Raw genomic sequence first — 115,343 nt, forward strand, 5'->3', positions numbered from 1 at the left:
CTCACTGAGAGGGCCCATATTCAGACATGCTCACTCATGCTCAGCGGCGACGCGCGATCGCTCAGAATTAATGCTCAGCGGAACTTGGCGTCCAAAGGAACCTCAGCGTCAGGTTCGTGGGTGATGCGGTTACGCAGGTCACGGCGCACAATTTCAATGCTCCACAGCCACACCATGTGACCCAGGGCTTCAGAGAAGTGCTCAGACCAGGTCTGGCCACCCTCAACCCAGGGGAAGGGGCTGGGCACGGTGCCCATCAGCGGCATTACCACAAGGTGGGCAGCAACCCATACGAACAGACCGAAGGCCATACCCTGCCAGAGTTTAATCTTGGGCCAGTATTCAGCCACGATGCAGTAGAACAGGGCGAAAACGATAGCGAAAGAGAAATGGATGATGAAAGAGAAGATCGGGCGTTCGTTGTTGTTGAACGTGATCATCGTGTGGGACATGTCGTGGCTCATGCCGAGCTGCTCGAGGAGCTGCTGAGGAGGGTTGGTGGCGTCGCGCTCGGGGGTGCGGGGAGGGAAGGGAACTTCCCAGCCGAACTTCACGATTGCGGAAAAAACGCCGCCAATGAAGCCAACAATAACGGCTTCTTTGATACGACGACGCTTAGCGTCAGTCTTGACGAACATAGCCTTGAGCTTGGTCAGCACAGGGTTCTCCTTGATAAGGGGCGCCGCAAATGCGTGCGCATGAAAATGGCGCACCCACATCACTGACCAGCGTGCTGGGAGGTGGGGGCACGCCGTCGTACCGCGCAACCTTAGCCGCAGCTGAAAGCGTTTCCAAACCTGAAATGAACACAAATTGGACTTTAGTCCTACCGATTGACGTTAATCGGGGGACATATCACACATTCCGCTGGGTGTTTCCTTAAAATATCCCGAAAACCTGGTTGTCGTGCAGCACATGCACATCTCAAGCACATCTACATATACGTACCCTCCAGCATCTCTCAACTACACACAAATGCCCCCACAAAGCGGAATCAGAAATAGTAGGGGAATTGGCTCCAGTCAGGATCGCGGTGCTCCACAAAGGCGTCACGCCCTTCAAGGGCTTCATCGGTCATATAAGCCAAACGTGTGGCCTCACCAGCAAACACCTGCTGTCCAGCAAGGCCATCGTCAGCCAAGTTAAAGGCGAACTTCAGCATACGAATAGCAGTAGGAGACTTTGTAGCCACAGTGGCAGCCCATTCCAATGCGGTGTTTTCCAGTTCAGCATGGTCCACAACCTCATTGACCACACCCCATCGCTCAGCCTCCTGCGCGTCATAGGTGCGGGCCAAGAAAAAGATTTCACGAGCACGCTTATCTCCGCACTGACGAGCAAGCAATGCCGAACCGTAGCCGGCGTCGAAAGACCCCACATTGGCGTCGGTCTGCTTAAACTTGGCGTATTCACGCGAGGCAACGGACAAATCGCACACCACGTTGAGGCTGTGGCCACCACCAGCAGCCCACCCACTCACGGCGGCGATCACTACCTTGGGCATGGTGCGGATCAGGCGCTGAACTTCCAAGATGTGCAAGCGTCCCGCCTGGGCGGCGTTGAGGCGGTCGCGGCGAGCAACCACATCAGCCAGTTCCCCCGTGGGGTCAGCAGCGCTGTCATCTTCATACTGATACCCGGCTTTGCCGCGAATACGCTGGTCACCACCAGAGGAGAAGGCCCATCCACCATCACGGGCACTAGGGCCGTTACCAGTGAGAATCACCGCAGCCACATCAGCGCTCATGCGGGCATGGTCAAGCGCACGGTAAAGTTCATCAACCGTGCGGGGGCGAAAAGCATTGCGCACCAGGGGACGGTTGATAGCGACACGCACCACCGGAAGATCTTCACGCCAGATGCCATCGGCATCCCTGACCACTCCGCGGTGGTAAGTCACGTCAGTAAGATCATCGAATCCTTCAACGGTCCGCCAGCGTTGGGGATCAAAAATTTCGGAAACGGATTCGGGGACCGGAAACATGACTGTTGCGCTCATGAACACACCATAATCGCCCCACCTTCACTATTGTTAGACCGTGGACCTTTCTCTGGCTGAAATTCTTCCCCACGATCGCACTGGCCTCCTTGAAGGTGTGGAGCGGATCGTGGTGTTTGATGTGCCCACCACGACACGTTTTCGTGGGCTAACCCGCCGAGACGGCCTACTTATCCAAGGCCCACGTGGCTGGGCTGAAGCAGCCCCTTTCTGGAATTACAGTGCAGACCAATCCGCTCCGTGGTTGGCTTGCGCCCTGGAGTGGGCCGGAGCAGGCCCTTGGCACAGTTGGCAACCTCCGGCACTAGTCCGTAGACGCGTTGACGTCAACGTCACTATTCCAGCGATTAGTGCCGAACGCGCTCACGCCATGACAGCCATTAGTGGTGCTCGCACAGCCAAAGTGAAAATCAGTGACCATCCAGGTTCTTTCGCCGACGATGCGCTGCGCCTTGAAGCAGTACGTGATGCGTTAGGGCCGAACGGAAAGATCCGTATTGATGTTAACGGCGCCTGGGACGTGGATGAAGCAGTGCGGAATTTACCCCTCCTTGATAATGCTGCCGGTGGCCTGGAGTACTGCGAGCAGCCGTGTGCCACAGTGGAAGAGTTAGCCCAGGTACGCCGCCAGTGTGATGTACCAATTGCTGCTGATGAGTCCATTCGATTGAGCAACCAGCCCCAGGACGTGGTACGCCTCGAGGCTGCTGACGTGGCCATCATTAAAGTGGCACCGCTTGGTGGCATCACACGCGCAACGCAGATTGCCGAAACACTTGGATTGCCCACGATTGTTTCCTCTGCACTTGAAACTAGCGTGGGTATGGCTACTGGCTTACATCTGGCTGGATCCCTGCCGAATCTGGCAGGGGCTTGCGGTCTGGGTACTGTCAAGTTGCTCGGACGCGATGTGAGCGTGCGTCCACTTATACCGGTCCTTCATGAGATGGATGTGCGTCCGGCTTCTATCAGCGCTCCTTTGTTAAAGTCCGCGAGCGCCAATGAAGATGTATCTCAACGCTGGCAAACGCGCCTAATCCATATGCTGGGCGCTTTGTCTCAGCGTTTGCGGTAATGCAGTCCACCAGACGATGCACCTCATGACTTCAGCACAAATCAGGAGACTCACGATAGTCATGTAGTCCGCTAGGCGATGAATTCCCCTCTTGCGCGTACATTCATCGCTTCCAGACGTCTCTACGGCGCGGGCAAGATATCTCAACCGCCTGTTCGTACACTTAATGACAAATAAAAATTGCGGGGACAAATCTGGGCTTTGTAACGCTCATGATAATAGCCACTTGCTTAATGATCTTCTGTACGAAGACGCCGTAGCACTTCTTTGCGGTCAATCTTGCCGATTCCTCGCGTGGGTAATTGATCCGTGAAGACGAGCCGTTTTGGGCGCGAAGGCGCCGGTAGATGTTCTCGGCAGTAATTCGTCAGGCTGATCCGCAGAGAGTCTTCTCGAGAGCAGCGAACAGACTCTCCCCCCTGTACGGACGCCTGGCCAGGAGTTAAATCACTGTTCGCATCCGAGTCATGTTTATTATCGGTGCTCTCCCCGTCTCCTCCGCTTTGCGAAGCACACAGAGCATGGTCCGCCTGCGCATCGGATCGACGTTCTTTAGCCATCTGAATGAGCGCCACGACTTCCTGCCCCCATTCGGAATGCTCTAGGCCAACCACACAACTCGCAACAACGCAAGGGTGCGCATCCAGTACCGTTTCAACATGTTGGGGCTGGACCTTCATACCGCCAGTGACAATGACATCATCAATGCGACCAAGGATCCTCAGGGTCCTCCCATCCCAAAGTCCCATGTCCGCGGTTCGAATTGTGCGTTGCGCCCCCGTACCGGAGAAGTTCGCTTGTTCTTCATCGCTTGCGCTGACGTACCCCAAGGCAACCATAGGGCCGCTTAAACTAATTCGCCCTTCAAGGCTGCCTTCGCTTAGGGGCGATCCCTGTTGAGATTCATCCCGGTTCATTCCCTGAGAATCATGCTCGCTGAGCAAGACGGTAGACACAGCGGGGTCAGTGCCTTTCTCAATAAATACGGAGACTCCCGGCAGTGGTACACCGTTATACACGCATCCACCGGAGGTCTCACTCATACCATATGTAGTTACTACATCAATCCCCTGAGCACGCGCCTGCTCAAGCAATCCGTCTGAGGCTGCAGCGCCACCGAGCAATATCGCACTTACCCCCCGTAGCGCCTCCACTCGCCGCCTGGCATCGGGGTGAGAGGCGTCAAGAAGGCGATGAAGTTGAGTGGGGACAAGGGACATATAAATCGGCAGTGGGTTTTGACCGCTATCCGCAGCGACAACTTGAGCTTGCTCAATGGCTGCGATGATGGCGTTCGGTGTGGCTTTTTCGTCAGCATTGGCAGCGACGATCAATGGTGTTTCGGAGACGATTGAGCGCACCAATACTTGCACTCCAGCTACGTGATGCGCGGGAAGAGCAAGAATCCATACACCTGGCCCCTGGAGCGCCTCATGTGTTGCACGGGCACTAGTAAGAACATTGTCGATGCTCAAAGCCACGGCTTTCCCTTGGCCTGTCGACCCTGAGGTGCGTACAACCAAAGCGGTGGTCTCAGGATAAGTAACAGTAAGGAGATGATCGACTGGATCGTGATCCGCACCTACCGGAATGAGGATCCGCTGTGAATCCACAGCCATCTCTGATTGGTGTTGAGGGAACTCAGGCGCAACTTGCCGCTTCGCCAGTACCAACTGTTCAGCAATCTGGTCCCGTAAATGCTGTACCGCGACCGGATTAAGGCCGCCAACACAGGTGATCACGTCGTGATGAGGCATAGGTGTAGCCTACCGGCCAGCCCTCATGTGACCATCAGGAATCACGACTGTCTTGGGCGCAGTGTTCCATTCCCATTTACCCGAGGGCATTACCGATAATCACTTATCACAAATTAGTACTTGTCACGTTCTTCAACGATGCGGTCGTGCCACCAGCCTTCTTCTCTTACTGGGCTAGCCGAGCCGAGTAGGGCATGTGGGTAAACTAGTACCATGCGCGTTCTCTTCATTGTTTTCCCCATCATCCTGGCGATCTATGCCGTGGCTGATTGTGCGCGCACGCCAGAAAATCTCATTCCGGCCCCTATTCCCAAGGCCCTGTGGTTACTGTTCATCGTACTGTTTACGCCGATTGGTCCCATTGCATGGATTATCATCTCGCGTGTCAAAGCTGCTGAAGAACACAATGGGCGCATTGAGCGGAGTCTGTGGTCATCTGATTCCCCCTCCGCTATCACCATTCCCACGCCTGGTCAGCGTCACCGCACTGCGCCTGACGATGATCCCGAATTCTTAAAAGAACTCGCTGAACGCCTGCGTAAAGAGCATGAACAACAGCCCAAGACGAATGGTGATAATACGGACGGCACTGATAGTGCGACGTCGGAGGATGACGATTCGGACAACGCTAGTTTCTGAAGTCTAACGACTCCCACGAACTTACATCGTAATCGATGACTGTCCTCCGCCGGGCAGTCGCGGCCATGAACGTGTGTCCACGTCATACCCGTAGGCACGGGCATGCAAGAACCAGTCACCCGGTAGCCATGAGCGCGTGGTCAACTGGGGGTGATCGGGTAAAAAATGAGCAGCCCACTGCACCATGACGAGTTCGGCCCATTGGCCACGGAGCATCCACCGCGCACTACCGTGCGCGTTGGCAGCGGCGATGATGATTTCACCGGGTCCCGTGACATGGCATTCCTGAATGTCATTGAAACTCACCGACATGATGCCCTCACCTGTTGCCAGGTAAAGACCATGAGTGGAGACGGTCAGACGCGCGTATGCGAGATGGCGCCATTTTTCAACGGCGTCTTGTTCAGCAGCCTTTTTCTTCTTCTTGTTCATGGCTGCCTGCCCGCCGAAGAATGCTGCGGTGAGGGCTAAACCGACAGGGCCACCTGCAAGGAAAAAACCGCGCGAAGGATTGTATTCGGCATTGCCTTTTCTCCACATCAGCATCTGGGCATCACAAGTCCCCAGCATCACTTCATCGGGACTAAATGCGCGACGCACCGGGTCCACTACAGGTGAGACAGGATGAGGACGCTGGCCTTGACGAATGGATGTCAGCACACCTGCGGTGTTCCACCAGACGAAGTCCTGGCTTGTCCAGGGGCGCTGCGGTATAGGGCGAGGGCCAGTAGTGAGGTCCAACGAATTCTGCGGAACAATTTCTCGGGTATTCGGTGCAGACTGTTGGAATGGCGAAGATTCGCTAGTCATTGCAGTTAGTCAAGTTCCTCGTAAGGCACAGCTTCCGCGGCAGCAGAGGTTCCTGGGACCATATCTGCGGCCTGGCCAAGCAAATGCGCTGCGGGCTCCCAGTAGGACATCCCCACGAGGGTACGGTCATCAAAAGTTAATGACGTCAGTGATGCTAGTGAACACTGGCGCTTACGTGGATCGTGAGCCAAGGGACGGCCTTCGACGAACAGGCGCATAGACCACACAGGAAGTTGGTGGGAGACGAGGAGGGCTTCGTGCCCCTCAGCATCATCAATAGCGTCGCGAACTGCTGCGCTCATACGGGCAACCAGGTCAACGTAAGGCTCCCCCCAACTGGGGCGCAAGGGATTGATGTAGTAGCGCCAATGTTCTGGATGAGCCAGAACCCATCGGTTGCGGTTGACCGGAACACCCTCAAAATGGTTATCGGCTTCGATGAGTCGCTCATCAATGGTGGGGGTAAGGCCATAGGCCTTGGCGGTAGGCGCACCTGTTTCTTGGGCACGTTCCAGCGGCGAGGTAATCACATGGGTAATGTCATGACCGCGGCTGTGCAAAGCCTCTGCAACAGTCTGTGCCATCTGATCGCCTAGCGCCGAAAGGTGATAGCCAGGCATACGGCCGTAGAGTACCCCTTGAGGGTTGTAGACCTCGCCGTGGCGCATGAGATGAATCGTGGTACGTGCCATAAAGAGATTCTACCCCGGACAAAAAGCAGGCCCCGCACCGGTTTAGGTGCGGAGCCTGTCAAGGTCACTTCTTATTGCGACGCTGGTGGCGAGTCTTGCGAAGCAGTTTGCGGTGCTTCTTCTTGGCCATACGCTTGCGGCGCTTCTTAATCACGGATCCCATGGGGTTACCTCACAGTAGATTTTGTGCCCGGACGCACCGGAACTTCGGACGGGGTCGGGCACGGCCGACCACACGGATTGCATTAGTATAACGCGTTTTTCCAGGCCTGTTTTTTGGCCTAGATCACTAAAGACCCTACTAAACGTGCGAAAAGTGATGCTCAGGAACCGGTGGAAGCGAGACCTTCAGTCTCCCAATCACCCAGGCCAGCAGCAAGGAACTGCTCAACAGCCCGCTCTGGGACACGAAAGGAACGACCAACGCGCATAGCAGGAAGGTCACCAGCGTGCACCATACGGTAAACGGTCATCTTGGAAACACGCATCATGTCCGCCACTTCAGCAACGGTCAGAAAGGTAGGGGCCTTTTCCTGTGGCATTGTTATTTATCCCTTACATCACGATTATTCCGCTGGGTGCGGCGGGGGTCTGGCACCAATATACCCGCCAGCCCCACACTCCGCATAGACCAAAATAATCACGTTTGCCACTTACGCCACAGGCACCACCGACACACTATTCCCCATATCAGGCACAATAGAGACGTCTACCAGCGGCGATACATGCCCACCCAGCCTACGCTGGAAGCGGCAACTCGACGTCGGCACTCACGACGAACAACAGAAAGAGCACGATGACAGCCCTTATGCCTTCTCGGCCCTGGACATGGACCTCAACTGACACCCGCGCAGTGGCACTGGCCAAGGCCTTAGCCGCAGATGCAGTCGAAAAGGCCGGATCCGGCCACCCCGGCACCGCCATCTCCCTGGCCGGCGTAGCATACGTCCTCTACCAACGCGAGTTGCGTGTTGATCCTGCCGCCCCCACATGGCTCGGCCGTGACCGCTTCGTCCTCTCCGCAGGTCACGCCTCTCTCCTCCAATATGTCCAGCTCGCGCTGGCAGGATTCGGCCTGGAAATTAGTGATCTAGAAAAACTGCGCACGTGGGGATCTCTTACCCCCGGTCACCCTGAGTACGGCCACACGGATGGCGTCGAAACCACTACTGGCCCCTTAGGTGCAGGCTTCTCCAACGCCGTAGGCATGGCTATGGCCGCCCGCTATGAGCGCGGTCTTTTTGATCCCGACGCCGAGTGGGGCACCTCCCCGTTCGATCATTACGTCTACACGGTGGTCGGTGACGGCTGTCTACAGGAAGGCGTAGCCTCCGAGGCCGCCTCACTGGCCGGAACCCAGAAACTGGGCAACCTCATCGCTCTGTACGATGACAACAATATTTCCATCGAAGGCAACACTGACCTGGCCTTCACCGAAGATCCCTCTGCACGTTTCGAAGCTTACGGCTGGCATGTGCTGGATGTGGACTGGACCAACGGTGGCCAGCGCTACGAAGAAGACTACGAAGCTCTCCACAAGGCTTTTGAAGCCGCACGTGCCGAAGTTGACCGTCCTACCCTTATCCGCCTTCACACAGTCATTGCTTGGCCTAGCCCCACTAAGCAGGGCACTGCAGGTTCTCACGGCTCCAAACTCGGCAGTGACGAACTAGCGGGTCTCAAGAGCGCCCTGGGCCTGGATCCTGAAGCCATGTTCCAGATGGATGACGACATCCTTGAGTACACCCGCGCCACTGCTGCTCAGCAGGGCAAGGAGTTACATGACGCATGGCGCGAAGCACTCGACGCATGGCGCACCCGCGCTTCTTCTGAGCGTGTTGAACTCCTTGATCGTCTCCAAGCTGGCGAACTTCCCGCCAACCTCGACGCAGCATTGCCCACCTTCGAAGCAGGTAAAGCCATCGCCACCCGCGCCGCCAGCGGTAAGGTTCTTTCCGCCATCGGCGAAGTCATGCCTGAACTATGGGGTGGCAGCGCCGACCTCGGCGGTTCCAACAACACGACTATGGATAGCTCCTCATCCTTCCTCCCCGCAGCACTTGCTGACGAAGTAGGTGATGGCGGCCCCTACGGGCGCACCATTCACTTCGGTGTTCGCGAGCATGCTATGGGCGGCATTCTCAACGGCATTACTCTGGACGGTCTGACCCGGGCTTACGGCGGTACTTTCCTGGTCTTTGCCGACTACATGCGTCCGGCTGTTCGCCTGGCAGCGTTAATGAAGGTGCCCACCATTTTCGTATGGAGCCACGATTCCATTGGGGTGGGTGAAGATGGCCCCACTCATCAGCCTGTAGAACACCTGGCTTCTCTACGTGCTATTCCTGGCCTATCTGTGGTGCGCCCTGCAGATGCCAATGAGACTGCTGTGGCATGGAGTGAGATTCTTCGTCGCACCGATGGCCCTTCCGGCATTATTCTCAGCCGCCAGAACCTCCCTGTCGTTCAGCGCACCGAGGGTGCTGCCACCTCGGAGGCTTTCGCTTCTGCTGAAGGTGTGCGCCGCGGCGCTTACGTTCTAGCTGAGTCTTCTGGAGTTCTTGAAGGTAAAACCGAGAAGCCTGAGGTCATCCTTTTGGCTACTGGATCTGAGGTGAGTGTCGCGCTGGATGCTCGCGCCGAGTTAGAAGAGGCTGGCGTGGGTACTCGCGTGGTAAGCGTTCCTTGTATGGAATGGTTCGCCGAGCAGGATGCTGACTACCGTGAACAGGTTCTTCCATCCACTGTGCGCGCACGCGTCAGTGTTGAAGCCGGAATTGCTATGGGTTGGTCCGATCTTCTCGGTAGCGCAGGTAAAGCCGTATCACTGGAACACTTCGGTGCTTCTGCTGCAGGGACCTTACTATTCGAGAAGTACGGATTCACAGGCTCCAACGTGGCCTCTGTGGCGCGTGAACTCCTTGAGGCCACGAAGTAACAGTTGACTAGACATCACTCTGGCCCGTGCCCATGCAATGGTTGATCCATTGATGGGCACGGGCCAGAGCAACGTGTGGGGCCCGAGGCTAACGCCTCGGGCCCCACACTCCCATGTACTGGGAATCGGTGATCTCCAAATCCCTAAAGAAGAAAACGTGCAACCATTACTCTGAAGTGGATGTGGTCAGAATAGTCGAAGATGACCCAAGCCGAACGACCACCGAAGTATTTATTCTACCGCTCGGACTGATTTATTTTGAGTAAAACGCACCTTTTCGAATGATGATTTTGACACGTTTTCTCTTTCCTCCATCAACGATGCGACGTATTGCCCAATATTTCAGGCCTAAACACTCACCCCATCAAGGCACCATTCACTTTTCACCATCGCTCCGCGCCTGGCGCTAAAACACCAATACGCTCATGGTAAAGACAAAGCGATGCTCCATCGTGAACGTTTACTTTAATACCCTATACACGGAGGTGGCCCGCCCCGCGAATGCGGGGCGGGCCACCTCTCGTTGCAGTCACCCAATCCTTATAGCGTTATCAGTCCAAAGGATTGAATAGTTGCAAGGTAAATGACTCAGGCGTTCTGAGCTTCAGCAATGCGCTCACGGAACTTGGCCAGCTGCTCGGTGATTGCCTCAGGCAACTTGTCTCCGAAGGTAGCGAAGTAAGCTTCGGTGTCATCCATTTCAGCGGCCCAAGACTCGGGATCGATGTCGAACATCTTGTCCCATGCCTCGCGATCCACATCCACACCTTCGAGGTTGAAGTCCTCGAACTTGGGGTAGCGGCCGGTAACACCGTCGATTGCCTCGACCTCGCCGCCTGCACGGCGGACAATCCAGTCCAGAACGCGGCTGTTGTCGCCGTATCCGGGCCAGAGGAACTTGCCATTCTCGTCCTTGCGGAACCAGTTGACCTGGTAGACCTTGGGGAACTTGTCGCCAAGTTCCTTCTGCATGTCCAGCCAGTGCTGCCAGTAGTCGGCCATGTGGTAGCCGCAGAAGGGGAGCATGGCGAAGGGATCGTGACGCAGGGAACCTGCCTTCACGTCGGTAGCAGCAGCGGTAACCTCGGAGGCCACAGCGGCACCGATGAACACGCCGTGCGCAGGATCGTACTGCTCGGCAACGAGGGGCACGTTGGTAGCGCGGCGGCCGCCGAAGAGGATTGCGTCGATGGCAACACCCTCAGGTGCTTCCCAGTCCTCACAGATGATCGGGCACTGTGAAGCAGGGGTGGTGAAACGTGAGTTGGGGTGTGCAGCCTTCTTGCCCTCTGCAGCATCGGCGGGGGTGTAATCGTTACCCTGCCAGTCAATGAGGTGCTCGGGAACCTCGGTGCCGATACCTTCCCACCACACGTCACCATCGTCGGTCAGTGCGACGTTAGTGAAGATGGTGTTGGACTTCATGGTGTCCATTGCCATGGGGTTGGTGTCGTAGGAGGTGCCAGGAGCAACACCGAAGAAGCCAGCCTCAGGGTTGATAGCACGCAGAGTGCCATCGGGGCCGGGGCGCATCCATGCAATGTCGTCACCAATGGTCTCGACCTTGTAGCCAGGGATGGTGGGCTGGAGCATGGCGAGGTTGGTCTTACCACATGCGGAGGGGAATGCTGCGGTGACGTGGTACTGCTTGCCGCTCTTCTCGTCGGTCAGGCGGAGGATGAGCATGTGCTCGGCCATCCAGCCGTCACGACGAGCCATGGTGGAGGCAATACGCAGTGCGTAGCACTTCTTGCCGAGCAGAGCGTTACCGCCGTAGCCGGAGCCGTAGGACCAAATCTCATTGGTCTCAGGGAAGTGAGTAATGTACTTCTCTTCGTTGCAAGGCCATGCAGTGTCCTTCTCGCCCGGAGCGAGGGGGGCACCAACGGAGTGAACGGCGGGAACCCAGGGACGACCTTCGTTGATGAGGTCCATAGCCTTAGCACCCATGCGAGCCATAATGCGCATGTTGACAACCACGTAGGGGGAGTCAGTGATTTCGATGCCGAGCTGGGAGATGGGGCCACCGAGAGGACCCATGGAGAAGGGGATCACGTACATCGTGCGGCCGGCGTAGGTGCCGTCGAACTTCTCGTTGAGGATCTTCTTCATTTCTGCCGGGTCGTACCAGTGGTTAGTGGGGCCGGCGTCCTCTTCCTTCTCAGAGCAGATGAAGGTGCGGGACTCAACGCGAGCAACGTCGCTCGGCAGGGAGCGTGCGAGGAAGCAGTTGGGGCGCTTCTCAGGGTTGAGACGGGTGAACATGCCGGACTCAACCATTTCAGTGGTGAGGCGATCCCATTCTTCATCAGAACCGTCACAGAAGTAGACGGATTCCGGCTTAGCGAGCTCGGCAATGCGGGTGGCAAAAGCGATGACATCCTCAGGTGCGTTAGCCGGTGCGGCGGCGCGGACGTCCTGCTCAGACACAGTCATGTGTTTATCCCTCTCGTTGGGCATATTGGTGTGACGACGATTTCGTCTTACGGGCCTTATTCTCCCTCTTTCAGAGCGCTAAGTCACCTCCAAACGTCCTAGCCGTGAGGCGGACCACATGATTGTTTCTGTACGTTTTTGAGGGTTCTCGGCATATTTCTCCATGTTTCCGCACGAACACGTAAGTTATGCCCAGAGAAAAAGAAGACATGTACCGTTCTCTATATGAGGACTCATCTCCGGCCTGCCCTGCCAGTTATGTGCATCACCGCCATGATGTTGAGCGCTTGTCAAGCCTCTCTCGACATGACCATGACTGAAACACACTACGATTCAACGATCTCCTGGTCAGACCCGAGCCATCAACTGTGGACCGGAGAGATGACCTGTGACGCCGTAGCCGCCCCAGGAACACTCGGCATCGATGCCCCCTCGGTCACCGTTTCAGCAGCTCCCGCTGCTGATTCCCCCAAGGACGGTTGCCTCATCTCGGTCTCAGGCGTTCCCATTGCCACGAACGGAGAGGAAGGCAGTCTGGTCAGTAAAGAAGGTGACATCATCACTGTCACCCTCCCCGCTATTGGGGAAGACGCCACACAGTCACCATCCGCCACCCACTCCCCCACCACTAACACCAGTCAGGCACAGACCGACTCCAACAATTCAACAGAAGGCGACGGCGCGGCGTCGCCCTCCTCAAAAAGTGACGATTCTTTCCAAGGTGCCGTTGACGCAAAGGTCACCATGACATTCCCCGGTCCCGTCATTGAAGCGTCAGGAGCACGCATTGACGGCAATACCGCAACATGGACGAATCCTGATGACATTGCTATGGGGCTTCATGCCACCGCCTATGTTTCTCAGGCCGCCGCAGACAATGCCGGCTACGCCGCTAGGCACGAGTCCTTTTTCTCCAAGTACCAGCCCTGGATTGCCGGCTTATCACTGACCGCCGTCATCGCTGTGGCTGCCTCGTTAGTAATGAAACGTCGGCGCCACTGTGCCTAAGCAGCGTGACGCCGACGAAAATTGTCCGATGATTATCCTCAGTCGGTGAAGAGGTCTGCGAACACCATCGTCTCGTGCTCCTTCATTCCGCGAGGCACAGCGAAGAGGGCTGAGCCCTGATGCTGGAGGTACTCGTCAAGAGCATCTTCCTGCGTCATACGGCTAAGGATCGGGTAGAAGTTCGTTCGGGGATCGCGTACGAATGCGATAAAGAACAGACCCGCATCAAGTTGGCCGAGTGAATCATTGCCGTCGGTGTAGTTATAGCCACGGCGGAGCATGCGCCGGCCGCCATTATTTTCCGGGGCAACGATAGCCACGTGAGAGTCGGATGGAACCATGAGTTCACCCTCATCATCCGTTGCTTCAAAATCCATCGGGGTGAATTCGTCCTTGCCGCTGGTCGGATCGGCCATGCTCAACGGTGCACCATAACGCTTGTCACGCCCGAACACCTGTTCCTGCTCGATCAGGCGCAGGCGGTCCCAGATTTCGGCCATCATCTTGATTTTGCGGGCCACGAAGTACGTACCGCCCTCCATCCAGGCAGCATTGTCATCATCCCCAGGCTGAACCCAGACGTGCTCGTTGAACTCGTCAACGCTTTCCTGGCTCTTAATGTTGTTGGTGCCATCCTTGAAACCAAAAAGGTTACGAGGGGTTTCCTGCTCCACTGAGGTGGAGGAGGTGCGTCCATATCCAATCTGCCCCCACCGCAGTGCTGCGGTTCCAAAAGCAATGCGCGTCAGGTTACGCACGGCGTGCACGCACACCTGAGCATCATTGGAACAGACCTGAACGAGGAGATCACCGTTGGTCTGACGCTCTCGCAGTTGTTCGTGAGCGAAGACGGGCATGCCCTCATCAAGGATGGCAGGCATCTTGTCCTTCAAACCAAAGCGATCATTGCCATCAGCGTCCACAAACAGTCCCTTGCCCACCCCGAAAGTGATGGTTAAACCGTTGGGAGGATAGCCCCAAGCTTCACCTGAGTCCTTGGGCGGGAGTTGTTTATTGGCACTAGGCTGGCCACCAACAAGTTCACCAGCACACATCTGTTCGGCAGCAACCGACCATGCCGCGAGCATCTTTTCGAGGTTCTCACGCTTGGTAGTAGTAATGTCAAAGGCCACCGTATACATGTTGTCCTGGGCAGGAGTGGTAATTCCTGCTTGATGCTCGCCACGGAACGGGTAGATGGACAGTACAGGTTCCGTGGGGGCACTGCGGTCCGCAGCGGCCCAACCACCAGCAAATCCTGCCAGGCCCGCCGCAAGCGCACCTGCTCCGAATCCGGCAAACATTTTGCGCCGCGAGGTGGCATGAACGGGGCAACCGCCAGCGCCTGCGTCTACTGCCCCTTCCTGAGCGGGTGTACTCGACGCCTCGTAATGAGACACGGACTTTTCAGATTGGGCAGACGAATCATGCCCAGCATGCATCGGGCAACCAGATGGTGGGGTGCTCATTTTCGGTGAACTCCTTCAAGCAAGGTGCCCCAGGGGAATCATTTATCCCCCTGGGGCGGCGATTGACTAGTGAAAGTCGCTCGTCATGATGTGAATTAGTGAAGAACGGTTCCTGCGACCTGGGACAGGGATTCACTCAGTGCGTTCACAGCGTCTGAGAGTTGTTTCTGTTCCTTGGTGTAGGAGCTGGCGTCAGGTGCTTCACCTGCGCCATCCTGGACGGATGCAATTTCAGAGTAGTCGCGGTAGGTGGTGGCACCATCAGCGGTAGTTCCGGTCTCGTACTTGGCCAGAAGTTCGTTCACGGCTTCGAACTGCTCGGTGATGGTCTTGGCCAATTCGGGGTTGTTCTTTTCCACGATGGCTTCAACGTTGCCATAAGCCACTTCTGCGCCTTCAACGTTAGCCTTGAAGTCGTAAAGGTCGGTGTGAGAGAAGGTTTCTTCTTCACCAACGATCTTGCTGTTCGAGACCTCTTCGAGGAGGGCTGCGGCACCGGTAGCCACATCAGTCAGGCTCAGTTCGAACTTGCCGCCAGGGCCGTCGATCTTGCCATAGACCAAGTCGTAAAGTTTCTGAGTGTTCTCAACCAAATCATCGGCTGCAGCCTTGCGATCCGCTTCGGACTTCATAACGAAGGGAGAATCAGGTGAGGGCGCCCAGAGATCAGCCTCAATACGGTGCCAGCCAGTCCATCCATTAATGACCTCGGGGTCGGTTACGCTCTTGCCAGCGTCAGCAGCCAAGTCCTGAATACGCAAGTCCATGGCAGCATCAAGGTCGCCTGCTTCTTCCAGGCCGAAGGCTTCCGCAGTAGGCTCAATGCGTTCGTAATGCTGGCGAGCCAGGGGGAAGAGTTCACGAGCCTTATCCATATCACCGGCGGTGTATGCAGCAGCGAATGCTTCGGTAGCAGTGAGGAGTTGGCCCACCTGGTCACGCACGTAAGCGGTGTAGTTAGTTACTGCTTCTTCTTCGAGTTTCTGAACATCTTCAGAAACAGCAACGGATTCACCCTTAGTGACCTTAACTTCGGTCACGCCAATCAATGCACCCACCATATTGGGCTTACACGCAGTGAAGTAGGTTCCTTCATCCAAAGCAGTAGTCAGGGACGCCGTGGTGCCTGGGCCGATGTTCTCCTGTTCGGAGACAATCTGAAGTTTGTTCTCAGTCAACACCTCAAATTCATTAGGAACAGAGCCGTTATTGGTGATGTTGAAGGTAACCACGCCGGAAGGGAAAGAGGCAGATGAAATAGAGCAATCGCCGTCGGTCATATTGACGGTGATGACCTGCGGTTCACCTGCTGCCTGGTCACCGGAGCCAGAGGCTGCGGGTTTGTTGTCTGCACAGCCTGCGAGGGTAAGCAGCGCGATCACGGGAACAGCCACGGCAGCGCGACGTGCTCGTGAAATAAAAGGTGCGGCAATCATGTGATTCCTTATGGTGTGAGAGGGGGTAACCAATAAAGCTGTCAGGCCGCTGCAGCAGCGGCAGCAGGAGCAGGACGGGGAGATGAAGTATGAGAGATGCGATAGAGCATGTAAGTGACCGGGATGATGTAAACCCACCACGCCACTACCTGCAGAACCGTGGGGTTGAGATTGACCTGGAACATGGCGTTACCAACTTCGTAAAGCCAACGAATCGGTGAGTTAACACCAGGAAGATGTGCAGAGTAGTCCCAGGCATGACTCATGATGCCCGGCAAGACTCCGGCCTCTTGAAGGTCACCTACACCGTAAGAAACGATTCCGGCAGCAACAATGACAAGGAAGTAGCCAGTAACGGTGAAGAACTTGCGCAGATTAAAACGAATAGCACCGCGGTAAAGGGCGTAGCCCAGAACAAAAGCGAGGATAAGTCCACTAAGCACGCCTGCGGTGGTGGTAAGGGTAGAGGTTTCCACGGAGGACTTCACGGTAGTCCAAATGAAAAGTGCAGTCTCTACACCTTCACGCCCCACTGCAAGAATGGCAATCCACACCACTCCCCAGCCAGAAGCGTCTTTAGCAAGACTTTGAGCCAATGAGTCCTCAAGTCCACTTTTTAACTCACGAGAGTTACGGCCCATCCAGGCGATCATCCAGGTCACCATGGCAACGGCAATAAGAGAAAGGATGCCGCCAAGGATTTCTTGCGCCTGGTAAGTCAGAGTCTTGGGTCCCCAGGTGAGTACTGCGCCAACGGCTAGTGGGAGTAAAGCCGCCAGCGCAACGCCGATCCAGAGTTTCGACAAAGCATCCCGGTGGTTTGCTTTCACCAGGTATGCAGCGATGATTCCAACGACTAGCGCTGCCTCGAGCCCTTCGCGCAGGGCGATGAGGAGATTGGCGACGAACATGGCGTCCTTCAGTTAGGCATTAAAAGCAAGGTAAGGCTAACCAAAACTGCATTTTATAGCAACAACACCTTTGCTTAATTATTCTGACATGACGCCACTTTCTAAAAAATGGCCATTTTTCGTTGAATCACCGCGCTATCGAAGCAATTCGCGATACGGTTGATACATGTCACACTCCACCACACGCACCCCGCGAACCCTCCGTGCCGTCACTACTGGTGCCGCAGCAGCACTTGTTGCTCTGGCTGGCGCAGTTGCACCTCTCGGTGTACAGCCCACCGCACAGGCACTCGACTTGGCCACCATCGACCAGACCATCGTGATCCACGACGATGACACCTTTGATGCCACCATCGCCATCACCGATATGAGCGGCCTTGGCTTCCTCGACGAAGAGAGTTGCACGTCCTGGGCGGAATCTGAAAAGGCTACCGCCAATGGCGCCACAACTGACTTCGTTGATGGCGGCGACGCTGCTACCTGCACCATCACCGCCACCGGAATGCCCATTGCTGACTACACCGCTATCACCCACGTTAATGACCTCTACATCTTCGATGACGTTTTCGGTGGAAACCAGGAAGGCATGACCTCCAACCTCTCCATCACCTTCCCCGGCGAAATCATTGAAGACTCCGGCGGCACGGTTGATGGCAAGACCGTTTCCTTCGTCAACCCCGACGTGGTGCATATTGAGGCCAAGGATTCCTCCAGTTCCATCATGGGAATCATCCTGGGCATCATCGTTACCCTTCTCCTTGTTGCCGCAGCCGCAGTGGTCTTTATTGTGCTGAGCAAAAAGAAGAAAAAATCTCAACCCACTTACCCCGGCTTTAGCCCTCAGGGTGGTCAGCCCGGAATGGCCCAGGGTGGCCAGCCCGGTATGCCCCAGGGTGGCCAGCCCGGTATGCCTCAGGCTCCCCAGGGCGGATACACACAGCCCGGTTACGGCGTATCCAACCAGCCCGCCCCCGGTCAACCCATGAATGGCCAGCCGACCCCCGGCTACAACCCGCTGGCACCTGGCGCACCTCAGGGCACAATGCCCCAGCAGGGCGCTCCTAACCAGCAGCCCGGCCAGAATCCACAGAACGGCCCCTACGGCTACTGAGCCTTCTCTCATCCTTCTCTCGCATCCCCGTGGAGTTAGCTATCAAGGTTGTTCCACGGGGATGCGTGGTTTCCTCGACAACAGAACGAACACCTTCGACTAGTTACCGGACTGCCAGCAACAAATCGACCCCAGAAAGAACCGACTCCACGGCGCATAGTGAGATTCTGGGACGTGCAACAAGACCAGCACATGAATGAGTTGTCAAACTGCTTACAAGCCTCACGCACACGACAGAACGACAGTTCTCGTTTGTGAACATCTCACTGCCAAGCCAAGCGATGACAAAGGTGCCCGCCACGAATAGTTCGTGGCGGGCACCTTCACGTTAACGATGGTCAATGATAGCCATCAGGTAAAACAGTCAGGCTTTGATACGACGTACTGCCAAGGCAAGTCCGCCAGCAACAACCATCATTCCAGTCAGGGCCAGCAAACCAGCATCTGCACCGGTGCGAGCAAGGTCCGCTTCACCCTTACCTTTCTTAACTTTCTTGCTGACAGCCTTGGTCTCCTTTTCCTTGGCAGGAGCGGATGGGGCAGCAGTAGAGTGCTCAGACGTATCAGCGGGAGCGACGGTAGGTTCTGTAGGAGCAACAGACTTCTGAATCAATGCCACGCGCCCCACCTGCTCAGTCTGGAAGGAAATGGAATCGTCCCCGACCTGGTAAGGCAGAGTGTGGCGACCTTCCCCGTCAACGGCTACCATTTCCAGGCTTCCCTTATCCATGGCCGCCTTGGTGTCAGCATCCACAGGGATGGTGAAGGTGGTCATACGATCCAGAGTTACCGCACGTTCTGCACCGTAGGGAAGTTTCTGGACAAGGCTCATATCCCATGCACCAAGAACGCTTTCACCTTCGCCTGCTTCAACAGTGGCGTCCTGAATACGGAACACGGTGGGGAGGATAACCTGCCCAGGAGCCGCCGTCATGGACGCACCGTTTTCGGCAACCAAACGATGCTCAGTGTTATACACATCGAGGCTGGCGTGTAACGCGGTAAGGTCATCGAATGCTTCCCAAGAAATCGCGGTGAACTCATTAGTGGCAACGGCCGCTGCTTCCGTAGGATCAGAGGCAAGGAGTTGAGTCATCTCAGCGTCCTGTGCGGGACGTGCCTTAATGGCAGGATCCTCGATCATATTGAGGTATTCACGGACCGGAGACTGAAGGGTTTCACGGTCAGCGTCCACAGCAAAGTTCACTGCACTGGCGAGCCAGTAGTAAGACTGCATGTCATCTTCATTGAGGGAAGTGGACTGCATAGGCTCAATGGTGGAGTTGATGTTGCCATAGTAAGGAAGGTACGGGGATCCCTGAGGAGTGCCGATAGTCTGCCACATAGTTCCAGGAACCTGCTCACTCAGACCAGATGCAGGGATCTGGATAATGTGAGCTTCCATAGTGTTGGTATTACCAATGGGATACGCGGCACCTTCCACAGGCTTTCCATCAAGTCCCTTGAGCCCTGAATCCACAACAACCTTTTTACTCAAGGCTTGAAGTCCAGGATCAACCTTTTCAAAGCGGTTACGCTGCAAAGCCATGAGATCTGCAATATTTACCTTGGTGAAATCACCTGAGGGGTGGTTAAGAAGAGGGTAAGAATCATCATGGATAGTTACCGGAGATCCAGGATCGAGGAACTTAATACCGGACCACACACGCGAAGCATTACGCTGATCTACCCCTTGTGGGTTGTAACTGCCAGCAGGATTAAAACGCCCGTCAGTTTCCGTGTACGTGCCGGCTTTCTTAACAGTTTCCACGATCCCGTCTGAACAAATGAAAGTAGTGGGATCGCTACAGTTCTCGAAGTTCAACCAATAGGCGTTAGGCATAATAGAGAATGCATCCGATGGATACTTCATAGCGATGTACTGGTGCCCGGAGTAAATCTCCATGTACCACACTTCATGCTTATCAACAGCGACAAGAATATTGCCTTCGCTAGCACCATCTTTATCGATCAGTTGACCCATTAACTCAACGGCTTCTCGCGCACTCGTAGCGTTAGCCAAAAGCACGGTGGCCAGGAAACCTTCCGTCCATCCTTTCTCGGTGTACGGGTCAACGGGAACAATGTCAGGCTCCTTACGCGATCCCACAACATGTGCGTTAGATCGTGCCGAGATAGTGGCATCGATGGCAACACCTGCCGAGTTAAAGCCAGCCTCATCAAAACGACCCTCTTCGGGTGTCACATCAGAAATTGATGTGTATTTTAGAGAGTCTTTAGGCTGTGTGTATGTCACACCAGTTTCAGCACCAGTAAGGACTGTGCCGGCAGAGTACTCCCCTGCTTCATGAACAAGCAGACGCTTAGGATGACGCTGTTCAAGATCTTCGGTACGGCCAACAAATGTTGAACCGTCTTCAGTGAGGTCAGAACCTACGATCACACCGGTGCATGCACTCGCTGGCGTTGCGATTGCCAGTGTTGCAGCCAGGGTGGTGAGGTAGGCAAGTGGCCTTGCCAGTCGTGCCATGAACGTCCTCCTTGACGATTGAGTAATGTGGGCCGAGGATGCAGTACCCACTCGTGGCCCTCACCACTGTACTAGCGTCGCTAAAGTCACTCTAGGGACTAGGGTCACTTTTTGTTGTTCACCTCTTTTACTGGGTATTCGACGCCGCGTAGTAACGACACTCCCCCTCCTCACCTTCTTGCATCAGCCCGACCCTCACCTCACTTCCCTTTCCTTCATGTAGACAAGAACGGGCGCGCAGACAATACATCGAAATGGACATCAGTAAGGGGCGGGGCAATCACTGTAATGATTGCCCCGCCCCTTCACGTCATTCAAGTGAGCGTCAGTCTCCCAGAAGTGCGTGACGCTGGATTGTTGCTTCACGACCTGGGCCCACGCCGATGGCGCTAATGCGGCAGCCGGCAAGTTCTTCGATGCGCAGGACGTAATCCTGTGCAGCCTTAGGGAGGTCATCGAAGGTGCGTGCGGTGGAGATGTCTTCGCTCCAGCCGGGCAGGTATTCGTAAACGGGGATGGCGTGGTGGAAATCCGTCTGGGTAAGCGGCATTTCATCCATGCGCTGGCCGTCAACGTCATAGGCCACACAGACGGGAATCTGTTCGTGACCAGTGAGAACGTCGAGCTTAGTCATAACTAAATCAGTCAGACCATTGACACGCGCAGCGTATCGGGTAATCACTGCATCGTGCCAACCACAGCGGCGCGGGCGACCGGTGGTCACACCGTATTCGCCACCTTCTTCGCGCAAGCGCTCACCCATCTCGTCGTTAAGTTCAGTGGGGAACGGTCCTTCACCCACGCGGGTGGTGTAGGCCTTGACTACGCCCACCACGGCGTCGATACGCGTGGGGCCCACGCCGGTACCGGTGCACGCACCTCCACTGGTGGGGTTAGAGGAGGTAACGAAGGGGTAAGTGCCATGGTCGATGTCGAGCATGGTGGCCTGACCGGCTTCGAAGAGAACGGTCTTGCCCTCATCAAGTGCCTTGTTGAGCAGCAGAGAGCAGTCCACCACCATGGGACGGACGCGATCAGCGTAGGAAAGCAGTTCGTCTGCTACCTCGTCAGGGTCGATAGCGGGACGGTTGAACACCTTGAGGAAGAGGGAGTTCTTGTTATCCAGCGCCGCATGGACCTTCTGGCGCAAGATGGATTCGTCGAAAAGGTCCTGTACGCGCAGACCGATGCGATTCATCTTGTCTGCGTAGGTGGGGCCGATACCTCGACCTGTGGTGCCCAGTTGGCGTGAGCCGAGGAAACGCTCGGTAGTGCGGTCCAGCACGCGGTTATAGGAGGGGATGAGGTGAGCGTTGGCGCTAATGAGGAGGGAGGATGCGTCCTTACCTCGTGACTCAATTTCAGCGATTTCCTGGAAGAGAACGTCTAAGTCCACCACTACACCGTTACCAATGACGGGGGTGACTCCGGGAGTAAGTACGCCGGCCGGCAGGAGATGGAAGGCGAACTTCTCTCCATCGATCACAACGGTATGACCGGCATTGTTACCACCGTTGAACTTCACCACATAATCGACGTTCTGACCGAACTGGTCTGTGGCTTTGCCTTTACCTTCGTCGCCCCATTGAGTTCCAACGACTACCACGGCTGGCATGTGTGCTCCCAAAATATTGTGTCAAACGGGCAGCAAGGTGCATGCCCACCGATAAGACTACTGGACTTACCTCAACAAGCCCATCGGAACACTTCCAATGAACAGATATGCATAGTTAGGCATAAGGGTCTTTACACCCCACACAAACTCCCCTAAAATGAGACCTACCTCATATTTACTCAATGAGGAGCGCGCCATGAAATTCATCAAAAAATCACCGCGCTCGCCGCACTAGCAACACTTAGCCTGGGAGTCATACCTGCAGCAACAGCAGCCCCTAACCACTGTGACAGTGGCGCCGCATGCGTGCGGAAGGAAAGCAATTTTCAAACCAATGGCAGTACGTACGCAAATGTACAGTTCGAGTACTACATTCAAGACTTCAGCCACTGGAACTATCGAAGCACTGGAATCAATGCGAATGATTCAATTTCATCTGTGGCAAATAATGGTACTCAGTGCATAGCCACTTTCTTCCAACATTCAAATTATCAGGGATGGTCCTTCGTCGTTTCCCTCGGGAATTCGCGCTCAAGCCTTGCTTGGAAATATAATGATGAAGTTTCTTCAGCAAAGTTCCGCTAATGAATCCCCGTAACCGCTTTTACACACTCACCATCCTGGCCATATGCACTCTTGGAATAGCGGCTGGGTGCGGTGGTACTACGCAGACAGCATCGCCACCGCCACCAAAAGAGCCCGCCCCGCTAGATCAAATTGATTCATGGCCCCTTCCCACGGATGAATATATTCTTCGTTATGCCCCTCTTTGGGAAGCTGCATAGAACGCAGCGTTAAGCCAGTGCGCACAGGAACAAGGGGCTGCCTATCCTCGGATCAACTATGATGTGAATACTCCAAGGCCTGCAACAGAATCAATGTCAGGAAGGCAAATCTTCACGGTGAAGATCGCGGAAACTTGGGGGTAGCACCGTCAGAATTTTTCACCAGCACCAATTGAAGACCGATTGGCCGCCAATAGTTTCAAAGCACCCCCAGGAAAAGACGATGTGATCACTGATTGCACCGAACAATTGAAGAGCACTGAAGAATTTAAAGAAATACCCGATTTAGATTTCAGTGGCTTAAATGGTAGCGAAACTGAGAGCGTGAAAAAACTGTCAGCTCATGGCGTGAATGTATGACACCTTTAGGAATAGCCGACCTAAATAACGATCCAGAAGGAGGCGCTCCCCCTTCTCAATCCCTCTTCGACCGGTTTGTGCCCTCAGGAATGCCCTTCATTGATGATCCCTCTGCCGTGAGTAGTGAGGAAAAAGACTTAGCCGTTCAAGATACTCAATGCAGGCAATCCTCTGGATATACCGAAGCACTCTACACAGCAGAGTGGGCTTTGGCCTCACAATTCGTTGTAGAACATCAGGACGAATTAAACGCGGGCAAAGCGCAAATGGATAAGCAAGCCGAACTTCATCGCCAGCGTCTATCAGGAAACCCCTAACCCGTATCTCAGACTCAGAACATCCGTTCACCCGCGTTCGGTGGGGTGATGGGCACCGTACTCACACGGCGCCCATCACCCCACCGAACGCATATATCAACCTCACAGTGAAATCTCCGCCCATCATGGTGGAAATACACAATCGGCCCAGCACTACGCTGAGCGCAAAGCATGTGAAGGCTGGATACGCGAGGCTCGCAAGGTAGCGACAAAACCGCCCAGAAGACCTACAACAACCCCACCACATATCCCCAAAGGAATCATGAACGGGTTGAGAACTGGCTGCCAATGCCGAACCGCAGTCACCATCAACACAGCAATGACCGCAAGGTACACACCAATAATTCCCCCGAAGAGACCAAGAATTAATCCCTCGGCTTGAACCAGGCCTACGATATGAATACGTCTCGCTCCAATAGCACGCCTCAAACCAAACTCACCTGCACGCTGAAAAACCGCAGAAGTCATCGAATTGGTCAAAGAAAGCACTGCAGCAAGAAGCGTCACCACTGTCAACGTCACAAGCATGATTGCCACGTTACTTTCAATAACATCCCTCAATTGACGGGGATCAGGCGGCGAATCCACGTCAACCTCATCACTAGCAAAAGGAGCCCAGGCAAGAGGGGCTTGTTGAGCAACTTGACCTGCTGCACCTGGCAAAACCTTGATGTCCACAGTGACGTAATCGCTAGACAAAGCCAAATCCTTGGCAACAGCATCCGACACAATCACCGCATTCAACACATTCAATTGCAATCCAGCATCACGAACTATGCCCACCACAGTGAGAGGACGACCATTGATCCACACCACCGGAGATGCATGCAAAGGACCAATATCTAATCGCTGAGCTGCTTAGTAGCCCACAAGAGCCTCATCGGCAGCCAGTTGCAGCCTTGCTAAACTCTCTGGAGTCATTGTGACTATTTGCGGAGAACAGTACCCATCAATCAGACCGACCACCGGAAGTTTTTGCGAAGGATTCTTCTGAGGGTGAGCAGTAACGTCCGCCCCTTCATAGGTGAAAAACGCATAGGCATCCTTAACACCTGCAAGTGCTTTCACACGTGCTAAACCCGCAGAACGATGAAGGCGCTCGCTACGAATCCCACCACTGTCATCATCTCCATGAAACTACATAGTCATAGACACACGTTGATTACGCTGGGCATCAAAAACGTCAGAGACCTGATAACGAGCGATATCCGCTAAACCTATCGTAGTAAGCGCTAACCCCACTCCCAGCGCACTGCAGTAATCAAAGCCCAGGTTCTCCTGCGACCGCTAATCAGCCCATCCCAGGCATCACCAATGCAATCCCACAAACGGAGTCGAAACGCCACGCCTTGTTGGGCAATGATGCTGACTTGGGCCTCATCGCCAGTAACGTCAGAAGAATTCTCATGAGCAAACTGAGCCTCAGTAATATCACGAACAGGCAAAACTTCACGAACAACTCCGTCAGCCACATGAATTCGTCGTTGAGCACGTGCCGCAACATCTGAATCGTGCGTCACAATAATGACAGTTCTGCCACATCGATGGAGACGCTCAAGAGTATCCATCACCTGCAGACCACTCAGAGAATCCAAATTGCCTGTGGACTCATCAGCCACTACAACGTCAGCCCCTCACATACCACTCACACAACCAGTTTGAGTAATACGGACGAGAGAAAAATGGTCACCCTGATCAACCATGACAGTACTCTGCCCTGAGGAATCTTCAGCGATAGCCCGTTGAGGAACAAGTAAAATGTCATGCTGAGGCGGCACAAGATTAAGGGTCACCACAATATCCTCGCGACCCGCCCACTGTTCAGGATACGAACCATTAACGGGAACAAATGTCACTTGATACGAATCTGCCGCACCGTCTCCATAGGTTTGTTTACTTCCAGAATTCTGCTCAACAACCTCAACAGGAGTCACATCACTAATACGAAGAGGAACGGTTGAGTCCCCCTTTGCGCAGAACCATCAATCGTGTCATTGAGGCCAGAAGCCACAGAAGCAGGAATCGTGGCTGTTAGCGTTAGGTCAGTTCCGCTTACGCTCACCTGAGCCGTCTCGGATGTCAGCACAGTTCCCACCGGCGGAACCGAATTCACCTGCGCAGGCAGACAAGAGAGCATCACGAACTCGCTGCGTGGAACACGAATACGAACAGCGCCTTTCGCCTGAGAGTCTGAGGTCGCAGACGTGTTTTCTCTACCACTTTCTACCGGCGAACCCTGGGTACGTGTTGATGTAGTCCCTGAGTCATCATGTGCACTGCGAGATTGAGAGGGGACACTCACAGTCAAAGATGACGATCCAACGCGCGCATACAGATCCTTCACACACTGAGCGGTGTACGAACCAAACACTCCATCAACAGCTACGTCATAGCCATTATTGCGCAGAGCCTGTTGGAGCATGCGGACATCATCACCTTCATCACCTTCCACAAGGTCACGAAAAAGTGGATAACTCCCGCCCATCACAAAACAGGGCGATCATTAACCCACGCAATAACAGAACCTGACACCAACTGCGCACCGGGTTCAACACCAGGTGCAGTCACCACCGCAGAATCCCCCTCATGCAGCGGAAAAACGAACGATGAGGAATCATTCAACGTTGCCGTTGCCATAGTGGTAGTGCGCTGAACAAGGTCACCTTTCTCCACCGCAACAAGAATAGGTTCGACAGTCGGCGGAGCAGCTGCAGCAGCACGTTGTGATGGCGATTGGAAACGAGAAGCAGCCATCCATGTTGCCCCAACAAGAATCAGGGCACCAATGATCATCGCAGCAATCATCCAATATTTACGCGATGCGCTCATTTGCCCACTCATGCCCCACCCCAAGCCGATTTTTATAATGAAAACTGCACCTCTATTTAAGAAACTTTACAACTTTCACGAGGACCTTTGTTCTCAATGACAAAGAAAAATCAGCGGTTTTCCCCGGGGAGAGCACACGTCTAATAGCCACATACCAATTCACAACACATGAGGGCGCACTACATGCGCGAAAAAGAATCCCGCAATCGCGAACAAACACAACCAGAAAAACAGACGTGTGGGGGACCACGAGAAAATCCCCGTGGTCCCCCACTGTCAATAATTCACAGGCTTAGGTGAAAATTATTCCTCACCTGCCAGTTATGGCTCAGCGCTTGGCGGAGCCGACGGAGCCCAGGCGCTCGCAAGCCTCAACAACGCGAGCGGCCATGCCCTTCTCAGCAGCCTTGCCCCATGCGCGGGGATCGTAAGCCTTCTTGTTGCCGACTTCGCCGTCAATCTTAAGAACACCGTCGTAGTTCTTGAACATGTGGTCAACAACGGGACGGGTGAAGGCGTACTGGGTGTCAGTGTCAACGTTCATCTTGATAACGCCGTTGCGCACTGCGGTAGCAATTTCTTCTTCGGTGGAGCCGGAGCCGCCGTGCATCACCAGATCGAACGGGGAGGACTTGTCCCCAACCTTGCTGGAGAGACGATCACCAAGGCGCTTAGCAACCTCATCCTGGATTTCGCCGAGGATTTCGGGGCGGAGCTTGACGTGGCCGGGCTTGTAGGAGCCGTGGACGTTACCGAAGGTCAGAGCGGTGATGTAACGGCCGTTTTCGCCCAGGCCGAGAGCCTCGATGGCCTTCCATGCATCATCAGCGGTGGTGTAGAGGTTTGCGTTCTCTTCACCCTTGATGCCGTCTTCTTCGCCGCCAACGGCGCCGATCTCAATTTCGAGGATGACGTTGGCTGCCTTGGCGCGTGCCAGCATGTCAACGGCGATTTCGATGTTGTCATCGAGTGATTCAGCAGAGCCATCCCACATGTGGGAGTTGAACATAGGCAGTTCGCCGCGCTTAACCTGCTCTGCCTCAATCTCAAGAAGGGGGAGGATCCAGGGCTCAAGCATGGCCTTGGGGCAGTGGTCAGTGTGAAGACCAACAACGCCGGGGTAGAGATCGCCAACTGCACGTGCGTAGGCGGCGAAAGCGATGGAGCCCTTGACCTTGTCCAGGCGGGAAGAGCCGGACCAGTATGCGGCGCCGCCGTTGGAGATCTGAACGATACCGTCAGACTCTGCTTCGGCGAAGCCCTGGAGGGCTGCGGAGAGGGTCTGGGAGGAAGTCACGTTGATGGCGGGGATGGCGTACTTGCCAGCCTTCGCGCGATCAAGCATGTCTGCATATGATTCCGGGGTTGCAATGGCCACTGTGTGCCTCCTGCTTTCGAGATTGTTTATTGCATTGGATGCGCTTCATTCTCCCACATCTGAAGCGGAAGAGAAAAGGAAAAAAGGCCCTATTTCAGTCGTAGTAACCAATTAATAGGGTGAATCAGATGGGTGCGTTATCATCAGGCACTCACCTAGCCCACATGTATCCCTATGCAACACACGGGATGAGCCAAAAACCAATGCGTTGCTTAGTCCGGTGCCGTTCCACCGTGCTGCACAATCCATGTGTGCATGGCAATAGCAGCTGCAGCTGACACGTTGATTGAGCGTGTCGAACCGTACTGACCAATGCGAAGTAAACGCGGGCAATGGCTGAGTAGTTCCGAAGAAATACCGTCACTTTCTGAGCCCATGACCAGCACGCAACGTTCAGGCAGGTCCGCCTGTTCAAGAAGGGTGGAGCCTTCACCGTTATCGATAGCGATCAGTTCGAGGCTATTGTCCTGCGCCCATTGGGCGAAATCTGCCGGAGTGGGATGGTGGTAAACGCTCAAGTAGCGGTCAGTCACCATGGCGCCACGCCGGTTCCATCGTCGCCGTCCGACGACGTGCACTCCCCCAACGTTGAACGCGTTGGCAGTGCGCACAATCGAGCCGATATTGAGATCGTGACTCACGTTCTCAATGGCCACGTGCATGCCGTGCGCGCGAGATGCGAGTTCTTCTTTGATAGCTTCAACGCTCCAGTAGCGGAATCGATCCACAACGTTTCGGCGATCACCTTTGTAGAGGAGATCACGATCGTAGTGAGGGTCAGTGGGCCACTGTGACCAGTGGGACGGCCAGGGGCCTACGCCAACTTCTTCATCCTGAGTGTAGGGGGCATCAGAGGAATCCTCGATTGGAGCAGACGGCAATGTGCACTCACCAGCGTGGGACACTTCAAGTCCCTCAGAGGTTTTCATATGAGGACAGTCATGTGATTCAGGTGTAGACATCTGAATCGTTATGCCAGGTCCAGATCGTCCAGGCCGAGCGCAGCGTAGTAGGGCATACCTTCGGCTTCGATACGTTCACGGGCACCCGTGTCACGGTCAACGATGACGGCCACAGCGAGGACTTCAGCGCCTGCTTCACGCAGAGCCTTAGCTGCCTGGAGAGGTGACCCACCAGTGGTGGAGGTATCTTCAAGAACCACCACACGCTTACCTTCAACGCTGGGGCCTTCAATCTGGCGCTTCATGCCGTGATCCTTGGCTTCCTTGCGCACGACGAACGCATCCACATCCAGTCCGCGGGATGCTGCAGCATGCATGATGGCTGCGGCCACCGGGTCAGCCCCCATAGTCAGGCCACCGACGGCATCAATATCGTCAGTGGTCAGGCCTGCTTCTTCAAGCATGTCCAGCATGACATGACCAATAAGAGGAGCTGCTTCGTGATGGAGGGTTGCTCGACGCATATCCACGTAGAAGTCAGACTCAAGGCCTGAGGCGAGGGTGACCTTGCCACGAACCACGGCGAGTTCATTGACAAGTTGGGCAAGGCGGGCGCGATTGGGATCGTTAGTCATCACAACTCCATCGTAGTTCACCGATGAATCTCAGACACTCTTGACACCAAGAAAACCGTGGGGGCCCGGGCGCAAGCGCCCGGGCCCCCACGGCAAGGAGAGCAATAAAAACGTCTTAGCCCTTCACGGCACCAGCGGCCAGACCGGACTGCCAGTACTTCTGGAGGAAGAGGAAGAGAACCATCAGCGGTAGCACGCCCAAGAGCGCACCTTGGAGAACTGCGCCGTAGGTCGGATCGAAGTAACTCATCATGCCGTACAGACCGAGGGTCACAGGCTTGAGCGAGTCAGCATTCGTCACCATCATCAAGGGCAGGAGGAAGTTGTTCCAGGTTGCCACGAAGATGAACAGGAAGATGGTCACCATTGCGGGGGCAAGGAGACGCAGCACCATGGTGAAGAAAATACGGAACTCGCCTGCGCCGTCGATACGAGCAGCTTCCATCAGTTCGTCAGGAACAGTGTCGGCGTACATGCGTCCGAGGAACACACCGAAGGGTGAAACACAGGACGGGATGATGATGGCCCACATAGTGTCCGTCAGGCCCAGTGCGTGCATCACCAGGTACAGCGGAATGGTGAGCAGAGCGATGGGCAGGAGCAAACCGGCAAGAACCACATACTGCAGGGAGTTAGATCCGCGGAACTTGAACTTCGCCATGCCATAGCCAGCCATAACGGAGATCAAAGTACCTACTGCACCAGCCACGGTGGAGTAAAGGACGGAATTGGCAACCCAGCGCCAGAACATACCGTGGGTGACAGCAATGAGTGCATGGTAATTGTCAGCCAAGGAGTTCTTGGCGAACCACAGACCATTTGACTGAGCCAAATCACTGTTGGACTTGGTGGCAGAAACCACCAGCCAATAAATCGGGAAAAGGAAGTAAATCAAAACAGCCAAAAGCACAATCCAGGTCACGGTTTTCGCAAACGGTGACGGATCGAGCGCACGAGCATGGTCCGAGGTAGACACACGGTACTGGCGACCATCAGGCAACATGGCGATCTTGTGCCCACGTGTCTTGATCTTGGGGCCCGTAGTGGAAATGTACTTGTCTGTTTCAGCGGTTTGAGCAGTGGTTACAGACATGATCACTTGGCTCCCTTCTTCTGAACCATGGCGTACACAGCGGCGAGCAATGCAGCAATCAGTGCCATAACGATGGAGATGGCGCTGGCCTTATGAGGATCACCGGGGGAGGTCATCATGGTGGAGTAGGCCATCATCATCGGCGTGTATTCCTTACCCATCCATGCCTGGCTGGTCGCCATAACGGTAGGCTCATTGAACAACTGAATGGTGCCGATGATGGAAAGCAGAACAGTCAGTAAGGCTGCGTTGGCGACCATAGGGATCTTAATCTTCGTGGCCACCTGAAGACCGGTAGCACCATCAAGACGTGCCGCTTCATATAACTCATGCGGAATTGCTTGAAGTGCTGCCAAGAAGACGAGCATGTTGTATCCAGTGAATGTCCATGTGGTCATGTTGGCCATGGACGCCAAAACAACATTGGAGGCAAAAAAGTCGATTCCTGTCAGCGAGGCAACCGGTGACAACTGAGGGTTGTACAAGTAAAGCCACACCATCGCAGCAACAATGCCTGGGATGGCATAGGGCAAGAAGTAGCCCAGGCGGAAAATGGTGGCTCGCTTAATGAGGTAGGAGTCCAAGATGAGCGCGAGGAAGAGTGCGCTGAGGATCATCACGGGAATCTGGAAGATGCCGAATAGCATCACGCGCCCCATACCGGTCCAGAACTGCGCGTTGGTGACCACATCGATGTAGTTGCTTAGCCCAACAAAGGAGGTTACGCGCTCGCCACCACCATAAAGACCTCCACCAGCGGAAGTCTTAAAGAAGGACTGGTAGATGCTCACCGCAATCGGAATAAGGAACGTGATGGAAAAGAGGATGGCGAAGGGAGCGGCGAATGCCCAGCCATAGAACGCTTGTCGGCGTGCTCGTGCCTTGATGCTTTTAACATTGGCATCCAGGCGCTGTTCTTCCGTGGAGAAGTGCCGCCCAAGGTCTTCAGGGAGAACGGTGGGGGTGGGGGTATCTGCGTGGCGTGGCATCAGTGTCCTTCGCTCCAGATTGCTGTTTTTCAGTAAAGGCACGTTGACGGGGGCCGCAAGGGGCGCGGCCCCCGTCAATCGTGGAGGTATTAGCCTCACAAGATTGCTAAGAACTGTTGTCCTTAAAGGCGAATGTCTGACATTCGCGGGTCAATCTCATTCAGCGACGTTCACACCAGCTTCCTTGAGGCTAGAAATTGCAGTCTCCTGAGCGGCTGTGAAGATGTCAGCAACCTTGGCTTCCTTGGTGGAAACCTTGCCGCCAACCTCATTCATCTTGGAGCCAACTGCAGGCCAGGTGGGTGCGTAGGGGAAGTCACCATTCATGGTGGCATTAGCCTCAGCGAGGAATGCGAACACATCCTGTCCGCCCCACAACTTCTTGAGGTTTTCAGGGGTTTCGGGGGTTGCAGTATTCGCAGCAACCACAAGTCCCTGGGAGACCAGAGCAGGAATCTGCTGGTTGAACCAGTCAGCGAACTTCACAGCTTCTGCCTTGTGCTTACATCCCTTAATGACACAAACTGCGGAGCCACCATCAGCACCAGTAGAGTTCTTACCTGGCGTGAACTGAGGCAGGTAGGTGACCTGCCATGAAGACTCTTCAACACCCAGGTCACCGAGCATGAAGCCGGGTTCCCAACCTGCTGCGACAGTGCCGATCATGGTGCCGTCCAGAAGGTGAGCTTTCCAGTCATCACCCCAGCGTCCATCTTTAAGGACGAGCATAAGATCTTCATCAAGCAGTTCCTGCTGAATCTTGGCAACCTTCTGAGTTGCTTCGCCGTTGCAGTCAACCTTCCACGCATCGCCATCTGCAGAGAACCAGGTGGCACCTGCAGCGGCAGCCTCACCACTCATACGGTACTGAGACTCATCACCCTGCCAGGTAAAGATGTACTTACCGGCCGCCTTCGCTTTCTTTGCAGCATCCTTGGCTTCATCCCAGGTAGCCGGAGGGGTAATGCCCAGTTCGTCAAATGCTTTCTTGTCGTAAACGTAGACCAGCGGACCAGTATCCTGAGGCAGGCCCACAACTACATCACCCAAGGTGCATTGTCCCATGGGGCCGGCTGCGAAGTGGGCGGCGTAGCCGCCTTCCTTGATTTCTTTCGCAACGTCCTCAAGGTCACCTGCGAGATACTCGGAAGCAATTTCACCATAGCCAATCTGGGACAGATCAGGAGCGTCACCAGCCTTCACGGCCTGAGCGATCTTTGCGTAGGACTCCTGCGCGTTGCCCTCGAACTTCTTGGCGGTGACCTGAATGTCAGGGTTTTCCTTGTTCCACTGTTCGACTACTTCATCAACAGTGGTCATGCCTTCCTTGTCAGGCAAACGGTGCCAGTAGGTGAGGTTAACAACTCCGCCAGAGTCACCATCTTTCTTGTCACCGGATGCAGCGCCATCCTTTTTGTCGCCGCATGCAGCCAGGGTGGCGGCCACAGCAACGGCGGCAGAGCCAGCCAGGACCTGGCGGCGGGTAGCTGTTGTGATCCTCATGAAACTCTCCTTCGAGTCAGTGTGTAGCCGTTGGTACGGCACATGAGCGAGTCAATCATGCGCACGCACATGGATCTCGTGAAATACATTACGTCCGTTCCTGAGCGACGTCAACCGTTTTTGGTGACATTTGTGCAACAAATCGTCAACAATGACGCAAAACGCACAAAAACCAACAACACGCCTAGACCAGTAGGGCGCCGAGCGAACACTCTCGCACATACACGCACCACAATCGTCACATACGCTTGATCTATGCGTATCGCTACATGGAACATCAACTCTGTCCGTACCCGAGTGGAGCGTGTCATCGCCGTCCTTGAGCGTCACTCCATCGATGTTCTGGCGATGCAAGAAATCAAATGCCGTCCAGATCAATTCCCCCTCGCTCCTTTTGAAAAAGCCGGATATGAGGTGGCTATCCATGGGCTCAATCAATGGAACGGTGTGGCCATCGCTTCCCGCGTAGGCATGAGTAATATCCGCACCGAGTTCCCTGGGCAACCCGGCTGGTCCTCCAAACCCGGCACTGACACTGTTATTGAGGCACGAGCACTGAGTGCCACCTGCCAGGGAGTGGACATCTGGAGCCTCTACGTTCCTAACGGCCGCGAACTGACTCACCCGCATTACACCTACAAACTCCAGTGGCTTGATGCCCTACGTACGAATGCTGCCCACTGGCTTGAGAGTGACCCGAACCTGCAGCTCGCACTCATGGGCGATTGGAATGTCGCACTTCGCGATGAAGACGTCTGGGATATGGAAGCCTTCCGCGGCGCTACCCACGTCTCCCAACCTGAACGCGACGCCTTTACTGCTTTCGAAACCGCGGGCCTAACAGAAGTAACCCGCGAGCGCGTCACGAATTACACTTTTTGGGATTATCAGCAACTGTGCTTCCCCAAGAACAAGGGGATGCGTATTGATTACGTCTACGCCTCCCCTGCTCTTGCCTCTCGGGTGACCGGTGCGCAGATTGACCGCGACGAACGCAAAGGTAAGGGCGCGAGTGATCACGTCCCTGTCATCGTGGACTTAGCAGAGTAAAGGGATGAAAACGGCCGTCGCCAGTCAGTCTGCTTCTCCAAGCCATTCGTACACGGCATCATTGAGTTCTGGCCAGATGGAGCGGTGATAGGAGTTGAACGGCTTGGTTCCCACGAAGGCGGCCTGGATGTCATGGTCAGGATCGCTGTAGATGAAGGAGCCTGCCTGACCAAAGTGTCCCACCGTGCGCGGGCTGGCATGATGTGAGGTCCAGTGCGGGTTCTTAGTGCCACGCACCTCGACTCCTAACCCAAATGGGTTGGGTGTTTGGCGCCCGTATCCCGGCAGTACACCGTCAAGGTCCGGAAATACCGGAGCACAAGCCTGTCCAGCCAATTGTGCATCGACAAGAGTGGGAGCAGCCAACTCACAGGCGAGGGTAGCAACATCCCGTGCGCTACCACGTCCGGCATGCGCAATGGAGCCCTCGACAAAAGTCGAAGCCATCCCTAAAGGTTCAAGAACCTGAGTCTCCAACCATTCCTCGATACCGTAGCCAGTGGACAATTCTAGGTAGTCTCCCATCACTTCGATACCCCTGTTGGAGTAGATGCGACGTGTACCAGGAAGTGACAAGACGGCGTCGGAATCAAAAGCAAGACCGGAAGCATGAGCAAGGAGATGACGGATCGTAGAACCCTCTGGCCCCGCGGGATCATCCAGGCTCATCTGGTCGCGACTAATAGCAACCCATGCGCCCACAGCACCGATAACCTTAGTGACAGACGCAAGGGGGTAAATCTCATCGACGTTGCCCCATGCACCCACGATGCTGCGGCGGTAGCAAAGCACCATGGCGCATTCGAAAGGGAAGCGGGCGAACTGAGTATCAACGGCAGATGAGGAAGTCACAGTCCTACTGTGCCACCACGATGCGCACTCTGGCTACCAGCAGTCGCGATAACATTCACCACGATGAGCCACTTACCACTACCAACCACGTACTCCTTATGCCCGCGCTCAATGGGCACAAAAGAAATGAACACTCACGTGCAGGTGGAGTTCAGCGATTTGTTGGCCATCTCGCCTTACGAGGCCCCTTACGCAGTGATTGACCTGGAAACCACTGGCCTTGACGCGCAGGCAGACGCGATTATCGAAGTGGCCATTGTCCTTGCTGACCCCTCTGGACAGGCAGTAGGGGAGGTGACCACACTCATCAATCCGGGACGTGATACCGGCCCCATCCATATTCACGGCATCACGAATGACGCCGTCCAGCAGGCCCCATCCATTAACTCACTTACCACTCTCATCACCGCGCTCACCTCGGGGCGGATAGTAGTGGCTCACCATACGGGTTTTGATTGCGCTTTCCTTGCTCGCGCACTTGGCCACGAAACATGGGATGGCCCCACCGTTTGTACGCTGCAATGGGCTCGGACATTCTTAGCTACACCATCACGGTCACTGCGAACCTGCTGCGCTGTTGCCGGCATCGAACTCAAGGAGCATCACACTGCTCTCTACGACGCCCATTCGTCACGCCAGTTACTCGCTTACTACCTGGCATCCTGTAAACGTAGGGCTCTAACTCCTCCGTGGTTATTGACTTGAAAACTTTAAGTTCAAGAATCTCCAAGCATGATAACGGTGATAACAATCATCACCATCGAAAGCGCCCGCACAAATACCAATTTCTCTACTTCTCGTGGCTTCAGCGATGAAGATCACTAGAGAAACATCGCAATGTACACCCCGCCCACCGCACTGTAACGACGCGACCTACTCGGGTTGAACACTTAAGTCAACAACGAAGGTGTCGTCATCTACGGCCACGCCACCTGCCGCACGAAGAATCTGCTCAGCTAACGAATCAATCAGTTGGGCCGCGCTAACTCGCTGAGCGTCAAAAGGTTCAGGAGGATAGTCAACAAAGGCCATAGAACGATCTTCAGGAACCCAACGCAGTTCGTACTCCACCACACCTTCACGAGCCCACGGAACTCCTTGAACAGAGAAAGGCAAGAGTTCCACAGCGCGAACCACACACACTACAAGGCCTGGAAGCCGCGAGCCGTTATTATCAGTCAGGGCCATACGCACCGCATAAGAATCGCGAATATCCCCCTGCTCAGCGACAGCGGCTTCGCGAGCCTGTTTCCAAGCCTTTTCCATGGCTTCTTCACCCACAGTCGCCACGATGCGCTCCTGTTCCTTGAGCGGAATCTGCTCAAAGCCCTCACCGGGCTGAGGAGGATTCTCTGGTGGCGAGAGTTCAGCATCAATAGAAGACGAAAAAGGTTTAGCCAGATGTGCCACCGCGTCGGGAGACAACCAGACGGGCGAGTAGAGAATCAGGGCACAATGACGCAGCGGATCGGGAGTGACTAAACGGCCCGTGTCTGCGATGCGCAGGGCGCCACCCAAACGACGTGCGATAGCGGTGGCGTGAAGAAGGGCGCGCAACTCGATACCGGTAGGTTGCTCGGCGTCGAAAGCATCGGCCAGTGGATCACGGCCACGCAATTCGCTGGGTAATTCGCCGGCACGAACATGAGGTACTTGTAGGAAGAATGCGGTTGTTGCCCAGCCAGGAAGGCCGGCCACCAAGGCAATTGACTCATCAATCATCCACGGCCCCTGCAAGTGGGCGCCGGTGAAGAGCTGCAGTTGCGAGGCTCCCACCCAACCCGCGTCTGGGCCGAGGCTCGTGGCAAGCATCTCTACTTCCTCCACGCTCACATCCGAGGGCAAGCACAAGAGATGATGAGAGTCAATCAATCCGATGGGAAAGCCTCCGGCCACGGACAGTGTTGACGGCGACGGAAGCGCTGAGGCTCCATCAGTCATCGGCACGCAGATCCTTATCACTCATCTCAATACGAACTCGGTGGAATCCCAAGTGAGAACGTGAAGCCGTGGGGCCACGCTGACCCTGATAACGCGAACCGGTAGCACCCTGACCGTAAGGAGCACGGGCAGGAGAGGACAGGCGGAAAAAGCACAACTGGCCAATCTTCATGCCCGGCCAGAGCAGAATTGGCATAGTAGCTGTGTTGCTCAGTTCCAAAGTGACGTGACCGGTGAAACCAGGATCGATGAAGCCAGCGGTGGAATGCGTGAGCAGACCAAGACGCCCCAAAGAGGACTTGCCTTCCAAACGTGCAGCAATGCCGTCCCCAAGACTCACTTGCTCATACGTGGCACCAAGGACGAACTCACCAGGATGAAGGACAAAAGGCTCATCAGGACCCACCTCAACCAGACGAGTGAGGTTTTCCTGCTCGACAGAAGGATCAATCACGGAGTAACGATGATTATCAAACAAGCGGAAAAAAGAATCCAAGCGCACATCAATACTGGAAGGCTGGATCATCTGTGGATCATAGGGATCCAGAGCAACTTCACCTGAGGCAATCGAAGCTTCAATATCGCGATCTGACAACAACATGGGAATCAGCCTTCTTGTACGCCGAGGGAACGCCAGTAAGTGTTAATGGCTTCGTTGACCTGGTATAGCCAGACAAAGAAACCAACGATTGGAAGGACCACCCAAAGGCCGGTCAGCGCACTCACGGGGCTTTCCCACCCACGCTGACGGTATGCCTCTTCAACCTCACCAGGGAGGGTGAAGACGATGACGATGCTGACCAGGATAAAGAGTAGAAGGCCTACGACACCCCCCAAGCCATTGGCGGTGGCGCGCTTAAGTTCCTCGTGAACGCTGTAAACCCAATACAGGTAATAAGTGCCAAGAGTAACAATTCCCAGAACGATCACCATGTCAGAGGAGCGAATCTGTCCGGGGACGAATCCCTGTTGAAAACCGGACTGGAGTGTTGGCGAGTATGCCTGCTGTCCCTGGTAGTGCTGACCGTCGAAGCCAGGCTGCTGAGCCTGGTAGCCCTGGTACTGAGTATGCTCCTGGTTGGATTGACCTGCATAAGGCTGGCCATAGGACTGAGAAGCAGACGCGACTGACGGAGCAGACTGCTGGCTAGGATCCGGGGCGGAAGAGTTCCACTGCTGAGGCTGTTGGGGATCGTACGAAGTCACAATGTGGTCCTTTGTTAACACGGACGATTAATAGAGGTGACGAGATAACTAAAGGTAGCCTATACCGGCTTTCGGCATGGACATAGATCGAACCATGACTGAATAACACTGTGGTGTATAGTTAAGCCTGCTCCACTGATGAGCATCGCGGGTGTAGTTCAATGGTAGAACTTCAGCTTCCCAAGCTGACAGCGCGGGTTCGATTCCCGTCACCCGCTCCATTTCCTCGGTAGACGCTTGCTAGTTCTTGGCTCGCCACCTGTTTTTGCCCCTCTGACTGCGTGTTCTTAGCGTTATTGACCACCGCGCGCTTGCGACTCAAACCTTCTCGATTGTTCTTAAGCGCGTTTTTGTCACATTCTCAGTGCTTGCCATTCCTCAGATTCAGCATTCTCACTGCCTAGGCTTCTTCCTCGGTGTAAACGCTCTTATTACTTCATTAAATTCCCCTCTCCCATTTATCGGCATTCACGAATATACTTGCGGCGACCACTCCGGATAATGAGAGTCTTTATCATGTTTAATTTTCTCTCCGCACCACAGGACTCCCCTGTACCTCCATACTGCGTACCCAACTTGAGCAATACGGGCACAGCAACCCAAATCATTGCCATCATTGTCCTCCTACTCCTGACAGTGGGCGTGGGACTCGTTGCTCTACACCGTTCTAAGAAGAGTGCCATTGGCCTTGGCTTAGCGCTTGCACTTATTGGCGTGGGTTTTGCACCCGTCACTGATGCACGGGCGAATGCCGCCAAGCAGTGCCCCGAGGGCTACCACTACGTGGCCTCACTCGACCCGGACAGCAAGGCAACCAAGCCCAGCAGCCAGGATGCAGCCAAGCCCGCACCCTCACAGCCCGAAACTAAAACTCCTAAACCAAGCGAGCCCACTCCTACTCAGCCCACTAGCGCACCTGAGCCCAGCGATCCGGCCAACCCCGGCCAACCTGGCGATGGCGATAACGGCACCACCCCTGGAGTTCCCGCCCCCAAGCCGCTGAACTCCACCGTTGTCCTGGTGGCGGACACCAACCGTGACGGCGTAGCCGATCCCATCAGCGGAGCAGATACAGAAACTGCACCGGCAACTATCGAAAGCGGTGCCGTTTTCCTGGCCAACCTGGACGATTCAGCCCAGGCCTGCCCCATGACCAATAACGAAGGCCAGCCTCTCGAACTTGAAGACCTACGTACCTGCTACGACGCGGCCGATGACGTAGTCAACGGGGACGCAGATCTCGCCGACATGGCCCCCCTTGCATCCGCACCCATGCCTAACCTCAGTGACTCCGCAGCCGGGACAGTCACCGTTGACGCAAATTCCAAGAGCAAGGTTCGCATCTTCATCGAGCGCAATGGCGAGTGGACCGCCCTTAACGAACAAGGCACCGTCACTGCCACTGAACTCAAGGCTGGACTCAACCTCCGCCTTGAGGGCACCGATGTGGTCAAGGACAATCAGTGGAACGGTACTGTAACCGTCACTCTCACCGTGACCGACGGCGATGCAGCAGGTTCTAGTGTCGCTACCCTACGCCAGGCACCCCTACTGACCCAGAACCACCTACAAACCGCAGAAACCCTACTCACACTGACACAAAACAGTGGCTACTTCTCCGGACAACTCGCCACCAACCTCAAACAGATCGCAGAGAAAAACGGCTTCGAAACACAACTCTTCGGAGCCTCTCGCGAAGTATGGGTACAAGACTCCTTCGAACCCATGTACCAGGCTATGCCATCAACCGATGGCATCCACATGATGCGAGTAATGCTAAAAACTGACCAGGTCCGCGGCGTCTTCTCTGACCCAGCCTTCCCCGATCAAGCCCCCGACGCCACAGACAAAACCTCCATCTACCAAGCTCTCTACGGCCTACGCGGCGCAGGGGTGGCCGTACTCGATATTGGTCAGCAACAGAGCGCTTACACGCTTGACTCCGCCGGCAACATTGAAGCTCTGCCGCCCATGCCAGGCTATCCCGCCGGACGCGTCTTACTCGGATACCGCACCCCGGACAACATTCCCGAAGATGCTGACGAAGAAGAACCCCACAAACCGTCCCAGACCATCTCGGACTTCTTCACCTACCAGGGCGCCCAGGATCCCATCTATCTGGATACTTCATTCCTGTCCGTAGGCCATATCGACGAAATGATCACCACCATTCCCGCAGACACTGAACTCGGCTGGAAACTCGTGGTCAGTTCACCCGAAGCCGGCCTAAACATCTACAAGAAACTCCAAGCCGAAGGACACGGCGGCGAACAGTTAATGAGTCACGACGGTGCCGTAGGCACCACCATTGACATCGCCCTAGCCGACGGAAACGCCGACTGGGTCAACCTCAACGCCGAACGCATCATCAACTCCAACATCGAAGTACTCAAAAATGAACTCGGTATCACCGACGCTGACATCATTCGCGTGCCTGTGTTCTATCGTGCCGAAATCGATGACGATGACCCCAACGGCGTCGACCTCTCCGCAAAAACCTATGCCGCTGACTTTGTCCCCAATGCTGTCAACGGCGTAGTAATCAACAAGAACACCTACCTAGCGCCCATGCAATTTGGCCCGGTGATCGAGGGGAAAGATCTCTTCAAGGAAGCAGTTGACGCCGCATTCGCCCAGGCAGGAATGAACGTCATCTACGTAGACACATACCGAACTCTCTACGTTCATGGCGGCGAACTGCACTGCGGAACCAACATGCTACGCACCCCCGTGGCCTACTACCTCAAGTAAGGACCCACACCGGCATAGACATCTCAATCGTGACAGCCACAATTCAGCGCCTCATCATTGAGAGCGAAATGCCAATAGCACCAAGCAGTTCCCTAGACAAAAACCAAGGACCTGCATCGTGGTAGGGGGCGGCCACCCGTAGGGTGGCCGCCCCCTACCAGGCATTTACCACAATATTCAACGTCATTAATGCCGTACTCAATACGCAAACATTAGCCAATACCGAACATTTCATCGACAAGCGCTACAGGCACAACACACGACAGGTGAAGAAACAAGATCTAACGCATAGAACGCTTCTGATGGTACTCATTTGAAGCTTGAGCAGAACGGCGAGCCAGTTGATCGTAAATTGGCTCGCAACGCCACAAAATTGCCACCATCACTGCCACAGCGCTGGCACCAAGCATCGGAGGCAGTAATATAACCGATCCCGTCATTTCAGTAGCCAAAATAATTCCGGTCACCGGAGCACGAACTGACGCAGCGAAAAATGCAGCCATTCCTGCCAAAGCCAATGCCGCAGGCTCTGCGAAAATCACCGGCAGGAGAAGATTACCTACTTTTCCCACCATCAAACCTGCTGATGCCCCCACTACGAGCATCGGAGCGAAAAGACCACCGGGTGTTAGGGCAGCGTACGACAATGCTCCCAAAGCAAAACGCAAAACAAGAATGATAACAATAGCGGAAAGTAGAAAATCATCGTGAAGTATGCGTGACGTCAAAGGCTCACCGCCACCAATGAGATGAGGAGCCTGCATCCCCACTAAAGCAACAACCCCGCCAATAAACGCTGCGCGTAATTCGACAGGAACTCGGCTACGGTCAACGAAGCGTAATGCCCCCATGATCGCAGAGTTGTAAGCGACCGCTAAAAGACCAACAACGATGCCCACAACAACGTAACCAGCGGCGTCTTCCAGGCGTGGCTGTCGTAGCGGAGCAACAGATAACTCGTTGCTATCCACGAATAGTTGTGCCACTGCGAATGCAGAAGCGGAAGCCGTAAGTGTCGCCATTGTTGTTTTTGTATCGAATCGCTTGAGAAGTTCTTCTAACACAAAAATTGCTCCAGCAATCGGCGCGTTGAAAGCAGTCGCTAGCCCTGCCGCAGCCCCAGCGGCAATCAAGGTGCGCATTTCCTCTGGGGGACGTCGAAAAACTTTTGAGCCAATCCCCGCAATCGTGGCGCCCATCTGAACCGAAGGTCCTTCACGACCAAGAGCTAAACCCGCGCCAATCGATAACAAACCTCCAAGATATTTAATGGGCAAAATACGCGCAGGCCCGGGCTCCATGTGATGAGTAGCAATTGCCTCAACACGCGGGATACCACTCCCCTCCGCTTCAGGCGACAAGTGTTTCACCATCGCAGCCGCCAGGGCAGCCATCACAGCTACGATCAGCACCACAAGGATCCCTTGCACCCAGGTCCCTTCATGCGCCCACTGCATCACCAGGACGCGACGTTCTCCGAGAAAGCGCAGCAAGAGAAGAAACGAGACAGAGACACAGCCGGTGACCGCCCCGATCACTACTGCAGCCCCCATAAACAGTGACAACTCAACTAAAGCTCGCGCGCCATCGCGCGGTTTTTCATGAAGTGGCTGCCACGACCGCGATCGCAGTTGCATACCTTTACTTCTTTCACCGTTATCTGCACGTCCACCGCTTACCGTTGTCAGCATATTAATCGACGCACCAGTAAAGAATCTTACCGACGTTATTGATCGCAAGCATGATCGTCGATCAATACTTGCTTAATTTTCAGGACATCTGCCATCTTTAAGTTTTTTCCAGCTGCGAGATCAGCCAGAACGTGACACCGTTCTCATATTGAGGGACTACCACGTCCACTCCGCGACGACACCTAGACTCGCACACCCTAACAAGGTGATGTGGACAATGCAGTCCCATCTTCCGTCGCGCAGTAATGCGCGCACATCGAGACAACACTGCGTCAAGAAAGGTGATCATGTCTAGGCAACGCACACCGCGCGAACAGCGCCCTGAGATTTACGCACAACTACCTTCTGAGCATCATTCACCGCTTACTACTACGCCTTCCCCCCGCAATAACTCAGCAGATGCACAAGGTGGTGCCATCATCGCGAACAAGAAGAGCGGAGCGTTGAGTTCAGATCAATCCGACAATGTCACACCCTCACACTCAGGTGACTACGAGGCAATTGTCGCCCACCATCAACATCAGTTACAGCGCGGCCTGAAAGCCCGTCATCTCATGATGATTGCAATCGGTGGCTCAATCGGAACAGGCCTATTCGTAGCCTCCGGTGCAACAATTTCACAAGCAGGCCCAGGCGGCGCGCTTCTGGCCTATACGTTAATCGGATGCATGGTTTTCCTGCTCATGCAATCTTTAGGTGAGATGGCCGCATATATCCCCGTAGCAGGTTCTTTTCAGACATATGCCAGCCGATTCGTCTCCCCCTCTTTTGGTTTTGCTATCGGCTGGAACTACTGGTTTAACTGGGCTATTACGGTAGCTGCTGAACTTGTTGCCGCCGCATTGGTCATGAAGTACTGGCTACCAAATACACCAAGTTGGATCTGGTCCGCCCTGTTCCTCACAATTCTTTTTACCCTGAACTACCTCTCTGCGCGTGCCTTTGGAGAAGGTGAGTTCTGGTTCGCAGCCATCAAGGTTGTCACGGTGATCGTATTCTTAATCGTTGGTGTCGCCATGATCGTAGGAATTCTTGGTGGTCACTCCCCTGGGTTTAGCAACTGGACTACAGGCGATGCTCCTTTCGTCAACGGTGGCGCAGGTATTCTCGCAGTCTTCATGATCGCAGGGTTCAGTTTCCAAGGAACCGAATTAGTTGGAGTCGCTGCAGGCGAGTCAAAAAATCCTGAGAAGGACATTCCTCGCGCAATTCACACGGTTTTCTACCGAATCATGCTGTTTTATGTAGGTGCAATTGCGGTAATCGGCTTTCTCATCCCCTACACCGACCCAAACCTTTTAGCCTCAGACGTTGATGCCATTGCCATTTCCCCCTTCACTATGGTGTTTAAAAATGCTGGCATTCTTGCTGCAGCCACCGTGATGAATGCAGTAATCCTGACGTCGATTTTGTCAGCGGGTAACTCTGGCCTTTACGCCTCAACTCGTATGCTTTATGCGCTGGCCCACGAAGGAATTGCTCCAGCAATTTTTGGTCGCGTCAATCCACGGGGTATTCCCGTCTATTCACTCTTGGCAACAACGTTCGTGGGGCTGGCCTGCTTCGCCACGTCCCTCATTGGTGACGGTAAGGCTTACGAGTGGCTAGTAAATATTTCTGGCTTGTCCGGATTCATTGCCTGGCTAGGTATCGCCTGGTCGCATTACAACTTCCGCCGTGCCTTCATTGCCCAGGGCCACCATGTGAATGAGTTGCCATTCGCTGCACGCTGGTTCCCCTTCGGCCCATTACTTGCCCTACTGCTGTGCGTCATTGTAGTGCTTGGGCAAAACTACGAAGCGATTATTCACGCGAATTTCACTGGAATCGCCATGTCCTATATTGGGTTGCCCGTATTCCTGGGAATGTGGGGCATTCATAAATTAGTGACTGGGTCCAAGCGAGTTAAGCCTGAGGCTGCCGATCTTTCCCGGGAAGCTCATTTACGTTTCTAATAATGCACGGCTCCCTGCTCGCTTTCTCCCACCATGATCTTCTGCTTTCACTGTCACACTCACTACCTCATCGAGATTGGGAGCAGGAAAATCGTGGGAGGGGGAAGGAGCGTATATGCAAGAACTTCGCGTCATGAAAGAGCACATAAAGCCCCTTCATCTGTCTTGTCACTGATAGCGACACATCACCTCATCGTGGCCGTAGGCAATACGCATGAGAAGAGTTGCGGTGCAAGAGTTCGCTATTTGAATTGAGAATGATTCCCATGCTACGGTGAGAATGATTATCATAAGCGAGCATCACGCCACGATGATGCCGTCGCCCTCCACCACTAGGACACAGTCAGGAGTGTGCCCATGGCACGTTCACCTCACGTCTTGACCACAGGAAAGCGCCTTGCAGCCATCGCTGCAACCGCTTTTCTCACGTTGAGCCCCGTCGCCGCTCACGCCGTCAACGTTGGCCCCAACGATGACGGCGCAGGAACGCGCATCATCTCCAACGATGACCGTTGGACCGCTAACATGCATCTAGGCGGAGCCCCGGAATATGCAGCCACTGGCAGCGATTTCACCATAGCCGCTGAAATCTACGAGAACCACGACGTTGATCTAGATAATCCTGATGCTGTTCACGAATCCGAACAAAAGGAATACCTCGCTTCTGGAATGGTGGTCTTTGGTGTCACTCCAGGAATCACCATTGATTCCATTACCTGGCAATGCAATGACCGTTTAGGTCTAGGTGAAGGTAAAGCCTGCAGTAACCACCCCACAGAAACTCTCAAAAACGGTGAAGGTTTCGAAATTGCGGGCACCACTTACCAACAGATCATGATTTCCCCGTACACCTTGCGTGAATATGCCGGGTGGGATCTGGAGATCCATGGCACCTTTACCCAGCCAGGCAAACAGAGTTTCTTTCTTTCCGGCGTCGATGCTTCTTACCTTGAAGCCGACCCGCAACTAGCAGCACAGCAGCTGGACCCTAACGGCATGGTCCTCAACACCACAGTCAATGGCACCGGCGCCCCTGACCCTTCTGAAGTCAAGCCCACTCAAATCGCCGAGTTAGCCACTGCTGTCACCCAAGACGTCAAAGACATCCACTCCGGCGATAAGCGGACTTACACCGTTACTTATGCAAATAAGAGCGACAAAGACATCCATGATGCCCATGTTTCTGGCGTCTATTTAGTGCTACCCGAAGTTGACGGAAGCACCCGATACTCGGTCCGTTGCGCCGATTCCTCTACCGCACAGTGCCCCGCCTGGGTTGATGGCCGCGACGAAGAAATTCCCGTAAGTGACCACGACCACGACCACGAGCATGGCCACGGACACGATCACGACGGGGACCACCATGACCACGATGGGGCTACCCACGATGATCACGACGAAGCCGAAGACGCCCCCTCAACAGGCTTGAACTTCGGTATTGCACGTTTCGGTAACGCCTATGACGGCCTTATCGACCTCAATGCTGGCGAGGAATTAGTCCTCACCATTGAAGTGACCACCACCTTGCAGCCCCACCACGGCGATTTCCGTCCTCGCGTTGCCTCCTTTGATGCGTTCATTCGCGAAACTCCCGGAATTACTCCCTCTGACAATTCCGTCCTCGCGGAAGGCACCAAGGGAATGATTTACATCGTTGACGCCGACAACCATGGCGATGAAGGCGATAACGATCATCACGGCGACGAGGACGAGGGTACAAACATCAGCCCCAGCCCCACCCCTGAGCCCGCTCCCGCTCCCGTAGCACCCGAACAACCTGGCGATGAGAGCACCACGAGCCCCTCAGCTCCATCAACCCCCACCACTGAAGCAACCAGCAAAACCTCAACCACCTCTGCAGGCACTCCCTCTGAGAAAGATGACACTCAGTCAGTTTCGCAGCCCAAGAGTTCCTCCCAGCAGCGCGGCGCCCTTGCTCAGACTGGTGCTGACGGCGCATTGGCACTGATTGCCGGTGCAGCCATTGTTGGTGGCACCGCACTAATGGTCAGCCGCCGCAAAGCGCAGAACTAAACGGTTACTTTTCACACCGGCACATAACAGACATGCGCTCTTGCGTGAGGGGTAAGAGCGTCATGCTTCACCCAATGCGATGAAGCATAGATTCGTTGGGGTGGGGGCCGCGGATGCGGCCCCCACCCCAACCTCATCTGCACCACCTTACTTATCGCGACTACGCTGGCCACGTGTCCAACCTCAAAGCCCCGCTGCACCCTGAGCAGTCCACGAAAAATCCGGCAGAGCACTCCACCGGAAATTCCACTAAGCGCCCCCTTCAAGCGCCCGCCACAAAACCCACTCAACACGTCACCAATCATCACACTGACAAACTCGTTAATCTCTTTCCCGAGCAGCCCATCAAGCATCCTCTTGAGCGCCCGTCAACGTTCCTTGACGATGCTCGCTACGTCGTAGGTGCTTGCCTCGTTGACAGCCTCGACACTCCCACACACCTCATTGCTGCTCGCCGCTCTTACCCTGAACATCTCGCAGGCCGTTACGAGTTCCCCGGCGGAAAAGTTGAGCACGGAGAAAGCCCCGCCAAGGCTCTTTGCCGTGAACTCATGGAAGAACTCTCCCTGACTGTCACCATGGGACGCTGGATCAAAGCGCCACACACACCTGACGGCGCGTGGCCGCTAATCAATAATCTGCGGATGTTTGTCTGGCTTTGCCACTCCGCCTCCCTGATCCCACCATCCCCTACCACGTTGCCCCTCACCTCACCATCACTCAGCGCCCCCACTCATATCGCCAAGACGCCAAGCAGGGCTGCCGCCATCACCTCATTGTCCCTCTCCTCCCCTAAGATCCCTTCCCAGACAACCACACCCCTCACCCCCACACTTTCCATCCATCAAACTCATCATCATCACAACAATTCAGACGCCATTACGAATCCTGAGTGGACTTCTCACAGTGAACTGCGCTGGTTACCTATCTCAGAGGCCCTGTCTGTGAATTGGTTGGAACCGGACTATCCAATCGTCGAATACATCATGACGAATCTTTGAAATTCGTCATGATGGTTGTAGGGTGGTCTCATGCCCAAAATCTCTGGAAACAATCTGGCTGAACATCGCCAACGCACTCGCACCGCACTTTTCCATGCCTTAGCGAGCCTGTTGAGCGAGCGGAGTTTCGACAAGATCACACTCTCTGATGTTGCTGCCCGAGCCGGAGTGGGCCGTACCGCCGTCTATAACCACGTGGCAGATAAAGAAGACCTTCTCTTGGCCTTCATTGATGATGAAACCCAGCGTTACGCCACGACCTTAGCCAATGCACTCCAAGGCATTGAGGATCCCGTAGATCGCCTACGCGTGTACGTGCGTGAGCAAGCACTGATGACCCCTCGCTTCCATTTCCCCGCTCATGTACGCCTGAGCGAGTCTGTTTCCCGCGATACTGCTGGGCACTTACGATCACACGGCGGCAGGATCGCGGACCTTCTACGTGCGATCCTCAAAGACGCTATAGATGCCAAACAGATTCCTGACCAAAACGTTGACACCCTAGTGAACCTCATCCAGGCCACCGTCTTAGGCGGTAACACTGTTCCCACACAGATTCACGAACGGGCCATGTACTTACGCATGCTTGACACTTATGTCCTCCGTGCAGTGGGGGCTGAGATCTCTGACCACGATGTGCCCGCTGTTGACCATTCGACCATGCCACAATCGATGATTCATGAGGCCTACCGCGCCCAAGGCATTAGCGAACAGCGCTCTGCCTTACGCTGCCCCGTGGCGCACTAAGACCGTGAGTACACATGAGCGTGGTGAAGATTCTTCAACCTGACCCCACAGTTGATGCAGGATTAATTCCATCGTGGATTGAAAAGATAGGCCTGTCCTATTCCATCACCGCGCTGTCAAACGCTCAGAGCGTCCCATCATTGTCAGACTGCCGCGGCCCAATCGTTATTTTGGGTGGCACAATGAGTGCCCATTCCGACCTGCCGTGGATGGCACCGCTTCGCGCTCTCATTGTTGAGGCTGTGGAGAATAACCATCCGATACTCGGCATTTGTTTGGGCGCACAAATTGGCGCTGAAGCATTCGGCGGCACCACCGAGGTTCCTGCTGAGGGTATGGGTGAAGAGGGCCTGACATCACTCACCCTCACTCATGCAGCACTAGACGACCCCTATGTGGGACCTGCCTGCGCAGCCGCTCAGCAAGCCGCTCACGCCAACCACGTTCTGTGGAACGTCGCTGTTTCTCATCACGACGCCGTGGTCCACCTTCCAGCGCAAGCCACTCTTCTCGCCTCCTCAGCAACATGCCCCATTCACCTGTGGCGCCAGGGGTCATTCGTTGCTTGCCAGCATCATCCGGAAGCAGATGCGAACACCACCTATCGATGGTTCACGGAAGATTGTGAACGCCAAGGACGAGACGTTGCTGACTACAGTGCATTGGCCATGAATCTTCACACCCAGGCGCAAGCGTCTGCTCCGTGCAATACAGCTTTTGGAACAACATTGCTGACCACGCTCACTCATTTGTAACTCTCAGCCTTGACAGTGCGCGCGTTACCAGCGTTTCCCGTTATCGCCACTCACTGACGATTCCCGATCACCGTTCGTATTCCCGTTGGCTTCCTCATTGCGCTTACGCAATTTCTCCATGGGGTCATTGGGATCCGGAGACGGTGAGGGACTGGGAGACGGTGACTGGTCGGCGTCGCTCTGAGAAGAGGACGTGGGCGAGGCATTCGGATCAGGTGAGGGCGACTGCTGCGGATCCGGGCTAGGTGAGGATTCACTATCGGATTCCTCATCATCCTGCGAGCCAGAGGTACTGCCATCAGAGGGCTGCGGGGATGATTCGTCTGAGGATTCTTCATCATCCGAACTCTGCGGAAGCGGGCATCCGTCGAGAAGTTCGAGGGCTTGATCGATACCCTCATCGCTCTCGAGATCGATAGTGCCTTGTGAAACCACAACGGCCAGAAGGTTGCCGCGAATCATGCACTCAGGTGAGTAAGGGTTTTTTACCTCGCCGTCATCGGTGGCAACCATGTCAGCGCCGGGGGCTTCATGGAGTGCTTGGCGCAGGTAACGTTCGGCATCCTCGTTATTGCCCAGGATGGCCTGCATCGTGCCCTGATTAAAGTGCACGCGCCACTGCTCAAGAATGGGATTAATGTCAGCTACTTCATCGAAGTAGCCGGCAGACTTGTGGTGATCACCGTCAATAGCTTGGTGACGTCCCATGAACGTCAACACGTTAACTGCGCCGAGCCACACCGTAAACAGCAGGACAAGGAAAACAATCGGGGTGGACCACAGCAGAAGACTCTTCCGGCGAGCTAAACGTATGGCCTTGAGGCGAGGATCTTCACCCTCAGAAGGTGCTACGGAGAAGGAACCAGTGGGAGGAAGGAGATCATGCTGAGAAGCATCAGCATTGGCCAAAGGAATCTGAGAGGGAACCTTTTTCTTTGCCATTACTTCCTCCTTCCATACTGGGCGAACCGGCGCAGCACCCCGGACTGTTTCACGCTCCACGCCAACTCCCACAATCCAAGGCCGATCATCACGTAGGCCAGTGGCCACACCACGATGTGGTCAATTCGGACATTTTTTTTGGCGTCGGAAATTTCACCGTGGACATCAAGTCCGCTGGTGAATTGCGCCTCATCGCCGCCGGCTGAGCGCTCAACGAGCGGTACATCGAGATCTTCGGCAATACTGCTTAGAATCGTGAAGTTTGCTCGCGAGACGGCAGGCTTACCCGTCTCAGGGTCCATGATCAGAGGGTTCTTGCTCATGGAATCAAGGGTGTCCGTGGAACGGAATTCGTGCATGGTGGCACCTTCGATGGTGCCGTAGCCGAGCACAGCTCCTGCGGTGATGTACTGCTCGAGTCCGCTCCATGAGGTGCCTGATTCGGAGGCTTGTTGGCTTCCGGTTCCATCATCGGTGGGTTCGCCATCGCTGAGGATGTAGAACACGCGAACATCTTGCGGATCATCAACTTGTGCTTGTTCGAGCCATTCAGTCAGTACGGGAAGAACGCGGTCGAGGGATGAGCCTTGGGAACGTTCTGTCACCTCAGGAACCAAGGCATCGACCCAGGTTTCTACGCTGTAGCGATCTTGGGTGAGCGGGATATCGCGGCGCCCCTGGGAGTCCAGGGAGATAACGCTAAAGCGAGCATCTGGGTAGTAATCGAGAATGGCGTGCATATCCTGACGCACCTGTTGCAGGCGCATGTCGCCATCAGGTCCGTCAGTAGCGGACATGGACCCCGTGCGGTCCACAACGAAGAACACATCCACGGTGCTGATCGCCGTTTTCCCTTCGACCGGCACACTAGGACCCGCGAGCATGAGACCCACAACCAGAACCATAAGAATGCGACGGATTGCGGTTCGGCGGTAGGGGGCTCGACGAACCGAAGCATGGTTGACTCGCCCTGAACTATCAGCAGACGATTGGCGTACTGATTGGCTTCTGCGCGGTAGAAAACTGCGCATTCCCTTCCGCCCAGTGGAGCGCCGACCGATGCGTGCGATTCCACCCAGTCGAAGCCACCACCACAGCAAGAGGAGGCTTCCTCCGAGTAACCAGAGGATGACAATCCACCACGAGAAAATCGGATTGAGGTGGATCATGAGCGGATCACCGCCCCGAGTCCCAGAAGGACAGCCACGGACAGGGCAAGAAGGACCACAGCACTGGTGGGGTCATCGTCACGGATAGATTCTTCATCTACACCAAGTTCTTCAGCCTGGTCAGCATTCACGTCATCAACAATGGTGTGGGCAACATCAGGGTCTTCGAGGTTGTAGAACATGCCGTCGTGGGAGCGAATCACCTCAAGGAGTTCATCTTTGGCTCGTTGCAGACCATCCGGTCCGCCAGCATCATCGGCGCTGGCTGGGTCATAACCGTAAAGGGCATACAAGCGTATGTCGCGTTTGGAGGCTTCATCGGCAGCTGCTTCGAGGCTAACCAGTTGCACGTCGTAGGGATCCATAACCACGTTATCAGTAGACAGGATGATGGAGCGTGAGCGGTCAGTGGCCTGATGATCAAAGAGCATCGTGCAAGCAGCTAAACCATCGCCGGCAAGGGAAGAACCATAGACCGAGGAGTCTAGTGTTCCGGCAAAAGTCTTGTCATAGTTAATTTTGTCCTGATAGGTGGCGCGGTAAGGGTCAAAACTCAAGGCATCTTCGATGGTGCCAAGTTCTTTTCTTAACAAGTCGTAATCGTCAGTCAAAGGCACCACGGTTTGCGCCGTGGAGTTCCATACAACAAGTGCCACACGTTCTCCATGGAAGGAATCCAACAGTGAGCGGTAAGCACCCAAAACCTTCTCGTCAATAGCGATCATCGAAGTCGAGACGTCCATGCACAGCACAATGTCTCGACTGGAAAGAGCCGTCGAAGCAGTAGAAATCTTGACCGGACGCGCAGCAATAACGCCAGCCATCATTACACTCAAGGCAGCCATGAGGCTCAAGACCGCCATCACCACGCGCCTGCGGCGCACTACAGTCTTGACTTGCAAGGAAGCGAGCAGATCACGGGTATGAGCCACTCGGCGTCGATCAAGATGAGAGGAGGAGACGGAAGTCTTGTGCGAAAGCAAGACCACCAAAGTAGTCACCGAAATAGCAAGAGCAACGAGGACAAGTATCCAGGGATACATCATCGGTGTATCACCTCCCGGGCCATAGAACAGGAGGTGGTGATGGCACCACGTGGGTCGCGGTCAAAACTGGGTTGCTCGAACAGGGCAAGCAGTTCACCCACACGGCCCAATGGGTTCTCATCAAGAGGGCGCCCAGCCCACAGCACGGCACGAAGTCGTGAACTAATACTCAGCGGGCCGGTGGTACGGGCTTGATCAAGAAGATCACGCACAGTACATGAGGACAAGTCACGCCCCGCGCGGGCGGAAGCGTAACCGCGCATCACGGCAGCAAGTTCGACGTGCAGCTGACGCAGACTAATGTCTCCATTGATGGCACGCTCTTGCAAAGCATCGATTTTGCTCAGCCACACCGCGCGCTGCGCAGGTTCCAGAGGAATGTCATCGATAGCGATGCGGTTATCAGCCCGAGTCCAAGTAAAAACAAACACGTACCAAGCCACCATGGCGATAATCAGGCCCACCACAATAAGAATGAGCCAGACAGGCATGAGAACGGGGGGATGCATCAGCACTGACCTCCCATAGATTCTTGCTGCGTATTATCAGCCAAGCGACGCCGAGTCTTGGCCATTGTTGGACGCTCAGATAGCGAAGACAAATCCGTCATGATGGTCTGTGTACCCCGCACGTGAGCACTGCCCAGGGCGTAGCGCTGAACCACTGAGTCCACCTCAAGACGACGCTGCTGTGCTATCAATGCCATAGTCTGCGCCAAGTCCTGGTTGGAGTTGAGAAATTCAGGCACATCGTCATCAATGTCCATCGCCCATGCTCCGGCTTGGTGAGGATCAAGTAGATTAGCGTCATCACAGTGGATGACAGCCACATCATGGCGGGCCGATAGTCGTTTGAGTCCCTGAATATCTTCAGGACCCGGATGAGTTTCGTCGGTGATGAGAATGCACAATGCCCTACCGGAAACGACTCGGCGTGCACGTTCAAGAACGCCTCCCACGTTCGACGGCGGTGCATCAAGAGTAATCATCGCGTTCATGCGGTGGCAGAGCATGTTGATCCAGGCATCACCGCTACGCACAGGGAAGTTCTCCATGCGTTGACTGTCCCCCGCCACCATGCCTACCGCATCACCGCGAGAATGAGCCACATAGGCCACGATGGCTGCGCTAAGTACAGCGATGCGTGCTTTGGACTCACCAGAAGGAGCATCGGCAGCCATGGATTGACCCGTATCAACAATGAGAACGATGTCGGAAGTGCTCTGGCGAACAAAACGTTTAATGACAGGCTGACCGCTACGAGCGGAGGCAAGCCAGTCAATATCGCTAACCTCGTCACCTGGGCGATACTCGGTGAGTTCGTCAAAGTCATGGCCGCGGCCCACCAGGTGCGATTCGTGAGCGCCAGGAAGAATCCCACGAGCGCGGCGCAGAGCAGGCAGACTCACATGAGCCCGAACCTGAGAGAGATAGGAATCGCTCAGGCGCGGAACCTCCGTAGTTCCTTGGTTATGCGGAGTGGGTAGTGATGGATTCACGGAACCGGTACTGCCTGGAAGACAGAATCAATCAGTGCTTCGGGAGCAATGTCATCAGCAATAGCATCGTAGGTACGCACAATACGGTGACGCAGTACGGCGTAACGAGCGTAGGCCACGTCATCAGGAGTGACGAAGGTGCGTCCAGCTTGGAGTGCCACAGACTGGGCTACACGCATCAGGGCAATAGCACCACGAGGTGATACACCCACCCGGATAAGTTGCTTAAGGCCTGGGACAGGACGAGGGCCACCCCCGCGGGTGGTATTCACCAGGGCCACAATGTATTGCTTCATCACGGTGGAGACATATACACGGTCCGCTTGAGCGGAAAGCCAGCGCACGTCGTCAGTGGTAATGGGGCTGGCGGAGACGGGTTCATTAAAAACGCCAGTACAAATACGGTTGAGGATTTCCACCTCATGCTCAGGCTGGGGGTAGGAAATAACCTCCTTCATCAGAAAGCGGTCCATCTGCGCTTCGGGAAGCACGTAAGTACCTTCTTCTTCGATGGGATTCTGAGTGGCTAAAACCATGAAGGGATCAGGAAGTTTATAAACCACGCCACCAATAGACGTCTGCTTTTCTGCCATAGCTTCAAGCATGGCGGATTGTGTTTTGGCAGAAGAACGATTGATTTCGTCCAGAAGCACGATGTTAGCGTGGACAGGACCAAGTTGAGTGGATAGTTGTCCAGTCTGATAGTTGAAAATTTGTGTGCCCACAATGTCATTGGGCATGAGATCCGGGGTGCACTGGATGCGGTGGAAAGAGCCAGACACTGCCTGGGCCAGGGTCTGGGCTGCAGTGGTTTTGGCTAGGCCGGGGACTGATTCGATAAGGATGTGCCCACCTGCCAAGAGAGTAGAGACCATGGAGACACGAAGAATTTCCTGGCCCACCACGCGTGAGGAAAAGATGGAGCCCACTCGGCTCAGTAAAGCGGATGCACGAGCCACGTCGATCTGTTCGGCATCCTGACGGGTGTGACGCTGAGGAGGAAAACTCGTGGGTGCTTCTGAGTCAGTCATAGAGGGTCTTTTCTTATCCGTGGAGTCGGTTCGTGGGTGAGGGTCAGTGTGTCGCTCTCAGAAGAGAACTCAGTGACGGGTGAAGGGGAAGTTAATTTAGAGAATCGAGGTCAAGGTTGCTGCCTTCAATAACGACGTGCATACCGTCGTCACCCACACTCACGTTGGTCACGTGAGTTCCTTCGGGAAGCATGCTCATGTCCACATTTAGGCCGCTATCTTCCATACCGATGTAGTCCAGAGCAAGTTCGATAGGGATGATGTAGCCGTCTAGTTTAGCCGAGACGATCGCCAGGTGAATCATGTTGTTCTCAGTCACCGAAGGACGCAGTTCCAGACCGGAATCTTTAATAGGGGTCATTGCCCAAACGGTTCCATCCTGGGTAGGGGTGAAGGTAACTCCGGGAAGCATGGGGTGTTCACGTGATGCCGTATCTTCGACCACGCTCCAGGGAACCACTGCGGTGACGTTGAGAGTTTGAGCGACGTGAGGCCTCTGGGTTGACAGGGAGGTCAGTTCGATGTGGGGGTGCTCAAGCGTCATGGATGTCCCGCTATCACCGGTGAGGACCAGAGTTGAGCCGTCCACGACGATAGAGGAGATTTCATCGTCGAATAGTTCGGGAATGAGTGGAGAGGGCATAGTGACTTTAGCGTCTTTACTAAGGCCTGGAAGTGCGTTCCACACGGCCTGCTCGATGCGGTGACGTGCGGAGTTTTCGGCCACCACGTAACCCAGGCCTAAGATGATCATGACGATAACGAGAACTGCCAGGACGGTAATCCCTCGACGACGTGGCTTACGTTTCTTGCTCCCACTCACCTCATTATTTTCTTGGCTCTGGCCATCTGGATAGGTAGCCGTCGATGGAGAGTGCGTAGAGTGTGCTGACTCTCCCGAGGAAGAAGAGCAGGCGGTGGGTGCGGTAAGTGGAGTTCCGTATGGGGATACCGCAAGAGCATTTGCCTCAGAGTTGATTGCAGGCATGGCGGAGAGAACACCGGTCTGAGTGGTTACAGTGGGGGTGGAAAAACCTGCACCATCATTGCGTGACGCACTGGTGATGGCGATGGTGGATTCGCCGGGTTGCGCCACTTCGGGGCGTAAATTCGCAGAAGAAGTCTGTTGCTCAGGGAGTGCGCTTGGGCCAATTGACTCTCGAACATACTCTACTTCTTCATCATGGAGCGTTTGCTGAGGATCAGCACCCTCAGGGGTTTCATCGGGGATGATGGGGCTGGTGTTACTGGGCAAGGTCACGGCGGGCCTTTGCTTCATCATCGAGGAGATGGAGGTCATCTGCGGTGACCATCAGTGTGGATACAGCGTGTTCCACCAGGGCAGTGCGGCGATTGAGTGCTGCTCCTCCGCGTCCTCCGCGCAGCCCTTTGACGCCGGAGCGGTCAAGTTTGTCGCAAACAGCATCAAGTTTGCGGTTGAAAGTGGTCAAAGGCCACCCTAGACGCTCAGCTGCTTGTGCAGAAGACGGAATGGCAGCAGTGCCGGTTCCCACGCGTTTGAGAACAGGTTCAGCTAATGCTAGGACGAGAAGAAATTGGGTACGGGTGAGGGGACTGACACCAATCGTGGCGGTGCCGGTGGGCATACTGCCCCCCTCAACGGATGTGAAATGTGCACCTGAAGGCATAAGGTCCACTTCATAGGTGGTGGGGCCTGCGCTGAAGGTGAGAACCACTCGGGGAAAGACAAGAGGCATAGATGCACCTGGTGCCAGACGGGACTGAACAAGTGCCTCACCGTCGGTCAACGTAGCGGAGATGCGGGAGCCCTCATTACTGATCCACCAGAGTGAATCATGATTAGACAAGACCAAAAAGCGACGGTGGAGATAGGGATTATCATCCACGTCAAGATCTCCACCTCGGCCGATGACGAAGGTATCTTGCGGATTAACCGTGTAGATCTCTCCGCAAAAATCCACCACAAGGTTAGTTTCCTGGGTGGGTGAGGGAGCAGTTTCATCCGCATGCGCATTCATGCTCTCATTGTTGCCTATGGCTGGACATTGAGCAATGAACAGCAATGGTTAGCCCTCCCCATTGAGCTAGAACGAGTAGGCTCTGCCTTAAGGCAATTAATCATGTAAAGGATTCCTCATGCCCTCATCCGATGATTTGTTAGCAAAGGCCAAAGATCCCAGCACTCCGCTGACCGATCTTCATGTGCTTGCTCAAGATCACCCTGAGTTGCGTGCTGCTATTGCATCGAACCCTTCCACCTACCCTGCTCTTCTTGAGTGGTTGGGCAGCCTTGGCGAACCTGACATTAATGCTGCTTTGCGCGCTCGCAGCGCCGCCACCCCGTCTACCCCTGATGCTTCGGTGCAGGCCGGCGCCGCTGGCATCGGTATGAGCGCTGGAACTGCTGCTGTTTTTGGCAATAGTGCCCAGGACACACATAACTCGCAGTCTACGGAAGAAGAATCCTCATCTGTCCTTTCTTCCCACACCGCACACTCACCTCAGGCTGCTGGCCTGGCCAGCGCTGGTGCCGCCTCTACTGAGGCTGTGCTTGCCTCTAGTGACACATCCGCGGCTAACAAGCCCGTGGTTGAGCCAACCGTTGACCAGCCAGTTGAGCAGGTTATAGTCAACGAGCCTCCTGCCACGCAGGCCGAACATTCCGGTTTTGCTGACGCACCCATCCCCGAGCAGCCCACCGTAGTTCACAATGACGGTGTTTCTCAGGAAACAGTGGTCATGTCCACCACTCCTTTTGCTGAGCAATTCGCTCAAGCGGATCTGGCCGTCACCGAGACGATGAGCCCCGTTGAGCCCTCCACTGCCTCTCAGACAGAGGCTGCCAGGATCGGCAGCACCGTCACTGACGCTACGGTAGCCGCTGATACCGCTACCAACGCTCAAACCGGCCCTGTTCCTGCCGGACAGTGGAACACTCACGAGCCAGTTCAGCATTCTCCCAATGCACTCCCTGCTGGCCAATGGGAGCACAGTGTTCCCGTTGCCGCCTCCACCCCTGTTACTGGTCCCGCACCGGTTGGTTCTTCAAATGCCGCGGTTGGTTCCGCTCCTGGTGTGAGTTCAGTTCCGCTTACTCAGTCTGTTCCCACCACCGTTCTTCCTAATGCTGCAACCGACGGAATTAATAACCCTTCCGCTCTTTTACAGCCAACGCAGTGGCAAAGTAGGCAGGTTCCTCCTCTAGTTCAGCCCGTCGCTGGCGAGGAAAAAAAGTCCAAGAAGACGCTACTGTGGGTGATTCTCGCCGTACTAGTCATTATCTTGGCCATCATCATTGGCGGCCTCATCGCTATCCTCGGCCGTAGCGATGAATCCACTACCGAAGCGAATGCCCCTGCGGCTAGTACCGAAGCGAGTGTAGCGGTCTCCGACGACGCTAATACTGCTCCTAGTGAACAGGCCACACAGGAGGCAACTACTCTTCTCACGCCTACACCATCCCCCACTGCCACAAACAAACCCACAGTGGCACCTGCACCGGCCGATGCCGTGACAATGGATAGTTTCACGATGCCTTCTGGCAACATTACTTGCCATCTTTCAGACAACCAGGCCACCTGCACCATCGCTCAACACAACTTCACTGCGCAGGGCCCCGGCTGCACCAGCAGTGCTGCGCCATTCTCAGCAGGCATCGCTGAAGAAGGAACCGCTATCGGCGACTGCAATACGGCGTTTTCTCAAGTTGGTACCACCCTGAACTACGGTTCATCTGCGAAGAATGGTTCAATGGTGTGTACCGCATCTGAAGACGGCGCTCGCTGCTGGAGCCAGGTCACCGGCCAAGGATTCGTCATCAACCGCGATTCCGTCTCTTCCATTACCCGATAGGGGCGTATGGGGTCTCAGTACCGCACAATTCTTTCCACGCCCGGCGCGCTGAACTTCTCAGCCGCCGGGCTGGTTGCGCGTTTCCCCATGTCCATGATGGGAATCTCAACCATCTTGGCTGTTCAGCATGTATATGGTTCATATTCAGCGGCAGGCAGAGTCAGTGGTGTGGCCGTCATCGCCACAGCAATCGGCGCACCACTCCTTGCGCGCAGAGTAGACCGACAAGGTCAATCCGCGGTAATGATTCCAGCGATCCTCATTTCTGCATTGGGCCTTAGTGGAGCCATTATTGCCACTCTCATGAAAGCCCCCGAGCCACTACTTATGCTCTTTATTTCCATCGCCGGCGGTTTTTCCGGCTCGCTCGGTTCACTAGTACGTTCCCGCTGGAGCACCGTACTATCCAAACCAGAACATATTCATACAGCCTTTTCTCTTGAAGCAGCTTTCGATGAAGTTGCCTTCATTATTGGCCCTGTTCTTGCCACAGCACTGTGCACCGCACCGATGCTCAACGTGACGAGTGGATGGATTTTGTGCCTGGTCATGCAGGTTGGTGGTGGCTTGTGGTTCTTAGGGCAAACAAAAACTGAGCCTCCTGCCCATCCCCGGGCAACCCAACGGCGTCGTTTAGGGAAGAAAACCATAATGCGGCAGGAAAGTCCTTCACTGACCGCGTCGTCTCAGAGCAATGACAACCGCTCAATTTTCCGTTACAGCGCCGTTACGTCTGTGATTGTCATCTTCATGGGCTTTGGAGCCATGTTCGGCGCTAACGATGTGGCGGTCGTAGCTTTCGCCAAGGAACTCCACCAACCGTCAATGGCTGGGGTGGTACTCGCCGCCTGGGGCTTTGGTTCACTGGCTGCCGCTTTGGTGTACGGCTCCCGTTCCTGGCGCTGGCCCCTAGGACGTCAGTTTGCTTTTGCTGTCTTTGTTCTTGCTATAGGAGCCTCATTCTTCATTGTGGCTCCCACCCTATTGTGGTTATGCGTTGCTATGACGTTCGCTGGTATGGCAATCGCCCCTATGATGACGTGCGCAAACAACATTGTTCAGGTAACGGTTCCCCCATCACGTCTGACTGAAGGCCTGACTATGCTAGGGACTGCGGGCAATATCGGCGTGAGCATGGGGTCCATCATTGCCGGCTCCATGGTCGACTGGAATGGTTCTTTTGGCGGCTTCCTTGTAGTTGCTGGCTGCGCCTGGATGGGCGCCACTATCTGTCTCTTGACCTACCGATTCATTCGCACCGCAAAGACTCCTACAGCAACGACGCTATAGTCACCCCGCTTCCGACACCTCCCGAAGCACAGATTCCCCTGAATGGCTTAACTACATGGGTGTCCCCCGCGCTTGTTGGCACGGGGGACACCCATTTTTTACGTAAGTGATAAGCAGAGCATGATGCTCAGCTATCAATTCCTGCTAGCGAGATCAGGGCTGCTTGCCAATGTAGGCGAGGATACCGCCATCTACATACAGAATGTGGCCATTGACGAAGTCAGAAGCCTCAGATGCAAGGAACACTGCGGGGCCAGCGAGGTCATCGGGGGTGCCCCAACGAGCGGCTGGGGTCTTAGCAATGATGAACTGGTCAAAGGGGTGACGGGAGCCGTCAGCCTGCTTTTCACGCAGAGGCGCGGTTTGAGGGGTAGCAATGTAGCCAGGGCCAATGCCATTACACTGGATGTTGTACTCGCCGTATTCGGAGCAGATGTTGCGGGTGAGCATCTTCAGACCGCCCTTAGCTGCTGCATACGCGGACACTGTCTCACGGCCAAGTTCGCTCATCATGGAGCAGATGTTGATGATCTTGCCGGAGTTCTTCTCAATCATGGCAGGCAGAACTGCCTTAGCCATAATGAAGGGACCAGTAAGGTCAATGTCAATGACCTGGCGCCAGTCGGCTGCGCTCATTTCAACCATAGGGATACGCTTGATGATGCCTGCATTGTTCACGAGAATGTCGACACTGCCGACCTCGTCGTTAATACGCGCAACAGCAGCGTTAACTGCTTCTTCATCGGTCACATCAAAGACGTAACCATGCGCCTGGATGCCGAGTTCCTTGTAGTTAGCAAGGCCCTGGTCAACAGCATCCTGGGTGCGATCGTTGAAGACGATGGTTGCACCAGCTTCAGCCAATGCGCGAGCGATTTCAAAGCCAATGCCATAAACGGCACCGGTCACGAGGGCAACCTTGCCGTCAAGGCGGAAGTTCTTCATGTCAAAAGCCACGATGGAATCCTTTTGTCGTTCAGTGGGAGTAAACGCTGTTGCTTTACTCAGTAGTTCTAGGATCTATGCGATCACTTGAGAGCGCTGGCGGGCAGTACATCCATGTCGGTGTATGCCTTGTTTTCACCACACATAGCCCAAATGAAGGAGTAGTTGGAGGTGCCTACGCCAGAGTGGATGGACCAAGAGGGGCTGATAACGGCGTCATCGTTGCCCATAACGAGGTGCTTGGTGGCATCGGGTTCACCCATAAGGTGGAAGACACGTGCTTCTTCGTCCATATCGAAGTAGACATAAGCTTCCATACGACGTGCGTGAGTGTGGCAGGGCATGGTGTTCCATGCAGAGCCGGGAGCCAGCATGGTCAGACCCATCTGGAGTTGAGCGGACTGGCATACGTTGGGATGCACGTACTGGTAGATCTTGCGTTCGTTAAGGGTCAAACCTTCGCCGGTCTCGATGGGCTTGATGTCAGCGATGTTGATACGCACGTTGGGGTACTTCTGGTGTGCGGGAGCGCTGGCAATGTAGAAACGAGCAGGGTTGGCTGGATCATCAGAAGAGAAGACCACGTGACGGGTTTCTTTACCGATATAGAAGCCATCCTGCTTAACCATTGCTTCGCGCTGACCATCGATCTCAATGGATCCGGGGCCACCAATGTTGATAACACCCATTTCACGGATTTCAAGGAAGTAGTCAACACCTAGTTCCTTGTCCAGGACAATCTCAAGGGGAGCATCGGTGGGAGTGACACCGCCAAAGATCATACGGTCGTGGTAGGTGTAGGTGAGTTTAATTTCACCGGGAACGAAGACCTTCTCCACCAGGAATTCCTGGCGCAGTTCCTCCGTGGTGAAGCGGGCGATATCTGCAGGGCCATGTGCATGGCGAATGTCCAAAGACTGCATGAGTTATATTCCTTTGCCTGGTGGGATGTGGTCGGTTGAAGAAATTACTGAGTGAATGTGGACCGTGCGCCGCCTACGGTAAGAGCGGTGACAAGAAGGCCATCGCAACCGGTCCGTAGGCGGCGCACGGGTGAAGCAATGCTTACTTCAGGAAATCTTCACGCTGAGGGGTGAAGCAGTCCACGAGTTGGGAGTCATCCTCAAGGGGGATGCAGCCATGCTCGGAGTTAGAAGGCATGTAGAGGGAGTCACCCTGGCGAACAACCTCAACGTGCTTGCCGTCTTCATCGTTGATTTCAAACTTGAAGGAGCCCTTGAGCACGTAGGTGATCTGCTCATGCACGTGGCTATGCAGGGGGATCTCCTCGTTCTCATCAAGGCCACGTTCGAAGATGATGTGGGCGTACAGCATGGTGCCGCCGTGGGCCATCACAGTACGGAGGGTGTTGTCATCAACACGATCAGTGGTCAGGTCATCCTTGTGGAAGAACAGCATAAGAATTCTCCTTCGAATTGCTGTGTTGTGTTTTATTAGGTTGCAAAATCAGGCGGTAACAGCAGTTGCTGCCTTGGAGGCCTTAGCTGCAGCAGCAGCCTTAGCGCCGAAGAGTCCGGGGATAACCACTGCGCCAATGAAGACGATGGTGGCTAGTAGGAGCATGTCGGGATCAGCGAAGGTCGTACCAGCAACTTCGTGCTTGGCGAAGATCTCAGTGAACATGGGCAAGCACACTGCGGGCAGAACGCTGAGGAGAAGACCATCAGTCACAGAAGCAATGATTGCACCTCGCAGACCACCCTGCGCGTTACCGAGGATTGCTGCAGCGCCGCCGGTGATGAAGCAAGCCATTAGGCCAGGAACGATCACGGCGTAGCCAAAGAGAGGCAGAACGAAGATCATCACCACACCGGTGAGGAAAGAGGTGAGGAAGCCGATGAGTGCAGTGTTGGGAGAGCGATCGAAGAGAACCAGGACGTCGACGCCGGGGATAGCGCCGGGTGCGAACACCTTGGCGAAGCCTTTGAATGCGGGGACGAGTTCGTCGATAAAGAGCTTAATACCAGCCTTAACGATAAACAGGCCACCAGCGAACTTAGCGGCTTCTTCAAGGGAGAAGATCAGAAGGTTAGCGTGAACATCCTTACCAGCAAGATCGGAAAGAACGGCATCCAAAGTGTCGCCACCTGCCACGATCGAGGAGACGAAGAAGAGGATGAACATGGTGAGCATGGTGGCAACGTTGGGGTCCTTCAGGAAGAGGATACGATCGTTGACCTTAATGTCTTCAGCGTCACGCTCCTTGTTACCGAATTTCGAAGCAAGGAAGGATCCGAGGAAATAAGCCAGAGTGCCGGAGTGAGCAATGGTGTAGTCGTCAGAGTTGACAACATCCTTGGTGTATTTGGCAATGATAGAGGGGCTAATTGCCATGTAGAGGCCAAGAAGAATACCGCCGGCGACGACGGTGATCCAGTTAGCAGCAGCCGCACGGGCGAAAACTGCGGTGATAGCGAACGCCGAGAATAACGCCAGGTGCAGTGAGAGATAGACAGCCTTGAAAGGGGTGAAGCGAGCAACGAGGATGTTGACCACGAGACCCACGACGAGCACGAAAGAAGCAGTGGAGCCCAGATCAGCGAGGAGCTTGGACATCACTGCTTCATTTGAGGGAACTACGCCGGAGAGGTTGAATGCCTCGTTAAACAGTTTAGAGAATCCCTTGAGGACGTCACCGAGGATGTGAGAACCGAGCTTAATCATCGTAAAACCGACGAAGGCGATGATAGTGCCGGACACAACCTTGGTGGCCTTATTGCGGGTAAATACGAGGCCCAGGAACGTTACGATCGCGATGATAATCGCAGGTTTTCGCACGATCTCGAGGAAAATCTCCACAGCGAGCACCTCTTCCTTTTCAAAATGTGAGATCAGGGATGTTGGAGAAACCTGATGATGGATATGCAGGATGGGTTGTCACGACCAAGGTCGTGGCGCAATCGCAAGTGGCAAAAGAAGTCCGACTAATCGACCTCATTGACATTCGCACACGTTTCACAATGTGAAACATGCGTATTCACTCCTGAAAACGCTCAACCAGACTACAACTCCCATCATTGGCGACGCCAACCCTAACCTGGGAGATCTCAGTCACAGATAAGTAAAGCTAACTGGTTTTCTATTTTTAGCGAGAATTGAAGAAAGAGTCGCAATTACCCGCAAAGACAAGCTTCTCCCCACATCACCACCTCCCTTCAGTTTTTACGTTGCAACGTCACCTCCTTCATGGCAAACTATTTTTCATAAAACTGAATTTCAGTTTCACACACCAAAACATGAGGAGGTGGCGATGATGCCAACCACACCCGCACCAGAGTCGCTCTCCCCCGTACGAAGCGTCGACAAAGCCCTTCGCGTGATGGACAAACTTGCCCAAGTGGGCCCTCAAGGAGCCCCACTAAACGAGTTGGCCAAAGACCTCGGCATGAACAAAGCAAGCCTTCACCACACCTTGGCAGCTCTTCGCTTCCGCAACTGGGTGGAACAACACGAAAACGGCAACTACGCCATTGGCCCCGCAACCGCACAGTTCGCACGCTGGTGGACGAGCGCTGACCGCCTTGTCGCAGACCTCCATCCCGTTCTCGAACGCATCTGCGCCCGCACCCAGGAACTAGTCCACCTGGGCCGCTTATCTGAACGCAGCGTTTTATACATCGACAAGGTTGAACCTGAACGCCCCATTCGTGTGTGGTCAGAAATTGGTCTACGAGCCCCTGCAGCAGTGACCTCTCTTGGCCGCGCCATCATTGCCGCCCGCGATGGGTCCTCAGTCGATCCATCAATATGGATCGCTCAACTCCCTAGCCACCAACCTAACCTCAGCATGCGTTTGAGTGAAGAAATCATCCGTGTTCTCAACCAGGGATTCGCCGTCGAGTTCCAGGAAAATGAGCCCGGCATTGGCTGCGTTGCTGTTCCCCTAGACATTTCAGGCTCTGCCGGCGCAGCAATCAGCTTGTCCATGCCTGTTGATCGCTTCTCATTGACCCGCGCCCAGGAGTTGGCAGCAATCATTCGCGAAGAAATTTCCGCCGCAGGCATTATCGACATTGCCCCCTTCACCTACCAGGCACGTCACTCAGGAAATATCTCCTCTTCCTTTATCGATGTTCCTGCATTGCCTTTACCTGCAGTCTCATCATCCCTCCCTCTGCACACCCCCTCATCGTCCGCTGCTCTCACCTACCCCGGCGAGAACGCAGCATCGTCATAATTCCCCCTACACACGCTCATTTTGTGAGCACCAAACACAGGAGAACTCGCATGTCAGTTCGCGAATCACTACAAGCCAACCCGGTTGTTCCGGTTGTGGTTGTCAACAGCGCCGAAGAAGGCGTTAATGTTGGCAAGGCACTCATCGCTGGTGGCATCACTACCGCTGAAGTCACCTTCCGCACCGCAGCCGCCCCCGAGGCAATCGCCGAGATGTCCAAGATCGAGGGACTCAATGTTGGCGCTGGCACTGTCATCAACGCCGAGCAGTGCGAACGTGCTATCGACGCAGGCGCCACCTACATCGTCTCCCCCGGTTTCTCTGCGTCTGTCGCCAAAGTTTGCCGCGAGCGCAATGTCTACTACCTGCCTGCTTGCACCGATGGAACCCACATTATGGCTGCTCTCGAAGAGGGCCTTGATACTCTCAAGTTCTTCCCCGCAGGCGCTATGGGTGGCACCGCCACTCTCAAGGCCCTTGCCGCCCCCTTCCCCCAGGTTCGCTTCATGCCCACCGGCGGAGTGAGCGCCGCTAACCTGGCCGAATACCTCGCTCTCCCCTGCGTTCTTGCTTGTGGCGGTTCCTGGATGGTTTCCAGCGCCCTAGTCAAGGAAGGCAAGTGGGATGAAATCACCCGTTTGTCGGCAGAAGCTGTCGAAATTGCAAAGGAGGCTCAGGCATGAGCACCGGATTAACTATTCGTCCTGCACAAGAGTGCGCTTACGACATCATGTCCCTTGGCGAAGTCATGCTTCGCCTAGATCCCGGTGAGACTCGCATCCGCACCGCACGCCGTTTCGAAGCATGGGAGGGTGGCGGTGAGTACAACGTGGCTCGCGGCTTAAGCCGTTGCTTTGGTCAGCGTGCCGGCGTAATCACCGCTCTTGCTGACAACGAGGTAGGTCACCTTATCGAGAACATGATTCTCGCTGGTGGCGTAAGCACCCAGAACATTAGGTGGGCCGCGTATGACGGCATTGGCCGCACAGTGCGTAACGGTTTGAACTTCACTGAGCGTGGATACGGCGTTCGTGGCGCCGTGGGTGTTTCTGATCGTGGTAACACTGCCGTGGCACAACTTCGCCCTGAAGATATCGACTTTGATGACATCTTCGGCCGTCAGGGCGTTCGCTGGCTGCACACTGGTGGTATTTTCGCAGCGCTGAGTGAATCTGCTGCTGACGTCGCTGAAGCCGCTATGAGCGCCGCAAAACGTCATGGCACTATCGTCTCCTACGATCTCAACTACCGCCCCTCCCTCTGGAAAGGCATCGGCGGCCAGGAACGTGCTCAGGAAGTCAACCGCCGCCTAGCTCAGTACGTTGACGTTATGATCGGCAATGAGGAAGACTTCACAGCATCTCTCGGCTTCGAAGTTGAGGGCGTGGATGAGAACCTCTCCAAGCTCGACACCGCCGCTTTCGAGCGCATGATCGAGAAGGCCACCAGCGAATTCACCAACTTCACCGTAGTGGCTACCACCTTGCGCGCAGTCAAGACCGCAACCGTAAACGACTGGGCAGCCATTGCATGGAGCCGTGAAGGCGGATTCGTTCGTTCCACAGAACGTCCCGGGTTGGAGATCCTGGACCGCGTTGGCGGTGGCGATTCCTTCGCCTCCGGCCTCATCTACGGCCTGATGATCCGTGAGGATGTTCAAACTGCCGTTGAGTTCGGTGCAGCCCACGGCGCACTAGCTATGACCACTCCCGGTGACACCACCATGGCCACTGTGGCCGAAGTTGAGCGTCTTGCCTCCGGTGGTGGCGCCCGCGTGATCCGCTGATTCTAAGTAATCACTGCCATCACACATGATGGCTTCTGGACCATCAAAGTGTGTCCGGGGCTGCTTGAAGCCCCGGACACACTTTTATACTGAGCACTGTGAGTTCTCTTGCCTTGAAGCGTTTATCTCCACCGGTTCAATTAGCGGTGGGGAGCCTGGGCTGGTTGATTCTCCTGAGCCTGCTCTACCCCGTTGTGGTGACCAAAAATGGGGACATTAGCCAAAAGTTTGATGCGTGGATTTACTACTACGCCACGAGCCATTGGGTACAAAGTGGCTCTCTGTATGACTTCTACGCCTTTCCGGCCGACCACCTTTATCCCTTCACGTATCCGCCTTTTGCTGCATGGCTGATGCGTGGGATGACGATTTTTTCTTTTAATCAGGCTCAAGTCCTTTTATCAACTCTGACGATTGCTGCAACAGCGTGGTGCGTGTGGGTATGTTTTCGTTTCCTGGGTGTAGAGCTTCGCATCAGCACCATTGTGACTCCGTGGATCAGCGCAGGTGCTCTCCTTACTCTGGAACCATTAATCAAAACCCTAGAGTACGGGCAGATTAACGTCATTCTTATGGCGCTAGTACTCACCGATATCTGGGCGCTCGACCTCTTACCCGCCTCTCACCCACTCAGGCGTATCCAAGGACTTGGGTGCGCACTTGCTGCTTGTATCAAGATCACCCCAGCTATCGCCATCGCGGTGTTCATCATGAGTAGACGATGGCGCCAAGTAGCAGTAATGACCAGCACTAGCGTGGGCATTACCGCCTTGGTAGGTCTTATTAGTCCGCGCGAGACCCTGGATTATTTCACCACCTATCTGTGGGATCCGAGCCGAACAGGTGAATACACCTATGCTGGGAATCAAAATCTCATGGGCTTGTTTTCACGCCTCCTACCTGAGTCAGCAGCATTCAGCGCTTGGGCAGTGACCTGCACAGGTTTAGTCATGATGGTGATGACGGCAGGGTGGCGCATCATGGCCTCTCATACCAACGAGCGAAGCAATCTCGGATTGATCACCTGTATGGTCATGACTCTTGGCCTTCTCATTAGCCCTATTACTTGGTCACACCACTGGGTGTGGATTCTTCCCTCAGTCATGATCACCGCATGGCTTGCCGTCAAGCGCGCCGAAGAAATATGGCTGTGGGTTGCTGGCTCAGGACTGCTCGTGGCGTGGATGGCCCCACATTGGTGGTGGCCTGAGCACGGTGGCATAGAAAAAACATGGCCATTGTGGGCCCAACTCCTTAGTTCAAGTAATACCTGGTGGGGGCTCGCATTCCTTATCATTGCGACGCACGTGTACGCTGTGGGTTCACGCCAAATTGCGCTCAAAGTCGAGCCAGACCTTTAGGATGGAGCCGTGCCCATTTTTGACCTTGCTCGTGCCGCTGAGGATCGTTTTCATCGCGACCTCATTCCGGTGCTACGTCAGCGAGGTTGGCGCCCGCGCGTGGTGCCCTATGACGGTTATGGAACGATAAGCGCCAATGGCCTAACTTCATCAGCACGAGTCATCGCTCGTATGGTTATGCGCCCACAGAATGCACCCGCCGAAGGCCCTCTCTTTCGGAGCCTTCCCGAAGATTTCCCTACTTCTGCACTGGAAATGCGCGACATTGCTTTCACTTCTCTTCTTGAAGCTCAGCGTGGGTGGCGCAGTTTCGTGGATTGCCCCGTCCCTTTTCTCCCGGTGACAGTCAAGGTTGGCAATCAGTCCTTGCGTACTCGCGCAGATCGTTCGGGATACGTTGATGTGGTGGTACGCGATCATGGTTTAGAACCTGGTTGGCATAATGTCACGATTGAGGCTGCCGGCGTTTGCGAACCCGTCACGTGTCAGGTAGAGATTGTGTGCCCCGAGCCCACAATTGGCGTAATTTGCGATATCGACGATACGGCAATGATTACGCATATGCCCCGTGCAATGGTTGCGGCCTGGAATGCGTTTGTGAAGAACTCCGGCGCTCGTCAGCCTGTTCCTGGTATGGCCCAGTTACTCTCTCGAGTTCGCCGCACTCATCCTCAAGCTCCTGTGGTTTATCTATCCACTGGCGCATGGAATGTGGTGCCCACATTGCGCTTCTTCTTAAAAAAGCACGGCTTTCCTCGTGGGCCCATGTTGATGACCGATTGGGGCCCGAACAATACAGGATGGTTCCGTTCAGGCATTGAACATAAACGTACGCAGTTGCGTCGTCTCATGATTGATTTACCGCACGTAACGTGGCTTCTTCTGGGTGATGATGGTCAGTACGATCCGCTGATTTATGGCGAAGCTGCTCGCGAACATGATGACCATGTTGCTGCAGTAGCTATTCGCCGTCTAAGCCCGGGTGAGCATGTTCTAGCTGGCGGCCGTGCGGTACACCCGATGGGCCTAGATCCTGATTCGCGTACCCTAGCTGAGTGCGATGTGCCTGTGGTTTATGGCACGGATGGTTTTGCCTTGGCTCGCGCGCTTCCCAGCAGCATTGTGGGGCCAGATTCCTCCGGCCCCACTCGGCTGACTCGACGGACGATACGGTAATTTTGTCCGCTGTTGTTCGTTAGGCGTTAGCCGCGCTGAACAGTTGCTTCGCCTACGTCGATAGGCTGTTTGGTTCCTGCGGTCTGGTTGCCGAACAATCGATCCTTGACTGCCTGAGCCACCTTGTCGGTGACTACCTCACCTTGCTGGCGAACGACGTCGTGCAGTTTATCCTGGACTGCTTCAACGCGGGATCGCACACTGGGGGACTGTGCCACGCTGGATGCTGTGGCCTTGATACGTTCGTACTGTGCACGTCCAGCGCGGGTTCCGAGAACATATCCGGCGCCGAGTCCCACGAGAAAAGTCATCTTGCTTGGCATTGCCGCCTCCTTGGGTTTCACCCTTGTTTTGTGCTGGTAGTTTACCCTCCCCTTAGTATGGGTGAACTTGTGGCACCACCAACTTAGGTAAGCCTTTCTTTGCTATCGCCTTATTTTAATAAGGGCTACCATTAGAGTATGTCCATCACACTCCCCATGCCGATGAGCATCTCCAGCCCCACTTCCGCTACCGAGACAAGCACTCAGCAATCAGCGGTCAGTTCACGCCTCAACTGGCTACGCGCCGGCGTGCTTGGCGCCAATGACGGCATCTGCTCGACCGCAGGCCTCGTAGTAGGCGTAGCCGCCGCTGACCCCACGAACACCAAAGCCATCATGGCTGCCGGTGTTGCAGGCCTGCTCGCTGGCGCCGCCGCCATGGCTACCGGCGAATACGTCTCCGTCTCCACTCAGCGAGATACAGAAAAAGCACTCGTAGAAAAGTCCCGTTCCGCCCTGCGCACTTCTCCCGACGCCGCATGCGCACGTCTCGCCGCTATCTACCGCTCCAAAGGCTTATCCCCAGCCACCGCAATGACCGTGGCACGTGAGTTAACAGCCCACGATGCTTTAGGAGCGCACCTAGAAGCTGAATTCGGGATTCGTGAAGACGATTACACCAATCCTCTTCACGCCGCAATTTCCTCAGCAATTTCTTTCATTCTGGGCGCAATGGTCCCCTTGCTCGCTATTGTGCTGCTGCCGGTAAACATCCAAATTCCCGGAACCTTTGGCGTGGTCATGGCAGGCCTAGCACTCACCGGTTACATCTCGGCGCGCCTCGGTAGCGCACCCCCGACACGAGCAGTTGTCCGTCTCATGGCAGGTGGCGCTGCTGCCATGCTCATCACGTGGTGGATTGGCCACCTCATCGGCGTGGCCGTCTAAACACCACACCGCTTCGACGCGGTTCAAAGTTTGCACTAGCGCGACGAGAACGGCGCAACAAACTCATGGCACCTGAGCCACGAGGAATCCGGTCAAACGGTTCAATTGTCTTACCACGATCACGCGGGCGGCGCGGCATCAATGCGCGAACCTGCGGGGAAACCCGGACCCCCACGCGATCTTCCACCTGAGGAAGGCGCCATGATCGCCAGTAGGCAAGGAGACATAACGTTGCGCCCACAAATACAGCGGAAACAAGGCCTACACCAACCGGCGCATCGATTTTCACAAACACCACGTCGGTGATGGCAGCGAACATGGCAGGCACGGCATATAAGCGATTCCCACCGAACACGGCAGGAGTCTGCCCCACAGACACGTCACGGATCATCGAGCCACCCACAGCGGTCAAGCATCCAAGAAGAACAGCAGGCATCACACCCAATCCGTTCGTCAAAGCCTTGGACGCACCGGTTGCTGCCCACACACCTAACACCACGGCGTCGGCTGCAATGAGAAAACGTTGAGCCCAACGCCCCTGGAAGGCAAACAGCCACGCTATCCCCGCACCCGTACATGCCATTCCCAAGTAATAAGGATCGGTAAGGGCAAAGGGTGGACCAGCCTGAATCATTACGTCACGAACAATCCCACCACCAGTAGCGGTCATGATAGCCAGCACAATAAAACCGACAATATCGAAGTTGTTTCGACGGGCAATCAATCCGCCCAGGATGCCGTTCAGGAGTACACCGGACAGATCAAGAAAACGGAAGACTTGCTCCACGGTGATGGAGTCATGCCACCAGTCGCGCAGTGACATCACGTGAACAATCGCCTCTGGACTCAGGGCAAACGACCATAGACTCATAGGCCCTCCTTCCATTGCGTCCGTTGCGATACCTCCTGCTTCAAGCACAGAGAATCATGTCATCGGCTGGGACATTACAGGGCAGCGTCAGTCCCCACAAGTAGACCCAGCCCATAAGTGACAGCCGCAGCGCCATAACCAATAAGCAACTGGCGCAAAGCCCGCCTGAACGGAGGCTGGCCGGAAAGGACGCCGACCACACCACCAGTCACCAATAGGGCGCACCCCACCAGGACCGTGGCCACAAGCAGAGCAAGGCTTCCTGTCATCCCAAGGATAAACGGAATAATCGGAACGCCAGCTCCTGCAGCAAAGAAGAAAAATGAAGAGATCGCAGCGCGCATTCCCGTACCGACCTCCTCAAAGGCGGTTGCACTCTCGTCATGTGCCTGCCCAAGAACGTCCCCTTCAAAAGAAACCCCGGGCTGTTGCTCAGAGAGTGTAGCGATGTTGCGTCCCTGGGAACGGGCGGCAGCAAGAACATGAGCAGCATGTAAGCGAGCCTGCTTCTCACTTTCACCGCGGGCGCGGTAGACCAAAGCCAACTCATTCGCATTAACATCAAGCACACCCAGCACCGTATTCGTACGGGGATCAGGAACAGAAGCTTCTAGAAGTTCACGCTGGGATCGCACGGACACATATTCACCAGCAGCCATGGACAACGCACCAGCAAGTAGTCCGGTAATGCCCGTAATCATGACGGCGGTCGATGAGATACCGGTTGCTCCTACCCCCAAAACAAGGGCGAGATTAGATACCAAACCATCATTGGCGCCAAAGACCGCCGCACGGAACGAGCCACTAAGTCGCTGACGACTTCGAGCAGCCAGCGAACGGATGACTTCAGAGTGAATTTGTTCGTCAGCCGCCATTTGAGCGGTGGCATCACGATCACGGTCATAGGTGCCACGTTGCTCGGAACGCTGAGCAAGAGCGAGCACAAAGATCGAGCCAAAGTAACGGGCAAGAAAAGGAAGAATCCTTGAGCGCAGTCCGGCACGAGGAATCGGTTCAGCATACGGACCAAGAAGTTGGAGCCAGTGCTCTTCGTGACGTTTTTCAGCGCGAGCAAGTTCTTCAAGAATCGCCGCCTCTTCACCGTCGCGGCGAGATGCAAGATCGCGATAAACGCTCGCTTCGAGGCGTTCTTCTGCTACGTATCGCCTCCATCGCCTGCGCTGTGCTGGCGTGGGATCAAAGTCGCAAGAAGATGGCATAGGGGAAGCCTGCCACGGTTAGTAGCCCAGTTTCTACCTCCACACGAGAGTAATGTCCTGCACCACAAGGCGAAATAATGAAAGACTTCGGACTATGAGCGCCCCCTCATCTACTCAGCAGCCCACAAAGTCTTCTGGCCATGTTATCCCAGCAGTCAGCACCATAGGGCTCGTGGCGTTCGTCCTAGTGTGCATCATTGCTCTACTGATGGCCCCTACTGCTTCCACGCTGCACCCACTGCCCACAGGCGGCTATCAGGCATCCATTCACAACGGTGTCAACGAAGCATTCACTGTTCCCGGCGATTCCTACCAGATATCCGCCAGCGGTGACCATTTTGCAACCTCACAAGGAACAGACGTGAGTTACTATCACGTCCCTCAAGGCAAAACCCCCACCCCTTCCTTGGTGTGGTCAGGTAGTTGCAATGAACCATTGTTCTGGGGCGAACGTCTAGTCTGTTCATCGACAGTAATCTCACCTGATGGATCCACCACCGAGGTGCCTGCACTCCACGCAGGAGCCTTTATCACCGGTTCCCAGGACACGATGGTGGTAGCTAAGCCTCTACCGTCAAAGGTTGATGGCGCACCCACAGCCACCCTCGTCGGCGTAGGACTCGACGGCACCATCCGCTGGGAAAATTCCCTCGTCTTCAACCGCAACTCTTTAGGTGGACAAATCCACCTCAACAAGGCTGTTCTTGGGACATTTTTTACGGGGACGAGTTACGACAATGTTCAGGGAAACAATCCCATCGCCCATGTGATCGACATTGATAGTGGCAATGACCTACACACCTATGATGGTTCCTATCTCCTCTTCGGTCTCACTGACGGATGGGCAACACTGTCCACGGCTCTAGGAGATGCTTCGGACGTCAACACCATCTATGCCCTTGACGGCAGTGAGGTGTATCAGGGCCCACAGAAAATGGCGAAAGGACCTGATGCCCCTCAGGGAGACTCCCCTAATTTCAACCCTATTTACATGGACGTTGACACCATGAGGGATTTATTTGAATCCAGTGACAACCTGACACAGCGAGTCGTATTCGTTGATGGACACTATGCGGTCTATGACGGCATGACCCGAAGCACCGAGGCATGTGACACGATCTCAATTGGTGAGCACACCTGGCCTATTAACGAGATGACCGGAAGCGTCAGCACCTACCAATGTATGGTCACTCTGGCCGGAATCGGACCACAGTCAATACTCATCAGTGCAGACGCACTCAACACCCCTACCCAATTGGTTGACCTCTCCAGTGGCGGTGTGTGGTGGACTACCGATGTTTCACGTGTTCAAAGTGCCCGCCCTGGCCTTCTTCTCGGGGTACGCTCAGGGGACAAAGGCAATATGGTTGTTGGCTTGACCCCACAGTAGTTCTTCGCGAACTCCTTGCGTTAGTGCTGGCAACATTCCACTGACATGTCAACGATGACACCAAGGAGAATCTTATGAACACTCACTCCGTCCGGCTCGAAGTCTGTGTTGAAGATGTGGCGGGTGTTCGTGAATCAGCACGACTCGGTGCGGATCGTGCAGAACTCTGTGACAACCTTGCTGTTGGCGGGACCACTCCTTCCATCGGCGCTATTGAATCTGCTCTTCTGGCCGCCACCGAGCAAATGGAGGCACGCCGCGAAGCAGTAGGTCCATCCTGGATTCATACCGACCTAGCTCGGCCCTTTGAACTCATCGTCATGATCCGCCCCCGCGGTGGAAACTTTGTGTACGACAGTGATGAATCGCGAGCCATGATTGCTGATGCTCGTCGTATCGCTCGCCTTGCGCAAGATATGGGTGCCGTTCCTGACGCCGCAACTACCTCACCGGGAGGCTCCACGCCCGTCACCCCCGCAGTGACCGTCGGCTTTGCTACCGGCGCTCTTCATGATGATGGCAGGATCGACCGCGGCCTGATCACCCGTCTTGTTGAAGCCTCAGGCGCTAGCCCCTTAACCTTCCACAAGGCTATTGACGCCAGCGCCGACCCCCTCAAAGCCTACGAAGTGCTCCATTCCCTAGGGGTTGCGCGCGTGCTGAGTAGTGGCGCGGCGCATGATGCCGCTAAGGGATCCCCCCTGTTGGCCGCCATGGTTGCTACCGGAGGTCCCGACGTCGTTGCTGCCGGGCATGTGCGTCCCGAGAATGTCGAGGCCTTGGTCGAAGTGACAGGAGTATGCGATGTGCACATGCGCTGCCCTGTCGTTGAAAGCGGCGTAGGTCCCATGCGCACCGACCCAGTGCTAGTGGAAAAAGCCGTCAGCCTAGTTCACGCATTATCTTGTGTGAGTGAACACTGACCTTACTGCCCCATCAGCGAGGCGTACTCTTCGCATCATTTTCACTCATCAATGGCGATGATTGAATAGTGATGCTTTCTGCGGTGGTGGCCCGGCAAAAGCCGGGCCACCACCGTTGTCTTGAAAAACTGCTATACCCTTACCAGTTGCTCAACGCTAACTTTTCAGGCATGTTCAGCGCTAACTTATTCTGGGCTATTTAGTCATTGAATTACTCAGACAACTGAATGGAATTGAGCCATATTAAGGCTTGCTCCACGCTATAGCGCAGTCGGTCACTTTCACTAGCGTGACGCAAATTATCGGGGACACTAAGCAATTTAGAACCTGCAGGCAGCACATGAGAATATTCCAGGGCGCTTTCTTCCACGTCCGGCATCTCATCATCAAGTGCGCCGTGAATCATCAAGATAGGCCAGGGAAGATCCGCCATCGTGGCTTGGGGAGTCTGCAAAGACACGTCAGCCAAGGTGGTCTTGGAGATGACATTCCAGGTGCGATTGTTGGGGTTGTCGTCGAGTAAGCGGGTCATACCATGGGTGGCAAGTTCACTCAGTTGGTCTTCACCAAAGACTTCTTCCCACAAGATGGACTGGGGTGCGGTTACTGCTCCCACTGTAATGGCGGCATGAGCACAGGTAGGTTTAGCAAGCAAGGTAACAGTGGCACCGAAGCCGTGGGCATAGAGAGCATGTTGGGGCCAATCATGTTCACGAACCCAGCTGCATACTGCTTGAACGTCTTCAATTTCCCCGGCTGCTGTAATGACGTCATCATCACTATCGCCCAGTCCAGAGAAATCACAGGCTAAAGTGGCATAGCCTGCGGCAAGGAATGCTTCAGAGACACAATCCAGCCGTTGGTTTGCTCCGTGGCGGTCAGCAAGAAAGTCATGGAAAAGTACCACCACATGAGTGCACGATTCCCAGGGGCCAACACAATCATCAGGAGGGGTAACTCCTTGCGGGTAGCGCAAGGTTCCCTCAAGTTTCACTCCTCGAGGAGTGGTGATCTCAACGGTAACCACGGCATTGTCCTTTCAGTGCGAAAGACTGCAAAAACCGCTCATCCTGCTCCCCGTGTAGGAGAAGTACGCCCTACGGTGCTGGAGCCAGGCGAACGATCAAGGCTCGGTGATCGGTGCCATCAACATCGATAACCATGCCGCTACTCACAGTCCAAGCCTGTGAATCTACCATGATATGGTCAATGGGAGCACCTAACAAGGCGGTGTGGGTGGTTGTTGGCCATGTGGATAGGCCACCAATTTTCGCCTCAATAGCAGCATCCGAGCAATAGCCCAGATCGCGCATCATGGCGTGGTCGATTGTGGCGTTAAAGTCACCGGCCATGATGAGTCCAGCCGGAAGCTGTTGGCGGCAGAGGTCAGTAGCATCCGTCACCGATTTCACCCACCGCCCAGGGAATGCGGCCAGGGGCGGGTAGGTGTGAATACCTAAGATGACCGGAGCCGTGGGATCCTCACTGGTCAAATACACCGAGCCGAATCCCAGTTGTGCTGGAGATGCGAATTGGGTGTAATGGCCGACTGTTGTCGAGACAAGGACGCTCGTGACTCGGAAGGCAGGTCCATCGTCACCCACACGAGACTCGTCATGAGACGGTTCAGGGGCGGGGGCGGCGTCGGATGTGGAAGAAGCAATGACACCGGCCGTGTCACTATCCATAGTGGTCGATGCTTCGGGGGAGGAAGATTCCTCAGACTGGCCCAGTTCATCAGCGGCGCTAAAAACTTGGAAGGTGTATCCGTCCTGAGCGAGAAGTTCAGCGAGTTTTTCCGCGTAGGCCTGGGTGGTTTCGGGGAGAACCAGCACGTCCGCACCCTGTTCGCGTGCTGTGATGGCCAGTTTGACGACGTCAGCTCCAGAGTTTTCGGTGTTGAGCGTCAGTACCGTGATAGTACCGTCACCAAACTCCGTGGCGGACAGTCCTGTATCAGGCCCCAACGACTCAACATTGTGGACGCCACGTTGAACGATAGCAACAGTATGTCCGGCTGCAACAAGGACACAGACCATACCGATGAGGGCAGTGCGAGTTCCTCCTTCATGACGAACAACGCGAGAAATCGCTGCGATGATGAAAACCAAGCCCACCAGACCCCAGCCCACTGCCATGGTGCCGCGCAATGCCAGAGCCTGAGCCCACGGGTAGTGCGTGGAGAGTTGCCAATGGGGGTTAAGCCAACCGAGAGAGTCTGGCACCAACGTCACAATGGCAATGAAACAAATGACGATGGTCATCGTCCAGGCAATCACGCTTCTCACGGTATTCACCTGCTCATTGTGACAGATAACAATAAGTTTTTTAGGCAATCATTTAATGCTCTTACCTCAGCCTACGTCGCGTCGTTCGAGCAGGAGGAGCACTTCGGCGTGAGTAGTGTGAGGGAACATGTCCACAATCCGTGCTTTAGCCACTACGTAATTGCTCAACAATTCGAGGTCTTTGGCTAGCGACTGTGGCGAGCAAGAGGAGTAGACCACCAGGGGGATTCCCGAGTCATTGATTCGCTGGGCCAGGTCCTCACCGATTCCCCGACGCGGGGGATTGACCACAAGAAGGTCAGGGAGGTGAGCGGAGCGTGCGGGATCAATGACGCTGGCATCACCGCTGGCAAACTGGACGGATGGTGCGGTTAAGCCCATGGTGGTGGCAGCCTTGGTGGCGCCCGCGATAGCGGGCGCACTGAGCTCCACGCCGCGTACCTCCACAGGAATATCCGTGGGTGGCTGTGCCGCGAGCGCTAAGGCAAATCCCCCCACGCCACAGTACAAATCCCAGATACGAATCGGCTCTGTGTCTGCTTCCGCTCGCTCTAGCGGAACATTTTCTGCGCCACGAGTTGGCTCGTCGCGATTCGCCCCGTCGTCAGTAGTTTCATCAACATTTAACTGAGATGACGAGCCGCGGCTCCACCCCTGACGCTGAGCAAGCAGTCCTTCCCATGCCCAGGAGCGTGCTTGTGCATATAGGCCTGTGGCCATCAAGGTGTTGGTCTGGAAGAAAGACTGCGTCGGTAAAACCAAGGGCATGGCCACGGTGTTCACCTCATCGCCCGAGCCACGCTGTACGCGGTGCCCCTCTTCCTCGCCTCCCCCCGACGATTGAGAGCGAGTTTCCTGCTGCAGAACATCCCCAGCACCGTGCGAAATGACCTCAACCCCATTGGCAGAACTGACGAGCATCTGCGGATTGATTAGCGTTCCGGGCTCAACATCTGGCAAGGACAGGCGCATCGTCAGCGTCTCAGGCGCGGTCAGCACTTCTTCGCGCTCACCTTCGACGATAGCTGCGGGTTGGGGCTGATAGTTCAGTGATAAAACCTCAAGCCCAGGGATGGTCTCCAGAGCTCGCGGAAGATAGTCAACAATCGCTTCCCGGCATCGCTCACCGCGCAACACCAGGCGCACCATGAGGCGTTCCTCGGGGGAAGCAGTCACCAGGACGTACTTCAACTCTCCTGTGCGCTGAATAATGTCATAGGGGTCCAGTGCACACTCGCGGATCATCTCCCGAATAGCGGGAACAGCGCGTTCGATTGCCGGTTCATGGAGGGGACAGTCGCCGAGGTCCACAAAATGGGTGCGTTGTGCTCGACCTTTACCAACGAGGGCAGCAATTCCTAACTGTGGATTATCTGCAGTTCCGAACACAGCGAATTTGGCTTTGTTGCGGATGCGGAAGGACTCTCCAGCGAGCGGCTCATCCCAGACTTGCGCAGGGATGTGCTCGGTGAGGAGTAAGCGGACTTGCTCATCAATCACGCTCACTTGTTCGGGGCGCGGCATGCTCAGGGTGGGGCATGAACGGCATTCGCCGGATTGATGATGGTGGCAAGTCACGGACTCAGGGTACAGGGGGCGGTAGCCTGTATTCATCACGGAAGTGCTCCCCCCACCGACGGTGAAGGATAACCATGTCCCCCATTACATGCGCCAGTATGTACACGATTCGTTCCATGTCTACCGACCAGGTAGAACGCGCCGGGCAGTTACTGATCGACGAGGTGCGCTCTTCCCTCGGCGATTCCTTCACCGATGAGACTCAGATTGAGTTGGATCGTATCCGTGCGGACTTGTGTGACATGTGGAGCCAGTACGGTGAGGGACTCATTGGTGATGGTTTCATCCGTTGGCGTGACCCCGCTGCTTTACAGGGCGTTTCTGACGTGGCCAATGCGTTTTCGGGTTGTTTCTTCCCCGTGGGTACTACTGCCTGGGGTGACGTGTTGGCTCTGCGCCCCCATGCGCTGATTCATGCCACGTCGCAATGCTCTGCTACCCCCTCAACAGGCGCGTCAGCCCCTTCTGCCACCTCCTCGGATTCTGCCTCGCAGAACTCCTCCGAAGACGCCGCGGACACAAGTAACTCCGCTTCCTCACCTGTCGCCGATGCATCCACTCCTGCCGACGCCGCACCCTCTCCTCACTCCGCAGCATCACCTTCTTGCGCTGGCAAGGATGCATCAGCCGCTCCCCCGCCGCAGACCACCTTGTGGTGCATGGTGATGCCGCGTGACAACACGATCATTGATATTCAAGCGCCTGATGTGGCTGGTTTGGTGAAGTTCCTTGAGGGCGCTCCAGGGCGTCAGAAGATTTTGCGCGTGGGCCCGTGGGAGCAGGTTGCTGAGCAGGTCGGCATTGTTCCCCTCCACCAGTGCGTCCGGGCCACGAGTGAGTACTCCTGGTCAGCACCGTCGTCACCCGATTCGTGGAAGGTTGTTGACCTAGATGATTACTGGCTGCGCGTGAGTGTGTTAGCTTCACGCCCCGATCAGTCCGGAGACTGACAATTTGGCGTGACGCAGGGCCCGTCGAGTCGCGAACCTGTCAGCACTTTTCATGACCATCGAGGTCGAGAGAGAAGTCGGGAACGAGCAGGCTCCATCTCCCGTCAGTTCAGGACAGGGTGGCGAAACCCTTCAGGAAAGTGCCGAAATCCTTCAGGACAGAGCAGCAAGATCCTCGCGGATGCGCTCAAGGCGCTGATCAAGAACGTCCGGATCGTAATCCACGGCAAGTCCTTGGCAGGAGCGAGCCAGGTCAGCCAGGTCGCGTGCGCGAGCATTCATACTTTCAGCGGCACTGCGCAGATTCTCCAGAACGTCAGCGCGAGCAGCCGGATCAGCGGCGGCCGTCTGAATCGCCTGCATCAGAGGCTGATGAGTGTCAGCCAGCGTGGCCGCCACGGCGTCAAGTTCCCCGCCCACCACATCAGCGCGTGCATCCATGATGGCGAGTTTGAGTGCAAGATTCTGGGCGCCATCATGCAAGGCGGTGCAGAGTTCACCAAGTGCGCCCACGGCGTCATTGGCGCCGATCTCATCGACACCGTCAACCAACTGGGCGGCGAAAAGACCACCCATAAGGTTATGGAGACGAACCAGGGCCACGGCGAAACGTACGGCGTTCACATCGCCGCGCAATTCCTCAACCTGACCGGCTAAGGGCTTGAGTTGTTCATAGGACTCAAGCAACTGCGCTTCCACCCCAGTCCATGCTTCGACGAGGGAACCGGACTTAGAAGCGGTCGCAGCATCACGAAGTGAGTGACGCACGGAGGCCACCTGCTGGCAGAGGTGGTTAATTTCGGTGGCGCGGGTACGCAGGAGTTCAATAAGTCGAGCGTACACATCGAGTAGGTTCACCACGTGGGCGGTATCTGATTCGATGCGGTCCATGCGGGTGAGGATGCTGGCCACGGGGCCTTCTGCCTCGGGGCGAGTGGGCAGTTCCACGCCGCTGGATACGAGGGCCGCGATTTCTGCGGGCATCACCTGGGCGGTGAAGTCGGAAACATCGTGGTAGCCGGCTTGCTGAAGTTCAGCGTTGAGTGCTGCCTTGCCCTTGGCTGCTACTTCGCGGCGGGTGGAACCTGCCTGTCGGGACTGTTCTTCAGCAGCAACCACCCGCTCATACATGCCTTCCACACGGTCACGCAGGTCGGTGAGCATGGGCAGGGTGCGCACGGACAGGTAGCCGTCACCGCAGGGAATGATGGTGGCGAAGACTCGGTAATAGCCGCCGTCTGCTGATTCGTTGGTCACGTAGGCGCCCACGGCTTTGCCTTCACCGAGTAGGTCCCAGATGGAACGGAAGAGGCCTGCGGGCATGGAGGGGTGGCGCACCACGTTGTGTGCGGCACCCACGAGGGAGCCACGGGGATAGCCGGAAAGGCGCATGAAGGTGGAGTTCGCGCGCTGAATACGCCCAGCGGTGTCCGTTGTGGAGAAAAAGAGTTCTCCGGCGTCGAAGAGATGTTCGCTGGCGCTGGTGCTCATCAGGGCGCTGGCCTTTCATGGTGCGGCGTTCGGGCTGGGGTGAGAGTTTGCCCGGGGATCCATGGCCCAGCCTACTCGCCCCTCACCGATTAGGCCGGTAGTCTTGCAATTAGCCCCACTATTCAAGGAGTTTTCCGTGGCAATCGAACACATTACCCAGTCTTCCCCTGAGCTTGTTGACGCGATGGCTCGCCTGATCCCCCAGTTGTCCTCCTCTGCCCCCGCGTTGAGCATCGAGGAAATTGAGGAATTCCTGGCTCAGCCTGGTGTGCACCTGTTCGTTTACCGCCCCGATGAGGTTGCCCAAGGCACTGACCATGCTCCCATTTTGGGCATGCTCTCCTTGGCTACTTTCACGATTCCTACTGGCCTTCGCGCATGGGTTGAGGATGTTGTGGTTGACGACGCCGCTCGTGGGCAAGGTGCAGGCCGGACCCTGGTTGAGGCTGCTGTTGATTACGCTCAGTCCTTGGGCTGCCGCACTGTTGATCTGACTAGCCGCCCCACTCGCGAGGCCGCTAACCGCCTGTACCAGCGCTGTGGATTCCAACTTCGTGAGACCAATGTGTACCGCTACGGCTCGAAGTAATTCGTCACTCTTTTTCTAGAGGCCCTGCACAGTTCACCAGCACGGTGCTGTGTGGGGCCTCTTTGCATTCCCCCCCCTGGCGTTTGATAAAGTGGTTGGCCATGTTGAAGAAAGCAATTCCCGGATTAGCCAGTATTGGACTAGCGCTGTTGTTGGGATTCCTTGCTATCGAAACGATTCAGCAGGACCCCGCGACGTGGCGTCTTGTCCTTGTCATCATCAGTGTCTCTTGCCTATCAGCCATGGGCGGCGCGTTTGCCGTTGCCGGAGTAGCCCGAGCAACACACGAAGCATCTACAGATTCGTCATCAGCATCAGCACGTGGTGAGTGAATGACTGCAACTCATGGTGAGTGCACAACTCGTCGTGAGTAAGTGACCGCAACTCGTGGTGAGTAAGTGAGCGCACAACTCATGGTGAGTGAATGACCGCCATCAAGTCGGATTGAACGAATAACTTCGTGGCCTCGAGTCGATAACCTCGTGACCTCGTGGTCGTAAAAACCACTCACCTTTTAGCCTCACGGTTAGAAAAAACATTAACTACGCGGTCACTAGAAAACGTCAGGGGGCCCGCACATTCGTGCGGGTCCCCTTCGTCATATGCGCCACGCAATCCGAACGAAAACCCTAAAATTTTGACCATTACAGAGTTCCATGGTGAGGACTATCTAATGGATGCTTTTGTCGCACTGGATTTTGAAACAGCGAACGCTCATCGAGGTTCAGCCTGTTCATGCGCTTTCGTGAAATTCAATGAGTCCGGAGAAGAGATTGACCGGTTCTCCACTCTCCTACACCCTCACGAATCATTGGATTACTTCAGCCCAATTAACACGTGGATTCACGGAATCACTGCCAACGATGTAGTTGACGCTCCGTCATGGGCCGACGTCTACCCCCAGATTGTCGACTTCATTGGCGATTTACCAATCGTCGCTCACAGCATGGCATTTGATGGTTACGTACTAACCGACCTAGATCGTCTTTACGAGAAAGAGCCTCTGCTCAATCGCAGATACTGCACGGTTCGTCTAGCGCGCCGTCTTTTTCCAGACATGGAATATCGAGGGTTGTTCCCCGTATTCGAACATTATTTCCCTGACGAGTACTTCAATCATCACGATGCCGCTACGGATGCTTGGGCTTGCGGAAAAATCTTTGCTCAAATGCAAAAAGATTTAGGAATCGAGAGGATTTCTGATCTTTGTCCTCAAACCGGGCCTGGAACCATCCATGAACGCTCAAGGAATAAAGATCGCGAATGGGTATACGTAGCGAGAGACAGTATCGAATATTCAGAACTCATTGAGCGATTCTCCGGAACGGATTCTCTTCAGGGCCAACGCGTCTGCTTTACGGGCACTCTCACCACTGCGCCTCGAGCAACAATGCAATTGTTGGTCGAGGAACTGGGAGGTGCAGTAGAAAAGAGTTTGACAAAGAAAACCACGATTCTCGTGGTCGGTATTCCCAATCCTGCTGCGTGGGCCGAAGGGGCATCGGCCTCACGCAAACTGCAAAAAGCAACAGCCTTACGCGAATCAGGCTCACCCATCACCGTCATGGGCGAAGAAGACTTCCTTCATTTCCTCCAGGATGGAATGCATCCAGAAGAGTGTTAGCGGGCTGCTTAGAGGGCGGCTTCGCTGAGCAGTCGGTCGATGAGGTCGGCTACTGCGGGCGTGGAGTTGTGGCGGGCAGCTTCAGTCACGTCGGGGGCTACGCCATCCATCGCCACCGGATAATCCGCCATGTGGAACATGGGGATGTCATTCCAGGAATCCCCCACACAAATCACCTTGTCAATGCTCATGCCTGTCTGCTCGCATTGGCTACGCACATGATCCACGCCCATACCCTTATGAACACCGGCAGCAACCACGTCGAGGAATCCGTGGGAACGGAAAGAATCAGTGTCGTCAGGGAAAAGTTCCTTAACCTGGCGCTCAAGATCCTTCGCAATAACAACATCCGGGGTCACGATGGTCAGAGCTGTCACCGCATGATTAGCCATTTCATCCAAAGTTCCCGGCAGGAAATGGTTAATGACAAGTGCATCAGGGTTGTGAACGTAATCGAGTGCGTCATGAACGGCGAAGTCACCATCGGTGGTAGTGACGAACATACTCACGTCCTGGCGGGACATAAACACCTGAGCTGCACCACGCACCACCTCAGGATCCATGGGAGTGGAATCCACCAACTCACCCTGAGCATTCAAAATTGCTGCGCCAGAGGACGCAATCGCGTAATCGTAGGACAAGTCCGAATCAGCGCAGGCATACCCCACCAGGCCGCGTGAGCGCCCAGAAGCAATAGCAAACACATGACCGGCATCGCGCCAGCGAGCAATCGCCTCACGGTCACGCTGGCTCACAAGCCGATCAAAAACGAGAGTTCCATCCAAATCACTGGCAAGCAGCATCGTCATGAGTACTGACCATCCTTCATATCGAACTCTCCACCGGGCACATTGCGCTCTAACTCAGCAATCCAGGCAGCACTAGACACGTCAGAAGGCATCCGCCAGTCACCGCGAGGAGATAAGGTTCCGCCAGATACCACCTTGGGGCCGTTAGGCAAAGTAGAGCGCTTAAACTGGTTAGCGAAGAATCGCTTGAAAAACACGACCATCCAGTGACGAATCGTGGACAGATCGTAGGCAACCTTGTCAGAATCGGGAAGACCCTCGGGCCAGAGTCCCACGCTGGCATCCCTCCAGGCATGTTCAGCAAGGAAAGCGATACGGCTGGGAGCGGCTCCGTGACGTAGCACGTGGTAGAGAGTGAAGTCCTGCAGAGCGTAGGGGCCGATCTTGGCCTGGGTGGACTGGATTTGGGAGCCATCCTCACTGGGGACCAATTCGGGACTGATTTCGGTACCGAGCACACTGAGCAGAGTCTGGCCCACGGCATCGTCAAAAATCTTTTCGGACACTACCCAGCGGATGAGGTGCTGGATGAGAGTCTTGGGAATGCCTGCGTTCACGCCGTAATGGGACATTTGATCGCCCACACCAAAGGTGCACCAACCCAGGGCCAACTCGGATAGGTCACCGGTTCCCAGCACAATACCGCCACGCTCATTAGCTAGACGGAAAAGGAAATCGGTACGCAGACCGGCCTGGACGTTTTCGAAGGTCACGTCATAAACCTCGGGGCCGCACTCACCCAAACCGTAAGGATGGTTCATATCCTTAAGCATCTGAGTGGCTGCGGGACGAATATCGATTTCTTCCCAGGTGCAACCCAGGCCTTCCATTAAGGCTATAGCGTTGCTTTTGGTAGTTTCCGAGGTGGCGAAGCCAGGCATAGTAAAAGCGAGAATGTCTGAGCGAGGCCGCCCCAAGCGATCCATGGCTCGCGCAGCAACAATGAGGGCCTGAGTGGAGTCCAGGCCACCGGATACGCCAATGACGATCTTAGGGTTGCCGATAGCCCGTAGCCGCTGTTCAAGCGCTGAAACTTGGATGTTGTAGGCCTCATAACAGTCCTGTGCCAGGCGTGCCGGATCATCAGGGACAAAAGGAAAACGATCAATGCTGCGCCTAAGACCAAGATCGCCGGTGGGTGTAATGAAGCGGTCAATGGTGACCCGGCGCCAGTGGTTCACACCCTTGGGCGCAGCCGTATCGGCCACGTTCGTCACTTCAAGATCGAAGGTGCGGCGGTTGTCATCAAAGGACCCCTGGCGCACGCGTTCACCGGCGATGGTTCGCAGGTCGATATCAGTAATCGCTGCACGTGGACCGTCAGGGAAGCGCTCTGTATGGGCCAGGGAGTTACCCAGTTCGTAGATGAAGGTTTCGCCGTCCCAGGCCAGGTCAGTAGAGGACTCGCCTTCCCCCGCTGCTGCATAGATGTAAGCGCAGTTGCAGCGGAATGAGGCGGATTTGGCCAGGAGTTTGCGGTCATCGCTACGCCCCACGGTGATGGGTGAGCCAGACAGGTTCACCACGACGGTGGCGCCGGCCATGGTGGCCATGGCTGAGGGCGGAACCGGAATCCACATGTCTTCGCAGACGTCGATGTGGAGGATGAAGTCCTTCATGGCCGGAACTTCGATGAGAAGGTCAGGACCGAAGGGGACCACGGCATCCTCACGAGGCATCTCAGCGTCATATTCGGCGTCATGCCAGGGGATGTAGGCATCCACCCCACGCAGGGTAATCCACTCTCCACGTTGATCATCACCAGGGGTGAAGTGACGTTTTTCGTAGAACTCGCGGTAGTTAGGCAATACAGACTTGGGGACCACAGCGTTGACCACGCCGTCATGGATAACCACGGCGCAGTTATAGAGGCGGTTGCGATGCTTCAAAGGTGCGCCCACCACAATGATGGGGGTCAAGCCCTTGCTTTCCTTGCGTATTGTTTCAATCGCTACCAAGACTTCATCAAGGAGCACATCTTGCATAAGCAGATCGTCGATGGCGTACCCGCTTAGACCCAGTTCGGGAAAAACTGCCAGCGCTACCCCCTGCTCGTTCAGGTTGCGGACCTGCTCCATTGTGGCCCGAGCATTGGCTGTTGGGTTGGCGGGGGCAACAGGAAGGGTGACGGCTGCGACGCGCGCAAAGCCCTGATCATAGAGGGAATGAAACTCCATAGCACGATCCTGCCACATTGAGTCGGGCGCCACCTACACTAGGTGTGGGTGGCGCCCGGGGTTATCGCTTAGAGAAATTACTCAGCGTGGGCAAGTACACCACTGGTCATCGGGCACGGATGCCTTCACAGCATCAACGTGCTGGCCACAGCCCTGCCAGGTGGTTTTACCGCAACGATCACAGCGAACTGGACTACACATGTGTGCTCTCCTTGTGTGAGGGGTATTGGATCGCAGTTCCTATTATGTCTTTCAACTCTGAGACATGGCAGAGGACTCAGCGCGTTCTTCGGCTTCTTCCTCAGCGATTTGTTCCAGGCCAGTTTTGTGCCCCAGTTCTACCTTGGGGAAGAACATAGCGATGAGTGAGGCCAAGATCATCACAGGCACCAGCATTTGAAGCACAGGGGTCAGGGAACTGACGTAGGACGCCACGATTCCACTACGGATCTGTTCAGGCATCGCGTCAACAAGGGCAGGAGTCAGTGAGTGTGCTCCGGATTCTGCTCCACCGTTTAAGGATTCCAAGGCAGCGTGAATCTGAGCGTTATCACTGGTGGCCAGGCGGGTAAAAAGACTGCCCAAACTTTCAGTTAGGCGACCAGAGAATGACATGCCAATCAGTGCAGCAAAGAGGGACACACCAATCTGCCTAAAGAAGTTAGTCAAGCTCGTGACCGCACCCAGGTGACGAGCAGGCATAGCGTTTTGCACCACGAGGATGAGCAGTTGGAAGTAGATGCCCACACCGAAGTTAAGGATGAAGATGTAGGTGCATACCAGAATGACAGGAGTGGAGGGAGTAAGGGTGGAGAGCAGGTACATGCCCAGCGCACCGATCCATGGTCCTACCACGGGGTAAATCTTGTAGTTTCCACGTTTGGCAACCAGCACACCGGAAGCATTAGAACCAATGAACATGGCCACAGCACCGGGCACTAGCAACAGCCCTGAGACTGTTGCGGAGTATCCGTAGACCATCTGCATGTAGGTGGGAAGGTAGCCGTTAATACCAAAGAGACTGCCCACACCGAATACACCTACGAGTGTGGACACCACGAAGGTGGGGTTCTTCGCAATGGCCATCGGCAGCACGGGATCTTCTGCACGCTGTTCGACCGGAGGAACGAGCGCCCATGCAATAAGTGCCAGAGCGATGAGCCCAAGAATTTGAGGGCTCATCCAGGCGAACTCATTACCGCCCCAGGTGGCTACCAGGACCAGAGCAACGGCACCAATATCAAGCAAAGTCAAACCAGCCCAGTCGATCTTGTGTTCGCGCTGATGCTTAGGCAAGCGAAGCACTGCCCACACCAGTACCCAGGCAATAAGACCGAGAGGAAGGTTGATCCAGAAAACCCAACGCCACGAGATGGAATCTGTCAGATAACCGCCCACCACGGGGCCGAGCACTGCAGCAAGGCCCCACATAGCCCCCATAGGAGCCATGTAGGTTGCGCGAACACGCGGTGGAATAAGGTCACCAGTGATGGCCTGGCTGGAAATCATCAGGCCACCGCCACCCAGACCTTGGATGGCTCGGAAAGCCACCAGTGCCCCCATGGAAGTGGAAGTACCGCATAATGCTGAGCCAGCAAGGAAGATAGCAATGGCAGTAAGGAAGAGATTCTTGCGTCCCACCACGTCACCAAGTTTGCCGTAGACGGGCATGGCCACGGTCATGGCAAGGGTGTATGCGGTAATGATCCATGCCATGTGGTTCACGCCGCCAAGATCACCGACGATGGTAGGCAGGGCGGTAGCCACGATCGTTTGATCCATAGCTGCCAGGAACATCACCAGCATGAGGCAGGCGTAAACCACCCAGAATGCTCGGTCTGGTTTAAATGCCATGGTGCGTTGACGCCGCGGCGAGGTCGTTCCACTCATTCCGTCTCCTTTCCTGCATTCACCTGGATATTCGTCTGATCGATAGTGGTTTTCTCGCGATTCTCAGCGGTGGGCTGGTCATCGCGTTCCGTGACGTGCGCCTTCGATAAGGTGGCACCGCCGGATGTATCGAGAAGAGCGTCAAGGCTGTCACACACAATGCTCACGGCTTCAATAAAAGACGACGGCGTAGGCAGGGCGCTTGGAGAGGCTTCACTGTCACTCCAGGCGGTGCATGTGGCTTCTTCTCCGACCCACACGTCCATGGCGCTGCGTTGAATCATTCCTGCTAGGTGAGTAATCACCATGATGCGAGGGTCACGACAGTCAGGTGTATGGCCATCTTGGTGAGTAAGGCGTTGGAAAGCGGCGTCATTAATGAGACCTGCGAACTTCACGACCCGAGCATGAATATGTGTTTTGAGTTCGGGGTTGCTTTGCATGATGGTGCGCAGCATGAGGAAGTGGTCGCGCTGATCGTCGATAGTGGCAGCACAGTCGATCATGAGTGCTCGCAGGTCACTGACAAGAGGGCCGGGTGAGTTGATGAATGACTCTAAGGCGGCGTTGGAAGGAATGATAGGACCGAGCAGGAGCATGTCTGCTTTGGAATCAAAGTGATTGAAAACTGTTCGGCGGGAGACTCCGGCGTGCTGGGCCACGTCGTCCACAGTCATGGCGGCATAACCATGTTCCATACATAAGGTGAGTGCGGATTGTTGGATGGCGGCCCGTGTTTTTTGCGTATGGACGGCGCGGAGATCTGGTGACATAAACGCAATATTTGCACTGAGTGCAGAGTTGCATCAAGTGCAACAACCGTGACATCACCCACCCCTCAGGACGCCACGTCAGCACCTTCAGGATTTAGGCCACACTTTTGAATTTAGATTCACTAAACAGTTGCACTTATCTTCTCCGTCACCTACCGTTACTCATGCAAGGCAAAGCGGGAAACCCCGCACCCCATCACGCCCAGGAGGCACCCCATGGCCGTTCTCACCATTGGTGACCAGTTCCCCTCATACTCTCTACCCGCCGTGATTGCTGGCAACCTCAAGGATGTCACCGCTGACAAGCCCGAGGACTACTTCACCACCGTCACTTCCGACGTTCCCGAAGGCACCTGGCGTGTTGTCTTCATGTGGCCCAAGGACTTCACCTTCGTATGCCCCACCGAAATCTCCTCTTTCGGCGACCTGTACGAAGACTTCAAGGATCGTGACTGCGAAGTTATCGGCATCTCCACCGACAACGAGTACACCCACTACGCATGGCGCCGTAGCCACGAAAAACTGCAGAACCTGCCCTTCCCCATGGCCAGCGATCTGACCCGCGAACTCGTCACCGCCCTGGGCGTACTCAACCGCGAAGGCGTATGCGACCGCGCCACCTTCATCGTTGATCCCAACAACACCATCCAGTTCGTCTCCGTTGACGCAGGCTCCGTTGGCCGCAACACCGAAGAGGTTCTCCGCCAACTCGACGCCCTCCAGTCCGACGAACTGTGCGCCTGCAACTGGAAAGCCGGCGCAGAAACCATCGACGCACTCAGCGAGATGACTGCCTGATCCATTTCCCATCCCCCAGGAATGCTTAGTATTCCTGACACACACGTACCCACGTGACAGGGCGACGGCGTGAACGCACCTGCCTCCACGCCGTCGCCTCCCCTTAAAACTCACCTAAAAATCAACGAAAGACCACCATGAGCATCGACACCCTGCGCTCCGCCCTCCCCGACTGGGCCAAGGACCTTTCTCTTAACCTCTCCACTCTCACCCGCTCCTCCTCCCTCAACGAGCAACAGCAGTGGGGGTGCTTCGTGGCCGCCGCCGCAGCCACCCGCAACGAAACAGTCCTCATCCAGATCATTGAAGAGGCACGCACCCACATGAGCGAAGAGGCCATCAATGCCGCGCTCGGCGCAGCCTCCATCATGGGGATGAATAACGTTGCCTACCGCGCACGCCACTTCTTCGGCAGCGCCTACGACAACGAACGCATGGGCCTTCGTATGAACATCATCGGCACCTCCGGCGGCGTAGACAAGGCCGACTTCGAACTGTGGAGCCTGGCCGTTTCTTCCATGAACGGCTGCGAAAAGTGCGTCGTCGCCCACGAAGCAACCGTGCGCGAAGCAGGCTTAAGCCAGGAACAGGTCTGGGAAGCTATCCGTATCGCCGCCACTCTCCAGGGCGTAGCACAGGCAGTCTTCGCTGTCGAAACCTTGGGCTGATAAACAGACCATAAGTAACTAACAGGCGGTGGGCCGGTAAGGAACTATCCTTACCGGCCCACCGTTTTCATGGCCATACTCACGATTTTTTAACGCACCATAATGACACTCAGCGGTGATAGATTGGCCGGCGTGCCAGGACCAAGCCGATTTACACAACGGTTAAAACCGCCACAGCGCATCGCAGTCACGATGCTCGCTGTGTTGATTTTTGGCACCATCGGCCTCTCTCTCCCCTTCGCCTCACACCCCGGCAATCACCCCCGATTCATTGACGCTTTATTCACAGCAACATCAGCACTGTCCGTAACCGGATTAATTACGAAAGACACTCCAGTCTTTTGGTCACCGGTCGGCCACGTAATTATCTTGAGCCTGATTCAAATCGGTGGTTTCGGCGTGATGGCTATTGCGACTTTGCTGTCACTAGCCACTGCACGACGATTAGGACTGTCCACTCGCATTAATGCCGCCAATGAAACAAAGAATGGTGGCGTGGGACAGACGAAGTCCGCTGTCCGGGGTATTTTCTACACCACCCTAGTGATGGAGTCGACGGTGGCCGTCGCCCTAACGCTGCGCTTTTACTTCCACTATCACATGAGTGTGGGCACAGCAGTATGGCACGGAATCTTCCACTCCGTAAGTGCCTTTAACAACGCCGGTTTCTCGCTCTACACCGATTCCCTCATGCCCTTTAATAAGGATCCCTGGATCCTGCTGCCACTATCCACATCCATTGTGGTGGGCGGCCTAGGCTTCCCCGTGGTGATGGAAGTACTTAAGCGTTACCGCATGCCTCACTTTTTGACCATGCACACCAAATTGGTGCTCTCGGGTACCGCATTCTTACTGCTCGCTGGCTTCGTTTTTGTTCTTGCCCTGGAATGGTCTAACCCCAACACGTTGGGACCCATGGCGCTGCACAACAAGATTCTCAATTCTTTCTTCCAATCAGTGACTTCCCGTACCGCAGGGTTCAACGCTATCGATACCACCGCCATGAATCCGGCCACTTGGCTAGTGACTGACATCCTCATGTTCATCGGCGCAGGTCCCGCTGGTACCGCTGGCGGTTTGAAGGTCACCACTCTGCTCATCATCGTGTTCATGGTGCGCAGCGAACTACGCAATGACCGCGCCGTAGTCATCTTCAACAAGCGCCTAAGCCGTTCCACTCACCGCCAGGCCATCACCGTGGCCTCCATGATGGTCATTCTCATCATTGCTGCCACCATGGCACTGACCATTTTGGATAAGTTGCCTCTGGAACAGGTGCTCTTTGAGGTCACCTCAGCAATTTCTACCACCGGACTGTCCACCGGTATTACCTCAGTTCTCTCTATCCCCTCGAAGTACATCATCGTGGTGCTCATGTTCGTGGGTCGCGTTGGCCCCATCACTCTAGGCACCTCGCTCGCACTGCGCCGTAAACCTGTGCTGTACACCCTGCCCAAGGAAAGGCCGATCATTGGCTAAGTCTCCTTTTGCCCGCTCTACTCGTCGCAGCACTCATCGTCTGCGTCACCTCATTACGACGACTCCTACACCGGATGAGCGCCGTCACGCGCGCGTACGCAAGGAGTCCCCTGTGACTCCAGCCAGCGAAGTTCAGTCCGTGGCGGTTCTGGGCTTAGGGCGCTTCGGCACCTCCTTAGCCCTCGAACTTATGGGCTTGGGCATTGACGTACTCGGAGTGGATACCGATGAGGGCGTAGTTCAGGATATGAGTGACCTGCTCACCCACACGGTTCAGGCTGATGTTTCCCGCGAAGAAGTTATTGAGCAACTCGGCCTAACCGAGTTTGATCGTGTGGTGGTCTCCATTGGCTCTGATCTCACCGCTAATATTCTTACTGCCTCGATTTTGCGCCGCCTGGGCGTGAAAGAACTATGGGCCATGGCGACAAGCGTCCCCCACGCAAAGATTCTTCGTCAGCTCGGAGTGGAACACGTAGTCAACCCTCAGCAGGATATGGGCCAGCGCACTGCTCACCTGGTCAGCGGTAGCCTTCAGGACTGGGTTGATTATGGAGGCGGCAAGTTCTGTATGGCCAAGATGCGCGCGCCACAGTTCATGATTCACCAAAACGTTGCTGAAACTCGCTTACCTGACCAGTTCGATGTGAAGGTCGTGGCTCGCCGCTCTGTTGGCCAGCCGTGGGAGTACATCACCCCCGAAACCGAGTTGGCTGCTGGTGACGTGATTATTGTGGCTGGTAGTGAGGATCGTCTGGTGGAATTCGGAAAGAAAGCTTCCAATGCTCCATGCCCAATCGTCCCCTTCATCACTGAAGACGAGGACGACGACGAGTAAGCACCTCGTCAGTGAACTGACCGTATGATGTCTGTCAGTCATTGAACACCATAATGCTGGTGGGGCCTGAGACTTTCTCAGGCCCCACCAGCATCTGTCACAAAAAACGCTCTTTGTCTCGCATCAACGTGGTGATGGAAGAAGACCAGATTTAGCCATCAGTGGGATCAGCGTTGATGGCTCCTTGAACGTCATGGAACAAAAGATCAGTCATTTCCACGTGAACATGCTCAATGGCTGGAATGTCATCAAGGACCAGCGGATCATTCGCTGAGGTCTGAAGAATGAGGGTCCCGCAACCAAAAATGCGGTCAGTCAATGCACGATCATAGGAGACATCACTGATACGCGTCAGTGGAAGATCATGCCCTTTCTTGTTAAAAATTCCTGATCGCGTGATAACGCGACGTGTAGTAACCGTGTAAGTGGTAGTCATCCACCGTAACCAAGGCACGAGCATCAAGGGGACTGTCACAATGGTAAAAATGATCCACGTGGTGGCCATCCCCCAAGGATTCCAGTCATCGGGAATGATGATGCTGACCGCGACTGCCACGGCGATGAGAAGAAGTTCGCCCAGAATATTCCATAACAGCACCTTGGGATGAGTGCGCATATGGCGAACCACAACCTCGTCGCGGCTAAGCAGTTTTTTCTTAAATCCCATAAGCACATCATGCCATGCGGTGGGATCGTTGGCTCTCCACAGAACTTCTCTGCTCATCGTGCCCACCAAAGCCACAGCCTGGGGCAGTTGCAGTGCTAATCGAGTGCTACTCCACGAGAGAACGGATATCCTCACTCGTTAGGGCCGCAGTAGCACTGGCTCCTCGAGTCATATCAGCTGTTCCTTCAACCACTCGATTAAAAAGATCAGCCTTCTTAGCTTTCAACGCCATGACCTTGTCCTCAATGGTGTTGGTGGCCACCAAGCGATAAACCATAACAGGACGCTCCTGGCCAATACGATGTGCGCGGTCCACTGCCTGTTCTTCCGCCTGCGGGTTCCACCACGGGTCCAAGACATAGACGTAATCCGCCTGGGTCAGGGTGAGGCCAAAGCCGCCGGCCTTCAGGGAGATGAGGAAGACCTGGGCCTGACCACTGCGGAACTGCTCAATCACGGCTTCACGATTGGATGTGGAGCCATCAAGGTAGGCCGTGGAAACACCCGCTTTCTCCAACTGATCCTTGACCATGGTGAGGTAAGAGGTGAACTGGCTGAAGACCAACGCTTGGTGTCCCTCGCCAATAACAGGAGTGATGTTGTCTAGGAGGACAGAAATCTTGGCGCTACGGCCTACTTCCTCTTCACCATCAACAAGAGTTGGGTCCAAGGCCATTTGACGCAGCACCATGAGGGAACGCAGCGCGTTAAAACGTGCTGTTGCCGAGTCCTCATCCAGTAATCCAAGGATGCGCTGACGTTCACGGCTCAGACGAGCCTCGTAGGCGTGGCGGTGAGCCGGAGTAAGATCTACGCTGAGGATTTGTTCAATCTTGGGCGGCAGATCCGTGGCCACATCATTCTTAGTCCGGCGCAGCATGAATGGCGCCAGGCGCGAGCGCAGACGCTCGAGTGCTTTCTTGTCCCCCTGGTCAATGGGCTTGCGGTAGACCTCAATAAATCGGTCAGGTGAGGGCAGCAGTCCGGGAGCACCGATACTGGCCAGGGCCCACAGATCCATGAGGGAGTTTTCCAAGGGCGTGCCTGTGATGACTAAGGCGTTCGGGGCTTTGAGGCTACGAATAGCTTTGTATGTGGCTGAGCGGTAGTTCTTAACGAACTGACCTTCATCCACCACGAGCCAACTAAAGTCCACTGCAGTGAACTGATCACTATCGATACGGGCGATGGCGTACGACGTAACTACTACATCCGCCTCTGCACATTCTTCGGCCACCGTGGTGCCACGGGTTTTGGAAGTCTTGGACAGGGGCACTACGCGCATGCTGGGGCAGAACTGACCAGCCTGTTCCACCCAGGAACCAATCACACTGGTGGGCGCCACCACGAGAACCGGGGCAGGACGCTCACCGCTTGCTTCCACCGATTCCTCAATGGCCCGCTGAATCACGGCAAGAACCTGGACGGTCTTACCCAGGCCCATGTCATCGGCCAGGATGCCACCCAGCCCCGTGCGCTTGAGCAGTGAGAGCCACTGGTAGCCCTCATGCTGGTAGGGGCGCAGTGTGGCGGTGAAGTCCTGCGGGAGTGGAGTGTGTGCTGGGAGTGATGGTGCGGCGTCGGCATCAGAGGATTCATCCGCAGGGTTGTTGGCGCGTTTGCTGAGCGTGATGAGGTCAGCGATGCCCTGTTTCCACCGTTCGGAAGCCTGCGCCACCACGCCCATCTCCACTAGGTCTTGATAGAAGCCGGCTTGAAGTCGGGAGATCATCACCGAGCCGTCCTCGGTGTGGTGGCGCGGGTCAGCCAGATCGCGCGCTTCGGCCATGAGGGAGGCCAGGCGCTGTACATCGGGTTGATCCAGCCCCACCCATGTACCTGAGTCCAGCAAGATCACGTCTTGGCCATGGGCCAGGGCATGCATGAGACGTTCGAGAGGAACTTGTTCGTCTCCCAGGGCGATGCGCACGGACAAAGAGAACCAATCCCGTTCATCGGAATCGTCAACGCTGGTGAGGATTTCCGGGGTTCCCTGGAATTCGGTGAAGTGGGGGATGTGCCCCACCTTGTCCACGATGATTTGCTTGTCGGTAGCGATGGAGGGGATGACCTGGTCCATCACCGCCATCGCACCGCGGGCATCGTAGGTAGCGTCCGTGAAATTGACGTAGGGGTGGTGGCGGTAATGGGCCTGAATGGCGCTAACCAGTTGGTCAATACGTGCCCTGTAGGGACCTGGGAGTTCAGTTTGGCCGTCAACAGCCTTGGCCCAGGCGTCACTGTGGCGCACTTCCCCCTGTTCCGTCACAAGAGCCACATGCCATGAGACATTCATCGTGAAGACCTCAGCCTCCACGCGAGTCAGGCGGCAGAGGACTTTAGGCTCCATGGGGACTGGGGCTTGGATGGAATCGTCGGTGGAGACGTGGATGCGGGAACTGGAGAGGGTGGGAAGCACATCGTCGATGAACACGTCATGCTGCACGGGCGGAACTTCAATGCAGGCTTTGTCCGCGGTGATCAGGTTGCTCAGTTCCTCGGTGGGCGCGGGGACGATAGGGGCGAAAATGGTAGTTTCATCGCTGGTGTAGGTGATGGCGGTGGCGGGGATTCCCACATAGTCATGGGCTTGGGTGCTGAAGATGCTGGAGCGTTCCAGGCGGTCACCCACAGCTTGGGCGAGAGTGGCGTGAACGGCTTGTGCGTCAGCGCAGTCTCGTGTGGCCAGATATCCGCTATGGGCCATGTTGCCGGCTTGACGGACGGTTTTTAAATCGTTGCGGTCTAAGTCCGCGCGCACGGTAATCACACCATTCTTACCGTGTTCGGCGTGCAATCTCGGCGCAACTGAGGGAGCGATGATGATCTCTGGGGTGCTGCTTGCCTGTTTGGATTGGGGACGCAGCACCAGGGGGATACTAAGTTCTTGCAGGCGCTTGAGTAATGACCAGATGCCGCTTCCTAGGGAGTCTAGACGCGCGGCACGGGGGTCATCGTAGTAGCCGGAGGTGGCTCGCCTGAGAGAGGCAATCATCATAAGGGTATGGGTGACTTCATCGGGGAGTTTTCCCATGTAGTCACCGCGGTCAATTTCGTCCCAACTGATGCCGGTTTTCACCCAGCCTCGTTTACCTCTGGTAACAGGGCGAATAGTCCATGACGGTGTCAGCGGCACATAGTAGCGGTTGCTCGCAGGCTTCTGCGGTGGTTCAAAGAGGAGAGCCACCTCAATGGGATTGCGGTCTTGATCCGGGATGAGTCGGTCGAGGCGCTCCCGCCAGCGCCGTTGATTGCGCTCCGGGTTAATGGTGGGGACCACGGGGCGCGGCTGGTTGACCGATGGCGATGTGGTGGCGTGTCTTGGTCCCCCGGCCTGCTGGGTAGAGGATGTGTCATCGCTCGTAGCCCCTGTATTTTCTGGCGTTGTCGAGGCTGCGCTACCGCGTCCGCCTGCGGTGTTCTGTTTTTTAGTCCCCGCTATCCGTGACGTGGGTGTCATGAGAGCCCACAGATCACCCTGTTCTGAGGAAACGGCAGTGTTCTGGGAACGCTCTGTCTCTCCGGCACCAGTACCCCGAAAAGTTTCAGCCGTTGAGCCCCCCTCTCGTTGAGCACTACCGGCTACTGAGTTATCAGTTTCCTCGTCAGTACCATCACTCCAGGACGTTGCAGCCTGAGTTACTGGGCGTTCGTCATCAAGATGAGATCCCATGTAGCGAGCAGCCAGGATCAAAGCCACGCAGTGCTTGCATCGTGAACGCACGGGACAGGTACATGATCCGTTCCAACTCATCCCCTTTTCATGGGCCGCCCCGTAGATGACGCAATCGTAGGTACCAGACTCAGTCGAGCGGACTTTTCCACTGAGGAATGCCCCCGAGCCAGCCATCGATACGGTGAGCACATTGCCTGCTTGGAACAAGCCTTCACCACGGTTGAAGGTGGCTTGACCGGCATAGTGGCGTAAGGCCGCAAGGTCTACGGTTACGGGCCAATCGGTGGGAAGAGGTGCGCGCGCCATAACTTCCAGAATACAAGGGTCCTAGCGCGCACAAAAAGCAGGCTGACCTAGTCGGTCCTCATTTCTTGTTCTTGCGTGAGTGGTGCCTACGGCGGCGAGTTTTTGCTCCACTGTCACCGTTGCTCTTGTGGGAACGGTGGACCGAGCGGCGCATCTGTTCACGCCACAGAGCGCGCTCTAAGTCAATCTGGGCCATCTTGTGGGTGAGGATGCGTTCTTCCACAATGTCCCGGGTGACGGTGGGACGGTGATGATGACGAGGGTGAGCGTGAAGACGTTCGGGAGCGCGCGACGTCGCAGAACGATCAGATCCCTGGGGTGCTGCAGTAGCTGCGCGGCCTGCTGCAGTGGGAGCCACACTGACGGGGGCCGTAGCGTGCGGAGAATCAGTGGAATTAGAGATGAGGTCAGCGGAGGGAACTGAGGAGTCTGCGGGAGCAGCCTGGCCGGGCAGGGCCGGTCCCTGAACCACACCGAGCGTCTCATTACGCGGAGACTTATCGCTAGGCTTGGCAAAAGCCAGAGCAGCGGTAGGCATGATAAGGACGCTCAGCGCACCGGCCACCACGAGGGTAGAAGCGTTGCGCTGGTCCATAGCTCCCGCAGCCACAGCCACCTGGGTAACAGCCACGATGATGGGCAACGCGGTGGTGGAATAGAGGGAGACTTGGAAGCACTGACGAATGGAGAAGACACGGCCGCCGCCGATCTTGCGTTCGGCGAAGGTGGCCAGCCACACGGGCACACCACGCACAAGCATGAGCAGAACCATGAACGCCAGTAAGCCACGGACGTTGGAGCCTACGGCGCCCATCCAGATGGTCATACCGCTGGTGACAAAAAAGAGGGGGATGAAAAAACCGTAGGCCAGGCCGTCAAGTTTTTCTTCGTATTCTTTGTTTCCCTCAGGCAGGGCGTGACGCAGGATGAAACCGGCAGCGAAGGCTCCAAGTACCACGTCGAGTTCGAAGACTTCCGCGAGCGCGCATAGGGCCACCAAAAGAAGTACCGTGATGCGAATAGAGGTTTGTGCGGTGGTACGGGAAGACAGGTGGATAAAATCGGTAATCTTTTGTCCAAAGCGCTTGACTCGGTCAGTGAATTTCACAATGGCGACAGTGACCAGAACAAAGATAAAGAGGATACCTAGTCCACGCACTGGGGAATGGGAGCCAAGCAAAAGAGCCATCAGGATCACGGGGCCCACTTCACCGACAGCCCCATGGTTGAGGACTGTGGCCCCCACCGCCGTCGGAAGCATCCCTCTCTCACGCAAGATGGGCAGGAGCGTTCCCAAGGCGGTTGAGGTCATAGCGATGGCGATGGCAATACCTCGTGTAGTAAAGGGGCCGCCCTCATCAATACCGAGCACGGCCACGGCACCGAAGGCAAGGGTTAGGGAGAACAACCAAGCAACCATCGCATGGTGCCCGCCTACACCTTTAAGTTCGTTGACGTCGATTTCGTAACCAGCTAGGAGAAAAAGGAAGGCTAGTCCGAATTCACGGAGAAATTCGATTGGGGCAGTGTTAAAGGCAAGCCCAAGTCCCCACGGACCAATGAGGATGCCACCGACAAGCAGCAGCACGGTTTCAGGAACGATTCTTCGAGGGATGAGAAAAGAGAGCACTGGTGCAACAAACGCCACCATCGCTACCCAAAAGAGGGACTGGAATGCCTCGGCCACGCGGTTTCCTTCCTACCGGGGGACGTCACTAGGGTTCACAATACTGGTATGCATGCATTTTCTTCTGCACCCTCCGCTCCCTTAACTCGCCTACCTGATGGGACTGTGAAGCAGATCAATCCATTTACCGGAACACATGTGTGGACTGTCCCGGGCCGGGGAAACCGCCCGTTGACGCCACCTCCGGCCACGGATGAAGTGTTAGAGGAAGGTGAACGCACCCGTATGTGCGCATTTTGCCAGGATAACTATGCTTTGACTCCTCCAGAGAAGGCGCGTGTAGTTCGTGACACGGATGGTTCCTGGCACACCATCGTGGGTGTAAGTGCCGACGATATGCATGCAACGGTGGCCGAATTCCGTCGTATTCCTAACTTATTCGAGATTCTGTCCTTCGATTTCTGGTCAGCCAACTACGGCTCTCATATGAGTGATGACGCCATAGCACATCTCAATGCCTACCTGTCCACTTCCAGTGGAATTGAGCATTGTCGTGCGATTGTGCGCACGAAGATGGCTGCCAGTGGCACTCCCCTACCTACTGATCATCAGATAAGCCTGGATGAGTTACGTGAACAGGTTCGTCCTTTCTTCGCTAGTGGTCACGATGTGATTGTGGGGCGGCGCCATGTGGTTGATGGTGCTCATTACGCCTCGCAGTTGGCATCAAGTGGCACGTTGAGTGTGGATGAGCACCGCGCGTATATCGCTTTCACGATTGAAGGAATGAAGGATATTTATCTTTCAAACCCGTGGGTGCGATATGTGGCGGTGTTCCAAAACTGGCTTCGCCCTGCTGGTGCTTCATTTGACCACCTCCACAAGCAGTTGGTGGGCATTGATGAGCATGGGGTCAGTACGCAGCGTGAGGTGAATCTACTTCACCACAACCCTAACTCGTTTAATGATTTGGCTGTGAACTATGCGGCTCAACAGAAGTTGCTTATTGCCGCAAATGATCATGCAGTGGCGTTTGCTGGCTTTGGCCACCGTTATCCCACGGTGGAGGTGTACTCACGCTCATCATGCACTGAACCGTGGACGATGGATCCTGATGAACGTGACGGCATGGCTGATGTTCTCCATGCGGTGCACGCCGCTACAGGCCCCACTGTTCCCTGCAACGAAGAATGGCACCATACTCCCCTCGATGTTGATACGCCAATGCCATGGCATATCAATATCAAGTGGCGTGTATCGACCGTCGCTGGTTTTGAGGGGGGCACCAAGATTTACATCAACACGATTGACCCATGGACACTGCGTGAACGCGTAGTGAGTGAGTTGATGCGTCTGCGTCACGAAGGCGCGATTGCTGAAGACTTACTTATTGGCAATGAGTGCCCGCGTACGCCAAATATGCTGCGCTACAACCCCTTCCTCACCAGGGTATAGTAGGCGTTTCCTTACTGTGAGCCATGCCGCATCACAGGCCATGAGAGAGATCTAGTTATACCTGAGCGTTCCAGTGTTGACATGGGTACACATAAAACGCACATGCGAGGTAAGAAAAAATCGAAAGACTTATCGAAAGTACATTACCTCCTTTTCTCCCAAGGATGACCACCAACTTCTTGATGATCAATTCATCACGGCACGAGAACTTTAGAAGGCAATGAAATATCGCGAGTTATTAGTTGTAGCCCTTGGGTTTGCAGTACGTTTAGTATTTTCATTAGAAAGTACAGCAATCATGCTTATCGTCCTTTCTGATAAGGGCGACATGAAAATCAGTGCCATCATCGGTTTACTGTCAATTATCCCTACTGTGGTACTTGGAACAGTAGTTGCACGATCACTTCAACGTTTCGGAACAAGCCCCATACTCGCAATTTCACTACTTCTCAATGTTATTGCGTGTACAATATTCTGCCTCACCCCTGAAACAAATAAAGTCATCCAAGGCATTGTTTTTGCACTTACTATTGGCATAATTCGTCCATTTACTGATAACGCAATAAATGTCTTAGTGATAGAGGTCGCGGACGATGATCGCCTCGAACAATTAAACGGCAAACTCTCCACGCTTCAAGCATTGGGGAGCGTCATCGGAGCTCCGCTCAGTGGCATGCTTTTTGCTCTCTCTCCTATCGCCCCGATTATCATCGCCATATTTACTACCTGCTTCTTTACGATATTAATCGCACCATCATCCCTAAAAACTCAAGTCACGAAGCGAAGTGAGAAAATATCAAAAAAGCCCCATCTGCCTACTAAGTTACCTCAACTCGCATTTCTCCTTGCCTGCGTTGGCTTTATTTCCAATGTGAGCGCCGGTGTCTTCAATGCCGCATACCCCGTTCTCCTCCTTAACCACCATGGTCTTTCATCCACGATGTACGGTTTCTGCAATGGCGCGATGAGTGGAGGAATGATCGTTGCAAACCTCGCGTTCATCTACGTGGTTCAGAAGATTGATTCATGGAGTTACGCCAATATTGCTGATTTAGTTCGCTTCTTTGCAGTTTTCGGCCTCATCTTTTTACCAGCGGCACCCTCTATAATGTTGTGTTGCATTATCTATGGTATTTCCATGGGCGTTTGGAACGTTGGTTCATCTTCAGCATTACTACGAATGGCAAAAGGTGACATGCAAGCCGATATTATTTCCCGCTACCGTTCCATTGTCTTCGCTGGTGCACCTATCGGTTCCGTTCTATCTATGCTAATCAGTAACTACGGACCAGTATTGGCAATGTGGTCCGCTGCGTGCGGCTGGCTCATCTGTCTCGTCATGCTCACCGCAAAAAGAAAAAACTACCTCGCTATATACGCTCATGATTCCGGAGAATAACCCTGATTGCACTCCAATGATCCTTTGCTCAGATGAGCACACAGATACTAGCCGGTGGGCTTAACGTTTCAGCGATCTCGCAGCACTTCACGATTTACGATCCGCCTTCACGTCAGTCACGTGGAAAACAAACGATAGTTAAATGCCGAGGGCGCTGCGCTCTTCAGGACCTACCCAGCCGGGTCGTGATTCCAAGGCGTGGAACCAACGTGCTAACGCCGGCCAGAAAGAAATGGAGGGTGCTCCACCGGGATAACGGTGGCGGTCACCGTGAACATATGCCTGCATAGTAGTAAAGAGGCGAATATCTGGGCCGGTGGGTTCGTCGCCACACAAGAATTGGCCGGTGGCTAGAGTGGAAGCCAGGATAGGGGGATCAGTAAGTGTCAGTGCTGCTTCACGGGATGGTTCCATGTGAGTGGCTCGCGCAAGAATTGTGTCAATCACGTCCAGGGAAATCATGAACTTATCGGCAGCCATCTGGGCTTTTTCTTCATCGTCAGTGTGGGTGATGAAGCCATGAGCGTTGTTGATATGTTCACCGATCCATTCATCCCAGCCTTTGATGGCCAGTTGACGATCTGCGGGGTAGAGGTCAGGGGCGCCGGCTGCGTGAAGGGGCTTCCATGCGGTTGCGAGATCTTCCAGGAGTGCACCTGAGTCCGCCATTACCACCTGCTTGGTGGTCATATCGACCAGGGCAGGAATAGTGGGAGGGGGAGTGTATCCAGGGGTGGTGGCGTATACGTCAGCCACAGACTGACATCCGAGTACAGGGTCTACACCTGGTTCGCCATGTTCGTCAGTCAGTTCCCAAAAACCATCGTTACCACGACCATAACTGAGAGACACAGGGATGGCTTCGCTCAAGCCCAGCAGACGGCGTGCGATAAGAACACGGCGACACCAAGGGCAGAATCCTGAAACCACCAGGCGGTATCGACCTGCTTCAACGGGCAGGTCACCTTCAGTGAAACGATGAGCAGAACTAATCGGCATGGTGGCTCCTTGATATGGGTTATATCTAGCCTAGATGAGTGTCTCGTCGCGGGCTAGCCGTCTCTTAGCTTGGATCATGGGATCAGGGACAGGCACAGCAGCCACGAGATCTCGAGTGTACTGATGCGTGGGGTTCGCCAAAACTTCACGAGTGGAACCAGATTCAACAACAGCCCCGTGGCGAAGAACCACAATGGAGTCAGCAATACTTTCCACCACGGCTAGGTCATGAGAGACAAACAGGCAGGCGAATCCAAGTTCCTGCTGGAGGCATGACAGCAGATCAAGTACCACCGCTTGAACAGAAACATCGAGAGCACTGGTCGGTTCATCGGCAATTACCAAACGCGGATTCAAAGCGAGTGCGCGAGCGATAGCAATACGCTGGCGCTGGCCCCCGCTCATTTCGTGGGGGTAACGGTCAGCATAATCGCGAGGCAACTGAACGGCATCGAGAAGTTCTTCAACACGTGCACGGCGCTGACTACGGCCCATATCAGAGTTCAAAACAAGGGGTTCAGCGATAGAGAACCCCACAGTACGACGCGGGTTCAGCGAAGAAGCAGGGTTTTGGTAAACCACACCAAGTCGCTTGCGCACGGGGGTTAGAGCCCTGCGTTTAGCGCCGGCCACCTGCACACCATCAATGATGACGCTGCCACTGGCCACAGGAACCAGACCGATGAGGGTATTAGCAATGGTCGATTTTCCGGAACCTGATTCGCCTACTAGCCCCAGAACGCTACCGGAGGGAATTTCAAAACTCACGTCACGTACAGCATGGAAAGGCGCACGGCGTCGGGTCTTGTAGACCACGTCGAGGTGATCCACACTCACCACGGGAGCAGTTTCACTGGCGGAATCGTGCGGAGATGATGCCACACTATCGATGCTTAATGGATGAGCAGAAGAGAGTTCACTGTCTCGAAATTCAGCAGACTTAGACGAAAACTGCGGGACCGATGTAGCAGTGCATGAAACACTCACTCCATCAGCAGCCTGAGATACCTCAGCAGAAGGAAAAGCAGAAGTTACCTCAACAGGCACATTCTCTTCATTCGGTTCATCATTAGCCATTGCCCGCAAACCGGTCAACGAATCACACGACATGTGTTCGCGTTCGGAGGGGAGAGTGCTTTCATGAACGCCACGAATAGCATCCAGACGCGGAACGCTGGCAAGCAATTGCTTGGTATAGGGGTGCTGAGGGTTGTAAAAAATATCGTCCACGCTGCCACGTTCCACAATATGCCCATGACGCATCACGGCTACATCATCAGCCACGTCAGCTACCACGCCCATGTCGTGAGTGATAAGGAGAACACCCACCCCCTCAGTAGAGGTGATGTCACGCAGCAGATCGAGAATACCCGCCTGAACGGTCACATCAAGGGCAGTAGTAGGTTCATCAGCAATGAGGAAGGGGGGATCGCAGGCAAGGGCCAGGGCGATGCAGGCACGCTGCAACTGCCCACCGGAAAGTTGATGAGGGTAGGAACGGGCAATGCGCTCCGGGTCATTAAGACCTACTCGGGTAAGCAGAGAGATAACATGCTCGCGTGTGCTGTCCGCTCGCCAAGAGCCTGGGTGGGCTTTGGCTGCTTCAGCAATTTGAAAGCCCACGGTGAACAGTGGATCAAGAGCAGTAGTGGGTTCCTGGAAAATAGTTCCCACCAGCCGTCCACGGGCATCATCAAGGACTTTACGTGAAGCACCGATGAACTCGGTTCCGCCGATAACAGCGGAACCGGTCACCGTTGCCGTTGATGGCAGGAGGCCGATAGAGCCCAAAGCGGTGACTGATTTACCGGAGCCCGATTCCCCCACGAGTGCGAGTACTCGTGAGGCAAGGATCTCCAGGTTAATCTCACTACTTGCAGGTTGAGATGCTCCAGCGAACTGGACACTCACACCACTCAGGCGCGCAACGGCCTCCTGCTGTGTCATTAGGAATTCACTCCAAGAACAAGATAGTTGGGGTATGCAGGGAATGCTTCAACGAAGAAGTTGGTCACGCCACTTCCGCGCAAGAAGGAGTAGCGGCGGAATACTAAAGGCACGGAAGGTGCATCTTCAGCAATACGCTTGTCGAGGGCTGCCCACATTTCACTAGCTTTAGCGAGGTCGTTTTCCTGGGCTGCTTCTTCGATAGCTGCGTCCACTTCAGCGTTGGAGTAACGGCAGAAATTCTGGCCGCCGTTGCTAATTTCACGTGAATCATAAAGTGGCTGAATGTTGGCGTTTGCTGAAGGATAGTCTGGGTTCCAGCCAGCAATTGCCAGATCGTAACTAGATCCATCCCCCTGCGTGGTGCGCTCAGAGAATACTTCTCCTTCAGCGGGATCGATCTGGACGTTAAGACCAAGTTCACTCAGAGACTGAGCAACAGCTTCAGCAACAGCCATATCAGCATCACGGTTGCGAACAAGTAGCACAAAATTGCTTGGAACATCGGCGCCTTCAAGCAATTGCTTAGCTTTGTCCATATCTGTGGGATAAAGGTTGTATTCCTCACGCCCGGGAATACCGGGGGTGATGTAGGTGCTGGCGGGGGCTGCCCCCTGTTCACCACCCAGTGCTGCCACTACAGCGTCCTTATTGACCGCATGGCTGATCGCTTGGCGAACCTTGAGGTCGGTGACGCGCTCATTGTTGATTGCCAGATAAAGCAAGGGACCAGGATCAGAAGAAACAAGACGGTCGCGCGCGGTGGGGTTACCCATGACTTGCGCAAGTTGTGCAGCGCCCACGAGATTCGAACCAAATGCGTTCTTGTCGGCACCAGAATCAGCGATAAGACGCTGTGAAGCAACGGATTGATCCTGCCCCAGAGAAAAGACAATGGTGTCAGGTAGCGCAGTACGCACTTCGTCAGTGTCGCGTTGCCAGTACTCATTACGGGCAAGGGTGACCGATACACCTTGCTGATATTCGCTGACCTTGTAAGGACCAGAGGCAACTGGCTTTCGGGAGTAAGTCTTCGGGTCGTCACCCTCAGGGACAGGGGCGAAAGCAGGCGTAGACGCAATCCAAGGCCAATCACCGAAGGGGTGGACCAAGTGGAAGATGATGGTCTTGTCATCGGGGGTTTCTACGGAATCGAGGTGTGCGCCGTCATAGGGGCCCACGTACCCTTCGGCTCCTTCAAGGAGGACCTTGTGGTAACTCAAGCCCCCAGAAAGAGCGTCGGCGAACGTACGCTCAATACCGTATTTGATCTGGTGGGAGGTAATGGGGTTGCCGTCAGAATCCTTGAGGTTGTCCTTCAAGGTGTAAGTCCAGGTTAAGCCATCGTCAGAGACTGTTCCGGTATCCGTAGCCAGGTCAGGAACCACCCTGGCTTCTTTACCTGGCTCAATGGACCAAGCAGTCAGACGGCGGTGAACCAGTGCAAGAGAAGTAATGGCGAGAGACTGACTCTTGGCAGGATCAAAATTCATGTCCGTATCAGAGGTGAGAATGGTGAGAGTGCCACCTTCTTTTCCTTCTGCATTAGGAGCACTAGTGGAGGAGGAGTTCGCCCCACATGCTGCCAATGTCATTGCTAATGCAGTCATCGTGGTGCCTGCAATAAAGCCGCGACGTGACGGTTTCAAGGGGTGAGACATGATGTGTCCTTCCAAGGGTTGTTTCTTCACGTATTTTCTTGTCTATAACCCCAGGTATTCGTGTTATCTACGACCCGGGATACGGTTGCGGTCTTAGACGCGAGGATCAATCCAGACCGCCATGAGATCAACGATGAGGTTGGCAACAACCACACAGGCTGCAGCCAAAAGTGTCACGCCCATGACCACAGGAATGTCACTTGTTTGCACCGCATCCATAAGCAGGGCACCAAGGCCTTGCATGGAAAAGACACGTTCGGTGACAACGGCGCCGCCGAGCATTCCTCCCAGGTCAAGAGCGAAAAACGTCACCACGGGAAGGGCAACGTTACGCATAACGTGCCGACCGATAACAGTTCGTTCAGGGAGTCCAACTGCTCGCGCAGTGCGCACGTAATCCTCTCCAAGGTTTTCTAGCATCTCGCTACGCACCATGCGTGCATAGACAGCAGCACTAATGAGCGCGAGAACGCACCAGGGCAAAATTAGGTGCCAAGCCCATTGCACAGGGTTTTGCGTCAGTGGAACATAACCCGCCACGGGCACCATATCGAGCCAGAATCCCAAGACAAGAATACCCAGCAGCCCCACTAAATATGATGGTGCGCTAACACCGATGACTGTTCCGGTCATAATGAATCGATCCAAACGAGTACCACGGCGTAGTGCACTGATCATGCCAGCAGCAACACCCACTACAAGCCAGAGAATGCCCGCCCCAATGGCTAACGAGAAAGTCACGGGGACGCGTGCGGCCATAAGTTCAGTAACAGGCGTGTTGAGCCGGAATGAGTATCCGAGGCAGGGTGCTGAACAGACCACTGCGCCTGCACCAGAGCCGAAAGTACGCCCCACAACAATAGCCTTGAGATAGTCCACGAACTGCAAATACCAAGGCTTGTTGTAGCCAAGAAAGTCTTGCGCACGGGCAAGGTTTTCGGGGGTGCAGGGCTTACCACAGGCGAGTTGGGCAGGGTTGGCCGGCCACATCTCGAATACGGCGAAGGTAAGGAATGTGATGAGGATAAGGACCACAATCGTGGAGAGGAGTCTGCGCAGAATGTAGAAACTTCGCGGACCAAACACTCTATGTGAGGAGAGGATGGATGAGATGGTCATCGGTTGTCTCCTGTTCGTGGGTCAAGAGCGTCGCGTAGTCCATCTCCCAAGAGATTGAAGGACAAGGTGACAATGAAAAGGGCAAGGCCAGGAAAGAGGAGATACCAAGGATCAGTACTCACCCAGGGGACGGCAGCACCGATTGTGCGCCCCCATGAAGGAGTGGGCGGGACCACGCCTACTCCAAGGAAAGACAGGGTAGCTTCGGCACCAATTTTTCCGGGGATAGAGATCGTGGTGAACACAATGATGGTGGCAACAAGATTAGGGAGCACCTGGGTAACCATGACGTGCCATGTTCCAGCCCCCATGGCGCGGGAGGCTCCCACGAAGGTGCGGTTACGCAGTGCGAGAGTACGACTACGTAGAACGCGTGCGGTGGAAGGCCAGCCCAGCACACCGATGATGAGGATCATGACCACAATACGGTTAGCACTGGCCGGAATGATGGCACTAACAGCGATCATGAAAACGAGATGGGGAAAACCGAAGGTGACGTCAGTCAAACGGGAGATCAGTGCGTCCCACCATCCGCCAATATATCCGGCGCTCACGCCCAGCAGCACGGCGATAGCAATAGCCACAAGCGTGGCACCCATTCCGATGAAGAAAGAGGTCCGTGTTCCTTCAATAACGATGGCGAACAGGTCGCGTCCAGTTTGGGGCTCTACACCGAAAGGATGAGCCATACTCACACCCCCCATTCGCCCCTTAGGAAGACCGGAGCCGTCCAAGAGATCGAGATGATAGGTATAGGGGTCTGATCCCAAACTGCGTGCAAGGAAGGGCGCAAAAAGAGAGACGAAAATGGTTAGAACGGCGATGATAGCGCCGAATACCGCCCAGCGATCTTTAGCGAATCGCCCGGCAATGTATCGCCATCCCACAGCACGTCGAGTTTCGTTGGGCACGTCTGTTGCGGGCACGTCAGCCTCAACGCCTGAGATGGCGGTTTTCATGGTTGGGGTGTCCTGGTTGGACGTGTGCACGTGGCACCTCACGGGTCTTGAGTAGCGAACGGGAGTATGGGCCTGTCTTTAACGACAAGTACAACCACACATTCGCATACTCATATTCCAAGACCTCACTGAAGATAGCGCGTATCACAATATTTGCACGGAACGGCAACCTCGAACATACGATCCGTCACCGATTACGTGCGAACACATTAGCACAGCATGATTCATCAATGAGCACGTCAACGGTACATCCGGCCTTAATTACCGGAGCATCAATCGGCGCACGCGCCTGGAAAATCAATGGCTTGCCGGTTTTTTCATCAATAAATTGATCAATGGTGAGATCACATTCACGCATGCCCTGGTGAATTCTGCTTTGCTGAACGACGCCACAGATCACCTGATCACTCTCACCTCTATTGTCTATCTGCTCGCCGTTCGTCAGCGAGGTATAGGCTCGAACGATTGTCATGGCGCGTTGGCCAAGTGCTACGAAGGAGTCCAGCTGATTGTCACTGCGGTTAGCGAGAGCGGTGAGCCCCAGGCGGTGCGCTTGGGCAGGAGTGAGGAAGGGTGCGAAGCCCATAAAACTTGCGACTTCGAGGTAGCGAGGATCAGTGAGGAGGCCGGCGGGGGTATCGATACGGATAAGTTCACCGTTGTCCATAATGCCGACTCTGTCGGCAACAGTCATGGCTTCATCATGATCGTGGGTGACATACATCGCGGTGGTGTTGCCACTTTTCACGATGGTACGTACGTCGATGGCAAGTTGTTCGCGCAATGCTCGATCAAGGGCACTGAGGGGTTCGTCGAGCAGGAGTAAGCGTGGGTTAGGGGCGAGGGCTCGGGCAAGGGCTACTCGTTGGGCTTGTCCACCGGAAAGCGTGGTGATGGGGCGGTTGCCGTATCCGGGCAGGCCCACCATCTCAAGCATTTCATCAACAATGGCTTGGCGTTTGACTTTGGGGATTCCTGCGGAAACTAAGCCGTAAGCCACGTTTCCTGCCACGGAGCGATGGGCAAATAGTTGGCCTTCTTGAAACATGAGGCCGAATCCCCGTTGATGGACGGGGGTGCGTACAACGCTGCGTCCATCCCAGGTCACGTCTCCGCTGGCGACGTCTTCGAGTCCGGCTACCGCACGTAGGAGTGAAGATTTTCCTGATCCTGAGGCACCGAGCAATGCCACGATGTGTCCGGGGCCAATAGTGAGGTTGACGTTACGAACAGCGTGGACCGGCTGGCCCCATGGGCCAGCCGGGTAGGTCACGCTGACATCGGCGATTCCTAGTCCCCGAGACATATCTGTCACTCTTAAATCCTCACACTCACGCACCGCTCCCCTAGCCTCTGCCTGCAAGGTTGGGTTGGTCCGCCCGGCGGAGTCTGCATTCTTGTGTGAAGGAACACGCCCATCGGAAGCGACGTATTCATCAGGAGTCATCTGCTCGTCTGGTGTGAAAGATGGCGATGTGGTGGTCATGGTTAGAGCACTCCTTGGTGGGTGGCGTCACCGGTGCGTTGAGAGAATGCTTCGCAGGCCATCATGACTGCGGCAGTGGAGAGAGCCAAGATGACCGATGCGGCTAGGCCCATTCCTTGATTTTGAGCTCCAGGAGAACCAACCAATCGGTAAATAACGACTGGCAAGGTAGGAATCTGGGGACGCGCAAGAAATGATGTGGCACCAAACTCCCCCATAGAGGTAGCTAGAGCAAAACCCACAGCCAATCCAGCTGAGCGCAGGATACTCACACCATCAATTGTGGCAAGGACTCGTGCCGGACTTGCTCCCAGCGAGGCAGCTGCTTCACGTTGACGCGGATCGATAGCACGCAGAGCAGGGAGGAAAGTTCGCACCACCAACGGAACAGCCACAACAGCCTGAGCAACGGGAACAATCCACCATGAACGTGTCAAAGCGAGGGGTGGTTTGTTCAAAGTGATAAGGAAACCGAAACCGACTGTCACGGCGCTCACGCCGAGCGGAAGCATGAATGCGGCGTCAAGAAGAGAAATCCCCCTAGCCAAAGCCAAAGACCGTGGATGCCTAGAGACCACCATGGACACAGTCAACCCCACAAGTACAGCAATAAGAGTGGCTGCAAGCGCCATCACCATGGAGTTATAGGCGGCGTCCCAAACAGGCACAAGTAAAGCATTGCGCTCACCAGTTCCAGCTAGGTCTCGATAGTTCGCAAGAGTCCATTGGCCTTGGCGGCGCAATGAGCGCAACACCAGGATCACCATAGGGCCAATAAGCAATCCACCGACGGTCACAAGAGTAAGGAAGAGAGCAGGAACGTCACCGCGATGCAGAGCAGTGGGCGGAGTATTCACGCGCATGTTGAGGCGGGTTTGGGTAGCTCGGCGAGCCCGATCTGCGATCCAAAGACTCACGGCAATGATGAGGACCTGAAGAACACTCAGCACCGCTGCGCCACGCAAGTCAAGGTACTGGGCGGTCAGCAAATAGATCTCAGTTTCCACCGTCCCAATTGCAGGGCCACCAAGAACCAGCACCACGCCATAGGCGGTTGCGCAGAAAAGAAAGACTACGCTGGCCGCCGAGGCAATAGAGGGCATCAGTGAGGGCAGCGTGACAGTGAAAAAGACACGCCTCGGTCCAGCCCCAAGTGAACGTGCAGCTTGTTCAGCTCTAGGGTCTAAACGACGCCACATAGTGCCTACTGTACGAACCACGAGCCCATAGTTAAAGAACACAAGGGCTGCCACGATGGCGCTCATTGTTCCGTCGAGGTGAAGAAACTCCAGCGGGCCGCCACGAGTGACCAGAGCATGGAAAGCCACACCCACTACCACGCTAGGGAGCACGAAGGGGACAATGACAATGGCGCGCAGAATGCGGTAGCCGGGAAAACGGCGTCGGTAAAGAATGTGGGCGCCAGGAATACCCAGAGCCACACACAAAAACGTACCAATGATGGCCTGAGTGAGGGTCTGCCCCACGATACGTGCGGTGCGTGGGCGAGTAAGCACATCCCATACGCCACTAAAATCCACATGTCCGTCAGTGACGAACCCGCGTGCAATCAACGTGGCTGCAGGCCAAGCGAAAAACAAGGTCAGGAAGCCCATAGGAATGAGGACGGCCAGCATCCACGCCACCCGTACGGTCACGGATGTACGTGGACGCTGGCCTGCACTCATCATGATTGATCTCCAATACCAAGGGAGAAGGCGGTAAGAATCAGCAAAGAACCACCCTGCTTAGGAGGGCGAATCTCAGCGACTCAGAAAAAACCGCACCTGCCTTCGCTTTAGAGTCCCACGGATTCAGTCCACGTCTGGATCCAGGATTCACGGTTGGCAGAGATGTCGTCAGGAGTGACCTTGACGGGATCGGGTGAGAGTTGACCAAACTTCTCAATATCTTTAGGAAGAGGCACGCTCTGATCCACGGGGTACATGTACATCTCAGCGGGAATGCTTTCCTGGAACTTGGCGCCCAGGAGGAAAGAAACCAGAGCACGGCCACCTTCGGGGTTAGCTGCCCCCTTGAGCACACCGGCATATTCGATCTGTCGGAATGCAGTGTCCAAGAGTGCGGCAGTGGTGGTTTCGCCGTCTTTGGAAACGGTGAAAGCTGGGGACGATGAGTAGGAGACAACGATGGGGTAGGTACCGTTATTGCCGCCCTGCGTGAAGTCAGTGAAGTAGGCCTCTTCCCAACCGGAATCAATCTTGGTGCCGTTATCCTTCAGGCTCTTCCAGTAGTCGCCGAACTTATCTGCACCAAAGTGCCCCACGGTGGCGATCATAAAGGCCAGACCGGGGGTAGAAGTGGCGGGGTTAATCGCGCAGAAAAGATCCTTGTACTTAGCGTCTGTCAGATCTTCGAAAGTCTTAGGGGCTTGAAGTTCCTTAGCTTTGAACCATTCAGTATCCACGTTGACACATACGTCACCCACGTCGATAGGTGCTACGGCGAGGTTGCCGTCTACGAGGTACTGGTCAGTATTGTCCGGCATAGCGAAACTCATGGATTCGTCAACGATTCCTTCACCCAACGCACGGGAAATAAAGGTGTTATCGATGCCGAAGAAGCAGTCACCGATCGGAGCATCCTTGGTGAGGATAAGTTTGTTCAGCGTTTCGCCACCGTCGCCTGCAGCGACTACCTCAAGGGTGTAGCCGGATTCCTTTTCAAATTCAGCTTTAAGTTCATCGCTGATTTTGAAGGAGTTGTGGGCGACGAGGGTGACTTTGCCTTTTCCGCCGTCTGCGGGGGCGCCGCTGGCTTTACCGGAGGCGGATCCGGAATTAGAGCATGCGGCCAGGACCGCTGCGGTGGCTGCTGCGGCGCCGGATGCGAGAATCGCACGGCGAGAGAGCAGCATGCTCGTGGCGTGATGAGACATGAATTGTCCTCCAAGTGATTCGGAGGGCGCATAGCCGGTGGCTAGCGGAGAACACTTCCCGACTCCCTTCGCCGGTACTAGCCGGATCAGGTTGAAGGGTCTGCGCATGTGCGCACTCTCAGCCCAGCGGTGGTGCGGGCTCCCCTGTCAGTGGTCAGCACCACCATAACCGATAGAAAGCATGAAAGAATCAAGAGGTGAACGTGCTGCTGCGCACATCCCACCCGATAGGGAAGAATGTCCAGTAGTCCCATTACCTGTTCGAAAGGATTCCTGTCATGGGCAAGAAGGACAAGAACGCTCCCAAGCCAGACCTAGTCTGGAAGGCCACCGCCGCTCTGGCTACCCTGGCCAGCGGTTTCATTGCCGACAAGGCTGTGTCCATTGGCTGGAAAATGGTCACCGGCAACGATGCACCCAAGGATGAGGACAAGCTTCTTGACTACCGCGTGGCCGAGGTTGCTGTGTTCGCTGTGATTTCTGGCGCCACCATGGCTGTAGTTCGTGAACTTAGCCTGCGTGGTGTGGCTCAGTGGTACGGCGGCAAGGATCTTAATCCTCTAACCGGCGAGAAGATGTCAGCGAAGGCCTGATTCCTTTTCATCTGACGTGAGTAGGACTGATGACGACTGGCTACGGGATTGTCCCCCAACCGAAGCACGCCTATGGCGTAATGCCTACACAGGCACCAGTGGGTTATGGGATTGTTCCACAGTCGTCTCCTATTCCGGAGCAGAATGCTCCTACTCCGGTAAGTAACCCCTCATCCCGCCTCTCAGCACCTTCTTCCGACGCCGCACCATTAGGTGATTCCGCCGCATCACTTTCTACCCCTTCACCATCTGTTTCCCCGCTATCGACTCCCTCGTCATTGAGCCCATCTGCTGGATCATCCTCGTCATTACAGGCCACAGCCTCAGACACCACAAGCATTCAAGGAGCCACAGCCACAGCCCTGATTGCTGCTCACAGTGTCTATGGCATCATCACTGATGTTCGCGATGATTCGGGCTATGGGATCATCACGGATACCACGAGTTCCGTCTCTGATTCTCAGGCCGCTAGCGCCCTGAACCATGCTCTCGATCAGTCCGCCGATCTCTACGCTTCTTCTGAGATCACTCCCACACATGCCCCCACGATGGTGTTTGAGCCTGAGACCCATCCGCTGCATGTCCCCATCACTCAAGCTCGCAAACATCTCGATGCTGGCCGTATCACCGAAGCACTCATGATGACGGTGACTCTTGGCCCACAAATTGCCGAGATTGAACTCACCGATTCACAGATGGCCCAAGAGCTTTCTTCCCGCGCACATAACGTGTGGACTGATTGTCTAGACGCCTTTGACGCCCAAGAAGCCAGGGATGCTGTACATCCGATGACCGCTCTTGATGAGCATTTTGACGCCTGGCATGCTGCCCTAGATCAGCAAGGTTCTATGAGCCCTCGTGCAGCTCATGAGCAAGGTGCTCTTGGCCGCGCCTATCATCGTTGCCGTCACGAATCTGAGGCCTTGGAATACCTCAGACCTGCTGCCAACACGATGCGTTATGTATTGGGCGAGCTTCATCCCGAAACTTTGCACACCCGTGCCTGGCTAGGAATCACATACCTGGCACTTGGCGATGTGGATGCTGGTGAAGCGGAGTTACGTGCAACTCGAGATGCTGCCATCACGCTCTATGGCTTAAACCATCCCCGCACTGCCCCAATTTTCATGGCCCATGCGGGAGCAGTTCGCCGCCTAACTCATCCCGAGTGGCCCATCAATCCTTCCTAACCTCCCCTTCCTACCCTCTCCCACGAATTCCTATCCTTCACACCCTGGGCCATCTAATTTCCTCTCACTCATCTAGTCATTGCGGTTTAACCTTCTGCAGTTTTCACTCCTCAAGGATGATCTACCCTCTCGTCCAGGCATCCTCGCATGTGATGAGTCATTCTTCGTCACGCCTGGGGAGGAGGAGAAAACTACCTTCTCGGTTAAGGATCCTCGCGTGGCGCACGTCGGCCCATAATCCTGTGTTTGCCATCCACCCCGGTAGGCTTAGAGAAGTTTCAGCCCCGTCATCCCTGATGTGACCACGTGGCCGTTACGGTGTTGTTCACCTAAGCCCGTGTCACATCATGTTTTTG

At 55.1% G+C, this 115,343-nt stretch carries 102 protein-coding genes, 1 tRNA gene and 1 riboswitch; of the genes, 39 read left to right on the top strand and 64 right to left on the bottom strand.

Going from position 1 to position 115,343, the window contains the following annotated elements:
- Positions 1-74: 74 nt before the first annotated feature.
- Positions 75-638 carry a YagU family protein gene (locus tag A9753_RS01475; protein WP_067780230.1) on the bottom strand — a complete coding sequence of 188 codons (564 nt, stop codon included), beginning with the start codon at positions 636-638 and terminating at the stop codon, positions 75-77.
- Positions 639-994: 356 nt separating this feature from the next.
- Entirely contained in the window at positions 995-1,999 is a 1,005-nt protein-coding gene (locus tag A9753_RS01480; protein ID WP_083090178.1) for a 1,4-dihydroxy-2-naphthoyl-CoA synthase, read from the bottom strand.
- 40 nt (positions 2,000-2,039) lie between these two features.
- Here A9753_RS01480 and A9753_RS01485 point away from each other — a divergent pair, with 40 nt between their 5' ends.
- The gene (locus tag A9753_RS01485) at positions 2,040-3,074 is read left to right on the top strand and encodes an o-succinylbenzoate synthase (RefSeq protein ID WP_218056730.1); all 1,035 of its coding nucleotides are present in this window, start codon (positions 2,040-2,042) and stop codon (positions 3,072-3,074) included.
- Between the two features lie 230 nt (positions 3,075-3,304).
- On the opposite strand, the gene A9753_RS01490 is transcribed toward A9753_RS01485, so the two are convergent.
- On the bottom strand, positions 3,305-4,831 hold the full coding sequence (locus A9753_RS01490) for an AMP-binding protein (protein WP_067779178.1): 1,527 nt from the start codon (positions 4,829-4,831) through the stop codon (positions 3,305-3,307).
- A gap of 213 nt (positions 4,832-5,044) precedes the next feature.
- Here A9753_RS01490 and A9753_RS01495 point away from each other — a divergent pair, with 213 nt between their 5' ends.
- Positions 5,045-5,470 (top strand): PLD nuclease N-terminal domain-containing protein, encoded by a 426-nt coding sequence (locus A9753_RS01495; RefSeq protein WP_067779181.1) that lies wholly within the window; start codon positions 5,045-5,047, stop codon positions 5,468-5,470.
- Positions 5,471-5,491: 21 nt separating this feature from the next.
- Here A9753_RS01495 and A9753_RS01500 read toward each other — a convergent pair whose 3' ends face one another.
- The 4 genes from A9753_RS01500 to A9753_RS01510 form a co-directional block, all read right to left on the bottom strand.
- A complete protein-coding gene (locus tag A9753_RS01500) occupies positions 5,492-6,280 on the bottom strand; it encodes a hypothetical protein (RefSeq protein WP_245637325.1) in 789 nt (262 codons plus the stop codon).
- 5 nt (positions 6,281-6,285) lie between these two features.
- A complete protein-coding gene (locus A9753_RS01505) occupies positions 6,286-6,972 on the bottom strand; it encodes a histidine phosphatase family protein (RefSeq protein WP_067779183.1) in 687 nt (228 codons plus the stop codon).
- A 64-nt stretch (positions 6,973-7,036) separates the two neighbouring features.
- Positions 7,037-7,135, bottom strand: a complete 99-nt coding sequence (locus A9753_RS09385) for a 30S ribosomal protein bS22 (RefSeq protein WP_003792170.1) — start codon at positions 7,133-7,135, stop codon at positions 7,037-7,039.
- A 160-nt stretch (positions 7,136-7,295) separates the two neighbouring features.
- Positions 7,296-7,514, bottom strand: coding sequence for a helix-turn-helix domain-containing protein (locus A9753_RS01510; RefSeq protein WP_067779188.1), 219 nt, complete (start codon positions 7,512-7,514; stop codon positions 7,296-7,298).
- 254 nt (positions 7,515-7,768) lie between these two features.
- Between A9753_RS01510 and tkt the strand changes: the two genes are divergently transcribed.
- On the top strand, positions 7,769-9,910 hold the full coding sequence (gene tkt, locus A9753_RS01515; protein ID WP_245637326.1) for a transketolase: 2,142 nt from the start codon (positions 7,769-7,771) through the stop codon (positions 9,908-9,910).
- A 588-nt stretch (positions 9,911-10,498) separates the two neighbouring features.
- Here tkt and A9753_RS01520 read toward each other — a convergent pair.
- Positions 10,499-12,346 (bottom strand): phosphoenolpyruvate carboxykinase (GTP), encoded by a 1,848-nt coding sequence (locus A9753_RS01520; RefSeq protein WP_067779191.1) that lies wholly within the window; start codon positions 12,344-12,346, stop codon positions 10,499-10,501.
- 312 nt (positions 12,347-12,658) lie between these two features.
- Here A9753_RS01520 and A9753_RS01525 point away from each other — a divergent pair, with 312 nt between their 5' ends.
- Entirely contained in the window at positions 12,659-13,354 is a 696-nt protein-coding gene (locus A9753_RS01525; RefSeq protein WP_176702701.1) for an LppM family (lipo)protein, read from the top strand.
- A 38-nt stretch (positions 13,355-13,392) separates the two neighbouring features.
- Here the strand turns inward: A9753_RS01525 and efeB are convergent, their stop codons facing one another.
- The 3 genes from efeB to efeU all read right to left on the bottom strand — a co-directional run bounded on the left by efeB (position 13,393) and on the right by efeU (position 17,170).
- Positions 13,393-14,823 carry an iron uptake transporter deferrochelatase/peroxidase subunit gene (gene efeB, locus A9753_RS01530; RefSeq protein WP_067779197.1) on the bottom strand — a complete coding sequence of 477 codons (1,431 nt, stop codon included), beginning with the start codon at positions 14,821-14,823 and terminating at the stop codon, positions 13,393-13,395.
- Between the two features lie 95 nt (positions 14,824-14,918).
- Positions 14,919-16,259 carry an iron uptake system protein EfeO gene (gene efeO / locus A9753_RS01535; protein WP_089024699.1) on the bottom strand — a complete coding sequence of 447 codons (1,341 nt, stop codon included), beginning with the start codon at positions 16,257-16,259 and terminating at the stop codon, positions 14,919-14,921.
- 41 nt (positions 16,260-16,300) lie between these two features.
- Positions 16,301-17,170, bottom strand: coding sequence for an iron uptake transporter permease EfeU (efeU, locus tag A9753_RS01540; RefSeq protein ID WP_067779201.1), 870 nt, complete (start codon positions 17,168-17,170; stop codon positions 16,301-16,303).
- Positions 17,171-17,336: 166 nt separating this feature from the next.
- On the opposite strand from efeU, the gene A9753_RS01545 reads away from it, so the two are divergent.
- Positions 17,337-18,281, top strand: a complete 945-nt coding sequence (locus tag A9753_RS01545) for a hypothetical protein (protein WP_067779205.1) — start codon at positions 17,337-17,339, stop codon at positions 18,279-18,281.
- 364 nt (positions 18,282-18,645) lie between these two features.
- On the opposite strand, the gene A9753_RS01550 is transcribed toward A9753_RS01545, so the two are convergent.
- Positions 18,646-20,772: a dipeptidase gene (locus A9753_RS01550; RefSeq protein WP_067779208.1), complete on the bottom strand. Its 2,127-nt coding sequence runs from the start codon at positions 20,770-20,772 to the stop codon at positions 18,646-18,648.
- Between the two features lie 325 nt (positions 20,773-21,097).
- A complete protein-coding gene (locus A9753_RS01555) occupies positions 21,098-22,387 on the bottom strand; it encodes an adenylosuccinate synthase (RefSeq protein WP_067779211.1) in 1,290 nt (429 codons plus the stop codon).
- A 255-nt stretch (positions 22,388-22,642) separates the two neighbouring features.
- Here A9753_RS01555 and A9753_RS10155 point away from each other — a divergent pair, with 255 nt between their 5' ends.
- The 3 genes from A9753_RS10155 (at position 22,643) to A9753_RS01560 (ending at position 23,849) form a co-directional block, all read left to right on the top strand.
- Positions 22,643-22,972: a peptidase inhibitor family I36 protein gene (locus A9753_RS10155; RefSeq protein ID WP_425394242.1), complete on the top strand. Its 330-nt coding sequence runs from the start codon at positions 22,643-22,645 to the stop codon at positions 22,970-22,972.
- A 383-nt stretch (positions 22,973-23,355) separates the two neighbouring features.
- A complete protein-coding gene (locus tag A9753_RS09730) occupies positions 23,356-23,532 on the top strand; it encodes a hypothetical protein (RefSeq protein ID WP_176702702.1) in 177 nt (58 codons plus the stop codon).
- On the top strand, positions 23,529-23,849 hold the full coding sequence (locus A9753_RS01560; protein ID WP_067779214.1) for a hypothetical protein: 321 nt from the start codon (positions 23,529-23,531) through the stop codon (positions 23,847-23,849). Before A9753_RS09730 ends, A9753_RS01560 begins: the two co-directional genes overlap by 4 nt.
- Before the next feature lie 153 nt (positions 23,850-24,002).
- Here A9753_RS01560 and A9753_RS01565 read toward each other — a convergent pair whose 3' ends face one another.
- The 12 genes from A9753_RS01565 to A9753_RS01615 all read right to left on the bottom strand — a co-directional run bounded on the left by A9753_RS01565 (position 24,003) and on the right by A9753_RS01615 (position 33,178).
- Positions 24,003-24,680 (bottom strand): ABC transporter permease, encoded by a 678-nt coding sequence (locus A9753_RS01565; RefSeq protein ID WP_141673247.1) that lies wholly within the window; start codon positions 24,678-24,680, stop codon positions 24,003-24,005.
- 27 nt (positions 24,681-24,707) lie between these two features.
- Positions 24,708-24,917, bottom strand: a complete 210-nt coding sequence (locus tag A9753_RS09580; protein ID WP_141673249.1) for a hypothetical protein — start codon at positions 24,915-24,917, stop codon at positions 24,708-24,710.
- A gap of 164 nt (positions 24,918-25,081) precedes the next feature.
- Complete coding sequence (locus tag A9753_RS01570) at positions 25,082-25,468, bottom strand: hypothetical protein (RefSeq protein ID WP_067779220.1); 387 nt, start codon at positions 25,466-25,468, stop codon at positions 25,082-25,084.
- Between the two features lie 15 nt (positions 25,469-25,483).
- On the bottom strand, positions 25,484-25,783 hold the full coding sequence (locus A9753_RS01575; protein ID WP_067779223.1) for a hypothetical protein: 300 nt from the start codon (positions 25,781-25,783) through the stop codon (positions 25,484-25,486).
- Positions 25,780-26,334 (bottom strand): peptidoglycan-binding domain-containing protein, encoded by a 555-nt coding sequence (locus A9753_RS01580; protein WP_083090245.1) that lies wholly within the window; start codon positions 26,332-26,334, stop codon positions 25,780-25,782. The genes A9753_RS01575 and A9753_RS01580 overlap by 4 nt, the downstream gene beginning before the upstream one ends.
- Positions 26,334-26,678 carry a hypothetical protein gene (locus A9753_RS01585; RefSeq protein WP_141673251.1) on the bottom strand — a complete coding sequence of 115 codons (345 nt, stop codon included), beginning with the start codon at positions 26,676-26,678 and terminating at the stop codon, positions 26,334-26,336. The genes A9753_RS01580 and A9753_RS01585 overlap by 1 nt, the downstream gene beginning before the upstream one ends.
- A 328-nt stretch (positions 26,679-27,006) precedes the next feature.
- Positions 27,007-28,056, bottom strand: a complete 1,050-nt coding sequence (gene fbaA / locus A9753_RS01590; protein ID WP_067779232.1) for a class II fructose-bisphosphate aldolase — start codon at positions 28,054-28,056, stop codon at positions 27,007-27,009.
- Between the two features lie 212 nt (positions 28,057-28,268).
- A complete protein-coding gene (locus tag A9753_RS01595; protein ID WP_176702703.1) occupies positions 28,269-28,985 on the bottom strand; it encodes a TrmH family RNA methyltransferase in 717 nt (238 codons plus the stop codon).
- Positions 28,986-29,026: 41 nt separating this feature from the next.
- Entirely contained in the window at positions 29,027-29,596 is a 570-nt protein-coding gene (gene pyrE, locus A9753_RS01600; RefSeq protein WP_067780254.1) for an orotate phosphoribosyltransferase, read from the bottom strand.
- 112 nt (positions 29,597-29,708) lie between these two features.
- Positions 29,709-30,596, bottom strand: coding sequence for a carbohydrate ABC transporter permease (locus A9753_RS01605; RefSeq protein ID WP_067780257.1), 888 nt, complete (start codon positions 30,594-30,596; stop codon positions 29,709-29,711).
- A gap of 92 nt (positions 30,597-30,688) precedes the next feature.
- Entirely contained in the window at positions 30,689-31,675 is a 987-nt protein-coding gene (locus A9753_RS01610) for a carbohydrate ABC transporter permease (RefSeq protein ID WP_083090181.1), read from the bottom strand.
- Positions 31,676-31,831: 156 nt separating this feature from the next.
- Positions 31,832-33,178, bottom strand: coding sequence for an ABC transporter substrate-binding protein (locus tag A9753_RS01615; protein ID WP_067779241.1), 1,347 nt, complete (start codon positions 33,176-33,178; stop codon positions 31,832-31,834).
- 255 nt (positions 33,179-33,433) lie between these two features.
- Between A9753_RS01615 and A9753_RS01620 the strand changes: the two genes are divergently transcribed.
- Positions 33,434-34,228, top strand: coding sequence for an exodeoxyribonuclease III (locus tag A9753_RS01620; RefSeq protein ID WP_067779243.1), 795 nt, complete (start codon positions 33,434-33,436; stop codon positions 34,226-34,228).
- A gap of 24 nt (positions 34,229-34,252) precedes the next feature.
- On the opposite strand, the gene A9753_RS01625 is transcribed toward A9753_RS01620, so the two are convergent.
- Positions 34,253-35,023, bottom strand: coding sequence for a serine hydrolase domain-containing protein (locus tag A9753_RS01625; RefSeq protein WP_067780263.1), 771 nt, complete (start codon positions 35,021-35,023; stop codon positions 34,253-34,255).
- A 183-nt stretch (positions 35,024-35,206) separates the two neighbouring features.
- Between A9753_RS01625 and A9753_RS01630 the strand changes: the two genes are divergently transcribed.
- On the top strand, positions 35,207-35,785 hold the full coding sequence (locus tag A9753_RS01630) for a 3'-5' exonuclease (RefSeq protein ID WP_176702704.1): 579 nt from the start codon (positions 35,207-35,209) through the stop codon (positions 35,783-35,785).
- A 168-nt stretch (positions 35,786-35,953) separates the two neighbouring features.
- Here A9753_RS01630 and A9753_RS01635 read toward each other — a convergent pair whose 3' ends face one another.
- The 3 genes from A9753_RS01635 to A9753_RS09920 are packed head-to-tail and all read right to left on the bottom strand — an operon-like array spanning position 35,954 to position 38,227.
- On the bottom strand, positions 35,954-37,027 hold the full coding sequence (locus A9753_RS01635) for a hypothetical protein (RefSeq protein ID WP_176702705.1): 1,074 nt from the start codon (positions 37,025-37,027) through the stop codon (positions 35,954-35,956).
- Entirely contained in the window at positions 37,014-37,622 is a 609-nt protein-coding gene (gene dcd / locus A9753_RS01640; protein WP_067779249.1) for a dCTP deaminase, read from the bottom strand. Before dcd ends, A9753_RS01635 begins: the two co-directional genes overlap by 14 nt.
- A 5-nt stretch (positions 37,623-37,627) precedes the next feature.
- Positions 37,628-38,227: a DUF4234 domain-containing protein gene (locus A9753_RS09920; protein WP_083090183.1), complete on the bottom strand. Its 600-nt coding sequence runs from the start codon at positions 38,225-38,227 to the stop codon at positions 37,628-37,630.
- A 147-nt stretch (positions 38,228-38,374) separates the two neighbouring features.
- Here A9753_RS09920 and A9753_RS01650 point away from each other — a divergent pair.
- A tRNA-Gly gene (locus A9753_RS01650) sits at positions 38,375-38,448 on the top strand.
- Positions 38,449-38,743: 295 nt separating this feature from the next.
- On the top strand, positions 38,744-40,978 hold the full coding sequence (locus A9753_RS01655; protein ID WP_067779252.1) for a protein-arginine deiminase family protein: 2,235 nt from the start codon (positions 38,744-38,746) through the stop codon (positions 40,976-40,978).
- Between the two features lie 281 nt (positions 40,979-41,259).
- Here A9753_RS01655 and A9753_RS01660 read toward each other — a convergent pair whose 3' ends face one another.
- Complete coding sequence (locus tag A9753_RS01660; RefSeq protein ID WP_083090184.1) at positions 41,260-42,615, bottom strand: chloride channel protein; 1,356 nt, start codon at positions 42,613-42,615, stop codon at positions 41,260-41,262.
- A 341-nt stretch (positions 42,616-42,956) separates the two neighbouring features.
- Between A9753_RS01660 and A9753_RS01665 the strand changes: the two genes are divergently transcribed.
- The 5 genes from A9753_RS01665 to A9753_RS01685 all read left to right on the top strand — a co-directional run bounded on the left by A9753_RS01665 (position 42,957) and on the right by A9753_RS01685 (position 49,161).
- The gene (locus tag A9753_RS01665; RefSeq protein WP_083090185.1) at positions 42,957-44,624 is read left to right on the top strand and encodes an amino acid permease; all 1,668 of its coding nucleotides are present in this window, start codon (positions 42,957-42,959) and stop codon (positions 44,622-44,624) included.
- A gap of 357 nt (positions 44,625-44,981) precedes the next feature.
- Positions 44,982-46,658, top strand: coding sequence for an LPXTG cell wall anchor domain-containing protein (locus tag A9753_RS01670; RefSeq protein ID WP_067779254.1), 1,677 nt, complete (start codon positions 44,982-44,984; stop codon positions 46,656-46,658).
- Positions 46,659-46,771: 113 nt separating this feature from the next.
- A complete protein-coding gene (locus A9753_RS01675) occupies positions 46,772-47,659 on the top strand; it encodes an NUDIX domain-containing protein (protein WP_067779257.1) in 888 nt (295 codons plus the stop codon).
- A gap of 30 nt (positions 47,660-47,689) precedes the next feature.
- On the top strand, positions 47,690-48,406 hold the full coding sequence (locus A9753_RS01680) for a TetR/AcrR family transcriptional regulator (RefSeq protein ID WP_067779260.1): 717 nt from the start codon (positions 47,690-47,692) through the stop codon (positions 48,404-48,406).
- Between the two features lie 14 nt (positions 48,407-48,420).
- Positions 48,421-49,161, top strand: a complete 741-nt coding sequence (locus A9753_RS01685) for a type 1 glutamine amidotransferase (RefSeq protein ID WP_083090186.1) — start codon at positions 48,421-48,423, stop codon at positions 49,159-49,161.
- A gap of 24 nt (positions 49,162-49,185) precedes the next feature.
- Here A9753_RS01685 and A9753_RS01690 read toward each other — a convergent pair whose 3' ends face one another.
- The 8 genes from A9753_RS01690 to A9753_RS01725 form a co-directional block, all read right to left on the bottom strand.
- On the bottom strand, positions 49,186-50,103 hold the full coding sequence (locus A9753_RS01690; RefSeq protein WP_067779266.1) for a tetratricopeptide repeat protein: 918 nt from the start codon (positions 50,101-50,103) through the stop codon (positions 49,186-49,188).
- Entirely contained in the window at positions 50,103-51,272 is a 1,170-nt protein-coding gene (locus tag A9753_RS01695) for a vWA domain-containing protein (RefSeq protein ID WP_067779269.1), read from the bottom strand. The genes A9753_RS01690 and A9753_RS01695 overlap by 1 nt, the downstream gene beginning before the upstream one ends.
- Entirely contained in the window at positions 51,269-52,318 is a 1,050-nt protein-coding gene (locus tag A9753_RS01700) for a vWA domain-containing protein (RefSeq protein WP_067779272.1), read from the bottom strand. Before A9753_RS01700 ends, A9753_RS01695 begins: the two co-directional genes overlap by 4 nt.
- Positions 52,315-52,827, bottom strand: a complete 513-nt coding sequence (locus A9753_RS01705; RefSeq protein ID WP_083090187.1) for a hypothetical protein — start codon at positions 52,825-52,827, stop codon at positions 52,315-52,317. The genes A9753_RS01700 and A9753_RS01705 overlap by 4 nt, the downstream gene beginning before the upstream one ends.
- Positions 52,827-53,816: a DUF58 domain-containing protein gene (locus A9753_RS01710; RefSeq protein ID WP_067779278.1), complete on the bottom strand. Its 990-nt coding sequence runs from the start codon at positions 53,814-53,816 to the stop codon at positions 52,827-52,829. The genes A9753_RS01705 and A9753_RS01710 overlap by 1 nt, the downstream gene beginning before the upstream one ends.
- The gene (locus A9753_RS01715) at positions 53,813-54,847 is read right to left on the bottom strand and encodes an AAA family ATPase (RefSeq protein WP_083090188.1); all 1,035 of its coding nucleotides are present in this window, start codon (positions 54,845-54,847) and stop codon (positions 53,813-53,815) included. Before A9753_RS01715 ends, A9753_RS01710 begins: the two co-directional genes overlap by 4 nt.
- 91 nt (positions 54,848-54,938) lie before the next feature.
- Positions 54,939-56,108, bottom strand: coding sequence for an LmeA family phospholipid-binding protein (locus A9753_RS01720; protein ID WP_067779288.1), 1,170 nt, complete (start codon positions 56,106-56,108; stop codon positions 54,939-54,941).
- On the bottom strand, positions 56,092-56,847 hold the full coding sequence (locus A9753_RS01725; protein WP_067779290.1) for an FHA domain-containing protein: 756 nt from the start codon (positions 56,845-56,847) through the stop codon (positions 56,092-56,094). Before A9753_RS01725 ends, A9753_RS01720 begins: the two co-directional genes overlap by 17 nt.
- A gap of 118 nt (positions 56,848-56,965) precedes the next feature.
- Here A9753_RS01725 and A9753_RS01730 point away from each other — a divergent pair, with 118 nt between their 5' ends.
- Together A9753_RS01730 and A9753_RS01735 are read left to right on the top strand one after the other, a co-directional pair.
- Complete coding sequence (locus A9753_RS01730) at positions 56,966-58,681, top strand: variant leucine-rich repeat-containing protein (protein WP_067779292.1); 1,716 nt, start codon at positions 56,966-56,968, stop codon at positions 58,679-58,681.
- A 6-nt stretch (positions 58,682-58,687) separates the two neighbouring features.
- A complete protein-coding gene (locus A9753_RS01735; RefSeq protein ID WP_067779293.1) occupies positions 58,688-59,971 on the top strand; it encodes an MFS transporter in 1,284 nt (427 codons plus the stop codon).
- A 153-nt stretch (positions 59,972-60,124) separates the two neighbouring features.
- On the opposite strand, the gene A9753_RS01740 is transcribed toward A9753_RS01735, so the two are convergent.
- The 4 genes from A9753_RS01740 to A9753_RS01755 all read right to left on the bottom strand — a co-directional run bounded on the left by A9753_RS01740 (position 60,125) and on the right by A9753_RS01755 (position 63,736).
- Entirely contained in the window at positions 60,125-60,928 is an 804-nt protein-coding gene (locus A9753_RS01740) for a gluconate 5-dehydrogenase (RefSeq protein ID WP_425394236.1), read from the bottom strand.
- Positions 60,929-60,999: 71 nt separating this feature from the next.
- Positions 61,000-61,839, bottom strand: a complete 840-nt coding sequence (gene kduI, locus A9753_RS01745; protein WP_067779296.1) for a 5-dehydro-4-deoxy-D-glucuronate isomerase — start codon at positions 61,837-61,839, stop codon at positions 61,000-61,002.
- Positions 61,840-61,981: 142 nt separating this feature from the next.
- Complete coding sequence (locus tag A9753_RS01750) at positions 61,982-62,335, bottom strand: cupin domain-containing protein (protein WP_067779298.1); 354 nt, start codon at positions 62,333-62,335, stop codon at positions 61,982-61,984.
- A 48-nt stretch (positions 62,336-62,383) separates the two neighbouring features.
- Complete coding sequence (locus A9753_RS01755) at positions 62,384-63,736, bottom strand: PTS ascorbate transporter subunit IIC (RefSeq protein ID WP_083090247.1); 1,353 nt, start codon at positions 63,734-63,736, stop codon at positions 62,384-62,386.
- Positions 63,737-64,187: 451 nt separating this feature from the next.
- Between A9753_RS01755 and A9753_RS01760 the strand changes: the two genes are divergently transcribed.
- From A9753_RS01760 to A9753_RS01780, 5 genes are all read left to right on the top strand, one after another.
- Positions 64,188-65,114, top strand: coding sequence for an IclR family transcriptional regulator (locus A9753_RS01760; RefSeq protein ID WP_067779302.1), 927 nt, complete (start codon positions 64,188-64,190; stop codon positions 65,112-65,114).
- A gap of 50 nt (positions 65,115-65,164) precedes the next feature.
- Positions 65,165-65,797, top strand: a complete 633-nt coding sequence (locus A9753_RS01765; RefSeq protein ID WP_067779303.1) for a bifunctional 4-hydroxy-2-oxoglutarate aldolase/2-dehydro-3-deoxy-phosphogluconate aldolase — start codon at positions 65,165-65,167, stop codon at positions 65,795-65,797.
- Positions 65,794-66,900, top strand: coding sequence for a sugar kinase (locus tag A9753_RS01770; RefSeq protein WP_067779305.1), 1,107 nt, complete (start codon positions 65,794-65,796; stop codon positions 66,898-66,900). Before A9753_RS01765 ends, A9753_RS01770 begins: the two co-directional genes overlap by 4 nt.
- A 113-nt stretch (positions 66,901-67,013) precedes the next feature.
- Positions 67,014-68,261: a glycosyltransferase 87 family protein gene (locus A9753_RS01775; protein ID WP_176702706.1), complete on the top strand. Its 1,248-nt coding sequence runs from the start codon at positions 67,014-67,016 to the stop codon at positions 68,259-68,261.
- 9 nt (positions 68,262-68,270) lie between these two features.
- Positions 68,271-69,437: an App1 family protein phosphatidate phosphatase gene (locus A9753_RS01780; protein ID WP_067779310.1), complete on the top strand. Its 1,167-nt coding sequence runs from the start codon at positions 68,271-68,273 to the stop codon at positions 69,435-69,437.
- Positions 69,438-69,463: 26 nt separating this feature from the next.
- Here the strand turns inward: A9753_RS01780 and A9753_RS01785 are convergent, their stop codons facing one another.
- Positions 69,464-69,760, bottom strand: a complete 297-nt coding sequence (locus A9753_RS01785) for a protoporphyrinogen oxidase (RefSeq protein WP_067779312.1) — start codon at positions 69,758-69,760, stop codon at positions 69,464-69,466.
- Between the two features lie 138 nt (positions 69,761-69,898).
- Between A9753_RS01785 and A9753_RS01790 the strand changes: the two genes are divergently transcribed.
- On the top strand, positions 69,899-70,648 hold the full coding sequence (locus A9753_RS01790) for a VIT1/CCC1 transporter family protein (RefSeq protein WP_218056732.1): 750 nt from the start codon (positions 69,899-69,901) through the stop codon (positions 70,646-70,648).
- On the opposite strand, the gene A9753_RS01795 is transcribed toward A9753_RS01790, so the two are convergent.
- Positions 70,629-71,471 carry a trimeric intracellular cation channel family protein gene (locus tag A9753_RS01795; RefSeq protein ID WP_083090248.1) on the bottom strand — a complete coding sequence of 281 codons (843 nt, stop codon included), beginning with the start codon at positions 71,469-71,471 and terminating at the stop codon, positions 70,629-70,631. The genes A9753_RS01790 and A9753_RS01795 overlap by 20 nt on opposite strands.
- Positions 71,472-71,593: 122 nt before the next feature.
- Complete coding sequence (locus A9753_RS01800) at positions 71,594-72,739, bottom strand: VIT1/CCC1 transporter family protein (RefSeq protein ID WP_067779313.1); 1,146 nt, start codon at positions 72,737-72,739, stop codon at positions 71,594-71,596.
- Between the two features lie 94 nt (positions 72,740-72,833).
- On the opposite strand from A9753_RS01800, the gene A9753_RS01805 reads away from it, so the two are divergent.
- A complete protein-coding gene (locus tag A9753_RS01805; protein WP_067779321.1) occupies positions 72,834-74,129 on the top strand; it encodes a hypothetical protein in 1,296 nt (431 codons plus the stop codon).
- Between the two features lie 74 nt (positions 74,130-74,203).
- Positions 74,204-75,052 carry a copper homeostasis protein CutC gene (locus A9753_RS01810; RefSeq protein WP_067779323.1) on the top strand — a complete coding sequence of 283 codons (849 nt, stop codon included), beginning with the start codon at positions 74,204-74,206 and terminating at the stop codon, positions 75,050-75,052.
- A gap of 211 nt (positions 75,053-75,263) precedes the next feature.
- Here the strand turns inward: A9753_RS01810 and A9753_RS01815 are convergent, their stop codons facing one another.
- The 3 genes from A9753_RS01815 to A9753_RS09980 form a co-directional block, all read right to left on the bottom strand.
- A complete protein-coding gene (locus A9753_RS01815) occupies positions 75,264-76,079 on the bottom strand; it encodes an alpha/beta hydrolase family protein (protein ID WP_067779325.1) in 816 nt (271 codons plus the stop codon).
- A 70-nt stretch (positions 76,080-76,149) separates the two neighbouring features.
- Positions 76,150-77,340: an endonuclease/exonuclease/phosphatase family protein gene (locus A9753_RS01820; protein WP_176702707.1), complete on the bottom strand. Its 1,191-nt coding sequence runs from the start codon at positions 77,338-77,340 to the stop codon at positions 76,150-76,152.
- Between the two features lie 66 nt (positions 77,341-77,406).
- On the bottom strand, positions 77,407-78,954 hold the full coding sequence (locus A9753_RS09980; RefSeq protein WP_067779336.1) for a class I SAM-dependent methyltransferase: 1,548 nt from the start codon (positions 78,952-78,954) through the stop codon (positions 77,407-77,409).
- A 38-nt stretch (positions 78,955-78,992) separates the two neighbouring features.
- Between A9753_RS09980 and A9753_RS01830 the strand changes: the two genes are divergently transcribed.
- Positions 78,993-79,868, top strand: coding sequence for a ribosomal eL19 family protein (locus A9753_RS01830; RefSeq protein WP_067779339.1), 876 nt, complete (start codon positions 78,993-78,995; stop codon positions 79,866-79,868).
- A 153-nt stretch (positions 79,869-80,021) separates the two neighbouring features.
- Here A9753_RS01830 and A9753_RS01835 read toward each other — a convergent pair whose 3' ends face one another.
- A complete protein-coding gene (locus A9753_RS01835; protein ID WP_067779342.1) occupies positions 80,022-81,359 on the bottom strand; it encodes a chemotaxis protein in 1,338 nt (445 codons plus the stop codon).
- Positions 81,360-81,543: 184 nt separating this feature from the next.
- On the opposite strand from A9753_RS01835, the gene A9753_RS01840 reads away from it, so the two are divergent.
- From A9753_RS01840 to A9753_RS01850, 3 genes are all read left to right on the top strand, one after another.
- The gene (locus A9753_RS01840) at positions 81,544-81,948 is read left to right on the top strand and encodes a GNAT family N-acetyltransferase (protein WP_425394243.1); all 405 of its coding nucleotides are present in this window, start codon (positions 81,544-81,546) and stop codon (positions 81,946-81,948) included.
- 101 nt (positions 81,949-82,049) lie between these two features.
- Positions 82,050-82,280: a hypothetical protein gene (locus A9753_RS01845; RefSeq protein ID WP_067779348.1), complete on the top strand. Its 231-nt coding sequence runs from the start codon at positions 82,050-82,052 to the stop codon at positions 82,278-82,280.
- A 341-nt stretch (positions 82,281-82,621) separates the two neighbouring features.
- Positions 82,622-83,572, top strand: coding sequence for an exonuclease domain-containing protein (locus A9753_RS01850; protein WP_067779350.1), 951 nt, complete (start codon positions 82,622-82,624; stop codon positions 83,570-83,572).
- 8 nt (positions 83,573-83,580) lie between these two features.
- On the opposite strand, the gene A9753_RS01855 is transcribed toward A9753_RS01850, so the two are convergent.
- The 4 genes from A9753_RS01855 to A9753_RS01870 all read right to left on the bottom strand — a co-directional run bounded on the left by A9753_RS01855 (position 83,581) and on the right by A9753_RS01870 (position 89,221).
- The gene (locus A9753_RS01855) at positions 83,581-84,381 is read right to left on the bottom strand and encodes an HAD-IIB family hydrolase (protein WP_067779352.1); all 801 of its coding nucleotides are present in this window, start codon (positions 84,379-84,381) and stop codon (positions 83,581-83,583) included.
- Positions 84,378-86,558 (bottom strand): NAD(+) synthase, encoded by a 2,181-nt coding sequence (locus tag A9753_RS01860; protein WP_083090189.1) that lies wholly within the window; start codon positions 86,556-86,558, stop codon positions 84,378-84,380. Before A9753_RS01860 ends, A9753_RS01855 begins: the two co-directional genes overlap by 4 nt.
- A 252-nt stretch (positions 86,559-86,810) precedes the next feature.
- Positions 86,811-88,448, bottom strand: a complete 1,638-nt coding sequence (locus A9753_RS01865; RefSeq protein ID WP_245637327.1) for an MDR family MFS transporter — start codon at positions 88,446-88,448, stop codon at positions 86,811-86,813.
- The gene (locus A9753_RS01870; protein WP_083090190.1) at positions 88,445-89,221 is read right to left on the bottom strand and encodes a TetR/AcrR family transcriptional regulator; all 777 of its coding nucleotides are present in this window, start codon (positions 89,219-89,221) and stop codon (positions 88,445-88,447) included. The genes A9753_RS01865 and A9753_RS01870 overlap by 4 nt, the downstream gene beginning before the upstream one ends.
- 216 nt (positions 89,222-89,437) lie before the next feature.
- Between A9753_RS01870 and A9753_RS01875 the strand changes: the two genes are divergently transcribed.
- From A9753_RS01875 to A9753_RS01890, 4 genes are all read left to right on the top strand, one after another.
- Positions 89,438-90,019, top strand: coding sequence for a peroxiredoxin (locus A9753_RS01875; RefSeq protein WP_067779358.1), 582 nt, complete (start codon positions 89,438-89,440; stop codon positions 90,017-90,019).
- A gap of 137 nt (positions 90,020-90,156) precedes the next feature.
- Positions 90,157-90,687 carry an alkylhydroperoxidase, AhpD family gene (gene ahpD, locus A9753_RS01880; protein WP_067779361.1) on the top strand — a complete coding sequence of 177 codons (531 nt, stop codon included), beginning with the start codon at positions 90,157-90,159 and terminating at the stop codon, positions 90,685-90,687.
- Between the two features lie 132 nt (positions 90,688-90,819).
- Entirely contained in the window at positions 90,820-92,166 is a 1,347-nt protein-coding gene (locus tag A9753_RS01885) for a TrkH family potassium uptake protein (RefSeq protein ID WP_218056733.1), read from the top strand.
- Positions 92,159-93,004, top strand: a complete 846-nt coding sequence (locus A9753_RS01890; protein ID WP_067779365.1) for a potassium channel family protein — start codon at positions 92,159-92,161, stop codon at positions 93,002-93,004. Before A9753_RS01885 ends, A9753_RS01890 begins: the two co-directional genes overlap by 8 nt.
- A 151-nt stretch (positions 93,005-93,155) precedes the next feature.
- Here A9753_RS01890 and A9753_RS01895 read toward each other — a convergent pair whose 3' ends face one another.
- The 3 genes from A9753_RS01895 to A9753_RS01905 form a co-directional block, all read right to left on the bottom strand.
- The gene (locus A9753_RS01895) at positions 93,156-93,671 is read right to left on the bottom strand and encodes a PH domain-containing protein (RefSeq protein ID WP_067780288.1); all 516 of its coding nucleotides are present in this window, start codon (positions 93,669-93,671) and stop codon (positions 93,156-93,158) included.
- Between the two features lie 106 nt (positions 93,672-93,777).
- Positions 93,778-97,653 carry a DEAD/DEAH box helicase gene (locus A9753_RS01900; RefSeq protein ID WP_067779368.1) on the bottom strand — a complete coding sequence of 1,292 codons (3,876 nt, stop codon included), beginning with the start codon at positions 97,651-97,653 and terminating at the stop codon, positions 93,778-93,780.
- Positions 97,654-97,711: 58 nt separating this feature from the next.
- Entirely contained in the window at positions 97,712-99,340 is a 1,629-nt protein-coding gene (locus tag A9753_RS01905) for a cation:proton antiporter (RefSeq protein ID WP_067779370.1), read from the bottom strand.
- Between the two features lie 48 nt (positions 99,341-99,388).
- Between A9753_RS01905 and A9753_RS01910 the strand changes: the two genes are divergently transcribed.
- Entirely contained in the window at positions 99,389-100,735 is a 1,347-nt protein-coding gene (locus A9753_RS01910; RefSeq protein WP_067779372.1) for a DUF4921 family protein, read from the top strand.
- 220 nt (positions 100,736-100,955) lie between these two features.
- A complete protein-coding gene (locus A9753_RS01915) occupies positions 100,956-102,134 on the top strand; it encodes an MFS transporter (protein ID WP_083090191.1) in 1,179 nt (392 codons plus the stop codon).
- Positions 102,135-102,272: 138 nt separating this feature from the next.
- On the opposite strand, the gene A9753_RS01920 is transcribed toward A9753_RS01915, so the two are convergent.
- The 8 genes from A9753_RS01920 to A9753_RS01955 form a co-directional block, all read right to left on the bottom strand.
- Entirely contained in the window at positions 102,273-103,133 is an 861-nt protein-coding gene (locus A9753_RS01920) for a glutathione transferase (RefSeq protein WP_067779377.1), read from the bottom strand.
- Between the two features lie 30 nt (positions 103,134-103,163).
- A complete protein-coding gene (locus A9753_RS09985; RefSeq protein WP_067779379.1) occupies positions 103,164-105,080 on the bottom strand; it encodes a dipeptide ABC transporter ATP-binding protein in 1,917 nt (638 codons plus the stop codon).
- Positions 105,080-106,741, bottom strand: coding sequence for an ABC transporter substrate-binding protein (locus tag A9753_RS01930; RefSeq protein WP_067779382.1), 1,662 nt, complete (start codon positions 106,739-106,741; stop codon positions 105,080-105,082). Before A9753_RS01930 ends, A9753_RS09985 begins: the two co-directional genes overlap by 1 nt.
- 93 nt (positions 106,742-106,834) lie before the next feature.
- Positions 106,835-107,860, bottom strand: a complete 1,026-nt coding sequence (locus A9753_RS01935; protein ID WP_067779387.1) for an ABC transporter permease — start codon at positions 107,858-107,860, stop codon at positions 106,835-106,837.
- Positions 107,857-108,819 (bottom strand): ABC transporter permease, encoded by a 963-nt coding sequence (locus A9753_RS01940; RefSeq protein ID WP_067779390.1) that lies wholly within the window; start codon positions 108,817-108,819, stop codon positions 107,857-107,859. The genes A9753_RS01935 and A9753_RS01940 overlap by 4 nt, the downstream gene beginning before the upstream one ends.
- Positions 108,820-109,006: 187 nt before the next feature.
- Positions 109,007-110,305, bottom strand: coding sequence for an ABC transporter ATP-binding protein (locus A9753_RS09400; RefSeq protein WP_245637328.1), 1,299 nt, complete (start codon positions 110,303-110,305; stop codon positions 109,007-109,009).
- 2 nt (positions 110,306-110,307) lie between these two features.
- Entirely contained in the window at positions 110,308-111,996 is a 1,689-nt protein-coding gene (locus A9753_RS01950; protein ID WP_067779392.1) for an ABC transporter permease, read from the bottom strand.
- A gap of 107 nt (positions 111,997-112,103) precedes the next feature.
- A complete protein-coding gene (locus A9753_RS01955; protein ID WP_067779395.1) occupies positions 112,104-113,204 on the bottom strand; it encodes a thiamine ABC transporter substrate-binding protein in 1,101 nt (366 codons plus the stop codon).
- 46 nt (positions 113,205-113,250) lie between these two features.
- A riboswitch (TPP riboswitch) is annotated at positions 113,251-113,360 on the bottom strand.
- 122 nt (positions 113,361-113,482) lie between these two features.
- Between A9753_RS01955 and A9753_RS01960 the strand changes: the two genes are divergently transcribed.
- The gene (locus tag A9753_RS01960) at positions 113,483-113,797 is read left to right on the top strand and encodes a DUF4235 domain-containing protein (RefSeq protein ID WP_067779398.1); all 315 of its coding nucleotides are present in this window, start codon (positions 113,483-113,485) and stop codon (positions 113,795-113,797) included.
- Between the two features lie 29 nt (positions 113,798-113,826).
- On the top strand, positions 113,827-114,987 hold the full coding sequence (locus A9753_RS01965; protein WP_067779401.1) for a tetratricopeptide repeat protein: 1,161 nt from the start codon (positions 113,827-113,829) through the stop codon (positions 114,985-114,987).
- The last annotated feature ends 356 nt before the right edge of the window (positions 114,988-115,343 follow it).

The sequence above is a fragment of the Actinomyces vulturis genome, assembly GCF_001687305.1.
In the GTDB taxonomy this organism is placed as follows: Bacteria; Actinomycetota; Actinomycetes; order Actinomycetales; family Actinomycetaceae; genus Actinomyces; species Actinomyces vulturis.

Excerpts from the sequence above, each read along its gene's own strand:
- A9753_RS01520 (WP_067779191.1), bottom strand. The coding sequence starts at position 12,346 with ATGACTGTGTCTGAGCAGGACGTCCGCGCCGCCGCACCGGCTAACGCA.
- A9753_RS01935 (WP_067779387.1), bottom strand. The coding sequence starts at position 107,860 with ATGACCATCTCATCCATCCTCTCCTCACATAGAGTGTTTGGTCCGCGA.
- A9753_RS01670 (WP_067779254.1), top strand. The coding sequence starts at position 44,982 with ATGGCACGTTCACCTCACGTCTTGACCACAGGAAAGCGCCTTGCAGCC.
- A9753_RS09980 (WP_067779336.1), bottom strand. The coding sequence starts at position 78,954 with ATGAATACAGGCTACCGCCCCCTGTACCCTGAGTCCGTGACTTGCCAC.
- A9753_RS01595 (WP_176702703.1), bottom strand. The coding sequence starts at position 28,985 with ATGAAAACCTCTGAGGGACTTGAAGTGTCCCACGCTGGTGAGTGCACA.
- A9753_RS01960 (WP_067779398.1), top strand. The coding sequence starts at position 113,483 with ATGGGCAAGAAGGACAAGAACGCTCCCAAGCCAGACCTAGTCTGGAAG.
- A9753_RS01955 (WP_067779395.1), bottom strand. The coding sequence starts at position 113,204 with ATGTCTCATCACGCCACGAGCATGCTGCTCTCTCGCCGTGCGATTCTC.
- A9753_RS01845 (WP_067779348.1), top strand. The coding sequence starts at position 82,050 with ATGTTGAAGAAAGCAATTCCCGGATTAGCCAGTATTGGACTAGCGCTG.
- A9753_RS01850 (WP_067779350.1), top strand. The coding sequence starts at position 82,622 with ATGGATGCTTTTGTCGCACTGGATTTTGAAACAGCGAACGCTCATCGA.
- A9753_RS01750 (WP_067779298.1), bottom strand. The coding sequence starts at position 62,335 with ATGCTGTTCTTCCACAAGGATGACCTGACCACTGATCGTGTTGATGAC.
- A9753_RS01855 (WP_067779352.1), bottom strand. The coding sequence starts at position 84,381 with ATGACGATGCTGCTTGCCAGTGATTTGGATGGAACTCTCGTTTTTGAT.
- efeO (WP_089024699.1), bottom strand. The coding sequence starts at position 16,259 with ATGATTGCCGCACCTTTTATTTCACGAGCACGTCGCGCTGCCGTGGCT.
- A9753_RS01500 (WP_245637325.1), bottom strand. The coding sequence starts at position 6,280 with ATGACTAGCGAATCTTCGCCATTCCAACAGTCTGCACCGAATACCCGA.
- efeB (WP_067779197.1), bottom strand. The coding sequence starts at position 14,823 with ATGAGCACCCCACCATCTGGTTGCCCGATGCATGCTGGGCATGATTCG.
- A9753_RS01490 (WP_067779178.1), bottom strand. The coding sequence starts at position 4,831 with ATGCCTCATCACGACGTGATCACCTGTGTTGGCGGCCTTAATCCGGTC.
- A9753_RS01615 (WP_067779241.1), bottom strand. The coding sequence starts at position 33,178 with ATGAGGATCACAACAGCTACCCGCCGCCAGGTCCTGGCTGGCTCTGCC.
- A9753_RS01695 (WP_067779269.1), bottom strand. The coding sequence starts at position 51,272 with ATGATCCACCTCAATCCGATTTTCTCGTGGTGGATTGTCATCCTCTGG.
- A9753_RS01625 (WP_067780263.1), bottom strand. The coding sequence starts at position 35,023 with ATGGTGCTTTGCTACCGCCGCAGCATCGTGGGTGCATGGGGCAACGTC.
- A9753_RS01700 (WP_067779272.1), bottom strand. The coding sequence starts at position 52,318 with ATGATGTATCCCTGGATACTTGTCCTCGTTGCTCTTGCTATTTCGGTG.
- A9753_RS01910 (WP_067779372.1), top strand. The coding sequence starts at position 99,389 with ATGCATGCATTTTCTTCTGCACCCTCCGCTCCCTTAACTCGCCTACCT.
- A9753_RS01525 (WP_176702701.1), top strand. The coding sequence starts at position 12,659 with ATGACTGAAACACACTACGATTCAACGATCTCCTGGTCAGACCCGAGC.
- A9753_RS01860 (WP_083090189.1), bottom strand. The coding sequence starts at position 86,558 with ATGGAGTTTCATTCCCTCTATGATCAGGGCTTTGCGCGCGTCGCAGCC.
- A9753_RS01680 (WP_067779260.1), top strand. The coding sequence starts at position 47,690 with ATGCCCAAAATCTCTGGAAACAATCTGGCTGAACATCGCCAACGCACT.
- A9753_RS01730 (WP_067779292.1), top strand. The coding sequence starts at position 56,966 with ATGCCCTCATCCGATGATTTGTTAGCAAAGGCCAAAGATCCCAGCACT.
- ahpD (WP_067779361.1), top strand. The coding sequence starts at position 90,157 with ATGAGCATCGACACCCTGCGCTCCGCCCTCCCCGACTGGGCCAAGGAC.
- A9753_RS01655 (WP_067779252.1), top strand. The coding sequence starts at position 38,744 with ATGTTTAATTTTCTCTCCGCACCACAGGACTCCCCTGTACCTCCATAC.
- kduI (WP_067779296.1), bottom strand. The coding sequence starts at position 61,839 with ATGCAGTCTTTGGACATTCGCCATGCACATGGCCCTGCAGATATCGCC.
- A9753_RS01895 (WP_067780288.1), bottom strand. The coding sequence starts at position 93,671 with ATGGGATTTAAGAAAAAACTGCTTAGCCGCGACGAGGTTGTGGTTCGC.
- A9753_RS09385 (WP_003792170.1), bottom strand. The coding sequence starts at position 7,135 with ATGGGATCCGTGATTAAGAAGCGCCGCAAGCGTATGGCCAAGAAGAAG.
- A9753_RS01930 (WP_067779382.1), bottom strand. The coding sequence starts at position 106,741 with ATGTCTCACCCCTTGAAACCGTCACGTCGCGGCTTTATTGCAGGCACC.
- A9753_RS01835 (WP_067779342.1), bottom strand. The coding sequence starts at position 81,359 with ATGAGCACCAGCGCCAGCGAACATCTCTTCGACGCCGGAGAACTCTTT.
- A9753_RS01560 (WP_067779214.1), top strand. The coding sequence starts at position 23,529 with ATGACACCTTTAGGAATAGCCGACCTAAATAACGATCCAGAAGGAGGC.
- A9753_RS01620 (WP_067779243.1), top strand. The coding sequence starts at position 33,434 with ATGCGTATCGCTACATGGAACATCAACTCTGTCCGTACCCGAGTGGAG.
- A9753_RS01665 (WP_083090185.1), top strand. The coding sequence starts at position 42,957 with ATGTCTAGGCAACGCACACCGCGCGAACAGCGCCCTGAGATTTACGCA.
- A9753_RS01675 (WP_067779257.1), top strand. The coding sequence starts at position 46,772 with ATGCGGCCCCCACCCCAACCTCATCTGCACCACCTTACTTATCGCGAC.
- A9753_RS01555 (WP_067779211.1), bottom strand. The coding sequence starts at position 22,387 with ATGCCAGCCGTGGTAGTCGTTGGAACTCAATGGGGCGACGAAGGTAAA.
- A9753_RS01725 (WP_067779290.1), bottom strand. The coding sequence starts at position 56,847 with ATGAATGCGCATGCGGATGAAACTGCTCCCTCACCCACCCAGGAAACT.
- A9753_RS01870 (WP_083090190.1), bottom strand. The coding sequence starts at position 89,221 with ATGTCACCAGATCTCCGCGCCGTCCATACGCAAAAAACACGGGCCGCC.
- A9753_RS01950 (WP_067779392.1), bottom strand. The coding sequence starts at position 111,996 with ATGATGAGTGCAGGCCAGCGTCCACGTACATCCGTGACCGTACGGGTG.
- A9753_RS01965 (WP_067779401.1), top strand. The coding sequence starts at position 113,827 with ATGACGACTGGCTACGGGATTGTCCCCCAACCGAAGCACGCCTATGGC.
- A9753_RS01805 (WP_067779321.1), top strand. The coding sequence starts at position 72,834 with ATGAGCGCCCCCTCATCTACTCAGCAGCCCACAAAGTCTTCTGGCCAT.
- A9753_RS01900 (WP_067779368.1), bottom strand. The coding sequence starts at position 97,653 with ATGGCGCGCGCACCTCTTCCCACCGATTGGCCCGTAACCGTAGACCTT.
- A9753_RS01660 (WP_083090184.1), bottom strand. The coding sequence starts at position 42,615 with ATGCAACTGCGATCGCGGTCGTGGCAGCCACTTCATGAAAAACCGCGC.
- A9753_RS01580 (WP_083090245.1), bottom strand. The coding sequence starts at position 26,334 with ATGGGCGGGAGTTATCCACTTTTTCGTGACCTTGTGGAAGGTGATGAA.
- A9753_RS01495 (WP_067779181.1), top strand. The coding sequence starts at position 5,045 with ATGCGCGTTCTCTTCATTGTTTTCCCCATCATCCTGGCGATCTATGCC.
- A9753_RS01735 (WP_067779293.1), top strand. The coding sequence starts at position 58,688 with ATGGGGTCTCAGTACCGCACAATTCTTTCCACGCCCGGCGCGCTGAAC.
- A9753_RS01510 (WP_067779188.1), bottom strand. The coding sequence starts at position 7,514 with ATGCCACAGGAAAAGGCCCCTACCTTTCTGACCGTTGCTGAAGTGGCG.
- A9753_RS01705 (WP_083090187.1), bottom strand. The coding sequence starts at position 52,827 with ATGCATCCCCCCGTTCTCATGCCTGTCTGGCTCATTCTTATTGTGGTG.
- A9753_RS01550 (WP_067779208.1), bottom strand. The coding sequence starts at position 20,772 with ATGGCACGACTGGCAAGGCCACTTGCCTACCTCACCACCCTGGCTGCA.
- A9753_RS01830 (WP_067779339.1), top strand. The coding sequence starts at position 78,993 with ATGTCCCCCATTACATGCGCCAGTATGTACACGATTCGTTCCATGTCT.
- A9753_RS01795 (WP_083090248.1), bottom strand. The coding sequence starts at position 71,471 with ATGTCACTGCGCGACTGGTGGCATGACTCCATCACCGTGGAGCAAGTC.
- A9753_RS01875 (WP_067779358.1), top strand. The coding sequence starts at position 89,438 with ATGGCCGTTCTCACCATTGGTGACCAGTTCCCCTCATACTCTCTACCC.
- A9753_RS01715 (WP_083090188.1), bottom strand. The coding sequence starts at position 54,847 with ATGACTGACTCAGAAGCACCCACGAGTTTTCCTCCTCAGCGTCACACC.
- A9753_RS09400 (WP_245637328.1), bottom strand. The coding sequence starts at position 110,305 with ATGACCACCACATCGCCATCTTTCACACCAGACGAGCAGATGACTCCT.
- A9753_RS01800 (WP_067779313.1), bottom strand. The coding sequence starts at position 72,739 with ATGCCATCTTCTTGCGACTTTGATCCCACGCCAGCACAGCGCAGGCGA.
- A9753_RS01840 (WP_425394243.1), top strand. The coding sequence starts at position 81,544 with ATGGCTCGCCTGATCCCCCAGTTGTCCTCCTCTGCCCCCGCGTTGAGC.
- A9753_RS01630 (WP_176702704.1), top strand. The coding sequence starts at position 35,207 with ATGAACACTCACGTGCAGGTGGAGTTCAGCGATTTGTTGGCCATCTCG.
- A9753_RS01785 (WP_067779312.1), bottom strand. The coding sequence starts at position 69,760 with ATGCCAAGCAAGATGACTTTTCTCGTGGGACTCGGCGCCGGATATGTT.
- A9753_RS01940 (WP_067779390.1), bottom strand. The coding sequence starts at position 108,819 with ATGAAAACCGCCATCTCAGGCGTTGAGGCTGACGTGCCCGCAACAGAC.
- A9753_RS01505 (WP_067779183.1), bottom strand. The coding sequence starts at position 6,972 with ATGGCACGTACCACGATTCATCTCATGCGCCACGGCGAGGTCTACAAC.
- A9753_RS01915 (WP_083090191.1), top strand. The coding sequence starts at position 100,956 with ATGAAATATCGCGAGTTATTAGTTGTAGCCCTTGGGTTTGCAGTACGT.
- A9753_RS01690 (WP_067779266.1), bottom strand. The coding sequence starts at position 50,103 with ATGGCAAAGAAAAAGGTTCCCTCTCAGATTCCTTTGGCCAATGCTGAT.
- A9753_RS01610 (WP_083090181.1), bottom strand. The coding sequence starts at position 31,675 with ATGCCACGCCACGCAGATACCCCCACCCCCACCGTTCTCCCTGAAGAC.
- A9753_RS01480 (WP_083090178.1), bottom strand. The coding sequence starts at position 1,999 with ATGAGCGCAACAGTCATGTTTCCGGTCCCCGAATCCGTTTCCGAAATT.
- A9753_RS09985 (WP_067779379.1), bottom strand. The coding sequence starts at position 105,080 with ATGACACAGCAGGAGGCCGTTGCGCGCCTGAGTGGTGTGAGTGTCCAG.
- efeU (WP_067779201.1), bottom strand. The coding sequence starts at position 17,170 with ATGTTCGTCGCCAATCTCCTCATCGCCCTGCGCGAAGGGCTCGAGGCA.
- A9753_RS01545 (WP_067779205.1), top strand. The coding sequence starts at position 17,337 with ATGTCACACTCCACCACACGCACCCCGCGAACCCTCCGTGCCGTCACT.
- A9753_RS01685 (WP_083090186.1), top strand. The coding sequence starts at position 48,421 with ATGAGCGTGGTGAAGATTCTTCAACCTGACCCCACAGTTGATGCAGGA.
- A9753_RS01865 (WP_245637327.1), bottom strand. The coding sequence starts at position 88,448 with ATGAGTGGAACGACCTCGCCGCGGCGTCAACGCACCATGGCATTTAAA.
- A9753_RS01770 (WP_067779305.1), top strand. The coding sequence starts at position 65,794 with ATGAGCACCGGATTAACTATTCGTCCTGCACAAGAGTGCGCTTACGAC.
- A9753_RS01585 (WP_141673251.1), bottom strand. The coding sequence starts at position 26,678 with ATGAGCGCATCGCGTAAATATTGGATGATTGCTGCGATGATCATTGGT.
- A9753_RS01765 (WP_067779303.1), top strand. The coding sequence starts at position 65,165 with ATGTCAGTTCGCGAATCACTACAAGCCAACCCGGTTGTTCCGGTTGTG.
- A9753_RS01920 (WP_067779377.1), bottom strand. The coding sequence starts at position 103,133 with ATGCCGATTAGTTCTGCTCATCGTTTCACTGAAGGTGACCTGCCCGTT.
- A9753_RS01790 (WP_218056732.1), top strand. The coding sequence starts at position 69,899 with ATGTCCATCACACTCCCCATGCCGATGAGCATCTCCAGCCCCACTTCC.
- A9753_RS01605 (WP_067780257.1), bottom strand. The coding sequence starts at position 30,596 with ATGTTGCCTGATGGTCGCCAGTACCGTGTGTCTACCTCGGACCATGCT.
- A9753_RS01475 (WP_067780230.1), bottom strand. The coding sequence starts at position 638 with ATGTTCGTCAAGACTGACGCTAAGCGTCGTCGTATCAAAGAAGCCGTT.
- dcd (WP_067779249.1), bottom strand. The coding sequence starts at position 37,622 with ATGTTGTTGTCAGATCGCGATATTGAAGCTTCGATTGCCTCAGGTGAA.
- A9753_RS01810 (WP_067779323.1), top strand. The coding sequence starts at position 74,204 with ATGAACACTCACTCCGTCCGGCTCGAAGTCTGTGTTGAAGATGTGGCG.
- A9753_RS01760 (WP_067779302.1), top strand. The coding sequence starts at position 64,188 with ATGATGCCAACCACACCCGCACCAGAGTCGCTCTCCCCCGTACGAAGC.
- tkt (WP_245637326.1), top strand. The coding sequence starts at position 7,769 with ATGACAGCCCTTATGCCTTCTCGGCCCTGGACATGGACCTCAACTGAC.